The organism is Kangiella aquimarina DSM 16071, from assembly GCF_000374105.1.
In the GTDB taxonomy this organism is placed as follows: Bacteria; Pseudomonadota; Gammaproteobacteria; order Enterobacterales; family Kangiellaceae; genus Kangiella; species Kangiella aquimarina.
The window spans coordinates 1-115,343 of sequence record NZ_KB893651.1 but is presented as its reverse complement, the minus strand read 5'-3'; the positions used below and the strand labels follow the sequence as shown (position 1 = coordinate 115,343).

General features: G+C 44.1%; 122 protein-coding genes, 5 tRNA genes, 2 rRNA genes and 3 pseudogenes (1 of these 132 running past the window's edge). 26 read left to right on the top strand and 106 right to left on the bottom strand.

Annotation, left to right across the window (positions count from 1 at the left end; translation table 11 throughout):
- The 14 genes from argC to ccoN all read right to left on the bottom strand — a co-directional run.
- Positions 1–432: the 5' portion of an N-acetyl-gamma-glutamyl-phosphate reductase gene (gene argC, locus B158_RS0109910; RefSeq protein ID WP_018625214.1), read on the bottom strand. 519 nt of this gene lie to the left of the window's left edge; 432 of the gene's 951 nt are visible here — the first part of the coding sequence; the start codon lies at positions 430–432; its stop codon lies off the left edge, out of view.
- Entirely contained in the window at positions 429–1,751 is a 1,323-nt protein-coding gene (locus B158_RS0109905) for an acetylglutamate kinase (RefSeq protein ID WP_018625213.1), read from the bottom strand. The genes argC and B158_RS0109905 overlap by 4 nt, the downstream gene beginning before the upstream one ends.
- Positions 1,738–2,877, bottom strand: coding sequence for an acetylornithine deacetylase (locus tag B158_RS0109900; protein ID WP_018625212.1), 1,140 nt, complete (start codon positions 2,875–2,877; stop codon positions 1,738–1,740). Before B158_RS0109900 ends, B158_RS0109905 begins: the two co-directional genes overlap by 14 nt.
- A complete protein-coding gene (locus B158_RS0109895) occupies positions 2,870–4,081 on the bottom strand; it encodes an argininosuccinate synthase (RefSeq protein WP_018625211.1) in 1,212 nt (403 codons plus the stop codon). The genes B158_RS0109900 and B158_RS0109895 overlap by 8 nt, the downstream gene beginning before the upstream one ends.
- Positions 4,082–4,104: 23 nt before the next feature.
- Complete coding sequence (locus B158_RS0109890; protein WP_018625210.1) at positions 4,105–5,112, bottom strand: N-acetylornithine carbamoyltransferase; 1,008 nt, start codon at positions 5,110–5,112, stop codon at positions 4,105–4,107.
- A gap of 273 nt (positions 5,113–5,385) precedes the next feature.
- Complete coding sequence (locus B158_RS0109885; RefSeq protein ID WP_018625209.1) at positions 5,386–6,114, bottom strand: sulfite exporter TauE/SafE family protein; 729 nt, start codon at positions 6,112–6,114, stop codon at positions 5,386–5,388.
- A complete protein-coding gene (ccoS, locus tag B158_RS13585) occupies positions 6,111–6,422 on the bottom strand; it encodes a cbb3-type cytochrome oxidase assembly protein CcoS (protein ID WP_018625208.1) in 312 nt (103 codons plus the stop codon). The genes B158_RS0109885 and ccoS overlap by 4 nt, the downstream gene beginning before the upstream one ends.
- Before the next feature lie 2 nt (positions 6,423–6,424).
- Positions 6,425–8,869, bottom strand: coding sequence for a heavy metal translocating P-type ATPase (locus B158_RS0109875; protein ID WP_018625207.1), 2,445 nt, complete (start codon positions 8,867–8,869; stop codon positions 6,425–6,427).
- A 1-nt stretch (position 8,870) separates the two neighbouring features.
- Entirely contained in the window at positions 8,871–9,383 is a 513-nt protein-coding gene (locus tag B158_RS0109870) for a FixH family protein (protein ID WP_018625206.1), read from the bottom strand.
- Positions 9,384–9,398: 15 nt separating this feature from the next.
- Complete coding sequence (gene ccoG, locus B158_RS0109865; RefSeq protein WP_018625205.1) at positions 9,399–10,808, bottom strand: cytochrome c oxidase accessory protein CcoG; 1,410 nt, start codon at positions 10,806–10,808, stop codon at positions 9,399–9,401.
- Between the two features lie 42 nt (positions 10,809–10,850).
- On the bottom strand, positions 10,851–11,762 hold the full coding sequence (ccoP, locus tag B158_RS0109860) for a cytochrome-c oxidase, cbb3-type subunit III (protein WP_018625204.1): 912 nt from the start codon (positions 11,760–11,762) through the stop codon (positions 10,851–10,853).
- Positions 11,755–11,940: a cbb3-type cytochrome oxidase subunit 3 gene (locus tag B158_RS0109855; protein WP_018625203.1), complete on the bottom strand. Its 186-nt coding sequence runs from the start codon at positions 11,938–11,940 to the stop codon at positions 11,755–11,757. The genes ccoP and B158_RS0109855 overlap by 8 nt, the downstream gene beginning before the upstream one ends.
- Positions 11,940–12,563: a cytochrome-c oxidase, cbb3-type subunit II gene (gene ccoO / locus B158_RS0109850; protein WP_018625202.1), complete on the bottom strand. Its 624-nt coding sequence runs from the start codon at positions 12,561–12,563 to the stop codon at positions 11,940–11,942. Before ccoO ends, B158_RS0109855 begins: the two co-directional genes overlap by 1 nt.
- Positions 12,564–12,575: 12 nt before the next feature.
- Complete coding sequence (gene ccoN, locus B158_RS0109845; RefSeq protein ID WP_018625201.1) at positions 12,576–14,006, bottom strand: cytochrome-c oxidase, cbb3-type subunit I; 1,431 nt, start codon at positions 14,004–14,006, stop codon at positions 12,576–12,578.
- A gap of 448 nt (positions 14,007–14,454) precedes the next feature.
- On the opposite strand from ccoN, the gene B158_RS0109835 reads away from it, so the two are divergent.
- The 7 genes from B158_RS0109835 to B158_RS0109805 all read left to right on the top strand — a co-directional run bounded on the left by B158_RS0109835 (position 14,455) and on the right by B158_RS0109805 (position 20,338).
- Positions 14,455–15,945, top strand: coding sequence for a S10 family peptidase (locus B158_RS0109835; protein WP_018625199.1), 1,491 nt, complete (start codon positions 14,455–14,457; stop codon positions 15,943–15,945).
- 209 nt (positions 15,946–16,154) lie between these two features.
- Entirely contained in the window at positions 16,155–16,724 is a 570-nt protein-coding gene (gene efpL / locus B158_RS0109830; protein ID WP_018625198.1) for an elongation factor P-like protein EfpL, read from the top strand.
- Between the two features lie 71 nt (positions 16,725–16,795).
- Positions 16,796–17,911, top strand: a complete 1,116-nt coding sequence (locus tag B158_RS0109825) for a saccharopine dehydrogenase family protein (protein ID WP_018625197.1) — start codon at positions 16,796–16,798, stop codon at positions 17,909–17,911.
- The gene (locus tag B158_RS0109820; protein ID WP_026309350.1) at positions 17,904–18,377 is read left to right on the top strand and encodes a DUF2269 family protein; all 474 of its coding nucleotides are present in this window, start codon (positions 17,904–17,906) and stop codon (positions 18,375–18,377) included. The genes B158_RS0109825 and B158_RS0109820 overlap by 8 nt, the downstream gene beginning before the upstream one ends.
- A gap of 8 nt (positions 18,378–18,385) precedes the next feature.
- Positions 18,386–18,778, top strand: coding sequence for a DoxX-like family protein (locus tag B158_RS0109815; protein WP_228127094.1), 393 nt, complete (start codon positions 18,386–18,388; stop codon positions 18,776–18,778).
- Complete coding sequence (locus B158_RS0109810) at positions 18,775–19,443, top strand: alpha/beta fold hydrolase (protein ID WP_018625194.1); 669 nt, start codon at positions 18,775–18,777, stop codon at positions 19,441–19,443. The genes B158_RS0109815 and B158_RS0109810 overlap by 4 nt, the downstream gene beginning before the upstream one ends.
- Positions 19,444–19,534: 91 nt before the next feature.
- Positions 19,535–20,338, top strand: a complete 804-nt coding sequence (locus B158_RS0109805) for a DODA-type extradiol aromatic ring-opening family dioxygenase (protein ID WP_018625193.1) — start codon at positions 19,535–19,537, stop codon at positions 20,336–20,338.
- Between the two features lie 9 nt (positions 20,339–20,347).
- On the opposite strand, the gene B158_RS0109800 is transcribed toward B158_RS0109805, so the two are convergent.
- From B158_RS0109800 to orn, 13 genes and pseudogenes are all read right to left on the bottom strand, one after another.
- On the bottom strand, positions 20,348–20,560 hold the full coding sequence (locus B158_RS0109800; protein WP_018625192.1) for a DUF1653 domain-containing protein: 213 nt from the start codon (positions 20,558–20,560) through the stop codon (positions 20,348–20,350).
- 59 nt (positions 20,561–20,619) lie between these two features.
- Positions 20,620–21,921, bottom strand: a complete 1,302-nt coding sequence (locus tag B158_RS0109795) for an adenylosuccinate synthase (RefSeq protein WP_018625191.1) — start codon at positions 21,919–21,921, stop codon at positions 20,620–20,622.
- A gap of 210 nt (positions 21,922–22,131) precedes the next feature.
- On the bottom strand, positions 22,132–22,317 hold the full coding sequence (locus B158_RS0109790) for a DUF2065 domain-containing protein (protein ID WP_018625190.1): 186 nt from the start codon (positions 22,315–22,317) through the stop codon (positions 22,132–22,134).
- Between the two features lie 82 nt (positions 22,318–22,399).
- Entirely contained in the window at positions 22,400–23,284 is an 885-nt protein-coding gene (hflC, locus tag B158_RS0109785) for a protease modulator HflC (RefSeq protein ID WP_018625189.1), read from the bottom strand.
- A gap of 12 nt (positions 23,285–23,296) precedes the next feature.
- On the bottom strand, positions 23,297–24,358 hold the full coding sequence (gene hflK, locus B158_RS0109780) for an FtsH protease activity modulator HflK (RefSeq protein WP_018625188.1): 1,062 nt from the start codon (positions 24,356–24,358) through the stop codon (positions 23,297–23,299).
- Positions 24,359–24,451: 93 nt separating this feature from the next.
- Positions 24,452–25,750, bottom strand: coding sequence for a ribosome rescue GTPase HflX (gene hflX, locus B158_RS0109775; protein WP_018625187.1), 1,299 nt, complete (start codon positions 25,748–25,750; stop codon positions 24,452–24,454).
- Positions 25,751–25,915: 165 nt separating this feature from the next.
- Positions 25,916–26,257 (bottom strand): annotated as a pseudogene (gene hfq / locus B158_RS13695) (RNA chaperone Hfq); the annotation flags it as partial.
- 184 nt (positions 26,258–26,441) lie between these two features.
- Complete coding sequence (gene miaA / locus B158_RS0109765; RefSeq protein ID WP_018625185.1) at positions 26,442–27,395, bottom strand: tRNA (adenosine(37)-N6)-dimethylallyltransferase MiaA; 954 nt, start codon at positions 27,393–27,395, stop codon at positions 26,442–26,444.
- 47 nt (positions 27,396–27,442) lie between these two features.
- Positions 27,443–29,203 carry a DNA mismatch repair endonuclease MutL gene (gene mutL / locus B158_RS0109760; protein WP_018625184.1) on the bottom strand — a complete coding sequence of 587 codons (1,761 nt, stop codon included), beginning with the start codon at positions 29,201–29,203 and terminating at the stop codon, positions 27,443–27,445.
- Between the two features lie 42 nt (positions 29,204–29,245).
- On the bottom strand, positions 29,246–30,586 hold the full coding sequence (locus B158_RS0109755) for an N-acetylmuramoyl-L-alanine amidase (RefSeq protein ID WP_228127093.1): 1,341 nt from the start codon (positions 30,584–30,586) through the stop codon (positions 29,246–29,248).
- Positions 30,587–30,600: 14 nt separating this feature from the next.
- Positions 30,601–31,080 (bottom strand): tRNA (adenosine(37)-N6)-threonylcarbamoyltransferase complex ATPase subunit type 1 TsaE, encoded by a 480-nt coding sequence (gene tsaE / locus B158_RS0109750; RefSeq protein ID WP_018625182.1) that lies wholly within the window; start codon positions 31,078–31,080, stop codon positions 30,601–30,603.
- A 30-nt stretch (positions 31,081–31,110) separates the two neighbouring features.
- Positions 31,111–32,619 (bottom strand): bifunctional ADP-dependent NAD(P)H-hydrate dehydratase/NAD(P)H-hydrate epimerase, encoded by a 1,509-nt coding sequence (locus tag B158_RS0109745; protein WP_018625181.1) that lies wholly within the window; start codon positions 32,617–32,619, stop codon positions 31,111–31,113.
- 37 nt (positions 32,620–32,656) lie between these two features.
- The gene (gene orn, locus B158_RS0109740; RefSeq protein ID WP_018625180.1) at positions 32,657–33,205 is read right to left on the bottom strand and encodes an oligoribonuclease; all 549 of its coding nucleotides are present in this window, start codon (positions 33,203–33,205) and stop codon (positions 32,657–32,659) included.
- A 166-nt stretch (positions 33,206–33,371) separates the two neighbouring features.
- Between orn and B158_RS0109735 the strand changes: the two genes are divergently transcribed.
- The 6 genes from B158_RS0109735 to B158_RS0109710 all read left to right on the top strand — a co-directional run bounded on the left by B158_RS0109735 (position 33,372) and on the right by B158_RS0109710 (position 40,254).
- Positions 33,372–33,740, top strand: coding sequence for a 4a-hydroxytetrahydrobiopterin dehydratase (locus tag B158_RS0109735; RefSeq protein WP_018625179.1), 369 nt, complete (start codon positions 33,372–33,374; stop codon positions 33,738–33,740).
- Between the two features lie 34 nt (positions 33,741–33,774).
- Complete coding sequence (rsgA, locus tag B158_RS0109730; RefSeq protein WP_018625178.1) at positions 33,775–34,782, top strand: small ribosomal subunit biogenesis GTPase RsgA; 1,008 nt, start codon at positions 33,775–33,777, stop codon at positions 34,780–34,782.
- Between the two features lie 94 nt (positions 34,783–34,876).
- Positions 34,877–35,728 (top strand): archaetidylserine decarboxylase, encoded by an 852-nt coding sequence (gene asd, locus B158_RS0109725; protein ID WP_018625177.1) that lies wholly within the window; start codon positions 34,877–34,879, stop codon positions 35,726–35,728.
- Positions 35,729–35,884: 156 nt separating this feature from the next.
- Entirely contained in the window at positions 35,885–36,415 is a 531-nt protein-coding gene (locus B158_RS0109720; protein ID WP_018625176.1) for a cytochrome b, read from the top strand.
- Positions 36,416–36,736: 321 nt separating this feature from the next.
- Positions 36,737–38,083, top strand: a complete 1,347-nt coding sequence (locus tag B158_RS0109715; protein ID WP_018625175.1) for a sigma-54 interaction domain-containing protein — start codon at positions 36,737–36,739, stop codon at positions 38,081–38,083.
- Between the two features lie 164 nt (positions 38,084–38,247).
- On the top strand, positions 38,248–40,254 hold the full coding sequence (locus tag B158_RS0109710; protein WP_018625174.1) for an Ig-like domain-containing protein: 2,007 nt from the start codon (positions 38,248–38,250) through the stop codon (positions 40,252–40,254).
- Between the two features lie 72 nt (positions 40,255–40,326).
- On the opposite strand, the gene B158_RS0109705 is transcribed toward B158_RS0109710, so the two are convergent.
- Both B158_RS0109705 and B158_RS0109700 read right to left on the bottom strand, forming a co-directional pair.
- Positions 40,327–42,054, bottom strand: a complete 1,728-nt coding sequence (locus B158_RS0109705) for a hypothetical protein (RefSeq protein WP_018625173.1) — start codon at positions 42,052–42,054, stop codon at positions 40,327–40,329.
- 380 nt (positions 42,055–42,434) lie between these two features.
- Positions 42,435–42,980 carry a DUF937 domain-containing protein gene (locus B158_RS0109700; protein WP_018625172.1) on the bottom strand — a complete coding sequence of 182 codons (546 nt, stop codon included), beginning with the start codon at positions 42,978–42,980 and terminating at the stop codon, positions 42,435–42,437.
- A 127-nt stretch (positions 42,981–43,107) separates the two neighbouring features.
- Here B158_RS0109700 and B158_RS13040 point away from each other — a divergent pair, with 127 nt between their 5' ends.
- On the top strand, positions 43,108–43,515 hold the full coding sequence (locus B158_RS13040) for an MGMT family protein (RefSeq protein WP_018625171.1): 408 nt from the start codon (positions 43,108–43,110) through the stop codon (positions 43,513–43,515).
- Between the two features lie 24 nt (positions 43,516–43,539).
- On the opposite strand, the gene B158_RS0109690 is transcribed toward B158_RS13040, so the two are convergent.
- The 6 genes from B158_RS0109690 to B158_RS0109665 form a co-directional block, all read right to left on the bottom strand.
- The gene (locus B158_RS0109690) at positions 43,540–43,911 is read right to left on the bottom strand and encodes a TraR/DksA family transcriptional regulator (RefSeq protein WP_018625170.1); all 372 of its coding nucleotides are present in this window, start codon (positions 43,909–43,911) and stop codon (positions 43,540–43,542) included.
- A 13-nt stretch (positions 43,912–43,924) separates the two neighbouring features.
- On the bottom strand, positions 43,925–44,263 hold the full coding sequence (locus B158_RS0109685; protein ID WP_018625169.1) for a YqcC family protein: 339 nt from the start codon (positions 44,261–44,263) through the stop codon (positions 43,925–43,927).
- Positions 44,256–44,831, bottom strand: a complete 576-nt coding sequence (locus tag B158_RS0109680) for a DUF2889 domain-containing protein (RefSeq protein ID WP_018625168.1) — start codon at positions 44,829–44,831, stop codon at positions 44,256–44,258. Before B158_RS0109680 ends, B158_RS0109685 begins: the two co-directional genes overlap by 8 nt.
- A gap of 209 nt (positions 44,832–45,040) precedes the next feature.
- On the bottom strand, positions 45,041–47,224 hold the full coding sequence (locus tag B158_RS0109675; protein WP_018625167.1) for a TonB-dependent receptor family protein: 2,184 nt from the start codon (positions 47,222–47,224) through the stop codon (positions 45,041–45,043).
- Positions 47,225–47,342: 118 nt separating this feature from the next.
- Positions 47,343–47,918, bottom strand: coding sequence for a response regulator transcription factor (locus B158_RS0109670; protein WP_018625166.1), 576 nt, complete (start codon positions 47,916–47,918; stop codon positions 47,343–47,345).
- Between the two features lie 3 nt (positions 47,919–47,921).
- Positions 47,922–49,157 (bottom strand): ATP-binding protein, encoded by a 1,236-nt coding sequence (locus B158_RS0109665; protein ID WP_018625165.1) that lies wholly within the window; start codon positions 49,155–49,157, stop codon positions 47,922–47,924.
- A 143-nt stretch (positions 49,158–49,300) separates the two neighbouring features.
- On the opposite strand from B158_RS0109665, the gene B158_RS0109660 reads away from it, so the two are divergent.
- Both B158_RS0109660 and greB read left to right on the top strand, forming a co-directional pair.
- On the top strand, positions 49,301–49,513 hold the full coding sequence (locus B158_RS0109660) for a hypothetical protein (protein WP_018625164.1): 213 nt from the start codon (positions 49,301–49,303) through the stop codon (positions 49,511–49,513).
- 34 nt (positions 49,514–49,547) lie between these two features.
- Positions 49,548–50,036 (top strand): transcription elongation factor GreB, encoded by a 489-nt coding sequence (gene greB, locus B158_RS0109655; protein WP_018625163.1) that lies wholly within the window; start codon positions 49,548–49,550, stop codon positions 50,034–50,036.
- Between the two features lie 30 nt (positions 50,037–50,066).
- Here the strand turns inward: greB and B158_RS0109650 are convergent, their stop codons facing one another.
- From B158_RS0109650 to uup, 4 genes are read right to left on the bottom strand one after another with little or no spacing between them, the layout of a single operon-like run.
- Entirely contained in the window at positions 50,067–51,101 is a 1,035-nt protein-coding gene (locus tag B158_RS0109650) for a lipid A deacylase LpxR family protein (RefSeq protein ID WP_018625162.1), read from the bottom strand.
- Between the two features lie 29 nt (positions 51,102–51,130).
- Positions 51,131–51,562 carry a hypothetical protein gene (locus B158_RS0109645; protein ID WP_018625161.1) on the bottom strand — a complete coding sequence of 144 codons (432 nt, stop codon included), beginning with the start codon at positions 51,560–51,562 and terminating at the stop codon, positions 51,131–51,133.
- A gap of 33 nt (positions 51,563–51,595) precedes the next feature.
- The gene (gene smrA / locus B158_RS0109640; protein WP_018625160.1) at positions 51,596–52,189 is read right to left on the bottom strand and encodes a DNA endonuclease SmrA; all 594 of its coding nucleotides are present in this window, start codon (positions 52,187–52,189) and stop codon (positions 51,596–51,598) included.
- A gap of 18 nt (positions 52,190–52,207) precedes the next feature.
- Entirely contained in the window at positions 52,208–54,118 is a 1,911-nt protein-coding gene (gene uup, locus B158_RS0109635; RefSeq protein ID WP_018625159.1) for an ATP-binding cassette ATPase Uup, read from the bottom strand.
- A 49-nt stretch (positions 54,119–54,167) separates the two neighbouring features.
- On the opposite strand from uup, the gene B158_RS0109630 reads away from it, so the two are divergent.
- Positions 54,168–54,800, top strand: coding sequence for a class I SAM-dependent methyltransferase (locus B158_RS0109630; RefSeq protein WP_018625158.1), 633 nt, complete (start codon positions 54,168–54,170; stop codon positions 54,798–54,800).
- A gap of 93 nt (positions 54,801–54,893) precedes the next feature.
- On the opposite strand, the gene B158_RS0109625 is transcribed toward B158_RS0109630, so the two are convergent.
- The 3 genes from B158_RS0109625 to B158_RS0109615 form a co-directional block, all read right to left on the bottom strand.
- Positions 54,894–55,652, bottom strand: coding sequence for a DUF4097 family beta strand repeat-containing protein (locus tag B158_RS0109625; RefSeq protein ID WP_018625157.1), 759 nt, complete (start codon positions 55,650–55,652; stop codon positions 54,894–54,896).
- 117 nt (positions 55,653–55,769) lie between these two features.
- Positions 55,770–57,617: an AsmA family protein gene (locus B158_RS0109620; RefSeq protein WP_018625156.1), complete on the bottom strand. Its 1,848-nt coding sequence runs from the start codon at positions 57,615–57,617 to the stop codon at positions 55,770–55,772.
- Between the two features lie 300 nt (positions 57,618–57,917).
- A complete protein-coding gene (locus B158_RS0109615) occupies positions 57,918–59,630 on the bottom strand; it encodes a glutamine--tRNA ligase/YqeY domain fusion protein (protein WP_018625155.1) in 1,713 nt (570 codons plus the stop codon).
- A gap of 251 nt (positions 59,631–59,881) precedes the next feature.
- On the opposite strand from B158_RS0109615, the gene B158_RS0109610 reads away from it, so the two are divergent.
- From B158_RS0109610 to dxs, 3 genes are read left to right on the top strand one after another with little or no spacing between them, the layout of a single operon-like run.
- A complete protein-coding gene (locus tag B158_RS0109610; protein ID WP_018625154.1) occupies positions 59,882–60,127 on the top strand; it encodes an exodeoxyribonuclease VII small subunit in 246 nt (81 codons plus the stop codon).
- 12 nt (positions 60,128–60,139) lie between these two features.
- Complete coding sequence (gene ispA / locus B158_RS0109605; protein WP_018625153.1) at positions 60,140–61,030, top strand: (2E,6E)-farnesyl diphosphate synthase; 891 nt, start codon at positions 60,140–60,142, stop codon at positions 61,028–61,030.
- Between the two features lie 15 nt (positions 61,031–61,045).
- The gene (gene dxs / locus B158_RS0109600) at positions 61,046–62,884 is read left to right on the top strand and encodes a 1-deoxy-D-xylulose-5-phosphate synthase (protein ID WP_018625152.1); all 1,839 of its coding nucleotides are present in this window, start codon (positions 61,046–61,048) and stop codon (positions 62,882–62,884) included.
- A 56-nt stretch (positions 62,885–62,940) separates the two neighbouring features.
- On the opposite strand, the gene B158_RS0109595 is transcribed toward dxs, so the two are convergent.
- Genes B158_RS0109595 through ribH form a run of 4 tightly spaced genes read right to left on the bottom strand, consistent with a single transcriptional unit; the run spans position 62,941 to position 65,331 of the window.
- Complete coding sequence (locus B158_RS0109595) at positions 62,941–63,414, bottom strand: phosphatidylglycerophosphatase A family protein (protein ID WP_018625151.1); 474 nt, start codon at positions 63,412–63,414, stop codon at positions 62,941–62,943.
- Between the two features lie 20 nt (positions 63,415–63,434).
- Positions 63,435–64,400, bottom strand: coding sequence for a thiamine-phosphate kinase (gene thiL / locus B158_RS0109590; RefSeq protein WP_018625150.1), 966 nt, complete (start codon positions 64,398–64,400; stop codon positions 63,435–63,437).
- Between the two features lie 20 nt (positions 64,401–64,420).
- Positions 64,421–64,849 carry a transcription antitermination factor NusB gene (gene nusB, locus B158_RS0109585; RefSeq protein ID WP_018625149.1) on the bottom strand — a complete coding sequence of 143 codons (429 nt, stop codon included), beginning with the start codon at positions 64,847–64,849 and terminating at the stop codon, positions 64,421–64,423.
- Positions 64,846–65,331 carry a 6,7-dimethyl-8-ribityllumazine synthase gene (gene ribH / locus B158_RS0109580; RefSeq protein WP_018625148.1) on the bottom strand — a complete coding sequence of 162 codons (486 nt, stop codon included), beginning with the start codon at positions 65,329–65,331 and terminating at the stop codon, positions 64,846–64,848. The genes nusB and ribH overlap by 4 nt, the downstream gene beginning before the upstream one ends.
- Positions 65,332–65,495: 164 nt before the next feature.
- Here ribH and B158_RS0109575 point away from each other — a divergent pair, with 164 nt between their 5' ends.
- On the top strand, positions 65,496–66,860 hold the full coding sequence (locus B158_RS0109575; RefSeq protein ID WP_018625147.1) for an SPFH domain-containing protein: 1,365 nt from the start codon (positions 65,496–65,498) through the stop codon (positions 66,858–66,860).
- A gap of 70 nt (positions 66,861–66,930) precedes the next feature.
- Here B158_RS0109575 and ribBA read toward each other — a convergent pair whose 3' ends face one another.
- The 6 genes from ribBA to B158_RS0109545 form a co-directional block, all read right to left on the bottom strand.
- Positions 66,931–68,049, bottom strand: a complete 1,119-nt coding sequence (ribBA, locus tag B158_RS0109570) for a bifunctional 3,4-dihydroxy-2-butanone-4-phosphate synthase/GTP cyclohydrolase II (RefSeq protein WP_018625146.1) — start codon at positions 68,047–68,049, stop codon at positions 66,931–66,933.
- A 13-nt stretch (positions 68,050–68,062) separates the two neighbouring features.
- Positions 68,063–68,671: a riboflavin synthase gene (locus tag B158_RS0109565; protein WP_018625145.1), complete on the bottom strand. Its 609-nt coding sequence runs from the start codon at positions 68,669–68,671 to the stop codon at positions 68,063–68,065.
- 2 nt (positions 68,672–68,673) lie between these two features.
- Positions 68,674–69,792 carry a bifunctional diaminohydroxyphosphoribosylaminopyrimidine deaminase/5-amino-6-(5-phosphoribosylamino)uracil reductase RibD gene (gene ribD / locus B158_RS0109560; RefSeq protein WP_026309345.1) on the bottom strand — a complete coding sequence of 373 codons (1,119 nt, stop codon included), beginning with the start codon at positions 69,790–69,792 and terminating at the stop codon, positions 68,674–68,676.
- 43 nt (positions 69,793–69,835) lie between these two features.
- Complete coding sequence (nrdR, locus tag B158_RS0109555) at positions 69,836–70,294, bottom strand: transcriptional regulator NrdR (protein WP_018625143.1); 459 nt, start codon at positions 70,292–70,294, stop codon at positions 69,836–69,838.
- 36 nt (positions 70,295–70,330) lie between these two features.
- Positions 70,331–71,584, bottom strand: coding sequence for a serine hydroxymethyltransferase (gene glyA, locus B158_RS0109550; RefSeq protein ID WP_018625142.1), 1,254 nt, complete (start codon positions 71,582–71,584; stop codon positions 70,331–70,333).
- 138 nt (positions 71,585–71,722) lie between these two features.
- The gene (locus tag B158_RS0109545) at positions 71,723–72,283 is read right to left on the bottom strand and encodes a transglycosylase SLT domain-containing protein (protein ID WP_051082518.1); all 561 of its coding nucleotides are present in this window, start codon (positions 72,281–72,283) and stop codon (positions 71,723–71,725) included.
- Between the two features lie 166 nt (positions 72,284–72,449).
- Here B158_RS0109545 and B158_RS0109540 point away from each other — a divergent pair, with 166 nt between their 5' ends.
- Positions 72,450–73,007, top strand: a complete 558-nt coding sequence (locus tag B158_RS0109540) for a response regulator (RefSeq protein WP_018625140.1) — start codon at positions 72,450–72,452, stop codon at positions 73,005–73,007.
- 14 nt (positions 73,008–73,021) lie between these two features.
- Here the strand turns inward: B158_RS0109540 and B158_RS0109535 are convergent, their stop codons facing one another.
- On the bottom strand, positions 73,022–73,948 hold the full coding sequence (locus B158_RS0109535; protein WP_018625139.1) for a cation diffusion facilitator family transporter: 927 nt from the start codon (positions 73,946–73,948) through the stop codon (positions 73,022–73,024).
- A gap of 154 nt (positions 73,949–74,102) precedes the next feature.
- On the opposite strand from B158_RS0109535, the gene B158_RS0109530 reads away from it, so the two are divergent.
- Entirely contained in the window at positions 74,103–74,732 is a 630-nt protein-coding gene (locus B158_RS0109530; RefSeq protein ID WP_018625138.1) for a class I SAM-dependent methyltransferase, read from the top strand.
- A gap of 69 nt (positions 74,733–74,801) precedes the next feature.
- Entirely contained in the window at positions 74,802–75,191 is a 390-nt protein-coding gene (locus B158_RS0109525; RefSeq protein WP_018625137.1) for a DUF1761 domain-containing protein, read from the top strand.
- Positions 75,192–75,264: 73 nt separating this feature from the next.
- Here the strand turns inward: B158_RS0109525 and rplQ are convergent, their stop codons facing one another.
- The 50 genes and pseudogenes from rplQ to murB form a co-directional block, all read right to left on the bottom strand.
- Positions 75,265–75,669 carry a 50S ribosomal protein L17 gene (gene rplQ / locus B158_RS0109520; RefSeq protein ID WP_018625136.1) on the bottom strand — a complete coding sequence of 135 codons (405 nt, stop codon included), beginning with the start codon at positions 75,667–75,669 and terminating at the stop codon, positions 75,265–75,267.
- 246 nt (positions 75,670–75,915) lie between these two features.
- Positions 75,916–76,896 (bottom strand): DNA-directed RNA polymerase subunit alpha, encoded by a 981-nt coding sequence (locus tag B158_RS0109515; protein ID WP_018625135.1) that lies wholly within the window; start codon positions 76,894–76,896, stop codon positions 75,916–75,918.
- A 23-nt stretch (positions 76,897–76,919) separates the two neighbouring features.
- On the bottom strand, positions 76,920–77,540 hold the full coding sequence (gene rpsD, locus B158_RS0109510; protein ID WP_018625134.1) for a 30S ribosomal protein S4: 621 nt from the start codon (positions 77,538–77,540) through the stop codon (positions 76,920–76,922).
- 20 nt (positions 77,541–77,560) lie between these two features.
- The gene (gene rpsK, locus B158_RS0109505) at positions 77,561–77,950 is read right to left on the bottom strand and encodes a 30S ribosomal protein S11 (RefSeq protein WP_012800394.1); all 390 of its coding nucleotides are present in this window, start codon (positions 77,948–77,950) and stop codon (positions 77,561–77,563) included.
- A 21-nt stretch (positions 77,951–77,971) separates the two neighbouring features.
- A complete protein-coding gene (rpsM, locus tag B158_RS0109500; protein ID WP_018625133.1) occupies positions 77,972–78,328 on the bottom strand; it encodes a 30S ribosomal protein S13 in 357 nt (118 codons plus the stop codon).
- An 87-nt stretch (positions 78,329–78,415) separates the two neighbouring features.
- Complete coding sequence (gene rpmJ, locus B158_RS0109495) at positions 78,416–78,529, bottom strand: 50S ribosomal protein L36 (RefSeq protein ID WP_012800392.1); 114 nt, start codon at positions 78,527–78,529, stop codon at positions 78,416–78,418.
- Between the two features lie 18 nt (positions 78,530–78,547).
- Entirely contained in the window at positions 78,548–79,888 is a 1,341-nt protein-coding gene (gene secY, locus B158_RS0109490; RefSeq protein ID WP_018625132.1) for a preprotein translocase subunit SecY, read from the bottom strand.
- Positions 79,888–80,325 (bottom strand): 50S ribosomal protein L15, encoded by a 438-nt coding sequence (gene rplO, locus B158_RS0109485; protein WP_018625131.1) that lies wholly within the window; start codon positions 80,323–80,325, stop codon positions 79,888–79,890. The genes secY and rplO overlap by 1 nt, the downstream gene beginning before the upstream one ends.
- Before the next feature lie 4 nt (positions 80,326–80,329).
- Positions 80,330–80,512, bottom strand: coding sequence for a 50S ribosomal protein L30 (gene rpmD / locus B158_RS0109480; RefSeq protein ID WP_018625130.1), 183 nt, complete (start codon positions 80,510–80,512; stop codon positions 80,330–80,332).
- Positions 80,513–80,516: 4 nt separating this feature from the next.
- Positions 80,517–81,020 carry a 30S ribosomal protein S5 gene (rpsE, locus tag B158_RS0109475; RefSeq protein ID WP_018625129.1) on the bottom strand — a complete coding sequence of 168 codons (504 nt, stop codon included), beginning with the start codon at positions 81,018–81,020 and terminating at the stop codon, positions 80,517–80,519.
- 10 nt (positions 81,021–81,030) lie between these two features.
- Positions 81,031–81,384 (bottom strand): 50S ribosomal protein L18, encoded by a 354-nt coding sequence (gene rplR, locus B158_RS0109470; protein WP_018625128.1) that lies wholly within the window; start codon positions 81,382–81,384, stop codon positions 81,031–81,033.
- Positions 81,385–81,396: 12 nt separating this feature from the next.
- On the bottom strand, positions 81,397–81,927 hold the full coding sequence (gene rplF / locus B158_RS0109465) for a 50S ribosomal protein L6 (RefSeq protein ID WP_018625127.1): 531 nt from the start codon (positions 81,925–81,927) through the stop codon (positions 81,397–81,399).
- Positions 81,928–81,940: 13 nt separating this feature from the next.
- Positions 81,941–82,333 carry a 30S ribosomal protein S8 gene (gene rpsH / locus B158_RS0109460; protein ID WP_018625126.1) on the bottom strand — a complete coding sequence of 131 codons (393 nt, stop codon included), beginning with the start codon at positions 82,331–82,333 and terminating at the stop codon, positions 81,941–81,943.
- Positions 82,334–82,350: 17 nt separating this feature from the next.
- Positions 82,351–82,656: a 30S ribosomal protein S14 gene (gene rpsN / locus B158_RS0109455; RefSeq protein WP_018625125.1), complete on the bottom strand. Its 306-nt coding sequence runs from the start codon at positions 82,654–82,656 to the stop codon at positions 82,351–82,353.
- A 10-nt stretch (positions 82,657–82,666) separates the two neighbouring features.
- A complete protein-coding gene (gene rplE / locus B158_RS0109450) occupies positions 82,667–83,206 on the bottom strand; it encodes a 50S ribosomal protein L5 (RefSeq protein WP_026309343.1) in 540 nt (179 codons plus the stop codon).
- A 25-nt stretch (positions 83,207–83,231) separates the two neighbouring features.
- On the bottom strand, positions 83,232–83,549 hold the full coding sequence (rplX, locus tag B158_RS0109445) for a 50S ribosomal protein L24 (protein ID WP_018625123.1): 318 nt from the start codon (positions 83,547–83,549) through the stop codon (positions 83,232–83,234).
- A 13-nt stretch (positions 83,550–83,562) separates the two neighbouring features.
- Entirely contained in the window at positions 83,563–83,931 is a 369-nt protein-coding gene (gene rplN, locus B158_RS0109440) for a 50S ribosomal protein L14 (RefSeq protein ID WP_012800381.1), read from the bottom strand.
- 109 nt (positions 83,932–84,040) lie between these two features.
- Positions 84,041–84,298, bottom strand: coding sequence for a 30S ribosomal protein S17 (rpsQ, locus tag B158_RS0109435; protein ID WP_018625122.1), 258 nt, complete (start codon positions 84,296–84,298; stop codon positions 84,041–84,043).
- Positions 84,298–84,489 carry a 50S ribosomal protein L29 gene (rpmC, locus tag B158_RS0109430; RefSeq protein ID WP_018625121.1) on the bottom strand — a complete coding sequence of 64 codons (192 nt, stop codon included), beginning with the start codon at positions 84,487–84,489 and terminating at the stop codon, positions 84,298–84,300. The genes rpsQ and rpmC overlap by 1 nt, the downstream gene beginning before the upstream one ends.
- Entirely contained in the window at positions 84,489–84,896 is a 408-nt protein-coding gene (gene rplP / locus B158_RS0109425; RefSeq protein WP_018625120.1) for a 50S ribosomal protein L16, read from the bottom strand. Before rplP ends, rpmC begins: the two co-directional genes overlap by 1 nt.
- Positions 84,897–84,908: 12 nt before the next feature.
- Positions 84,909–85,610 (bottom strand): 30S ribosomal protein S3, encoded by a 702-nt coding sequence (gene rpsC, locus B158_RS0109420; RefSeq protein ID WP_018625119.1) that lies wholly within the window; start codon positions 85,608–85,610, stop codon positions 84,909–84,911.
- Positions 85,611–85,619: 9 nt separating this feature from the next.
- Positions 85,620–85,952 carry a 50S ribosomal protein L22 gene (gene rplV, locus B158_RS0109415; RefSeq protein WP_012800376.1) on the bottom strand — a complete coding sequence of 111 codons (333 nt, stop codon included), beginning with the start codon at positions 85,950–85,952 and terminating at the stop codon, positions 85,620–85,622.
- A 15-nt stretch (positions 85,953–85,967) separates the two neighbouring features.
- A complete protein-coding gene (gene rpsS / locus B158_RS0109410; protein ID WP_018625118.1) occupies positions 85,968–86,249 on the bottom strand; it encodes a 30S ribosomal protein S19 in 282 nt (93 codons plus the stop codon).
- 11 nt (positions 86,250–86,260) lie between these two features.
- Positions 86,261–87,088, bottom strand: a complete 828-nt coding sequence (rplB, locus tag B158_RS0109405; protein ID WP_018625117.1) for a 50S ribosomal protein L2 — start codon at positions 87,086–87,088, stop codon at positions 86,261–86,263.
- 15 nt (positions 87,089–87,103) lie between these two features.
- On the bottom strand, positions 87,104–87,400 hold the full coding sequence (gene rplW, locus B158_RS0109400; RefSeq protein WP_012800373.1) for a 50S ribosomal protein L23: 297 nt from the start codon (positions 87,398–87,400) through the stop codon (positions 87,104–87,106).
- On the bottom strand, positions 87,397–87,999 hold the full coding sequence (gene rplD, locus B158_RS0109395; RefSeq protein WP_018625116.1) for a 50S ribosomal protein L4: 603 nt from the start codon (positions 87,997–87,999) through the stop codon (positions 87,397–87,399). The genes rplW and rplD overlap by 4 nt, the downstream gene beginning before the upstream one ends.
- A gap of 17 nt (positions 88,000–88,016) precedes the next feature.
- Complete coding sequence (gene rplC, locus B158_RS0109390) at positions 88,017–88,649, bottom strand: 50S ribosomal protein L3 (protein WP_018625115.1); 633 nt, start codon at positions 88,647–88,649, stop codon at positions 88,017–88,019.
- A gap of 49 nt (positions 88,650–88,698) precedes the next feature.
- Entirely contained in the window at positions 88,699–89,010 is a 312-nt protein-coding gene (gene rpsJ / locus B158_RS0109385) for a 30S ribosomal protein S10 (RefSeq protein ID WP_018625114.1), read from the bottom strand.
- Between the two features lie 310 nt (positions 89,011–89,320).
- Positions 89,321–89,755 carry a GTP-binding protein gene (locus B158_RS0109380; RefSeq protein ID WP_018625113.1) on the bottom strand — a complete coding sequence of 145 codons (435 nt, stop codon included), beginning with the start codon at positions 89,753–89,755 and terminating at the stop codon, positions 89,321–89,323.
- Between the two features lie 46 nt (positions 89,756–89,801).
- The gene (gene fusA / locus B158_RS0109375) at positions 89,802–91,901 is read right to left on the bottom strand and encodes an elongation factor G (RefSeq protein WP_018625112.1); all 2,100 of its coding nucleotides are present in this window, start codon (positions 91,899–91,901) and stop codon (positions 89,802–89,804) included.
- 15 nt (positions 91,902–91,916) lie between these two features.
- Positions 91,917–92,390 carry a 30S ribosomal protein S7 gene (gene rpsG, locus B158_RS0109370; RefSeq protein WP_018625111.1) on the bottom strand — a complete coding sequence of 158 codons (474 nt, stop codon included), beginning with the start codon at positions 92,388–92,390 and terminating at the stop codon, positions 91,917–91,919.
- A 288-nt stretch (positions 92,391–92,678) separates the two neighbouring features.
- Positions 92,679–93,053, bottom strand: coding sequence for a 30S ribosomal protein S12 (gene rpsL, locus B158_RS0109365; RefSeq protein WP_018625110.1), 375 nt, complete (start codon positions 93,051–93,053; stop codon positions 92,679–92,681).
- 133 nt (positions 93,054–93,186) lie between these two features.
- Positions 93,187–97,407, bottom strand: a complete 4,221-nt coding sequence (gene rpoC / locus B158_RS0109360) for a DNA-directed RNA polymerase subunit beta' (RefSeq protein ID WP_018625109.1) — start codon at positions 97,405–97,407, stop codon at positions 93,187–93,189.
- 78 nt (positions 97,408–97,485) lie between these two features.
- Positions 97,486–101,553 (bottom strand): DNA-directed RNA polymerase subunit beta, encoded by a 4,068-nt coding sequence (gene rpoB / locus B158_RS0109355; protein WP_018625108.1) that lies wholly within the window; start codon positions 101,551–101,553, stop codon positions 97,486–97,488.
- A gap of 168 nt (positions 101,554–101,721) precedes the next feature.
- Positions 101,722–102,099 carry a 50S ribosomal protein L7/L12 gene (rplL, locus tag B158_RS0109350; RefSeq protein ID WP_018625107.1) on the bottom strand — a complete coding sequence of 126 codons (378 nt, stop codon included), beginning with the start codon at positions 102,097–102,099 and terminating at the stop codon, positions 101,722–101,724.
- 78 nt (positions 102,100–102,177) lie between these two features.
- Positions 102,178–102,705, bottom strand: coding sequence for a 50S ribosomal protein L10 (gene rplJ, locus B158_RS0109345; protein ID WP_018625106.1), 528 nt, complete (start codon positions 102,703–102,705; stop codon positions 102,178–102,180).
- A gap of 253 nt (positions 102,706–102,958) precedes the next feature.
- Positions 102,959–103,654: a 50S ribosomal protein L1 gene (gene rplA, locus B158_RS0109340; RefSeq protein WP_018625105.1), complete on the bottom strand. Its 696-nt coding sequence runs from the start codon at positions 103,652–103,654 to the stop codon at positions 102,959–102,961.
- 4 nt (positions 103,655–103,658) lie between these two features.
- The gene (gene rplK, locus B158_RS0109335; protein WP_018625104.1) at positions 103,659–104,087 is read right to left on the bottom strand and encodes a 50S ribosomal protein L11; all 429 of its coding nucleotides are present in this window, start codon (positions 104,085–104,087) and stop codon (positions 103,659–103,661) included.
- 135 nt (positions 104,088–104,222) lie between these two features.
- Positions 104,223–104,756, bottom strand: coding sequence for a transcription termination/antitermination protein NusG (gene nusG, locus B158_RS0109330; RefSeq protein ID WP_018625103.1), 534 nt, complete (start codon positions 104,754–104,756; stop codon positions 104,223–104,225).
- A gap of 10 nt (positions 104,757–104,766) precedes the next feature.
- The gene (secE, locus tag B158_RS0109325; protein WP_018625102.1) at positions 104,767–105,138 is read right to left on the bottom strand and encodes a preprotein translocase subunit SecE; all 372 of its coding nucleotides are present in this window, start codon (positions 105,136–105,138) and stop codon (positions 104,767–104,769) included.
- A gap of 49 nt (positions 105,139–105,187) precedes the next feature.
- Positions 105,188–105,263 (bottom strand) — tRNA-Trp (locus B158_RS0109320).
- Positions 105,264–105,325: 62 nt separating this feature from the next.
- A pseudogene (locus B158_RS13725) lies at positions 105,326–106,096 on the bottom strand (elongation factor Tu); the annotation flags it as partial.
- A gap of 12 nt (positions 106,097–106,108) precedes the next feature.
- Positions 106,109–106,633: pseudogene (locus B158_RS13720) on the bottom strand (GTP-binding protein); the annotation flags it as partial.
- Positions 106,634–106,760: 127 nt separating this feature from the next.
- Positions 106,761–106,836: transfer RNA gene (locus tag B158_RS0109310), tRNA-Thr, on the bottom strand.
- A 19-nt stretch (positions 106,837–106,855) separates the two neighbouring features.
- Positions 106,856–106,929: transfer RNA gene (locus tag B158_RS0109305), tRNA-Gly, on the bottom strand.
- 98 nt (positions 106,930–107,027) lie between these two features.
- Positions 107,028–107,111 (bottom strand) — tRNA-Tyr (locus tag B158_RS0109300).
- Between the two features lie 125 nt (positions 107,112–107,236).
- Positions 107,237–107,312, bottom strand: a tRNA-Thr gene (locus B158_RS0109295).
- A gap of 96 nt (positions 107,313–107,408) precedes the next feature.
- Positions 107,409–108,257 (bottom strand): type III pantothenate kinase, encoded by an 849-nt coding sequence (locus B158_RS0109290; RefSeq protein ID WP_018625100.1) that lies wholly within the window; start codon positions 108,255–108,257, stop codon positions 107,409–107,411.
- A 17-nt stretch (positions 108,258–108,274) separates the two neighbouring features.
- Entirely contained in the window at positions 108,275–109,252 is a 978-nt protein-coding gene (gene birA, locus B158_RS0109285) for a bifunctional biotin--[acetyl-CoA-carboxylase] ligase/biotin operon repressor BirA (RefSeq protein WP_018625099.1), read from the bottom strand.
- Positions 109,253–110,284: a UDP-N-acetylmuramate dehydrogenase gene (murB, locus tag B158_RS0109280; RefSeq protein WP_018625098.1), complete on the bottom strand. Its 1,032-nt coding sequence runs from the start codon at positions 110,282–110,284 to the stop codon at positions 109,253–109,255.
- Between the two features lie 188 nt (positions 110,285–110,472).
- Here murB and B158_RS0109275 point away from each other — a divergent pair, with 188 nt between their 5' ends.
- On the top strand, positions 110,473–111,771 hold the full coding sequence (locus tag B158_RS0109275; RefSeq protein ID WP_018625097.1) for a metal-dependent hydrolase family protein: 1,299 nt from the start codon (positions 110,473–110,475) through the stop codon (positions 111,769–111,771).
- A gap of 60 nt (positions 111,772–111,831) precedes the next feature.
- On the opposite strand, the gene B158_RS0109270 is transcribed toward B158_RS0109275, so the two are convergent.
- Complete coding sequence (locus tag B158_RS0109270) at positions 111,832–112,323, bottom strand: hypothetical protein (RefSeq protein ID WP_018625096.1); 492 nt, start codon at positions 112,321–112,323, stop codon at positions 111,832–111,834.
- Positions 112,324–112,587: 264 nt separating this feature from the next.
- Between B158_RS0109270 and B158_RS0109265 the strand changes: the two genes are divergently transcribed.
- Positions 112,588–114,381 (top strand): DEAD/DEAH box helicase, encoded by a 1,794-nt coding sequence (locus tag B158_RS0109265; RefSeq protein ID WP_018625095.1) that lies wholly within the window; start codon positions 112,588–112,590, stop codon positions 114,379–114,381.
- A gap of 630 nt (positions 114,382–115,011) precedes the next feature.
- Here B158_RS0109265 and rrf read toward each other — a convergent pair.
- Positions 115,012–115,127 (bottom strand): 5S ribosomal RNA (gene rrf, locus B158_RS0109260).
- A gap of 129 nt (positions 115,128–115,256) precedes the next feature.
- Positions 115,257–115,343 (bottom strand): 23S ribosomal RNA (locus tag B158_RS0109255); the annotation flags it as partial.

Genomic DNA, 115,343 nt, shown 5'->3' with positions numbered 1-115,343 from the left:
TGCTAGTGACAGCTGCATGGCGGTAGCGTAACAACCAGGGTTACTGATCCGAGTTTGTGCAGTTACTTGATTCAGCTCAGGTAAGCTATAATGCCAATTCTTGTCAAATCGGTAATCGGCACTTAAATCAACAATCACCGACAGGCTGGAAGTTTTATCAATTTCATTTACATAGGGTTGAGCCAGACCATTGGGTAGTGCCAGGAAAATCAGGTCATATTCGCCTTCGCCAACTTGCTCTGGTGTCGCGTCCTGATAATACAGCTCTTTTTTGCTGTAACCATCGATAAGCTGTCCTTGCTTACTACGTGACACTGCTAACTCTAATTCAAAAACAGGATGCTGATTCAATAGTTTGATCAACTCATCACCGACATAGCCTCTGGCGCCAACTATGGCAACGCTAATTGATGTTTTCTTTACGGTGCTCATGACAATTCACCTGAAATAACAGTGCGAGGTCTGCTCATAGCCTGTTGCACACAGGAATGAATCAATGAGTGTTCATTGATGCCACGCCAGAAAACATTCCACAGCTTGCCACGGATAAAACCATCAGCCATAGAGAAGTAAAATTTATTGATCGGATTATTAGCAGAAGCTCGCCAGAATAACTGTGGATTGTCGAGTAGCATCCTATTCCAGACTGCGGTACCTAATCCCTCCCCTTTTGCTGAGTCTTCCACCACAAATTTATCGAGATATGGGATGGCATAATCATTGGTGACTATGGTTGCTGCTCTATAGCATTCAGTAACATAAGCTTTGTGTAGCTGTGTTTTTTGAAAATAGTTTGGTTGCAAATGATAGCCAAAAGATGACTCAATTAAGTTGGTCAATTTAACCTTTGAAAGTTCTTGCCAGTTATCAAACTGATAAATCTTTTCACCTTTGTTGACCAAGGTTCCTGAACCACGGTCGGTAAACAACTCTTTTGCTACCAGGCTGGGCTTGGTGATTGAAACCGAGGTAGCACTAGATACATGGTTTAGGAGTTGATAAATTTGTTGCAGCTTTAATTTCATTCCTGAATACAACCAGCTCTGTTGCATAAGGTAGTGGTAGTCATTTTGTAAACTGATAGCTGGAATCAATTTTTCATCAGCATCCAAAATGCCGCCTGTCGAAGTTAAAAAAACGACCTTATAGGGTTCGATGGTTTTTGCTAAGGCAAGCGTCGCCGTATCTGCATTGATGTTTACTATTTGGCCTTGCTCTGTTTCTCCTAAAGGACTTACTACAGGAATTGCTCCATTTCTAACACTCTCAATCAAATCATGAGCATGTACTGATTGAATTGAGCCAACCAAACCTAGGCTTTCGCTTTCAAGAGCACACTCGAAAACACCTGAATAGAATGATGCGGCATCGACCCCGGTATTCTTTAAGGCGTTGACCAGATTATGATTCTCAGAAATGAATACCTTGCGCGCCACCTTAAGCACTTCTGAATTGGTTACGCGTTTACCTTCAATAAATTGAGCCTCTATTCTTTCCTGTTCCAGCTGTTCATTGAGCTGTGGTCCTGCACCATGCACCACAATTGGCGTTAATCCGACCTGCTGTAGAAACGATAAGGATGACACCAGGTTATCTATGTCATCTTTTAAAATGGCTCCACCAACTTTAATGATGGCAAATTTCATCCCTTCATTACTGGAGAACCGCTTCAGGTATTTACGGATTTCATTCTCGCTACCCATATTATTAAGTAATCGTATGATGGTTTCTTTGACTTTATGATTTGTCATTGCCAAGAATCCTCCAGTAATTGGTAACAACTGTTTCTAGATCATTGAGTGCCACCCACTCATTAGCAGTATGAGCTTTATCAATATTGCCAGGACCATAAACAATCGCCTGATATCCAGCTTCTGAGAAAAGCGCAGCTTCGGTCCAGAAGTTAACAGCAGGGCTGACTTCTAAGCCTAATGTTTTTGCTAGTTCCTCATTATCAGTTTTAGGATGTTCAGAGTGCTCCTTAGACTTTGTGGAAGGAAATGAAGGTGCTATAAACTTTGGGGTTACGGTAACCGGCTGACTAATTTCAATTGAGCTAACCATCTCTTGTAGTTTCTGCTCGGGCACATCACCAGGCAATGGCCTAATTCCCATCTGCAAAGTGACGTCAGATGCAATAATGTTAGGTTTAATTCCACCTTCGATCTTACCTAGATTCAGACAAACGCCTTGTAGATTTTCGAAGCTGCACTGCAACTCAGCTGTTGCCCACTCAAGTGCCTGTGTCATCCAGCTCGCAGCTTGGTGAATAGCATTATCTTTTAACGCTCTTGCCTCTGAACTGTGACCACTTGTTGCCTTAAAAGTTATTTCTGCTGTTGCTACTCCGCGGTGCGCCAAGACCGCTTTGCATTGAGTGGGTTCTGCAACGATGACGCCATCATAGTCATGTGTTTGCTGTAAGAAAGATTTAACACAGAGGCTGTTGCCATATTCTTCATCAGAAGAAAATAAAACCGCATAATCATCCAATCCCTGTTCAACACACGCCAAAAAGCAGGCAGCCGCGCCTTTGGTATCACAACATCCTAAGCCATAAGCTTTTCCCAGTTTAACGATTAGTGTAAAGGGATCGCTATCCCAACCCAGTGCAACTGGAACCGTATCAATATGAAAGTTAAATAGGTATTTAGGCTTGCCTTTCACTGCATAAACATTAATGGAGCCCTCTCCATAGTTCATAACTTCAACATTTGCATCTTTCAACTGCTGACACAAATATTCAACAATACCTGACTCGGCAATCTTCCTGGGTGGGTTGGTGGTATCAAATCCAACTAATGCCTTAAGATGCAGTAGAGTTTTTTCCAGCAATAAATCCGAGTTAACATTTTTTTTGTTTGTGAAATTATTCATTGCTGCCACCTTGAAGATTAACCTGTGCCCAGGTGGCAGTACTATGACTAAATAGTTTGATGAAGCCTTCCGCTTGCTCAATTCCCCAACTGGCAGTCTGAGCGTAACTGGCTTCTTTACTAACCAGCAGCGAGGGACTATTAATCGCTATGATCTGCAGCTGGCCTGAATAAACTAAAAGCTCCACCGTGCCATTAACATACTGCTGAGTTGAGGCCAGAAACTGATGAAGTCCCTGACATAAAGGATCAAAATAAAACCCTTTGTAAACCAGCTCTGTCCATTTGTCGGAAACCACTGGTTTGAACTGGTTTTGCTGCTGCGTCAGTACAACTTCTTCTAAGGCCTGGTGTGCTTTGAGTAACCCAAACAGCGCAGGAGCCTCAAACACAATACGTCCTTTTAGACCAATGACGGTGTCACCGGTATAGATGCCTCTCCCCACACCATACTCTCCAAGCTTTTGATTAAGAGATTGCATGATCTCAACGCCAGTTTTAAACTCACCATTAATCGCGACCGCTTCACCTTGCTTAAATTCAATGGTGAGCTTCAACGGTTCTTTTGGAAAGTCTTGATAATGATTGGTTAAAAAATAGGTATCATCTTGTGGTTCCTGCCATTGATCAATTTCTGAACCGGAAATGGTTACACCAAGCAGATTTTCATTAATGCTGTATTTTTTATGCTCCAAGCTGGTTTCAAAACCCTTCTGCATTAGATACTCGATTTCATATTGTCTTACGTCCTTTACCTGCTGCTGAATATCCCTAATTGGTGACAAAATCTTATAGTCACCTAATGCTTTAATAGAAATATCAAATCTAACTTGGTCATTACCCATGCCAGTGCATCCATGCGCAACCGCATTGGTACCCAACTGCTGACAAAGCTTGATCGACTCTCTCACAATAAGATACCGATCCGCACAGAGTAGAGGGTACTGACCCTGATATTTAGAATTCCCCCAAACCAACGGTGTTACAATTTCATTCCATAACATCTGTTGCGCATCAACTTGCCAGTGCTGCTTAGCACCTAATTGCAATGCACGTTCTTTAATGTGAAGACATTTATCATCACCGACACCACCTGTGTTTACGAACAAGGTATGAACTTCATATCCTTTATCCATCAAATATGGCACACAAAAACTGGTATCTAAACCACCTGAAAATGCTAGAACGACTTTCTTTTGACTCATGACTATTACCTATGGCTATTCATTCAAGAGGAATGTTGATTGGCTAAAAAATTCATTAATGATTTTTGAACATGAAGACGGTTCTCAGCTTCCTGAATGGCAACGCAATACTCTGAGTCCATAACAGCATCCGTGGCCTTAACATTACGTCTTAATGGTAAGCAGTGACTGAAGAGACCTTGATTGGTCATGGCCATCTTTTTTTCATCGACAATAAAGTGTTTGTACTGATCTCGGATGAGTTTTTCTTTTTCCCACTGCCCAAAATATGGCAGTGCCCCCCAGCTTTTGGCGTAAACAATTTCCGCACCGCTATAGGCCTCTTCTATATTGTGCGTTACCGTTAAGTTCTGATTATTCTGACTGCAGTTACTCCGGGCCGACTGCATATAGTGCTCATCAAGCACATACTCTTCGGTTGGGCAAAGTAGTGTGACATCCATGCCGAATTTGCTGGCGATCATCAGTGCGGAATTAGCCACTGCTGTATTCAAAGGTTTAGGATGATAGGTCCAGGTCAGAAGATATTTCTTTCCTTGCAGGTCGCCAAGTTTTTCCTGCAGGGTCATAATGTGTGCCAGTTCCTGACAGGGATGAGTGATTGTTTCCATGTTTATAACTGGCACGCTTGCATATTGTGCGAAGCTATTTAATAACGTATCCAGCTTGTCTTTTTGCCAATCCACAAACTTAGGAAAAGCTCTAATGGCAATAAGGTCACAATAACTGGAAAGCACCTGAGCAACTTCTTTAACATGTTCTTCTGCTTCGCCGTCCATTACTGAACCTAACTCAAACTCTATTGGCCAGGCATCTTTTCCCGGCTGCAATACAACTGCATGGCCTCCGAGCTGTTCAATTCCAATTTCAAAGCTGGTACGCGTTCTTAGTGAAGGATTAAAAAACAACAGTGCTATGCTTTTGTTTTTTAATAAGGGTTGGATCGGTGATTGTTTCAGATCTTTGGCAAAGTCCAGAATCTTTTGCAGATTCGGTTTCGACCAGGTCTCTGTTGTGAGAAAGTGCTGCATAATAAATACCTTCGCTCAGAGCCAGCGGCAGGTTTTTATGCAGGCATAAAAAAACCCAGCCGTTGGCTGGGTTTCAAAATCTAGTTACATACTTTTTTACGCGCTATAGACCCCAGCCTTCCGAATACGAAAGCTGCGACGTCGTAATTGTGCTGTTAAAACTAAAGTATGTTTCATGTATAAAATTGACTAAAAGTGCTGTTCAGTGCAGGCAAATCTACAACGATACTTGTGGGGTGTAAACCTTTTTTTAAAATTATTTAGTCATAAACTCTAGTGGGCATGACTCATTTCTGTTTGCATCTGATGATGCTGGTGTCCAGCCTGACCGCTCGAAAACTTAGTAACTGCTTGATAAATATAAAAGCTTCCCCAGAGTATGAACAGCAAACCGAATACAGCGCGAACCTTTGGGTTGCGAAAGAAATTTACCAGCTTGTTACTGAACACACCTACCGCGAACATGGCTGGTAAAGTCCCAAGTCCAAAGGCAACCATACTGGCAAATCCGCCGATTGCTGTTCCCGAAGTACTGGCCATTGCCAGCGCGCTATAGACTAAGCCACACGGTAATAAGCCCCATAACAACCCGACCACAGCTGCCTGGTGAAACTTTTTGATGGGTAAGAAACGGCTTTGCACTGGGGAGACTTTCTTCCACACCTTACGGCCGATACTTTCAAAATAAATCAGTAAGTTTTGCCAGCTTAAGAGATAGAATCCCATCATGATTAGCATGATGCCGCCAAGAACAATCAAGACCGGAAAGTTGGTCCACTTGCTAAAAAGATAGCCAAAGCCACCAACTAAAGCTCCAAGGATACCGTAACTGAGTACTCGGAATATCTGGTAAGTGAAAGACAGGCGCAATGACTTTTCCTTGGCAGTACCGGTATTGAGCGCAACTGTTAAGCCACCGCACATACCGATGCAATGCGTCGATCCCAGAAAGCCCATGGCAAAAGCTGATACCAGTGCGGTTAAAACCTGATCGCTAATCATTGCTTCGATCCTGATTGCTCTTTATTCTCTTTTGAAGACTGATCTGCTGTGTTGTTTTCAGAGAATTTCTCCTTGGAGCCTATCTCTTCAAACTCTTCGTCTTCGAAACCTTTCTCTTCAAACCCTTTCTCTTCAAACCCTTTCTCTTCGAAACATTTCTCTTCAAACCTTTTCTCTTCGAATAGAATGCGACTCGCCTCTTTATCCAGATCAGAATACTGATCGGAATTAACCGCCCAGAAGAAAATACCAACGGCGATTGCCAGGAAAATTAAAGTCAGAGGTATCAGTAAATAAATGGCATCCATGATTAGTTTACAACCTGCTTCTGTTCACGTTTGAGCTTCAATGAATTGACTACCACTACTATGGAGCTAAGCGACATGCCGATAGCGGCAAGGTATGGCGGTATATAGCCCATGGCAGCAAACGGTATCATCACTGCGTTATAGATCAAAGCCCAGGATATATTTTGTTTAATAACCGATTGAGTCTGACGACTTTTCTGCAAGATAAAAGGAATGTCCAGTAAGTTTTCAGATAACAAGTAAGAATCTGCAGTGGTGCGCGTCAAATCGGAGGCTTTTGCCATCGCCACTGAGGAATCAGCGGCAGACATCACTGGCGCGTCATTGAGGCCATCACCAACCATCATTACGCGCGCTCCTGTGGACTGCAACGATTTGACATAAGACAGCTTCTGCTCGGGAGTCATGCCGTTTGCCCAGCTTTGAATACCTAATTGCTTTGCCAAGTGTTCGGTTTGTTCGCTGGGATCACCGCTTAGAATATGCAATCTATAACCTTTCGATTTTAATTGCATGACCATAGATTTAGCCTGCTCTCGAACCTTATCAGTTAATTGCACATGAGCAAGAAGTCTCTGACCATCATAAAGCCACAAACCCGAATTTTCTGATTGAGACTCAACCTGTTCAAACTGAGCACCACAAGATTCAATAAATTGACGATTACCAAAATAGAAAGTATCGCCCTTGATGGAGCCTGATACGCCCGCAAACGAGTGATGCTTAATATCAGTCGCAGTTACTTCATTATTTTGATACTCGTAGAAAGCCTGAGCAATTGGATGCTCCGACTGTGACTCCAGCGCAGCGATAATAGCTAGAACGTCCTGCTTGCTTTGCTCTGAAAATAATTCCACCTTATCGACCACAAATGCGCCTTCAGTCAAAGTTCCAGTCTTATCAAAAATCACATCCGTAATGTGGCTGGTATTTTGCAGAAAATGCTGGCCTTTGATTAGTACGTTCCGTTGATTATGAGCCAGTGCACCACAGGTCATGGCGATCGGCGTTGCCAAACCCAGTGCACAAGGACAGCTCACCACCAGTACTGAAAGCGTAATCCACAGCGCTTCCTGTGGGTCATGGCGCAGCCAATACCATGCGACAGTCGCTGCCAGCAGCAAAATAAATAAAACAAAATAACGAGCAACGGTATCTGCCAGCAATCCGATGCGTGGCTTTTCCAGTAGTGCTGCTTCCTGCATGCTTAATAATTTAGCCCAGTAACTATTATCTAAAGTGCCACAAACTTTAAGCCGAATCGCCTGATGGGTATTAACGCTACCAGCCATCACCATCTGTCCCTGAAGTTTTTGTCTTGGCAGAAACTCTCCATTAAGCATGGCCTCATTGACTTCAGCCTGTTCGCTGATAAGTTCACCATCAATCGGTACTGTGGCACCAGGACGAATCAAAATCTCATCGCCTTGCTGCAATTTTTTCAATGACACCATTTTGCCCTGTGTTTCACTGATGTTCACCCGCTCGGCATAAACTGGCAAGCTATTTTGCCCTTTGTAGACTTTTTCACTCACTTGCTGACGTGCTCTGAACTCGAGGTAGCGCCCGATTAACAGGAAGAACACAAACATGGTGACCGAATCAAAATAGACTTCGCCGCTCTGAGTCAGCACAGCCCAGATACTGGCTCCATAGGCAAGGAAAAGTGCCAATGTTATGGGCACATCCATATTCAATCGCAGCTGTCTCAATGATTGAATGGCACTAAAATAAAATGGAAACCCTGCATAAAATAAAACGGGCGTAGCAATCAAAAAACTTACCAGTCGTAAGAAGTGTCCATGCTGTTGATTGATGTCGTCCCACGCGCCGAGATATAAGCCGACTGCATACATCATCACCTGCATCATGCCCAGTCCCGCCAGTCCTAAACGGCGCAGCCAGCTTTTCTGTTGCTTAACATTAATGGCTAAAGCCTGCTCAGGTTTATAAGGCAGCGCTGCATAACCCAGCTGATGTAAGCGTTTTAAGATTTTACTCAGCTCGATCGATTCAGGCTGCCATTGAAGGTTAATCGTTTGCGCGGCCACATTAACCTGTACTCCTGTCACGCCTGATATCTTTCTCAGGGTTCGCTCGATCAGCCAGGCGCAGGCACTACAACGGATGGATTCTGATAATAAAATAATTGAGGAAGGTTGATCAGTTGTTGCTGAGTCTGGTTGAGATACTCGGTATTCAGCCTGAATATCTTCTTCATCAAAAGCCACTAATTCGGGAGGCAACTCCTGATCGGGACGAATCGCCTGTTCGGTTCTAAACTGATAATAGTCAGTGAGTCCATTGCTAACGATGGTTTCTGCCACGGAATAACAGCCAACGCAACAAAACTCGCGTTCCTTGCCCAGTACTTCCAGTGTCTGATGATAATTTGCCGGTACTGGCAAACCACAATGAAAACACTCGCTACGGACTTTTGCGTCCATCTTAATAACCTAAGGTCAATTCACGCTTGGTAGGTAATGTCCATATTTGCTCAAGTTCCCATTCATCTCCATAAGGACGCAAGGTTACGTGCCACTTTCCCTGAGTATCTTTTGTCGAACCGTCGGCCATCAGTTCAGCAAAGTAAACGCCATTAGCATTCTTTTTTAAGGCCAGTGAAAAATCGCGATCAGCCAAAGTGGCATGACGAAAATCAAGGAACAAACTGTCATTAATAGGTTGCTTAGACTGAAGCATGATCTCTAGTCGAGTGCCACTTAAATCAACATCCGCTCGAATTCCCATCTCTTTGGCCAATTGCCGCTTTTCCAGGATCTGATTGATGGCCAGCCCTTCTTTGTAATAATCATCTTTAACCATACTGGCTGGATTGTTCACTGCAATCGTTACCAACAAAATTCCAGTCACCACTGAGCTGGCTGGAATGGCAATAACAAACCAGGGCCAAAATTGTTTGTACCAGGGTTTAGTATCTTGTTCTTGCATTTGATTCATGGATATTCCGCGCGATTAGCGTCTTTGAACTGGACCAATAAAATTGGTTCCTTGGTTGATAGCAATGGATTCATCATCCACGCTTTGCAAGCGAACGTTTAGCTTTTCGGTAGTTCCCGTTAAGTTAAAAGGATCTATCGACACTCGAACTGGAACCGTAATGACAGCGCCTGCCGCCACTGTTATCGTTTCCGGCCCCTGATAAACCAATTCAGAATGACCTGTGATATCAATCGCATAGGTATGTGCCTGCTGGTCCTTATTAACGATTCGCAAGTTATAAATATTTTCGATGAATCCTTCCGCAGTGGTCAAATATAAACGGTTTCGATCTTTGATGATATCCAATTCCAACGGTGTGCGAAGCCATACCGATAAGACAAAAATTAAGCTGATCAATATTAGAATGGAACCGTAACCTATGGTCTTACCGCGAATCAGTTTGACCTCTTTGCCATTATCACGATTTTCCGTGGTGTAGCGAATCAGTCCTGGTTCATAGCCCATCTTGTCCATCACTTCATCGCAGGCATCAATACAGGCAGCGCAGGCAATACACTCATACTGTAATCCGTCTCGAATATCGATACCGGTTGGGCAAACATGAACACACTGCATGCAGTCAATACAGTCTCCTAAGCCTTTTGCTTCATACTCTTCCTTGGGCATATCTTTTTTACGTGGACCACGCTGCTCACCACGCTGTTCATCATAGGCAATGATCAAGGTATCTTTGTCGAACATGGAACTTTGGAAGCGTGCATAAGGACACATATAAATACAGACCTGCTCACGCAGCATGCCCGCATTGCCCCAGGTGGCGAAACTATAGAATAGAACCCAGAAGGTTTCCCACGGACCTGTGCTTAAGGTCAGAATTTTATCGGTGAGTTCTGTAATCGGTGTGAAGTATCCGACGAAGGTGTAACCGGTAAACAGCGCAAAGACTATCCATAAACTATGCTTAAAGAGTCGCTTACGAATTTTCTCAAAGTTCCACGGCTGCTTATCAAGCTTAAGCTGCTTATTTCTATCCCCTTCCGCTAAACGCTCCATCCAGATAAAGACTTCAGTCCACACGGTTTGCGGACAGGCATAACCACACCAGAGACGTCCTGCAACGGTTGTGAAGAAGAACAGTGCCATTGCCGCGATAATTAACAGCAAGGTCAGGAAAATAAAATCCTGTGGGAAAAAAGTCAGACCAAATAAATGAAATTTTCGAGCTGGCAGATCAAATAGAACGGCCTGTTGACCGTTCCAGCTAATCCAGGGTAAACCATAATACAGGCCAAGCAACAACCAAACAGACAAGACTCGGAGATTGTTAAATCGTCCTGATACTTTCTTCGAAAAAACTTTTTTTCGCTTTACGTAGAGATCCTGTTCGTCGCCTACTACGTAAGTATCGTGTTGTTCACTCATTGCTCAAACCTGTATTAATGTTTGGACCAATATTACTAATAACTACTCTTTGCTTTGCTCATCATTTGAATGAGACAAGCTATACACATAAGCAGTAACCAGGTGTGCCTTTTCTTTACCTAAGATTTTATCGTGGGCTGGCATATTGGCCTGAATACCATTTTCAATCACATCTTTAATCATGCTGATTGAACCACCATGCAACCAGGTTGTGTCTTTCAGGTTTGGTGCACCCATTGCGGTGTTACCACTCAGGTCTTTACCATGACACGCAGCACACATGGCTTCATATTTCACTTTACCTTCGTCAACAAGGTTCGGCTTAAAGGTACGCTCCACTTCATTTTGACTTAAGATATAGTGCACAACTTGCGAAACACCCTCTTCACCTAAAGCAGATCCCCAGGCAGGCATCGCACCTTTACGACCTTCCATGATTGAATACATGATGTCATCAGGTGTACCGCCATATAACCAGTCATCGTCAGTCAGATTTGGGAAACCAATACCGCCACGACCATCAGCACCATGACAACCAAAACAGGTGTTGGCAAAAATCGATTGCCCCATCTGTAATGCTTCAGGTTCATTCTGTAAATCTTTCACAGACATGGCCGCATACTTTTCAAAAAGCGGCATATATTTAGCATCTGCTTCGGCAACTTCTTCTTCATACTGACTGATTTGTGTCCAGCCTAGTACGCCTTTGAACTTGCCCAGGCCTGGATACAAAATCAGGTACACAATCGCAAACACAATCGTGATGTAGAACATCCACAACCACCAGCGAGGCATTGGGTTGTCATACTCTTCAATACCGTCATAGACATGGCCAGTTGTTTTGCCCTGTTCACCACTTTGCTTTTTCTTGCGTGTGAAATAAAGAAGCGCCACACAACCAAGAATATTGATGGCAACGATCAGAATAATATAAAAACTTAATGCATTACTCATGACTCATCACCTCTTTACGATTGTTGGCTGTTGACTCCTTATCATCTTCATCAAGAGCCATACGCGCCGCCTGGTCATACATTGGCTTACGTTTTTTTGAATACACCCAAATACAGAGGCCGATAAAGAGCAGCATAATTATCAGGGTCATAACTCCGCGGAAAATATTGATATCCATTATTCACCTCCTGAATTCTGTACTGTGCCATGCTCATGGCCTAAAGACTGCAAATAGGCAATCAAGGCAGTAATTTCTTTTTTGCCTGCGACCTGCTCTTTGGCAGCTGCAATTTCTTCATCAGTATAAGGAACGCCTAACTTACGCATGGTTTCCATTTTGGATGCGGTTTTTTCACCATCCATAATGTTTTCATCTAGCCATGGGAAAGCTGGCATGTTCGACTCAGGGACCGGGTCACGAGGATTCATCAGGTGAACATAGTGCCATTCATCCGAATAGCGACCGCCGACGCGAGCCAGGTCAGGCCCAGTTCGCTTTGAACCCCATAGAAATGGGAATTCATAAACGTCCTCGCCTGCTACAGAATAGTGACCATAGCGCTCGGTTTCAGCTCGGAACGGACGTACCATCTGAGTGTGGCAAACGTGGCAACCTTCACGGATATAGATATCGCGCCCTTCAAGCTCAAGCGCGGTATAAGGACGCAAGGTTGAAATCGGTTGCGTTGTATCTTTTAGGAAAAACAAGGGCACGATTTCAGCGAGGCCACCAAAACTGATGGCGACCACAATCAGAATACCCATTAAACCAACATTCTTTTCGACTTTTTCATGATTCATCTGTGTGCCCTCCTAGTGCGCTGGTTGTGGGATACGAGTATCCGCATTTTTCGCGCCGGAAATCGTCTTCATTACGTTGTATGCCATAACAAACATACCGGCCAGGAAGATGATGCCGCCAAGCAAACGAATACCATAGTAAGGATAGGTCGCTTCTAGACTCTGCACGAAAGAGTAAGTCAAAGTACCGTCAGAGTTAGTAGCACGCCACATTAGACCTTGAGTGACACCCGCAATCCACATCGCTGCAATGTAAAGCACCACACCGATTGTCGATAACCAGAAGTGCATGTTAATCAAGCTGATGCTGTGCATCTTTTCTTTGCCGAAGATAGAAGGAATCATGGCGTAAAGCGCACCAATCGAAACCATCGCAACCCAGCCCAAAGCACCGGCGTGTACGTGACCCACTGTCCAGTCAGTGTTATGCGACAACGCATTCACAGTTTTGATGGACATCATTGGGCCTTCGAATGTCGACATGCCGTAGAAGGATAGAGACACGATTAGGAACTTGATGATTGGGTCGGTACGCAACTTATGCCATGCACCAGATAGAGTCATGATACCGTTGATCATGCCACCCCATGATGGCGCAAGCAGAATCAATGAGAAGACCATACCCAAAGACTGTGCCCAATCAGGTAATGAACTGTAGTGCAAGTGGTGAGGACCAGCCCACATATAAATCGCAATCAATGCCCAGAAGTGGACAATCGATAAACGGTAGGAATAAATCGGGCGACCGGCCTGCTTTGGAACATAGTAATACATGATGCCGAGGAAGCCAGCTGTCAGATAGAAGCCAACCGCGTTATGGCCGTACCACCATTGAACCATTGCATCAATCGCACCTGAGTAAGCTGAGTAAGACTTCCACGAAGTCCAGTCAATCGGAAGCGCGGCACTGTTAACAATGTGCAGCACTGCAATGGTGATAATGAATGCCCCAAAGAACCAGTTCGCTACATAAATGTGCGAAACCTTGCGCTTCATGATGGTGCCGAAGAACAACACCGCATAAGCAACCCAGACGATAGCGATTAGAATATCAATCGGCCATTCTAATTCCGCGTATTCTTTGGCTGAGGTGTAACCCATTGGCAAAGTAATTGCTGCCAATAGAATAACCAGCTGCCAACCCCAGAACACAAACGCTGCCAGCTTATCGCTGATCAAGCGTGCATAACTGGTACGTTGAACGCAGTGAAGTGAAGTTGCCATCAACACACAGCCGCCAAAAGCGAAAATAACCGCGTTAGTGTGCAATGGACGAAGACGGCCGAAAGACAGCCATGAGGTATCAAAATTCAATGCCGGGAACATCAACTGGGCAGCGATTAAAACCCCAACCGCCATACCAACAATTCCCCAAACTACAGACATAACGGCAAACTGCCTTATGACCTTATAGTTATAATTATCTTTTTTTAGCTCACTCATCATAACCTTCCTTATAAACCAAGGACTTACAAAAACTCAGGGTGTTTTAGCAGTGTGATCATAAGGAAGGACCGATATTGAATACTTGATCTGGATCAAGCGAATCCATAAAGGCCTGTTTTAATTCATATATGAAGTGATAGGTAATAACTATAGCACCGAAAAACGCGCCTCTACCGAATCCATACATGAACCTTAAGTCACTCTTTCATAAAGAAATATCCCTAAGCGTAGTCGAGTTATCACCATCGCATATCAGGATAACATAAGATTTTAATATAAGAAGTATTGTATTGGCATTTTTACAGGCCACTATTCGCACGAGAATTATTAACCCATATCACTCAAATCGATAACATTTCTTACAAATCCCCGCTTGCTCAATTACGCAATATTGCTAGGCTGTTGAGTTAAGTTTTTTTCATGTGTTGTTATTTGGGGAAATTTAATGAAAATTGCAGTCCTGTTATTGAGTATGAGCTTATCCTTTAGCGCATTTGCCGCTGAAGAAAAGTCAGAAGCAACGAATCCGTATCCTGAAGAGAAAACCGTTGTTACCGAACATTCGACCAAAGTTGGCGGTAAAACCATCAACTACAAGGCCGAAACCGGTAATTCCTTTGTGTATAACGAAAACAATGAAGTCATCGGTTCGATTTTCTTCACAGCCTATACCCAGAAAGGCGCTAACCCGAAAAAACGTCCAATCACTTTTGCTTATAACGGTGGCCCAGGTTCGGCATCGGTCTGGTTGCACATGGGTACTTTAGGACCTAAACGTGTGGTGATGGATAAAGAAGGCTTTCCATTAAAACCACCATTCGAGATGGTCGACAATGAATATTCACTACTGGATTTAACCGATATCGTGTTTATTGATCCGGTTGGCACTGGCTACAGCCGCGCGCATGACAAAGGTACTAACGAAGACTTCCACGGTGTCTGGGAGGATATCCGCACCGTTTCTGAATTTATTCGCCTGTACATGACTCGCAATGAGCGCTGGAGCTCGCCTAAGTTCCTGATCGGTGAGAGCTATGGCACCACTCGCTCAGCCGGTATCGCCTATCACATGGGTCAAAACCACGGAGTATATTTCAATGGCATCATGCTGGTATCCAGCGTGCTTAACTTCCAGCTGGACGACTTTAATGATCAGATGGATTTGCTGCCACCAATTACCATGTTGCCCAGCTATACTGCCGCCGCCTGGTATCACAAGAAACTCAAAGCGCCTTTAGATGCCAATCTGCAGAACGCTATTGAACAGGCAAAAGAGTTTGCCCTGAATGAATATGCCCTGGCATTACTGCAGGGTGATAACCTTGAGCCTCGCAAGAAGCGCGCGATCGCAGAGAGAGTTGCGGACTTTACCGGCCTTTCAGTTGATTTAGTCATGGAAAATGACTTAAGAATTTCATTAGACGATTTTGTGCATAATATTAAGCGCAAAGAAGGTGAAACCATTGGTCGTCTGGATAGTCGTTTTACCACTCCGGAACTGGATGCCTTGAACAAGCCTGGTTATCGCGATCCGAGCTATATGGCAATCCATGGCACCTATACCGAAAACCTGATGACCTATCTTTCTACAGAGCTTAATTATAAATCTGACCTGCCTTATTATATTTTGGGTGGCGGTGTTAAAAGCTGGAATTATGAAGATTTTTATCGTCAGAACCGCGATATCAGCGACAAGCTAACCTCAGCCATGTTGCGTAATCCAGACATGCAGGTTTATGTCGGTAATGGCTATTACGATTTCGCAACACCATTCTTCGCCACAGAATACACCTTCTCGCATATGGGCCTGCCAGAACAGCTCAAAGACAATGTACACATGTACTACTATGAGTCAGGCCATATGATGTATATCCGTGAGTTTGATCTGATTAAATTGAAAAAAGATTTAACCGAGTTCTTTAAGAAGTCGCTGTAAAAAGCTCCTGTTTATTAAGAGCAACCGGGCGGACACACAGGTCCGCCCCTACCTAACAAGCTGTCATCCTGAAATTTATTCAGGATCTTGGGCGACCATATTAGGTCGCCCTTACATTTCCCCATTTATTTCCATCCCCCTATTCCCAATATCCTGACATCCTCATACAATATGCCCAATTTTTAACCTCTATAAATTGAGAGTCAATCATGGCAAAAGCAAGTGATATCAAGCGCAACATGGCGGTTGAATACAACGGCAAGTTGTTGGTTGTGAAGAATATTGAAGTCAGCAGTCCGAGCGCACGTGGAGCTGCCACACTATACAAAATGCGCTTTACCGATGTTCAAACCGGTTTAAAAGTCGAAGAGCGTTTCAAGGGTGATGACCAGATCACTACCGTTGACTTAACCAAGCGTCCAGCGACTTTCTCCTATACCGAAGGCGATAGCGTTATTTTCATGGACAGCGAAGACTACAGCCAATACACCTTCAATAAAGAAGACATCGAAGACGAATTACTGTTTATTACAGAAGACATCGAAGATCTGCGCGTTGTGCTGGTTAACGACAAAGTGATTGGCCTGGAATTACCACAGTCTGTGGAAATGGTCATCGAGCAAACCGACCCTTCGATCAAAGGCGCTTCAGCCACTGCTCGAACCAAACCTGCCACATTCTCCACAGGCCTAACTATTCAGGTTCCAGAATACATCGCCAATGGCGAGAAAGTTAAAATCAACGTCGAAGAAAAGAAATTCATGAGCCGCGCGGATTAATTCCGCGCTTTTTTTATTCCGACATTAACTAGTGTAGGATGTCTCCTTTACATTGATACACATAATTTCTAATGAAGAAAATTGTTGTTCTGGGTGGCTATGGTAATTTTGGTAAGCGCATCGTTGAGGAGCTTTCTCAACTAACAGGCATAGCAATATACATCGCTGGACGGAATGTACAAAAAGCCAACCATCTTATAGAGAAGCTTTTAAACCAGTCCAAGGCAGAATTATTGCCTTTATCTATTGATATAACGGCTTCTAACTTCCAAGAGCAACTACAAGCAATAAAACCCTTCTTAGTCATTCATACCAGCGGGCCATTTCAGGGACAGGACTACCGCGTACCTGAAGCCTGTATTGATATAGGTGCGCATTACATTGACTTAGCGGATGATCGCCGCTTTGTTTGTGATATTACACAGCTCGATATCAAAGCAAATAATAACCATGTATTAGCTGTTAGCGGTGCCAGCTCGGTACCTGGTTTGTCATCGGTTATTCTTGACCATTATTATCCTGAGTTTTCACAAATCTACACTATTGATATTTCAATTGCACCGGGAAACAAAGCTGAAAGAGGTGAAGCAACCATTCGTGGTATCCTTTCCTATACTGGACACCCTTTCCCTGTGTTTAGAAGTAGACAATGGGTAAATGCTTATGGCTGGATGGACTCACGCAGGATTAACTTTAATGATGATGCAAGGCAACTAGCGAATGTGGACGTGCCTGATTTAGAGCTTTTCCCTAAACGATATTCAGTAAAAGATACAGTGAAGTTCCAGGCTGGTCTTGAGCTTACTCTGCTACACCAAACCATGGTGTTTATGGCCTGGCTTGCGAAAAAGAAAATTATTAAGAATTGGGCTCCTCTGACTAAGCCGATCATGAAAACCAGCAACCTACTGAAACCATTTGGTACCGACCGAGGTTATATGCGAGTCCTCATTGAAGGGAAAGATCTACGTTTAAAGCCAAAGGCAGTTGAATGGACTCTTACCGCTGATAAAGGTGTTGGCCCTTACATCCCAACTCTTTCAGCTATAATCATTGCAAAAAAGTTGATAAACAATCAGCTGGATACTCGAGGCGCCATGCCTTGCTTGGGGCTATATACTCTCGATGAATTTTCACCCTATGCAAAACAATTAGGTCTTCAAATTAGGGAGCAAGCAATTGGATAGCTACTTTTTACTAAGATTACTACACATATTGTCAGCAATTATTGTCATGGGAACTGGTGCAGGCATTGCTTTTTTTATGTTCATGGCTTATCGCTCAAAAAATATTAATGCGATAACTGTAACAGCCAGACATGTTATCTTAGGTGACTGGTTATTTACCTTCCCGGCGGTAATAACACAGTTTGTGACTGGTTTATTATTAATGGCAAAACTCAATTACTCTTTCTCCTCTATCTGGTTCTATTGGGTTATTGGCCTGTTTGCGTTTATCGGTGCTTGCTGGATTCCTGTTATTCGCATCCAGTACTTACTATTTACGCAAGCACAGATTTCATTGTCTCAAGGTCAACTTACCGACAAGTTTAATCAATATATGAGATGGTGGATCAGTCTTGGCATCCCAGCATTCCTTACTATTTTAGGGTTGCTTTATATTATGGTTTTTAAGCCATTCCCAGTCGTATGATTAAGCAGATGAACGACCATACATTACTCACTTTAGCGCGTTATTCGCTAGCCCTTCTCTGGATATTCACAGGGTTAACTTCTACCTTTTTTGATTATCAAACGGGATATGAGCTCCTGATTAATTTCGGCTTTAATGAACCTATTACTCGTGCTTTAATTTATAGTGGCGCTATTTTAGATATTGGCTTAGGACTCTGGATACTTAGCAACAAAAAGATGAAGCAATGTTATGTCATTCAAATCATGGTCATAGTAAGTTATACCATCCTGCTGACTATCATAGAACCCTCTTACTGGTTGCATCCTTTTGGTCCAGTGAGCAAAAATATTCCTATAATTATGCTAATCTTGATTCTTTACAACTTACCCAATGACTCATCTACTAGGAAGGCAATATGAAAATTATTCTGCTTCCCGGTGTTGATGGTTCAGGAATTTTGTTTGAGCCCTTCATTAAGGTATTCAAATCTGAAGTACCGGTTGAAGTGATGCCGCTAACACAAGAATCTGATCAAAGTATTTTGAATCAGGTTTCGATTATTGAGAATGCGGTGGGCGATGAAGAAGTTATTCTGATTGTTGAGTCTTATTCGGGTTTGCTGGCTTATGAGCTGGCGAAGCGTAACAAGATACAGATTAATCAAATCTTTTTCTTTGGCTGCTTCCTGCAGCCACCCAGTTTGATTGGTAAGATTGGTCGCTTTCTTCCGGTACGACTTCTGAACATAATTCCTAGTAAAGTGCTGGCTCATATTCTGTTTAATCGGTGGTCATCACCTGAGCTCAATCAATTACTAAGCCAAGCGATCCAGAGCATTAACTTTTCAAATATAAAAAAGCGTTTTAAAACTATCGCTACTGTTCAAAAGCCAAGTCAGGTTATTGATGTGCCCTGTGTTTATGTGCAAGCGACTATGGATAACCTTGTAAGCGCTTATAACCTCAAAACTTTTGAGGAACTGTGCAGCAATCTACAGGTTGAAATTGTCGAAGCGACGCATATGCTTTTGCAAACACAACCAGAAGCAATGTCTCAATTGATTCATAAATATCTTCAATTATAACAATAGCGCACAGTGACTATGTGCATTAGGTTATAGTCTATCCAACCTTCAGTCAGATACCATTGAGGGTAACTTGATTAATGGATTGAATATGGCTGAGCAAAAAGCAACGATTGCATTTATTTCTCATGGCGGTGGCCCCCTTCCTTTACTGGGCGATCCAGCTCATCAGGAGATGGTTGGTAGTCTTCAATCATTAGCCAAAGAGTTACGCAAACCTGAAGCCATAGTCGTTTTCAGTGCTCATTGGGAAGAGCCTGAAGTGAGCATTATTTCTAATGCTCGCCCTTCACTATATTATGATTATTATGGCTTTCCAGAAGAGTCTTATCATATTCAGTATCCAGTTTCGGGCAATCCTTCATTAGCAAATAAAATTCAATCGCTACTGTCGCAGAAACATATTCCTACTAAAATGGAGAATGCTCGAGGCCTTGATCATGGCGTCTTTGTTCCCTTGAAGCTTATGTATCCTGAGGCTGATATCCCGGTCATCCAAATATCTTTATTGAACGGCCTGGATCCGGAAAAACATATACAGCTTGGACGTGCACTCAGGAGTCTACTATCAGAAAACATATTAATTCTTGGCTCCGGTTTCTCTTTTCATAATCTGAAAGCGTTTTTTGGTGCCAGTGACCAGCAGTCTCGACAGCTCAATGAGTCTTTCGACGACTGGCTGACTGAAACGTGCATGAGTGCTTCACTGCATGAATTTGAACGAGCGGAACGTTTGATGGAGTGGCAGAATGCTCCCGGTGCACTCTATTGTCACCCTCGTGAAGAGCATCTGATACCGTTGCATATCTGTTATGGCTTTGCTCAGAAGGCAGCCGGTAAGCGACTTAGTTTTGATGTCATGGGGAAAAGAGCCAGCTGCTTCATTTGGAGCTAGTTAGATAGATTAGTTTTCTTCGACTAGCTCAAATCGTTTAACTAATTTCCCATCAACTTCAACTGTCTCAGTGAACATCTCCAGTGGTCTTATCCAGGTATCAAAATCGCCATAAAGCGTTTTATAGACCACGAAGTATTCCAGGGTTTCAGAATGACGGGCAACATCTAGCACCTCATAATACTTTCCTTTGTAGTGCTTATATTTTCCTCTGGGAATCATGCTATTTTCTCTTTTGACATAAAAAAAGCGACCCGCAGGTCGCTTCTAAACTTTCTTAATTAAGCTTCAAATGGATGGCGCTTAATAATAGTCTCAACACGGTCAGGGCCGGTTGAAATGATGTCGACTGGAACGCCAACTAATTCTTCAACTTTAGCGATGAAGTCGACCGCATTTTTCGGTAGTTCAGCAATTGACTTAGCTCCGAAAGTCGACTCTTTCCAACCTGGTAGCTCAATGTAAACTGGCTTTAAACGCTCATAGTCTTCTGCGCAGCTGGGCGTGTTGTGCATTTCACCATTTACTGGGCAGTCATACTGGACCGCAATTTTTACCGTCTCTAGACCATCTAGAACATCCAGTTTGGTCATGCAAAGACCCGATACGCTGTTAATATCAACTGCACGCTTTAGGGCAACCGCGTCCAACCAACCACAACGACGTGGACGACCAGTCGTTGCACCAAACTCGTTGCCTACTTTTGCCAGGTGTTTGCCAGTATCATCAAACAACTCAGTTGGGAACGGCCCACCACCAACACGTGTAGTGTAAGCTTTAGTGATACCCAAGACATAATCAATATGACGAGGGCCAACACCAGAGCCTGTAGCCACACCACCGGCAGTAGTATTTGAAGAGGTCACAAAAGGATAGGTACCGTGGTCAATATCAAGCAATGTTCCCTGAGCACCTTCAAACATCAGTTTTTTACCTTCACGACGCATATCAGCCAATATCGCAGGGACGTCTGAAACCATTGGCTTTAACCATTTGGCATATTCTTTACAAAGAGCCAAAGTTTCATCAAAGTCAATTGGTTCGGCTTTGTAGTATTCAGTTAACACAAAGTTATGCAGTTTCATCACGTCGCGTAGCTTTTCTTCTAGACGTTCCAGATCAAACAGATCTTCAACACGCAAGCCACGACGTGAAACCTTATCTTCATAGGCAGGACCGATACCACGACCGGTAGTGCCAATTTTTTTCTGCTCTGCACGTGATGCTTCACGGGCATTATCCAGAGCGACATGATAAGGAAGAATTAAAGGACAGGCAGGGCTGACTCGCAAACGCTCCGTAACTGGCACGTTTCGCTCAAGCAACATATCCATTTCCTTGCGTAAGGCATCAGGGGCAAGCACCACACCGTTACCGATGTAACACATAACACCGTCATTCAAAATTCCTGATGGAATCAAATGAAGAACAGTTTTCTCGCCTTTGATGACCAATGTATGACCTGCGTTATGACCGCCCTGGTAGCGCACCACAGCGCTCGCCTGCTCAGTCAACAAGTCAACAATTTTACCTTTACCTTCATCACCCCATTGGGTGCCTAGAACCACAACGCTTTGTGCCATTTTTAACTCTTACTCTACTTAGTAGATTGATGGGTTTATTGCCACGAAAAAGGACAGGAAACCGCGCATTTTACCGTCAAAAAACGCGAAAATCCCCCTTTTTTTGAAAAAATCGAACTCTATGATAGAAACTGGAGCCCTGTCTTTGAATATCAACAAGTTAGCGCAAAAAGCCCCACAGATTCTAACTTTCGGATATGAAGCATTATCCTACAATACCCACAGAACCCAGATCAGGCCTGCAAGCATTGTCAAAAAACCACCGATTCGAACGCTGGTATCAGGTCGTTTCATCACTTCCCACATCATGCGCTTCCACGCTTTTGGCATGACCGCTGGCATGAAGCCTTCAAATACCAGTAACAGACCTAACGCTATCATAAATTCCTGTGACATAAGCTTACCCGCTATATCCGCCGTCAATCTTCAAACCATTAAAAAAGGCCAGCTAAGCTGGCCCTTGCCTTGATGGAAAATATTATTTACCATCCATGTCTTTGAAATACTTAAAGAATTCACTATCAGGCTTGATGACAATCACGTCATCTTCGCTTTTAAAGGATTCTTTGTAAGCATCCAGACTGCGCAAAAATGCATAGAACTCTGGGTTCTTACCATAAGTTTTAGCGTATATTTCGGTTGCTTCCGCGTCAGCCTGGCCTCGAATTTCACGAGCCTTACGATCAGCTTCTGCCAAAATCCGCTGAATCTCAGCATCCGTCTCAGCAATGATAATCTGACGGTCTTTCTCACCTTCAGCACGATGACTGTTGGCAATCTTTACCCGCTCGTTACGCATACGGTTATAAATGGACTCACTCACTTCAGTTGGCAAGTTGATAGTTTTGACGCGAATATCGACTACCTCAATACCCAAATCTGGCGCGATCTTTTGTGTTTCCGTCAACATCAAGCCCATGACTTCTTCACGCTCACCAGAAACGACCTGAGTGCGGGTACGCTTACCAAACTCTTCACGCAACGCATTCTCAACCGTATTATCCAATAAACGCTCTGCGACACGATAGTTAGCACCAGTACGACGATAGAAATGATCAAAGTCCTTAATACGCCATTTGATGTAACTATCTACTATCAAGTCTTTCTGCTCAGAAGTTGCAATTCGATCTGATTCACCGTCAAAGGTCTGGATACGCTTGTCCATAGTGATGACCTTATCAGCGATAGGCCATTTGAAATGGAAACCACGTTGATAAACTTTTGCACCACCATCCTCATTTTTCTTGATATCACCAAACTGCAGAACAATGGCAGTTTCCCATTCTTTCACTTTGAAAGTACAGGTAATGATTACGATAGCAGCAATAATAAGCACTACAATTAATGAAATTAACTTATTCATGTCTTTCTCCTATTACTGCTTTTGCTGGTTGCTGTCAGAATTTGAAGTTTTGTTGCGCTTCAAAATACTATCAAGTGGTATATAGGTCATATTATTACCACCCTCCACGTCTAACATTACTTTGCTAGATTTACTCAATACACTTTCTATAGTTTCAATGTATAAACGTTGACGAGTTACCACTGGCGCAGCGATATATTCGGGTAGAAGCTTTTCAAAACGTGCAACTTCACCAGCCGCTTTCTCAATTACTCGAGCGCGATAAGCATTGGCTTGCTGGATAAGCTTCTGTGCTTCACCCTCTGCCAATGGAATCTGCTTACTGCGATAAGCCTGACCCTGTTCAAGATAAGCGCGTTGATCTTCTTCCGCTTTAATCGCATCATCAAATGCCGGCTTAACTGACGGAGGAACATCTACGTTGCCAATAAGGTTCAAACGGAAAATTTCAATACCCGCATTGTAAGGCTTAAGAATTGATTTCAACTCATTCTCGACATTCTTACGTACTTCTTCTTTTTTATCAGTACGAGCATCTTGTAAACGAGTATGTCCGATTACCTGACGGAGGGCCGCTTCAGTGGCATGCTTCAGCGTCTCGACAGGATCAACCACGTTGAATTTATAATCCAATGGATCATTCACACGGTACTGAACCTTAACTTTAACTGTTGCTACATTATCGTCTTTGGTCAACATCAAGCCTTCAACTTCAATATCCTTGATACTCTCAACATCGATTAGATAAACCTGCTGAATAGGAGGGAATGCAAAATGTAAGCCAGCTGTATCGGTTCGAGTATGCTTACCTAAAGTCAAAACAAGTGCGTTTTGCTTCTCATCCACGGTGTAGGCAGATTTGAATAGGTAGATAGCCACCAACACTAATAAGCCAATGATAAATGAGGCATTACCGCCAGAACTACCTTTACCATTGCCTTTACCGCCACCGAAGATTCCACCGAACTTTTCACTGGCTTGCTTCAGTAACTTATCAAGGTCATTGTTGTTATTCGGGCGCTTTTTGCCCCATGGGTCTTGATCATTATTATTACCCGGTTCATTCCAGGCCATAGTCATCTCCAGTTCACTATTAAAAAATCTATCCCGAATTGTAGGGAGCACTAGCCCCCCTTTCAAGGTAAATCGGGCATTCTGTTACAATTACTAACTCACAACAAATGGACTCAGGTCTTTTTCCAGCTGACGCCCAAGACGAATCCAATCTGATTTTGGCAGGCTGACTGTCAATAAAATGTCGCCATTGTCACTGGTATTTTCCGATTCTACCGCCTGCAATTCATAAAGCAGACCACGCAACCTTCCTTGATGGGGAGGGATCCGTAGCTCAGCATTAAATTGCTCTTCTTGCGCCAACTCTTCAATGGCTTCTCTTAGCAGCTCAATGCCCTGTTCCTTTAGAACCGAAATCCATATTCGAATTGGACGTCCTTTATCGTCACGATCCACATGGGGCTCAGCACCTTCAATCAGGTCAATCTTGTTATAAACTTCGAGCCTTGGAATATCGGTAGCGCCAATTTCACTCAGTACTTCCTCTACCTGCTCCATGTTTTCTTCACGACGTTCACTGGCGGCATCAATCACATGCAGCAAAACGTCCGCTTCGACTGATTCTTCAAGGGTCGCACGGAAAGCCGCTACCAGTTCGTGTGGCAAGTGGCGAATAAACCCTACCGTGTCTGCGATAATGACATCAGTACCCTGAGGCAAGCTAATACGTCGCAAAGTAGGATCCAGCGTCGCAAACAACTTATCTTCTGCAAGCACTCCAGCAGTAGTTAAGTAGTTGAATAATGTGGATTTTCCCGCATTGGTGTAACCAACAATGGAAATTGTTTTGATATTGGCACGCTTTCTTGAGCGACGCCCCTGCTCACGTTGTTTGGAAACTTTTTCCAGACGTTTATCGATATATTTTATTCTTTCACGCAGTAAGCGACGGTCCGTTTCCAGCTGGGTTTCACCTGGGCCACGTAAACCAATACCACCTTTTTGTCGCTCCAGGTGAGTCCAGCCTCGAATCAGGCGTGTCGATAAATGACGCAGCTGTGCCAGCTCAACCTGCAACTTACCTTCAAAGGTCGAGGCTCGCTGGGCAAAGATATCCAGAATCAGACCAATACGGTCAATCACCCGCGCCTCAACAGCGCGCTCAATGTTACGCTCCTGCGCTGGCGAAAGGTTATGATTGAAAATTATGACATTGGCATTGGTTGCCTGCTTGGCACTTTTGATTTCATCAATTTTGCCGCTACCAATAAAGAATTTGGGATCAGGGCTGGAACGTTTAGCAGTGATAATATCCATGACTTCCAGACCAGCGGAGCGAACCAGCTCCACAAACTCCTGTAAATCTTCCTGGTTTTTCTCCTGGCTTAGAGACTGCTGAAAATCAATATGTACCAAAATGGCGGATTCGCCACCACTGTGTCGGTCAAACAAGAAATCACCTCAACATGCGAACCTGTTCGCTGTGAATACAAAGTAAAGAAAGGAATTGATGAATAAATCATAAAGAATTTAACACAACAAAGCCACCGGCCGATATTAATCGGCAGATGGCTTTTATATAGAACAGCTAGCTTTGGTAGGAATTAAGAACTACATTCCGCCCATTGGTCCACTACCGTAGCCGCCACCACCAGTCATAGGACCGGGGCCCATACCGCCACCCTGAGGACCCATGTTGTGATCGTTACCTGGACCACCGTTGCCGTTATCGCCATTCTGGCCATAATGACCACGAACATTGCGAATCGGAACAACCGTTGAAACTGCGTGCTTGTAAACCATCTGGCTAACAGTATTTTTCAATAAAATGACAAATTGATCGAAAGATTCAATCTGGCCTTGAAGTTTAATGCCGTTAACGAGGTAAATTGAGACAGGCACTTTCTCACGACGTAATGCGTTCAAGAAAGGGTCTTGTAGTGATTGCCCTTTTGACATAGCTCTCTCCTGTGTGTTTTATGTATTTTCATTATTGGGGCCACTTCTAACTCAGGCCTTTATCAATAATTCATTTATATATCTACAAATCAAATCTTAGTCGAGCTCATTGAAGCTCAAGCTCGCTAAAAGTGTACACGAATTAAACACCCAGATCGAGGTATATCAATAGGATAGCATCACATTACATAGAATTTAACAATTGGACAGTTTCTTTATATAGGCTCTCTATAGGTTGCCTGGACTCTATCCAATTCAGGTTTTTCCAACTTCTGAGCCAGGTAAACTGACGCTTGGCCAACTGACGGGTCGCAATAATGCCGCGCTCAATAGCTTCTTCAAGGGGCAGCTCACCTTCCAGGTATTGCCACATCTGCCGATAGCCTACTGATTTAATAGAGGGTAAGTCAGGATGCAAATCGCCACGCTCATAAAGCGACTCAACTTCCTGCAAGAATCCCTGCTCCATCATCTGGTGAAAGCGCTTTTCAATTCTTTGGTGTAAATAGCTTCTATCGTCAGGGGCCAGCGCAATCTGCAGGGTTTGATATGGGAAATCATTCTGTTCCTGTTCAGCATGCAATTGACTCAAAGGCTTGCCGGTAATTTCATAAACTTCCAACGCTCGAAGAGTCCGTTGCGGATCATTTTCATGGATACGGCTGGCCGACTCAGGATCGATTTTGGCTAACTCCTGATGCAAACTGGCTAAACCTTCGCTTTCCAGTCGTTGCTGTAAGTTAGCACGCACTTCCGGATTTGAGTCCGGCAGGTTGTGCATCCCTTCCAATAGCGCCTTGTAATACAACATGGTTCCGCCAACTAACAACGGAGTCTTGCCCTGGCTTACAATATCCTCCATTTCACGCAAGGCATCATCACGAAAGCGCGCAGCAGAATAGGGATCGGCAGGATCGCAAATATCTATCAATCGGTGAGGAGCTCGGGCCAACTCTTCTGCTGACGGTTTAGCAGAGCCAATATCCATTCCTTTATAAACCATGGCCGAATCTACACTGATGATCTCAGCATTAAGACGCTCCACAAGTTCAATAGCCAAATCGGTTTTGCCTGAAGCAGTTGGCCCCATAATAAAAATGGCTAGTGGTTTTGTTTGAGTGTTATTGGATGAGTGCATTGATTGGCCTGGCATATTGAGAGGGTTGTAACTTCAAATAACAAAAATTACTGGGAACTCATCAATAGTTCCAGCAACTGTTCAGAAGTATAGCGCTTACAGAACTTTGATTCACTCCATGGCAAATGAGCCAACTCTTCTAGCCAATGAGTTTGACTTTGTGGCGCCCAATTGTCGGGCAGGGTTTCAATGAGTTCCCGCTGCAAGTCTTCCACGGTTAAACTTTTACTGACTGACTCATAAACAACTTGCTGTAGCCATTGCTGCAAGTCTAGGTGCGAAATGCAGCTTGGAACTTTTCTGACCACCAGTGTTTTGGGCCCTGTCAGAGTCAAATCAAAACCTGCGGCCTGCCAATCGGCAATAAAGTCTTCGTTTACACTATCAACTGGAATTCCCAGTCTTATTGGAAACAGCATCAGGCGCTGTTTTACCTCTCCAGCTTGCCATTCCTGTTGCAAACAGTCACTTATGTACTGGCAGAAAAAAGCTTTAAGGTCTAAGGCATTTATTCCTTGCTCTGTCTGTTGCAGTAACAAACGGTCATGCAATAGCCAGAAATCACCTTTGGCAAGTTTCAAATCAGATTTAGGTTTCTGAGGCCAGTGATTTTTCTGTTGTGGTACATATCCAGCCGGGCTTCTTTCATTGACTTCATCAATTGTCGGCTTTGCAAAAGCACCTGCCTGTTGGCGTGGTGTGAAATAAGGGTCATCCTTAGTTTGAGACTGAACTACTGACAGCGATGGCTTCATATAGACAAGCGTTTCGCGGTTGTTACCGCCGTCATGACTATTCTCAAGAATGTCGCTTTGCTCCAGTAAAGCCTCTTCAACCACCCGGCTCATAAAATCATGAACTTGACGACCATTGGAGAAACGTACTTCATGTTTAGTCGGATGAACATTAACGTCAACCTGAGTGGCCTCCAGCTCCAAGTAGAGTACATATGCAGGCATACGTCCTGCTGGTAGCCGATCATGATAGGCCTGGCGAATAGCGTGATTTAGCGTCCGGTCACGTACCGCACGGCCATTCACAAACACATATTGTCCCAGACTCGAACTTTGATGCCAGTCTACTGGAGATAACCAACCATATAGTCGCGTAGACTCAATTGAGCTGTCTAACTTAATGGCTTCTCTTAAAAAAGAAGCGCCAAGAATTGAACCAATTCGCTGCTGATGCTGTTCATGATTATGAGCCGCAGGCACACGTTTGATGACCTTGCTGTTGTGCCTCAATGTAATGGCCACGTGAGGAGAGCCAAGGGCAATTCGTTTAACCGTTTCTTCAATATGGACAAATTCGGTACGTTCTGCTCGCAGAAATTTTTGTCGCGCAGGAGTGTTAAAAAATAAATCTCGAACTTCGACGATGGTTCCTGCTGGAAGTGACTGAGGTTGCAGTTTAACCTGCATATCCAGGCCCTCAGCAATTGCCGACCACCCCATATCCTGCGCCTGTGGCCTTGAACTTAATTTGAGCTTTGCCACAGAACTGATACTGGCCAAAGCCTCGCCACGGAATCCTAGTGTATAGATGGCTTTCAGATCATCAGAGTGCTCAATTTTACTGGTTGCATGACGAGCCAAAGCAAGCTCCAATTCATCACGACTGATCCCCTCACCATTATCCGTCACTCGAATCAGTCGAGTCCCGCCACGCTCAATATCAATTTGAATTCTATCTGCCTTGGCATCAATGGCATTTTCCAGTAATTCTTTCACTACTGATGCTGGTCGCTCTACGACCTCGCCGGCAGCAATCTGGTTGGCAACTAAGGGAGAAAGCTTATGAATTGGCATTAAAGTAATTTACTTATAAAAAAGAGAAAAACCGAATAAATTTTATTCGGCAGTTGGAATAACCAGTTTTTGGCCAATTTTAACGACATTGGTAGAAAGCTGATTGGCACTCTTTAAATCTCTAACTGAAACATTAAATCGGCGAGCGACCTTGATCAGGCTGTCTCCTCGCTGCACATGATAGATATTCTGACGATAACGCGCGGCAAACAGAGTTCCATCAGGTGCGTGTTGTTTAAAATAGTCCACAATGCCATCACCAACGCCACGAGCTAACTTTTGTCGATAAGACGATGTCTTCATTAAAGCTTCTTCTTCTGGGTTGGTAATGAAGCCTAGCTCAACCAATATTGATGGAATGTCTGGATTTTTAAGTACCAGCAAAGAGTTTTCTTCGACATGCTTTTTGTGCATTTTAGGAACCACTTTACTCATGGCACCATGCACAATGTTAGCCACCTTAGTACTTTCAGTAATAGAATTCTCCATCTGCAAATCAAGCAGCACAGACTTAACGGAGTTATCGTAATTTGAGAGAACCACAGAGCTGTCAACACCACCCAGCAGTTCTGACTTTTCTTCCTGCATCTGCATCCAGCGCGCTACTTCAGACTTGGCACCGTGCAAATTAAGAACCCAAACCGATGCACCTTTTGCTCGAGGGCTCTTAAAGCCATCAGCGTGTACTGATACAAACAGATCGGCTCGCTGCAATCTTGCTAAATCTGTTCTTTTTCGGTGTGGTAAATAATAATCGCCAGTTCGGGTCAGAAAAGCTTTAATACCTTCTACTTTATTGAGTTCTTTAACCAACTCTTTAGAAAGTGCCAGCACAATATCTTTTTCCTTGGTGCCGCGACCGCCTATAGCACCAGGGTCTTCACCACCATGTCCAGCATCAACAGCAACCACGATATCGCGATCACTTCCTTGAGCTGCAACTGGAGGCTGAACTTCCTCGCGACTTTCATCAAACAGATCAATCACCAGTCGATCGCCGTATTCTTGATAAGGTTTAAGAGAGAAACTCTTCGGTTTGGCCGCTTTATTCAAATCAAGAACCAGGCGCAGAACACCATCACGAGGGGGGCTGCTTTTACGTACCCGCTTGACCAGATCGCTTTGAATTTCAAGACGGTTAAGATCAACATTAACGTTTGCGCCAGGAATGTCGACGACTATTCGGTGTGGGTTTTCAAGGATGCTGATTTCATGAGTGACGGGTGAGGATAAATCAAGGACAACACGAGTCGATTCCGGCGATTGCCAGAAACGCATGCTTTGGATCACCGATGCTTGTGCAATGGAGATACCAAGCGTGAGCATTAATATGCTCAATGTAATTGTCAGCCACTTTCTCATCATATCGTTATATTTAGTCACTTATTCCCAGTGCTTTAGCTTGATTTTGGCATAAAATCACAGCTTTTTTCCAGTTTTTGCATAATCTGGCTATTAGCGGAAGACAAGGTTACCACTCGCCCATCATTATTATAATCCAACTCTATCATTAAATCGGCCTGTGGAATCATTCCCAGCCCCTTTTCTGGCCACTCGATCAGCATAATGGAATCAGGTTGTTGATATTCCCGAATACCGATAAATTCCAGTTCTTCAGGATCAGCTAACCGATAAAGATCAAAGTGGTAAATGGACACACCTACTAGCTCATAAGGCTCTACCAAGGTGTAAGTAGGGCTTTTTGTAGCTCCCTGGTAGCCAAAGCCACGTAAAATACCGCGAATTAGTGTGGTTTTACCGGCTCCAAGGTCACCCTCAAAGTAAATCGTCATTGGTGCCTTGATACAGGCAGCCAGTTTTTGTCCCATACGCACGGTTTGCGACTCATCTACTAATTCAACTGTAATATTCTGCATCAACTTAAATCCGAAACAGAGGTTAACCAGTTACCGGTTAACCAAAAAATTTATCGTTTCAATCAACTCGGAAGCCAACATGCCTCGAGTTCTATCGCCCGCCGCTTCAACGCCAGCTGCAAAATGAATAGAGGTAGCCAGTCTTGCGGCATCCCAGCCTGACATACCCTGCACCACCAAAGAGCCAATCAGACCACTGAGTACATCACCAAGCCCGGCTGTTGCCATGGCAGGATGAGCACCACCGGCTATGACGACCTGTTGACCATCAGCCAAGATCGTTCCTGCACCTTTTAATAAACAAATACAGTGATATTTTACGGCGATGTTTTTAGCAGCAGCGATTCTATCATTACTGACTTTGCCTGTATCGCAGCTTAACAGTCGAGCTGCTTCACCGATATGGGGAGTCAAAATCAATGGCTGCGGCAAAGTCACACTATCATTTTCCTCAATGCTCTTCTGTAACCAGAAAAGTCCATCGCCATCTATGAGACAAGGTAGCTTCTGCTGTACTGCATAGCTGAAAGCTTGCTCAAAAACCTGTCGGGCCCACTCACTTCTACCCAGCCCAGGACCGAGCACTATCGCATCAAACTGTTTGGGGTTTATTTCAATTAAGCTGTTAAAACTCAACTCTTCAAAAGCTACACCATGCCACATTGCTTCTGGGCAAAAGCCTAAAGCCGCACTACGATTGTCTGGGTGCAGGAATGTCGTTACCAGTCCCGCGCCGCTTCGGAGCGCAGCTTCAGTCGCCAGCATAATGGCACCACCCATAGTGAAGTCACCGCCAATACACATCAAGTGTCCGCACGCCTGCTTGTAGGTTGTCGCGCTACGCTCTGGCATTTCATCAATAACATCCGCATAGGACTGCTTCCACGCAACGGGACGTTGCTGATAAAACTGCGACTGCCCGACTCCCAGCGTTGCCAGATGCAGTTCGCCCTGGGCAGCGAGTCCTTCATTCATTACCTGACAGACTTTATAAAAAATAAAACTGACCGTATGGTCAGCTCTGATATGAGGTTCAGCACATAAACCGGTATCGGCATATACGCCACTTGGCAAATCTAAAGCCAGAACTGGCATGCCCGATTGATTAATCTGCTCAATCACTTGTGCATACTCATCGCGCAAGTGATCCTTAAAGCCCGTTCCCAGCAAGGCATCAACGATGACATCAGCTTGCTCAAATATGGCCTGGCTCGGCTCTTTAATATTGATGTTCTTGTCTTTGATTTGTTGCCACGCCCTTGCCGCATCGCCAGAAAGCTCATCCAGCGGTTTTATCGGTACCAGTGTCACCTGCATGCCCACACGCTGGGCAAGACCAGCGACTATCAGGCCATCGCCAGCATTGTTACCAGAGCCAGTGACTATCACCACCCGATGTGCCAACGGCCATTCCCGCTCCATACAGTCAAATGCTGCTCGCCCAGCCCGCTCCATCAGTTCAAACAGGGCAAAACCCTGCGCTTTGGCAGCTTCCTGCTCAATGACTTTTATACTGTCTGCTGTAAATATCGGATGCATACACTTTCCTTAGGGCATGTTGGTTCTCTGCGGCTCGCTATGTCAGATCAATAAAATGCTCACGGTAATAACGACACTCCTCAATCGATTCTCGAATGTCATCCAGCGCCAAGTGTGTCGCTGCCTTGGTCAGCCCGCTTAATATTGATGGTTTCCAGCGTCGCGCCAGTTCTTTAAGAGTACTGACGTCAATATGACGATAGTGGAAATAGGACTCTAGCTTTGGCATGTGTTTGACCATAAAGCGGCGATCCTGACAGATACTATTGCCGCACATTGGCGACTTGCCTTCATCTACCCACTGCTTCAAAAATTCCAAGGTCAGTTCACTTGCTTCATTTTCATTAATGGTGCTTTGACGCACACGCTCAGTTAATCCTGACTTTCCATGCTGAACGACACACCATTCATTCATATTGTCGAGCACATCATCTGGCTGATGAATTGCGATGACAGGACCTTCCGCTAATATATTTAGATCCTTATCTGTGACAATAGTTGCAATCTCAATAACTACATCAGTTTCTGGGTCCAATCCCGTCATTTCCAGATCAACCCAGATCAAATTATCGTCATTTTTTGTCAAAACCAGCTCCTAATCGTTACAATGTGCGTCATTATACTCAGCTAAGCTCCATACTACTGAAGTTTTCAGCTATTATAGTCGCAGTTTTTGCGCCCGTATGGAAGCGCCTGAGCAGGTAACTGAAACCTGTTCACAAATAACAGCATTAAGATTAACAGGAGATACTATGCAACTGGCACAGCAACAATGTGTACATAATGATGACGCAAGAAGCCCACTTGATGAGTCCAAACGCGAACAGTTAATGAGTGATCAATTAAGTCACTGGCAATTTGATTCTGAAACTGGCGCTATTTTTCGCAAGTTTAAATTCAAGAATTATTACCACACCATGGCATTTGTTAATGCAGTGGCCTGGATTGCCAACAAGCAGGCACACCATCCTGATCTTGAAGTCAGTTATGGTCACTGTCTGGTTCGCTACACCACTCACGATGCAGGCAACAGTGTTTGTCTGAACGATCTAATTTGTGCGGCCCATATTGATGCATTGGAAAACAGTGGCAATTTTGGTCCTAACTTTCAGGAAGATTAATTTCTTCATTGAAACCTAAAACAGGTAACTTGCTTTGGCTAAACCCGAAAAAAAATCCTCTAAACGTTGGCGCAAAAAACCCAATAAGCAGGTTAACTATACAAAGCAGACGGTTGATAGAAATATTGACGAAGATAGCCTGCTCGATCCAGAGCAAGGGATCGTGATCAGTCGCTTTGGTCAGCAGGTTGATATTGCCGATGAATCTTTCAGCACTATCCGCTGTTTTTTGCGTAAATCAAATGAGGTGCCGGTTGTTGGCGATCGAGTCTGGTTTAAACGCCAGAAAGATCTGCCAACCGGCATTCTGGTTGAACTAGAGCCACGACGCTCCTTGCTCAAGCGCCCCACCCCGCACCATGGCGTCAAACCGGTAGCCGCTAACATTGATCTGATTGCATTACTATTGGCACCGGAACCAGCTTTCTCAGAAGTCTTATTAGATCGCTACCTAGTCGCCGCTCAATCCAGCGAGCTTCCTGTGTGGATTATCATGAATAAGTGGGACACCGTTGCACAAAGCGAAAAAGACGCTATCAAAGACCGATTAAAGCTGTATAAGGCTCTAGGCTATCCAATTTACTACATTAGCTCCAAAACTGGCGAAGGAGTTAAAGAGCTGGTTAAGAGCTTAGTAGGTAAACAGCTTTTGCTGGCAGGTCAGTCAGGGGTAGGAAAATCCACATTGATAAGTTACCTGTTTCCAGATATGCAAATTGCAACCGGCGAAGTTTCTGAAACCTCTGGGCTTGGCACCCACACCACTACCGCATCAAGACTTTACAGACTCGATGAAGACACTTACCTGGTCGACTCACCAGGAGTCAGAGAGTTTGGTCTGTGGCATCTGGAGGATGAGGATATCAAGCAGGGCTTTATCGAGATTTCACAAATTGGTGAGCAGTGTAAATTCCGCGATTGCAAGCACCTTAATGAGCCAGGTTGTGCTGTGTTGGCGGCCGCCAAAGCAGGCATTATTGCAGCCAGTCGTTTAAAGAACTACCAACACCTGATCCAGCACTTCGACCAACCTTTTGCCTGACAGAGCACCACCCCTTGCTATGCAGAGGCTAATAGTCTGAGCCTATTATTTAAGCTACAATATCGTCAACTATTTATTGGAATTCTGAATACCCATGTCCGACACATTAAAAGTATTATCACAATACCTGATTCCCCAACACGGCATTTCGCTGCTTATGGGAAAAATTGCTGACAGCGAAAACATCAAAATAAAGAACGCCTTCATCAAATGGTTTATCAAAAAATACGGCATTGATATGAGTATTGCTGAACGCGAAAATCCTGAAGACTACAAAACCTTCAATGATTTTTTTACTCGTTCATTAAAAGCTGATGTTAGACCCATTGATTCAGATGAAAACTCAATCGTTCACCCTGCCGATGGTGCGATAAGTCAGCTAGGTAAAATTGATAACGGCTATATTTTTCAGGCTAAAGGTCACACCTACTCAGCAAAAACGTTACTGGGTGGCGATGCAGAATTAGCAGCCCCTTTTCAGGACGGAGAATTCGCAACTGTCTATCTAGCACCAAAAGACTACCATCGACTGCACATGCCAATCGATGGCCAGTTGACCAAAATGCTACATGTGCCGGGCAAACTTTTTAGCGTTAATCCATTGACTGCTCGCAAAGTTCCAAACCTTTTTGCCCGTAATGAACGCGCGGTTGCCATGTTTGATACTGAACTAGGTCCAATGGCGATGGTATTAGTGGGCGCAACCATTGTAGGCAGTATTGAAACTGTCTGGCATGGCACGGTAACCCCTCCTACTCGTAAGGAAGTTCGTAGCTGGGATTATGAGCCAGGAGAAGTTAGCTTAAAAAAAGGCGAAGAAATGGGTCGCTTTAAACTAGGCTCTACAATCGTACTACTATTTCCAAAAGATACGCTAGATTGGCACAAAAACATGAAGGCCTATGCGCCAACGGTTATGGGCCAACCGATAGCTTATAAAAAATAGTTTCAATCTTCTGGCTGGGTTAGCGACGTCATTACCTGACCCAGCCTTACCTGACCCAGCCTTAGCTGACATATAGCAGCGCCCCTTCCTCTTTACTTGCCATCCTCCCATAAAGCATTTTATATTGATGCTTCATAACCAAATGGGGAAAACGTTATGCAAGAAAAATACTCATTGACTCTGCGGATACTGCATTGGCTGATAGCACTCATGCTGATCGTTATGATTGGCGTTGGCTGGTATATGGCTGGGTTACCGATGGAAAGCGAACTTAAATATGAAATTTATCCTGTCCATAAATCTTTTGGTATCACAGTGCTAGGGTTGGTAATTATAAGAATTATCGTGAGACTCTTTTCAAAGAATCCACCATTACCATCCGGCCTGGCAACTTGGGAAAGATGGCTAACAAAAATTACCCACTTCCTGTTCTATGTGTTAATGGTGGCAATTCCTGTTGTTGGCTACCTTTCATCAGACTATCAGGGTTTTGATGTTGAATGGTTTGGAGTGCCAATTCCAGGCCTGGTTGCTGATAATGAGGATACAGCTCACTTAATGCACGAGCTGCATGAAATACTGGCTTATTCGCTTTTATTACTGATTATTTTACACTTGGCAGGAACAATTAAACATCGCTGGTTTGATAAAGGATCTGACACTGATGTTTTAAGACGGATGCTATAATTAGTAAAAATCATAAGGCAGATATATTTTTTAAGGGCTTCTACTTAATCTAGAAGCCTTTTCATTATCCATAGCTAGCTCTAGCTCATTGCAGCGCCGAATTTCATGTAAAGATTTCCAACTAAAAAGTGAATTTAAGTAAAACAATTTGACACTTTACATAACCAAAAAAACCTTCTTAAAAATCAGTTTTGTGGATCTATTTCTAGGTCTCTTTAATCGAGGTTTGATATAATTGAAACTTAAAACTGTGAAATAATTTTTATCAATTGTTTTACATATTTTTTTGTTCTTTTTACTTTTTAGATTGGGAGGCAAGGAATGCTTGACCACTCTCCACATGAAAGTCGCTCGATCCTCATTTTCGGTAAAGGCGACTCCGCCCAGGAACTCAGTGAGCAGCTCAAAGATAATGGCTGGCAAATTTTTTTCACTCAGGAAAAAAGTCAGTTTAAGAAACTCTTTCAGCACCATCTTTTTGAAGTCGTTGTCATTTTTTTATCTGCAGAACCTGAGCCTATTATTACTGAATATGAAGAGTTAGCTTCACTAAATATGGCGACAAAATGGATAGCCATTATTCCTCATGAAAACTGGCTGGAAGACCATCCAAACTTTCTCTTTTCACACCTGTTTTATGATTACCATCGTGAGCCTCTGCGTTACGATTATTTTCTAGCAACCGTTGGCCATGCTTTTGGCATGGCTGAGTTACAAAACAAACAGCTTAATCAGCTTCAGGTGCCTCAGGACAGTGATGATATTATTGGTCGCTCCCCAGCAACGGCTCTAATCAAACGCAACATTAATAAAATTGCGATGGAAGATGCGACTGTACTTATCACTGGTGAAAGCGGTACTGGCAAAGAACTGGCTGCCAGAAAAATTCATCAGCGCTCTAAACGCAACCAAGGGCCATTTATTGCTATTAATTGCGCAGCCATACCCGAGACTTTGTTTTACTCAGAATTGTTTGGTAATGAGAAAGGCGCTTTTACCAACGCCGACAGCAAAAAAATTGGACGGATTGAAGCAGCTGATGGCGGTACTGTCTTTCTGGATGAAATTGGCGATCTCCCGCTTAACCTTCAAGTTAATTTATTACGCTTTCTTGAGTTAAACCAAATCGAACGGTTAGGCAGCGTCAAAAGTATTACCGTTGATTGCCGCATTATCGTTGCAACCAACGTTAACCTTGAGAAAGCAGTTGAAGATGGATTGTTTCGCGAAGATTTATATCATCGTATTAATGTACTGACATTGCACATGCCAGCTCTTCGTCATCGTCGTCAGGATATTCCTGAACTTGCTAATCATTTCTTAAGCCAGTTCTGCGAAGGGCATATGCATAAAACTTTCACACAGCGTTGTTTGAATGCTATGAATCAATACCGCTGGCCTGGCAATGTGCGGGAATTAATGAACCGAATTCGACGGGCTGTCATTTTATCAGAAGGCAATTTAATTACCGAAAAGCACATGGATCTGTCTTTCAGCAACCACCAGAATATTGTCAGTCTAAAAGAGGCTAAAGACAAAGCAGAGAAAGAAACTCTGATTCTTTCTATTGAGAAATCCGGCTACAATCACACTTTAGCCGCTAAAAATCTGGGTATCTCAAGAACCAGCCTCTATCGGCTGTTAAATAAACATAACATCCCTATGTAACAATTTTGGGAAAAGTGTATTAACCATCACATGGCTCTTTCAGGCCACCTCTCATTTTGTATAAAATTTAATCAATTGTTCGATTCTGTCATTTATTTTTACAACTGACTTTCCTATGATTGGCTCCGTGAATCATCCTATCCAACTACCTTAAGAGGTCAATCATGAATTATCTTTTAAAAGGCGCGTTAGCGTCTGCGGGCATCTTTGTGTCTTTATTTAGTGCAGGGAGCTTTGCAAAGGATAATGTCGTGGAAGGAACCATTACAATCAACATTGAAGATGACTTCGCGAATAAGCGAAGTGAACTGTCTTATCGACTGGTTAACAGTCAGGGAAAAGCTACCGAGGTGGTATTTGATAAAGTTCCACATTGGTTAGCCTCCAATCAGAAAGTCAGAATTCACGGTCAGTTTGACAAGGGTAAGCTAAAAGCTTCTCCTGACTCAGTGAGTTTATTACTTGATGAGTCTTCAAGCTCAACAACACAGGCTACGACTCAGGCGAGTACAGTTTCAGGTACTCATCAATTACTGGTGGCCGAAATCAACTTTGCCATCAACCCCATTGTGCGTTTTACTTCGGCTCAACTTTACGACACGTTATTTAATACTGCACACCAGTATTTTATGGAAAGTTCCTATCAGCAGTTTGGTTTAACCGGACAGGCTTTGGAACCAATTACTGTTGATGTTGATGTCAGTACCTGTGATACCTATGCGATCAGTAATGCAGCTGATGCAGTCATTCGTCAAAGGGGCTATGAGCCAACAAATTATGATCATGTGATGTATGTGATCCCAACGCACCCAAACTGCACCTGGTCAGGCAAGGCCAATGTGCAAGGTCCGCTTTCATGGATCAAAAGATTTGAGTCGGATGTTGTCCACCATGAGCTGGGGCATAACCTTGGTCTTTATCATGCACACAGCAAAGACTGTGGTACTCAAGTTACGGCAGACTCTGGTTGTGCAGTAGGTGATTACGGTGACTACATCAGTGGCATGGGTAACGCTCGTGAAACGAATCATTTTAATGCTTTCCAGAAAGAACAGTTAGGCTGGATGAATAACAAAGTTACAACTATCACGCAAAGCACAGAAGTAGTTTTATCACCACTTGAAACCAATGATAGCAATACCAAGGTTGCGAAAATTTTTAAGCAGACTAAAAGCACCGGCCAGAACGAGTGGTACTACGTTGAATATCGTCAGGCGATTGGTTTTGATGCACACCTTGCAGACAATTACCCACAGTTTCTAACGGGTGTTCGTTTGCGCGAAGGAACCGACAATGCTCCTAACGATAGTTATCTTTTGGATACCACGCCAGAAACCTTGAGCTGGACGGATATCACTTTGCAGCCTGGGCAGACTTATCATGACTCAGTTAATGACGTCAGCATAACTCTGGCTGCCAGCGATGCGGGCAGTGCTGTAGTTCAGGTAAATTACGGACAGGCTCCTGCGATTTGTCAGAATCAGGCTCCATCTATTGAACCAGTCAGTAGTACATCTGTAGCAACCACAGCTGGCAGTAACTTAGAAATTGTTTACACAGTCACCAATCGTGATAGTGCTGAGTGTAGCTCTTCAACCTTTAATCTATCTTCAAGCACAGATAGCTATATCAACGGTAGTTTTAATTATTCGAATATCAGTCTGGCACCGGGCGCAAGTCAGGAAATCAGCTTATCACTTGCAGTTGATGCTAGTGCTCCATCAGGCGACTATGCTGTTACCAGTAAAGTGTCTCATGGTCAGACATCGCAGTTCGATCAGCATAATGCTTCAGTAATTGTTGAAGCGCAGACAGCTGTCAGTAACAGTGCTCCGGTTGCTGTAAACGATACGGTGATATTACCCAGCAAAAACAGTATCACCTTTGCCCCATTAACCAATGACTACGATCCAGATGGCGATAACCTGACCATTGTCGGTGTTGAACAAGGTTCTAAAGGCGATGTTATTTTAAATTCTGACAACAGTTTAACTTACATTCCCGGTAAACCTTTTAAGGACACTGATAGTTTCAGCTATACCATCAGTGATGGAAAGCTAACCACTAGTGCAACTGTTCAAGTCAGTCTTGATAGCGGAACTGGTGACAATTCGGACTCCACAACTGGAGGGGGTAAAGGCGGAAACAAAGGTGGCGGTAGAAATAAATAAAGCTAACCTTTTTAACAAGGAATGTAGCAAGGAAACGGGGGCCGAAGCCCCCGTTGTGCTGCGCCTGGAATCTTACTCCTCTGGTTGAGGTAGAGGGCACAAGTCACAGGTTGCTGAATCAGAATCCTGAATCGGATTCGATGCAGAGCCGATATCACCAGGGGCCGCAACAGGTGATGTTGCAGAAACCGAAGCCTGGTTAGTAAGGTTACCATCAGTACCAACAGGTAGTTCTGATGGTAGGTAGGTTCCTGTTCGAGTTTCACAGACATTTCCACCGAAGTTACCTTCTAGGAATCCGTCTCCATCTTCACAGAAGCCACCAGCATTACAGGTATAACCTGCACCACAATCAACATCAATCAGACAGGTTTTAGGGAAATCGAGCGAGAAGCTTTCATTCAAGGCTAAATCCTTATTATCAGTTAAGATCACATCAAGTGGTGTATCACCGGTGTTGCAGACATCAACTGAATAGTCTTTTTGCACTGCTACCAGGTTACCGGTTTGAGTTAACGACAGATCACACTGTTTGACGATTGAGATCGCAGGAGAGAGTGATAGCGAATCACAACCTGTTGTGTATTGATCTGCTGTAATACTCGAACTACCGAAGGTTACCGAAGCGTCAACGGTATTCATGCCACCGTTAACATCAGAGACATATTGCCCTGAAACTTGCAGTACTTCATTGGGTGCCCAACCATCAGCACCACCGGTTAAGCTGCTAACTGCAGGAGTTAATTGGAATGCCGCACCGTCACTTGGCTGGTCATCAATGGTGATGATTTCACCTGCACCAATGCTACCAACACCTGAATTGGTCAGGCTAATGGTGTAATCAATGGTGAACTTGTTATCGGCGGTTAAGGCAGAAGCGCTACAGGTTTTCGCTACCTCAATACTACACAAAGGGAACTGACCTCCAAGGAAGTCTTTCAACTGTGCAGTCTCAGAGCGTGAAGAACGAGTTTCGATCAGGAAACTACTGAAGCAAGGAACTTCACTTATCCCTGCATTCAGCAGTGCCTGAGTCACATTTAACCGTCCTTCAAACAGTGATTCATGAGGATAGGCATCAGGGATTCCCGATTTGTTCTCATAAGGCCACAAACCGTTCGCCACTCCTGCCAACTCTTGGTTGTCATTGGTAATCGCACAGGCTACACCTGAGTCAGTAGCCGTATTACATTTGGAACCTGCGTCGCCTGAAGAATATAACAGTTGTAAATTATCATCGACGTCGCCGCCACCATTGACCCAGCGCATCACTTGTACGAATGGCTGAGCATTAGTGCCCTGAGGGTATTCCATCACAATAAATAAATCATTCTCTTTGTGCTCTCCGGTGAAGCGGTTGTTTCCATCAGGACCTACCACGTCCTGGAAGAACCAGAAGCCCATAATCGCATCACCATTATTTGCGTAACGTTCCGCACCGAAGTAAAAGACCAGGTCATTACCGCCACCCATTTTTGGAAGAAAATAAGCAGCTGCATAACCATTTCTTAAATCATCTTTATCAGGGACGGCACCATCTTTGTACCACCACTGAGTGACATCTTCCGTATCCTTCGAGCCACCTTTCCAAAATATAGTTGCAGGTGGTAAATCGCTAACCACACCAGTGGCAACCGCGGCAGAACTCACACCTAAATTGATATTTTGCCAATCATCCAGAGCTGTGTCTTTTATCGCGTTACCGTCCAATTCCACGCTATCAGCCGGGTCCAATGCAAAGGCACTGGTTGCAGTAAATAACGCCATCGAACAGGCAAGCGTCCATCGTTTAATGTTCATAGTAAATCCTCCTTTTTGATTCTATGAATACCGACCTTCCAGTAGTCGACACTGTCGATTCCAGGTCAGACACTAGTAATACAAGCAAGGAGCGTGCCAAGTCAGATAACTGCTTATTAACTAAAGAAAAGAGTGGTTTTATCGGGAGATTGAAGATGACTTATTGAGGGTATCTGTTTCAAACATGGAACAGCATTCTGTACAAATTATGAAACCTATTATTTATCAGTGAGTTGAAAGAATTTGAGCTGTTCCGATTGTGATACAGTTTTTACTGACAATAAACAAATAGTGTTACTTTTATAGAAAAAAACCAATACAGACAAGAGGTTAGTATTTCCCAAATTTGGGAATTTCAAAGTAAGAATTATACTACTTAGCTAGTGCCCGGCTTCGTACAATTCTTTTTGCTTTTGCAGAATCATTTCTCGCAAGCTGGTGCCTTCCTCAATTTGCAATATGTCGAGCAAGGTATCGTGCTGCTGGCTACTTTCGACATCATCAATATACAAACCTAAACGTCCCATAAGTAAGGTTGCCGTTATCGGTAAAACAATTTCCAGAGTGTCCTGCTCAATACCGGTTCTTCTGGAAACACTGGTAGCCAGATCCCGGCTAACATCTTTTTCTTTAAGAATATGTCCCAGAATATAGTTGCCGTTATCGATAGCTTTTGATTCTATGATTTGATGTGGGTACTTCAGGAATTCTTCGCTCTTATTGCGAGCCAGAGCATCCATTAAAGCATCGAGACCACCATAGCGAACATTTTCCTGTAAACCTTGCAGCATGGCATCCAAATATAACTCCATCACGCGGTGCAATTGATCCTGGTGCAGACTATATTGCACACCGATTTCCTGCAATGGCCTTTGATCCATAGGCTTTTCATCATTACCAAAAATTAAATCCATCAATGTAACCATTGCCGCCTCCTTCATTTACTTTGAGACATCTGTACCCAATAATTTCCACTATATTCCGGTAAATCGATATAATCAAACCACTTTTAGCGGATTACACTCATCTCCTGACCAGGATCAAGGTATTGAAATGTCTGACAATTCCAATCGGAACAGTGATCAGAGCAAAGCTTCGGCTTCTCTCGACAGAATGCAACACTTTAGACAACAGGTGTACTACTGGGTAAAACAGATACCTTATGGCAAAGTCAGCAGTTACGGTCGAATTGCCAAACTTGCTGGCTTTCCTCGCCATGCACGCCATGTGAGCAAAGCTTTGGGCCTCGCTCATAGCGATCTAAAGCTTCCCTGGTATAGAGTGATTGGTTCTGATGGTCGCATCGCGTTTAATGCTGATAGCCCTTATTATGCAGAACAACAGCAGCGATTAAAAAAAGAAGGGGTACGATTTATTAAGGGTAAAGTGGATGCAAAGTGTATCTGGTCTCCCCCTTCTTCTGCTGCTGGAGACATATCTGCTGAAGAGTTTTTTCGCTAGTGGAATATCAATGACTTAATGGTGTTATGATTCAGAGTGACGCAGTTGCTCTTCTTTGAATGACTGACAATCAAGGCAAAGCTCTGTTTCAGGAGCCACTTCAAGTCGTTTTTCGCTAATAGGTTCATCACACTCAAGACAGAATCCATATTGCTGGTCTTTGATTCTCTTAAGTGCTTTTCTTACCGCAACCAGTCGTTGCTTATCACGCTCCACACCAGCTTCAGACATCGCCTGATCCATCAAGGCTGTACCTCGCGATACTCGGCCAAAGCGCGCCTGATCGAGTTCAACTTTTTCATTGACCTCTTCAGCTAAGCCAAGAACATCCATCAGTTCCTGTTCGATCTGTAACAACTCACTTTTAAAGTGTGCAATTTTTTTGTCGCTGATCATGATATACCTTCTGTTAATGCAGATGGCTCAAGTGGGAAATTTCGTCAAACTTTCTGAGTAATTCAATCAGTGACTTCAGCTCAGGTTGATTTTTATAAACTTCCTCAGCCATGGGAGTGATTTGTGCTGGCCCCGGCGGCAGCCGATCTTCCTCTACATACTCACGCATTTTTGGTAGAAACACAAACTGTATCCACTCTTCCAATTGCAAAGTATCAACGCAGAATGGCATGCTGCTTTGCAATTTATGGTGGCCTGGATGTGATTCTGACCATAACTCCAGTTCGACCATATGTTCTTCAATTCGATCAAAGATTTCGATGTACTTTGCTAGCCAGTTAATACTACTCATCTGTTACCTCTTTTACTTCAACTGCTTGCCCACGATATTTTTCTGGCCAGAACTGCTGAATTATTTCATTCGTGTCTGAAAAACTATGACAGGAATTCAATACGTTATTGCTGATTGGAAAACGACCATCATCCGAAAAGTTAAGATATGGATAAATCGTCTGAATTGCAGTGGTCGCCATGGGTCTTAGTAATTCTATCAGGTGAGAGCACCCTTCAACACCTCCCACCAAATCCTTAGCTTTCTGCATCCAGCCGCGTCCAATCTGCAAACCTATTAGACGCTTATAGTTATCTTCAATCTGTGAGCAAATACTGAATGGTGTAATCGGCATAGACGCCTCAACATCCTGAATCACTAAATGATTATCAAGCGTCAATCGCAGCCATAATTCGTGCACCAGTTCGCCGGGCTGAAGAACGCCTCTTTGCAGAGTTGGAAATGGATAACCTTTATCATCGGTCAGATGGGCCTCAATATCCCATAAACCATCTTCTCTAAGATAGCCGTTGCATTGAATATTCCGGTAATGAATCGGTTTACGCTTGTTTGGTTTCGATAGAGCCATAATAGATGCCATTTAATGTTTTCATCTACAAACTATCATAACCCAGTTTATTCTTTTCATAAAAAGCCGGGGCATAAAAAAAGCCCGCCGAAGCGGGCTTGTATCATTTGGCTCAATTTAACCACTCTCAAGTTAAGTGTGAGCCCAGGGAGAGACTAACATCATTGTTATTATTAACTTCAACTTCCTATAGCTAAAGCAGTGAGCGCCTAGAAGTTAAATTTCACACCAACTCGTGCCGTTCTTGGTTTATCCGGACGGGCACCATATGGCTCGCGAGCAACGATTGAATCGTCATCAAACAGATTATCAATCGTTGCATAAATGCTGGTACTTTCGTTGATATCAAACTCAGATGCTAAATCCACAATTAAGCGATCTTCCGTTTGCTGGAAAGCGCCACATGCTGGCTTGGTACATGTTCCATCCACATAGTTCAGGTTTGTGAAAATATTCCACACTGAATTGTCATATCCCACAGACAATTGCATCTGATTTTCAGGGATGTATGGAATAGGCTGACCAGTTTCTACGGGACCCCAGACATTACTGTCAAAGTTTGAAGCAAATTCTGTGTCAGTATAAGTATAGCTGAAGCTACCCAGCCAGTTTTCTGTAAACTCGCCGACAACACGCAGTTCAATACCTTTAACTTCGGCAGCACCACCATTGAATCGATCACCAATTTCATCAATGCTACAACCACTATTTGATAAGGTACATTCGCCCAACAGGTTGTCATAATCACTATAGAAAGCAATTAATTCACTGTTATAGCTTTCACCAGCAAAACGCACACCCATTTCATAATTCCAGCTTTCTTCTGGCTTGTCAGTTGAGCTGTTTCCAGGAGGTGCGAAACCTTTATTCACACCAAACAATAAACTGGTGTTATCGCTTAATAACCACAAGGCACCAAAGCCAGGTAGAACTTCTGAAGCACTGTTTGTGCGAACACTTGGTGCAGCACTGCGATCGGTTGCATTTGCCCAGTCTTCACGCTTTAAATCAACATCTTCATAACGCACACCCGGTGTAAAGATCCAGTCACCATAAGTAATGGTGTCTACCAGGTAGTAAGAGTTGGCTTCCGCTGAAGATACACGGTTTCCAGCAGTTCCCCAGGCATCAGCCTGATCAAAAACCAAAGTGCCACCCTGCTGAATGAAGTAACTGTTACGCTGGAAACGATCTTCTTCATCTTCATGAACACGCAAGCCTAACTGTAGATCATGCTGAGCTTCGCCGACCGTGAAATCCCACTCGAAGCTTGCCTGAATACCTTCACTCAGGTAATTACGATTGTTGTCAGTGATTTCAATTCGATCATTAGGCGCATCTACACCATCAAGAATCGACTGGAAGTAAGCTGCATTAGTACCGCCAGAATTTATGGTATTGATAATGCTTGACCAGCTATAACGAGTTGTCGTGCCAGGATTTAATGGGTCTTCCATAATGAAAGCACCAGTCTTGTACCAGTTACGAGCTGTTTCATTACGATAAGCAGTCACACGCAAGTCAAAGCTATCGGTTAAATCAGCATAATAACTTAGAACATACTGATCATGCTCACCTGCGAAGGTATCCAGCGCTGAAACGCCATACATGCGGTATGGATCAGCCGCAAAGTCAGCATCAGTCAGGCCAAGGTATGATTGATCTGAATCTTCCGTTGAATGTTGGATTTTAATATCAAGTTGTTGGTAAACATCGGCTGAATAATCTGAGTTGAAGCGAAATTTAGCGACGTAATCATCTTTATCGAAGCCAGTTTCATCGCCATGACGGTCAATCATTTTAAAGCCGTCTGTGACATGCTTGTTGGCTTCTATCAGGTAACCAAAGTTATCGCTACTATCACCATAATATGCGTAAGCACGACGCTCATTATTTTCACCAAGCTCCAGTTTTAACTGCCCCTGGGCATCAACTGGAATCTGACGTGAAATCAGGTTAACGGCACCACCCACAGTGAATGGGCCGTATTTAATGGCGGCTGGGCCTTTAAGTACTTCAATGCCTGTGATGCGGTCAAAGGTTGGGAAATAATATGCTGAAGAAGCTGAATATGGGGCTGGTGCAATCAAAACACCATCTTCCATTAGAGTAATGCGGCCTGAGCGACCTGTACCCGTTCCACGAATGCCGATGTTTGGACGTAAGCCTAAGCCGTCTTCCAGTTGAATGTAAACACCTGGGATCTGCTGTAGTGCACGATTAACGTCAGTGTATTTGAACTCTTCCAGTTCAGTCTCAGAAACAACATGTGCAGAGCCCGGTACCTTCTGAGCTGCATTGTTATCACCAATAATTTTGATTGTTTGAACTTCGTCGCCTTTCTTAACGTCATCAGCCAAGGCGGATTGTGGAGCTGAAAGTGCTGCAGTCATGGCGACTGCTAGCGCGCAAATTGTGAAACGAGGTCGCATTGTCATACCCTGTATTGTGTTTGTAAGTGAACAACCCGGGCATTATAAATCTAAATGAGAATGGTTATCAACAGCATTCCTATTTATTTTTGGGTTTTTTTGATAATTTCCTCTGTAGTGTCCTTCTGTGCATACCTAATGCTCTGGCAGTTGCTGAAATATTACCCTGATGGTGAGCGAGAACTGACTGAATATGTTCCCACTGTAACCGTTCTACGGACAACACATCCTGTTCAGTTTCTGTCTCGTTAGAATCTTTTGATAATGGTTCATTAGAGTTAAGGGAGGATTCGGCAATGGCATGGTCTTGATGCAGAGCACTGAGGATCTGGGTGGCATTGGCAGGCTTTGGCAGGTAATTATCTGCACCCAGTTTCATCGCCTGTACTGTAGTTGCTATGCTCGCGTAGCCGGTTAGCACCAGAATACTGGCTTTAGGATAGCGCTGCCTAAGTTGTGGCAAAATGCTTAGGCCTGACTCGCCGTCGAGGTACAAATCGAGCACTATGGCATCAAAATCACCAGGAAGTTCTGCTGCTGATGCCTGCTCAAGGGTACTGACATGCGTGCAGTTTATGCCTCGCTTTTGCAGAGAGTTTTGCAACACTTGGGCAAACACAGCATCGTCCTCAATCAATAGCAGATGACTAGTCATAATCTATTGCCCGTTTCCCGCTGATGCCTGCAGCTGAATAGGTAAGCTTACTGTTACCACAGCGCCTTTGGCATGATTAGCTATCTCAATGGTGCCATTCATCAATTCAATACTGGCACTGGAGATCAGGCTGCCTGTACCCATCCCCTGCTGTGAATTAAAGTTGGGCACATAACCATAGCTCTCTAACTGCTGCTCAGCGAGGCCATCACCAAAGTCAAAAACTCGTAAAATAAGCGATGGCTGGCCAGTATGTTCCTTATCAATCTCGCAGCTCAACCTGATACGTGACTGTTGATTAAGCTGCGATGCCTTAGCCGCATTATCCATAATATTGAGCAAGGCACTGATAAAGCCGAGGTGGCTGTTTAACTGATACTGGCTACTACTGTCAGCTTGAGTATCCAGTTCCAGGCTGACCTCAGGATGGAGTAGCCGGAAACTGGAAGTAACTTGACAGAACAGGTCGCCTACCGAAAGCGTTTGATACTGGCGCTGCTTTAACTGTTCGAACTGCTGCTGAATATTACGGGTAATGTCCTGGCAACGGCTAATCTGCTGCTCAATCATCTTTTTATCACTGCTGTCAGGCATATCATCGAGCAGAACCGCCATACTTGATAAAGGGGTATTCAGCTGATGTGCGGCATCTGCTGCAGATACCCCCAGAGCTAATAAGTAATCGTCTCTGAGCTGCCGCTGTTTCTGATGCTCCAACTCCTGCTGCTGGGCACGAGTAGCAGCTACCAGACGCACAACCAGGTAATAAAGCAACACAGCGCTGGCGATAAACACCAACCACATACCAACAAGGTGTGAGTTAAAGCTTTGGTGAGCCTGATGCTCGGAAACCAGGCTCATAAGTAAGCTATAGCCCGCAATTGCAATCAATAGTAGGCTCAGCGCATAGCGAGGTCTAAGCATTAAGGAAGCTGTCGCCACCGGTAACAACAATAGTGAAATCAGTGGATTAGCGATGCCTCCGGTAAGATAGACATAAGCAATCAACAACAGTGCATCGAATATTAGAGCAATAAAGATAGCCTGCTCACTCACACTGGTACGGCTGACTACCAGAGTATGCAAAAGGATTGCTGCCTGAGCGGACAGAATGACCCAGATAACAGGTGATGGCAGCTGTTGTAGCCAAAATAGATAGAGTACCTGCAGAAATAGGGCAACCCCTCTTGCCCAACTAAGCGGTATCAGGATCGGTTGGTTAAAACTTGAAGTGGCCATAGACTTCTCTTAAAGCATATATTAGTGAATTATAATAGAAGCGCTCAGAAAACCCTAATTAAGAATAATTCCATACAGCTACAAGACTTATATTCGCTAACTAAGTTATTATTAAGCTCGTCTGATGATTAAGGAGATCTGTTATGCAAAAGTGGTTACTGTTAATTATTATCACGCTATCATTTACCGCCTGCTCAAATGAGGATAAAGAGTCCGACAAAATGCTATCGGAATATAAACAAAAGCAACTCGATAAAGCCAAACAGGTCGAGCAGGAAATGCAGAAGCGTGTTGATAACCTTGATCAACAATTACAAGAAGCTACTGAAAATAAAGAAGACGACCAACCATTTTAAGGTTCACTAATGATTAGGCTTACTCTAACAAATTATGCAACGCTCTAATTTAATAACTGCTGCTGGCGCGGTACGCCTTCGTAATGAACTTGCTTACTTATGGAAAACACTTCGTCCCGAAGTAACTCGCGCTATCAATGCAGCGGCAGCTGAAGGCGACAGAAGCGAAAATGCTGAATATATCTATCGAAAGAAACAGTTACGCGAGATTGATCGTAGAGTTCGATATTTACAAAAACGCACTGCTGAAATTCGAGTAATTGAACATACTCCACATGAAAAAGACAAAGTGTTTTTTGGTGCTCAAGTTATCCTTGAAGATGAGCAAGGCAACGAGCTAACTTATCGCCTGGTGGGTTCTGATGAATTTGATCATAAACCTCATTACATCAGCATTGATTCACCCATGGCTCGCGCCCTGTTAAAAAAACAAATAGATGATGAAGTTAGTTTAAGGCTGCCGGATGGTGACAAGCTGTTCTGGATAGTAAACATTGACTACCCATCACCGCATGAAGATTAAAAAGGACTCTGAAGAGTCCTTTTGGATCGCTTAAAGTCGATAACTAATACTCAGTGAACCAAATCTGGCATTACCCTTTCGTTCTTCGAAAGTGGTTGTAGTTTCTGCTAATGAAAATAACAACCCCCAATCTTTCCAGTTCCAGACAAAGCCTGTCGAATAAATGAGCTGCTCATTTTTCAAGGTTACCGATGGGCTATCTCTGAACGTATTGCCATTAACCATAATGTCATTAAACACATAACGAGGTTGAACGCCAAAAAAAACGTAATACTCTTCAGAATTTGTACCTGCAAGAGGATTGACGCCACGCCCTGGCAACACACTAATGGCCGCATGACTGCGCTCAAGGTTTAATCCCCAGCGAATCATATAGGTCCCTGCCATATAAGAGGTATAGTTGCCGCCACTGGCTTCCAGGATTCCGATGAAGTCAACGCCATGCCCATCACCATTTTCGATTTCATAACGCCAGCTACGACGAGCCTGTAGCGCAAATACTGGCTCATTGTGCAACTGATAGTCCCAGCCCATAGGCTCATCCGAGCCGGTGATTTTATGCACTACTTTTTGTGATTGTTCCGCTAACGAAGCAGGGCCAACGATACCTAAGACAAGATTAAACTGATCGGCTCGTGTTTTAGTCCATGAGTGGATGGTTCCTCTCCAGCCCAGTATCCCAGCATAGGGTAGGTCATCAGGTACAAAGTCAGGGTTGGTAATATCGGAAGGTGTCTGAATACCCTGAAAAATACTGTAGGTTGCTGCATTAAAATGCTGAGGGTCATCGTGTACACCAAAAGCATGCGCCATAGACTGTAACCACTCTGGACTATCAGTCTCGGACATTGTCTGATAAGGGCCACGCCCCCAACTATAGCCAATACCATTGGTGTAGCCACCATCTCGACCAGCAAACAAATCATTTTCTACGGTAATGGTGACAAAAGTATCCGGATCTTCCAGTTCCTGTTCTGCGAAAGGGAGATCACTTGCTGCAACTGACAGGTGACTAAAGCAAAGCACGAGACAGCCTATAACTGCTTCTCGCTTTTTAACAAACATACCTTGTCCTTCTGTTGGGATTACGAATTTTAGTGGTTATCGCGGTTTTTGAACCTATCTTTAACCTTGTTAACCACCTGCTCAGAATATTCCCCATTTTTCACTTCCTTGCGTATTGTTTCTTCGACGATGTTTACAGCATCATCAATAGTCATATAACCCTTTTTGTACGATCGTCTATGTTTAAATAGATTAATATGATGGTCGCTACGTCTCCCCCAAAGCATTAGACGCTCCCAATAAGATGGCTTTGACTTATCACGCTCACCAAAGTCCAAAATATAACAGAAGAGTGCTACCGGCATTAATATGAAATCACGAATAGCGTCTATGCCTAATTTGACTTGCAATAAAATTAACTCTCTGGTTCTGTCCCAGGTGTCCTTTTGTTCGCTTGATTGCTCGGCCTGATCCTCATCATCAAGCTCTATCAATTCCTGTTTATCATTTTGATTTTCCATCTTCTACTCCTAACCATACTGTAATATTAATGATCACAGCTTCTTGCCAAGCCCTTTATTAAACAACTCTCGATTAATCTGTTTTTCTTCATCGTTTTTCTTCAGCAAAACATATACCGAGCCAAGACCTCCATGGTGCTTCTGAGCCGAATGAAATGCCAAAACAGCTTCATGTTGTATCAACCAATGATTAACATGACTTTTTAACACAGCCTGCGGGTGGCTTCGTTCGCCCTTTCCATGAGTAATCAGAACCGTCCGCTTGCCTCGCTTTAAACTTCCATTAATAAAATAAAACACATCATCTCTGGCTTCTTTAACGCTCCTGCGGTGTAAATCAATGTGAGCATCAATTGGATACTTACCAAGACGGAGCTTTTTATAAACACCTTCCTGAACACCATCTTTTTTATACTCAAGCCAATCATTGGGCAAAACTGGCTCAACAAAATCAGTACTTAAATAATTGGGATCAACATTAGGTTTACGACCTAAAGCGGCTTCACGTCTTGCCTGTTGAGCTATGCTTGGTCCTTCCTTTGATTGGTGCAAATTGACGCGATCATTTTTAAGGCGCTGAACATCAGATAGCTCTTTTTTAAAAAGCTCAAAATCATCTTGTGACATAAAACACCTCAATTACCGTTAAATACTATTTTTCATCTCTTCCAATGCTTCCCAGCGCTCGAACTTATGCTCCAGCTCTGCTTCAAGTTGCTCTAGTTGCTGTTTAGTTTGAGCAATCTTTTCACCATCCTGCTGATAAAATTCAGGCTCACTCATTTGAGCATGAATGGCCTCAATTTTTTGTTCAAGTTCAGCAAGCCGTTCAGGCAGCTTATCCAATTCCAATTGGTCTTTATAACTTAATTTCTTCGTTTTTTTCTGATTTTTGGAGCTCACTTTAGTTACAGAGTCAGAATCTTTCTGTTTTTCCTGAGCAAGCTTATTAGTGTTAGTCTGCTTTTCTGACTCAGGTTTTTGTCGTAGCCAGTCGTCATAACCACCAACATACTCCTTGACTATACCATTGCCTTCGAATGCAATTGTGCTGGTCACCACATTATTTAGAAAGTCTCGATCATGCGAAACCAGCATTAACGTTCCTGGGTAGTTATCCAGCATCTCCTCGAGCAACTCCAGAGTTTCGATATCCAAATCATTGGTAGGTTCATCCAGGATGAGCAGGTTTGATGGCTTTGCCAGAATTTTTGCCAACAACAACCTATTGCGTTCGCCACCCGACAAAGCGGTAATGGGTGCTCTTGCCCGCTCCGGGGTAAACAAAAAATCCTGCATATAGCTGATCACATGTCGCGGCTGTCCATTGATAGTCATCATATCCTTACCGCCAGACACATTGTCCATTGCTGACTGCTTCTCATCGAGCTGAGCACGGTGCTGATCGAAATAGGCAATTTCTAATTTGGTACCAAGTTTGACCTCACCACTATCGGGTTTTAATTCACCCAGTAAGATATTGATCAAAGTGGTCTTACCCACACCGTTAGGACCGATAATACCGATCCTGTCGCCTCGCATAATCAAAGTTGAAAAGTCATCGACTAACGTTCGACCTTCAAAACCGTGATGAATATTCTTAGCCTCAATGACCTTCTTGCCTGATAGCTCGACATCTTGCGCCTGCATTTTGACATTACCGATAAGGTTACGTCTTTCTGCCCGCTCTTTACGAGCTGCTTCTAACCGTCTCACTCTCCCCTCGTTACGGGTACGTCGCGCTTTAATGCCCTGGCGGATCCAAACTTCTTCCTGGGCCAGTTTTTTATCAAAATCCTGATTCTGCTTTTCTTCAGCTGCAAGCTGCTCAGCTTTTCTGCGCAGATAATTATCATAATCACCCGGCCAGGACGTCAGTCGTCCTCGATCAACTTCAACAATCCGAGTCGCCAGATTTCTCAGGAAGCGACGATCATGCGTAATAAATAACAGACTGCCTTCATAGGCTTTAAGAAAGTTTTCCAGCCATTCAATAGACTCAACGTCTAAATGGTTGGTTGGCTCATCCAACAGCAGAATATCAGGTTGCTCAACCAGTGCCTTAGCCAACAGGACTCGTCTTTTCATACCACCAGACAGTTCATCAAATGCTTTATCAGCATCCAGGCTCAAACGGTTAATGACGGTTTCGACTTTCTGGTCCATCGCCCAGCCATCTATTTCCTCGATTTTTTCCTGTACTCTGGCCAGCTTCTGCATTGATGCTTCGTCAGCAGACTGGGTTAAATGATGGAATTCACGGATTAATGCACCAGCCTCGCCAAGCCCTTCGGCGACTACATCAAAGACACTGCCACTGGTGCCTGATGGCACTTCCTGGGTTAGCTTCGCGATCTTTATCCCTTGGTTAAATCGAATATCGCCATCATCCGGTACAATTTCACGGTTGATAACTTTCAAGAGAGTGGACTTGCCGACACCATTACGGCCAATAAGACAGACTCTTTCGCCTGGTTCGATAGTAAAATCGACTTTGTTGAGCAGGGCTGGACCGCCATAACTGACTTCAACTTGTTGTAGTGCTACTAATGCCATTAAAATGATACTTTTCGTGTTTTCGCTATTTTAACGTAAAAGATTGCCAATGACCTGTCCTCTTTGTCTCAACCATCAAACTTTGCATTTTCACACGGATAAGCAAAGGGATTACTTACAATGTCAGGTCTGTGATCTGGTTTTTGTTCCCAAACAGCAGTTATTAACTGCCGAAGAGGAAAAGTCGCAATATGACCTGCACCAAAACTCACCAGCGGACACAGGTTACCGTCAATTTCTAAGCCGCCTGGTGGAACCTCTTAAAGAAAGGCTTTCAGCCACAGCGCAGGGACTCGATTTTGGCTGCGGGCCAGGCCCGACAATATCCATAATGATGTCAGAAGCAGGCATTTCAATGGTCAACTATGATCCTTTTTACGCGAACCACCCTGAGTTACTGAAGCGTAATTATGACTTTATTACCAGCACCGAAGTCTTTGAACATCTTCACCAACCATCTGAAGTTCTTCCTTTATTAATTAATATACTCAAACCTGGTGGTACTCTTGGTATCATGACCAAACGCTGGATTGATAAAGACGCATTCAGTCGGTGGCATTATAAAAATGATCCTACCCATGTCTGCTTCTATTCGGATCGAACCTTTGAATGGATTGCAGCAGAATGGCAGCTAGCCGTAGAAATAATTTCTGCCGATACATTATTTCTTATCAAGCGTTAACCTTATATAAAAAAGGCGGACTCACTGATTGAATCCGCCAGGCTAGTCTTCAAGTGATGACTAAGGGGTGTTCTATTCTTTGAAACCTATCGATTACTTCTTACGAAGTTCAATATCACCATTGACGGTGTCGAATGACAAGTTAGCGCCACCACCGTTATATGTACCGTTCATATCGGCTCCAACATACTCACTTTCATCCACTTCGATACCAAATTCGTTGCTTAAATCGCCATTTAAGGTTTCAGAAGATAGTTTGAAAGAAGCATCAGCTGGTGCATATAACGTGATATCCCCATTGACACTATCGGCCTTAACTCTTTGTGAAGAGCCTAAGCGGTCCATTCTAATGACAATTTTTCCGTTAACTGTATCAGCAGAGACATCACCAGAAGAGCCTTCAATGGTAATCTGGCCATTAACTGCATCAGCCTGAACGTCACTACGCATATCTTTAATGGTAATAGCACCATTAACTGAATCAATTGAATTCAACTTTGCCTTGTTCGGTACTTTTAAGACAAAATCAACCTCACCAGAGCCACTACCCCAGCTAAACATGCCTCTGCTTTTAAAGTCGACTTCGACATCAAAGTCTTTATCGCTATGCTCAATGATAACCTCAATACGCTCAAGGTCTTTCTCATTATCAGCAGTAATCACATACTCAAGAGCAATCTCATCCTTATCCCAGCCAGCAACATCGATGCTGCCATTAATATTTTCGACAGAGATTGAACCGGTCGCACTAAAGTCATAGGTTTGTGAAAAGCTCTTGGTTTCGTCCGCATGAGAGACTGTCCCCATTACCGAAAAAGCCACTAAAGCACCTGTATAAATTAATGTCTTCATTGTTAACCCTCTTTATTTGTTAATACACCTATTGGATGTCGATTTCTGGCAAAGGGTTTAGTTACTCATTGAATATTTGAAAAAAAGCCCTCAATTGAGGGCTTTTTGTAGTAGGAGTTAGTTATCCTTCTTTTTCTTTTTTAGAAAATCTCCAAGCTTATCCTCAAGCTCGTCTTTGACCTTATCTTCCAGCTCCTCTTTCTTCTCATCTATTTTGCCCTGATACTCTGCCTTGATTATTGCTTCATAATCAATATTGGCTTTCGGCTCTGCCCAAGTTCCTTTCAGTTCAAAAGGTAGCTTCTTATCCTTTAATTTAGGATATTTAGCTTCGACCTGCTCTTTCAGAGCGCCTTTCAAGACCAGCTGGAAACTACCACCGATACTTTCTTTATTGGCATCGGTTGTCGCTTTACCGACCAGATCAAATACCGGAGAATTGATAGCAAAGTTCGATAAGTCAATAACACCATTATTAGCTTTTAGATCGCCCTTCATTCCAGCAAAAACTGTCTTCCCACTGTATGCTTCCTGATTTAGGCTCTGTAAGCTCAAACCCGAGGCAATCAGCTTTTCAATATCAATCCCCATTAAGGCACCATCAGATAAATTGATATGTCCGGTACCATTAAGGTTTTGCAGCATCTGTTTGGCATCCGAACCTTTGGTTTTCATATCAAGATCAAGTGCTCCCAATCCAGAAAGGCGCTCGAAATCAAAGAACGCCGCAAGCAGATCACCAATTTGAATATTGTTCAGATCAGGTTGTACAGCTAAAGCCAACGGTTTGCTGGCAAAATCGACACTGGCCGTGGTTGCCAGCTCTCCCTGGAAAGCTTTTGCCTTGAAGGGATCGAGGTGTAAGGTTGCACCTTTATTGAACAGTTTGGCAGTAACATCAGTAAACTTGCTGTTTTTCAGGTTCAGGCTACCGATAGTCAGGTCACCTTGAATGCGGGATTGCTTTAGGAAATCAGCAATGGGTGACAGATCAGCGGTAGGTTTAGCCTCTACCTCTTTCTTACTGCTGGTAGCCATAAACTGATCAAGAGTCAGACTGTCTGCAGACAAACTGACTTTAATATCGTTGACCTTACCTAATCCGGCGGAAGCATTCAGTTGTATTTTCTGACCATCCAGAGCCGCAGTCCCTTTATGTTCAATCAAAGTTGAATCACCTTGGGCGACAGATAAAACACCGGTTAGTGCAATTGATTGTATGGTGGCAGAAACATTATCGACGCTGGCATCCATCTTTTGTAAATCAATCTGCTTGAAATCCTTGCTGACTTTTAGATCACCAGCCAGAGCCCATTTCATATCGGGTTTATTAGCCTCTCCTGCGATCCTGCCGCTAGCCAAAACAGGTCTAAATTCACCTGGGTTAAAATCTTCAACCATCAGTTGCTCCAGAGTAAAACTCTGGCTCAAGGTATTTTTTGCATCAAACTGGTTAACCGTGAAGTTAGTCAATTCCAACTTCTGCAAGCTCAGCTCTAAAGCTTCTTTAGTCGTTGAGGTACCCTGAGCAGTATCTGCTTCACTTTTTTTCTGCAACGCTTCAGTAAAAGCCTGCAGGTTTGATTTACCCTGTGGTCCCTTAGTCATATTTAAAGTGGCATCTGTAAGTGACACGGCACCTACCTCTATGTCACCGCTGATGAGTGGCAACAATTTGATGCTAGCCGAAACGGCACCAATTTCCAGAGCAGGTTTATCCTGAGTAAAGCCAGGAGGTTGGCTTAAAGTGATACCACCGGTTTCTATCGCCAACCACGGGAAAAACGACAGGCTTAAATCTTGTTCGATAACCAGCTCAGCACCGGTTTTTTCTTTAACTTGGTTGGTGAGGGTTGTTTTTAACTGGTCGCTATTAAAGAAAATGATCAGAGCAACAGCCGCAACGATGAAAAGTGCGACGATCGCAATGATTAGTCTAAGACTCCATTTAAATAAGGTTTTCATCACTAAATCCTGTAGAAATCAAACGGTTATCATTAGATTAACAGTTATTTATGATAGTTCCATGGATCTTTTGGCAAAAACTTTGAACTTTTTTGAAATATGAGTGACAAAACTTACAGATAAGTTGTCATTGTTAGTTCATGGAAATGTTACTTTTTTAGACAAGCTTTTAGACCTAGCTCTCAGACTTCAGAACCCTCAGAACTAGTCCCCCTAAAAGAGTTAAGGCCAATCGAAAGATTGGCCTTTTTATTTTGTGGACTGTAGGTGTCTATTTGCAAGGAATTAAGTTGCAAATATTTAAGAGTTAGCTTCTTTGTCAGACCAGGAGTCACGCAAAGTGACAGTCCGGTTAAAGACCAGATTATCTGCTGAGAACTCATAACGGTCTGCAGTGAAATAACCCTCACGCTCAAACTGGAAGCGGTCTTCCGGATTAGCCTCTGCCAGACTAGGCTCAACCATGGCAGTGATCACTTCAAGCGACTCTGGATTCAATGCCTCAAGGAAATTGTCCATAGCACCTGGGTTTGGCACATTGAACAAGCGGTCATACAGGCGAATCGTTGCTTTTTTCGCATGCTTGGCTGAAACCCAGTGAATCACGCCGCGAACTTTACGCCCTTCCGGGTTTTTACCCAAAGTATCAGGGTCGTAAGTACAATGAAGCTCCTTAATCTCGCCATTCTCATCAAGAATAGCTTCATTGGCTTTTATGACATAAGCATTACGCAGGCGGACTTCTCCGTCTTTAACCAAACGCTTGTACTTTTTGTTGGCAGACTCGCGATAGTCAGAACGGTCAATATAAACTTCCCGACTGAACGGTAACTCACGAGTACCCATGTCCTCGAATTTTGGATGGTTGTTACCCGTAAGAATTTCTTCTTTGTCTTCTGGGTAGTTGGTGATGATAACCTTGATTGGATCGAGCACTGCCATGCGGCGCTTAGTGCTCTTATCCAAATCATCACGCACATTGTCTTCCAGCAAAGTCATGTCAGTGACACTGTTAACCTTACTGATCCCAATCGCATCGCAGAAATTACGGATCGATGCAGGCGTGTAGCCGCGACGACGCATACCAGAAATCGTCGGCATACGCGGATCATCCCAGCCATCGACACGCTTTTCAGTGACTAATTGAGTCAATTTACGCTTCGAAGTAATGGTGTAAGCCAGATTTAGGCGCGAAAACTCAATTTGCTGTGGATGGCAATCAATGGTGATGTTATCCAGCACCCAATCATACAATGGACGGTTAACTTCAAATTCAAGCGTACACAGGGAATGAGTAATGCCTTCCAACGCATCAGAAATACAATGGGTAAAATCATACATCGGATAAATGCACCACTTATCGCCGGTGCGAATGTGATGGAATCGCTTAATGCGATACAACACAGGATCGCGCATCAACATGTTCGGATGTGACATATCGATCTTGGCGCGCAACACCATTTCTCCATCGGCAAACTCACCCGCCTTCATGCGATGGAACTTGTCCAAGCTCTCTTCAACCGGGCGGTCGCGATAAGGACTTTCTTTACCAGGAGTCTGGAAGTTGCCACGATTTTCAGCGATCTTGTCAGCCGGCTGCTCATCAACATAAGCTTTGCCATTACGAATCAACTCTTCTGCAAATGCATACAGCTGGTCGAAATAATCCGAAGCATGACGAACCTCCCCTTCCCACTCGAAGCCCAGCCAGTGCACATCTTCCTGAATCGCTTTGGCAAACTCTTCGCTTTCTTTCTCAGGGTTGGTATCGTCAAAACGCAAATTACAGGGCGCGTCATAATCACGCGCAATGCCAAAATTCAGACAAATGGACTTCGCATGCCCGACATGCAGATAGCCATTAGGCTCAGGAGGAAAACGGGTATGCACACGCCCGTCATTTTTATTGTTGGCGATATCTTCGTTTATCTTGTTACGAATGAAGTTCGTCGGTGTCACCTTTTCTCCGCCGCTCGTAACATTATCGGTAGTTTTATCAGTTGCTGAACTCATGAATCTGCCATTAGGCGCAAGAATGCGCAAATTAAGTAAATGTCTAGGATAGGTGGGGATTTTAGCGATATTTACAAGCTAATGCGACACTTGAACCTGGGATGCTTCAACTTTTTCGCGGAATATCGCTTTCTAGGACAACTTTGCCAAAACAACAAGCTCTCACGCTTTCCTTTTCAGCATCCTTTTCTTTTCAAGACCAATATAGGACAATAAGCCCAATTAACACATCCAAACTTCGATCACTCGCTATGCCAGAAAAGAAAGCTCCCACCAAAAAAGCCGCCAACGTCAATTTTGAGAGCCAGCTGCAAGAGCTGGAAACTATTGTTGAGCAGCTTGAAAGTGGCGAACTGCCGCTGGATGAAGCCCTGAAAGTGTTTGAAAAAGGGGTTAAATTGTCCCGTCAGTGCCAACAGCTGCTCGCCGATGCCGAGCATAAAGTTACTGTACTGATGGATAATCAGGAACAGGCCTTCGAAGTCGACGAACCATAAGCTCTACCCTTCATGACGATTCAGCAGCAACTAGAACACTGGCAGGACCGGATCAGCAAGCTATTAACTGAGAGCCTGCCCAGTGACGGCACCAGCCCACAAAGCTTACATCAGGCCATGCGCTACGGTGCGCTTAATGGTGGCAAACGTATTCGGCCGACATTGGTGTATATAACCGGTCAGGCGCTAGGGGCAGAACTTTCCGATTTGGACAGCCCAGCATTAGCCGTAGAGCTGATCCACTGCTACTCACTGGTTCATGACGACCTGCCGGCGATGGATGATGATGATTTACGTCGCGGCAAACCGACCTGCCACATTAAATTTGATGAGGCAACAGCGATTCTAGCCGGGGATGCGCTGCATACTCAGGCTTTTGAAGAGCTGGCAAGCCATCCGTTTTCAGCAAAAGCCCAGCCCCAACAACTTCAAATGATTCAGCTACTTGCTCAGGCCAGTGGCTCTCTTGGTATGGGTGGCGGTCAGGCCATTGACCTGGAATCGACATCGAAAATGATAGACTTAGCAACACTTGAACAAATGCACCGAATGAAAACCGGTGCCTTGATCAAAGCCAGTGTGTTATTGGGTGCTTTGTGTGCCGGAAAGCTCGATCAGCAAGAGCAAAACGCTTTGGAGCTATATGCGGACGCCATTGGACTTGCTTTCCAGGTCAAAGACGACATTCTGGATATCGAGTCAGACACCACCACACTTGGTAAGCCGCAGGGCTCTGATTTGGCCAAGGATAAGAATACTTACCCCGCCCTGCTGGGGCTTGACGGTTCTAAGCAGAAATTAGAGGATTTATTGGATTTATCCCTACAAGCACTGGCTAAGTTGCCGTACAATACCGAGTCCCTCGCCGAGTTGGCGAACTATATAGTCAATCGTAACGCTTAATTGCCGCAAAACCCTATGAGCTCTGAAAAATACCCATTATTAATGCACATTGACTCGCCTGTTTACCTCAGGCAGTTGGAAAAGTCGCAACTGAGCGAAGTTGCCGACGAACTACGTCAGTACCTCATAGATACCATCAGCCAATGTGGCGGCCACTTTGCAGCAGGTTTAGGTACGGTTGAGCTCACCGTTGCCCTGCACTACATGTTTAACACCCCGGATGATCGCATTGTCTGGGATGTAGGCCATCAGGCCTATCCTCATAAAGTGCTAACTGGGCGTCGCGATCAGTTACAAACCATTCGACAAACAGACGGTCTACACCCGTTCCCGGTTCGCACTGAGTCCGAATACGATACCTTTGCGGTGGGGCACTCCAGTACCTCAATCAGTGCAGCCCTGGGTATGGCACTGGCAGCCAAACAACAAGGCCTGGATCGCCATTGTGTTGCAGTTATTGGTGATGGTGCTCTAACGGGCGGCATGGCTTTTGAAGCCATGAATCATGCTGCTGATACTGATGCAAATATTCTGGTCATTCTGAATGACAATGAAATGTCGATCTCAGAAAACGTCGGTGGTCTAAACAAATATTTAGCCAAATTATTGGCTGGCCGCTTTTATCAGCGTGTCCGTGAAACAGGCAAAAAAGCGCTACATAATATCAAACCACTATCAGATTTCGTTAGTCGTGCTGAAGAGCACATGAAGGGTATGGTTCTTCCGGGCACTTTGTTCGAAGAGTTAGGCTTCAATTATAATGGACCCATTGATGGTCATGACTTACCGACATTATTAAATACTCTCAATAATATTAAAGAGCTGAAAGGTCCTCAGTTCCTGCACATTGTTACGCGCAAGGGCAAAGGCTATGAGCCGGCGGAAAATGATCCGATTGCCTACCACGGCGTACCGATTTTTGATCCTAAAGATACCAGCCTGCCCAAAGGTAAAAAGCCTAAAACCTATTCCAATATTTTTGGTGATTTCCTGTGTGATATCGCTACAAAAGATGAACGCGTAGTTGGCATCACACCTGCTATGCGTGAGGGCTCCGATCTGATTCGCTTCTCGCGCGAATTTCCCGAGCGTTATTATGATGTAGGTATTGCGGAACAACACGCAGTGACAGTCTCTGCTGGTTTGGCTTGCGAAGGTTTAAAGCCAGTTTGCGCAATTTATTCGACCTTCCTGCAACGCGGTTATGATCAGCTGATTCATGATGTCGCTTTGCAAAACCTCGATGTGCTATTTGCCATTGACCGCGGCGGATTAGTCGGTGGCGACGGTGCCACCCATAATGGTGCTTTTGATCTGAGCTACCTGCGCTGCATTCCGAACATGGTTATCATGACGCCAAGTGATGAAAACGAATGTCGCCAGTGCTTATATACAGGTTATTTGTATGAAGGCCCTGTAGCAGTTCGCTACCCGCGCGGTATGGGTAGCGGCATAGAGCCAGAGCAAACGTTTACCCCATTCCCAATTGGCAAGGGCAGCATCAAACGTCGTGGTGAGAAAGTCGCCATCCTGGCCTTTGGTTCAATGGTTCAAACTGCCATGGAAGCGGCAGAACAAATCCACGCAACGGTTGCCGATATGCGCTTCGTAAAACCATTGGATGAAGAGTTAATCAGACAGTTAGCGGAAACCCACGAGCAATTCATTACCATCGAGGAAAACGCCATCATGGGCGGTGCCGGCTCCGCCATCAATGAATTCCTTTTGAATAACGACATTCAAATTAAAGTCAAAAACTTAGGGATTCCCGATAGATTCGTAGAGCATGGCGACACTAAAGAGTTGTTTAAAAGAATTGGATTGACTGCAGAAGATATTATTAAGAGCCTGTAGTTTGCTCGCTCTTTCGTAGGGTGCGTCGAGGAGCACCCTACAGCTCCCTCTACATATCACATTACAATTAAAACTAACACCTGCAATATCAGCCAAGCAAAAACACCAGCCAGTAAATCATCAATCATAATGCCAAAGCCGCCGTGGACTTTTTTATCGAGCCATTTGATCGGCCAGGGTTTCATGATGTCGAAAATGCGAAACAGAATGAAGCCAATAATGGGCCAAATCCAACCTGCCGGTGCTGCGATCATGGTGACAAAATAGCCACAGAATTCATCCCAGACGATGCCGGGGTGATCATGAACACCAAGCTTTTTTGCGCTGTAATGACAAATGCCGATGCCGAGGATACTCAAAAGTATGGTTGCTGCGATATACCAGTGAACACTTAATGAGGACAAGCCATACCAAAGTGGAATAGCAACTAGTGTACCCCAAGTGCCGGGAGCTTTAGGCAATAATCCGGAGCCAAAACCAAAGGCAAGGAAGTGAATAGGATTCTTAAATACGGTTTGGCTTAATGACATGTTTGGTTCGCTTTAATAATTTATTCGGAAAAATGCTGCCAGCCCTGTCGCTTCGGCTGAAAGGGCTTTCCATCCAGTAACAATTGAATATCAGTTTCTTCTCCAGCTGTTATTGAACCGATTCTATGGACATTGACCTTAAAGTCTTCGGCAAGATTGAGGATCTTGTTGCGCATGCTGGATTTGGCGGTAAAGCATAATTCATAGTCATCCCCGCCATTCAGTGCAAACTCACGCGCACCTTCCAATCCTACAAATTCAGTTAACTGCTCAGATAAAGGCAATGAGGCGACTTTGATTTTTGCCGAACAATTGCTCTTTTCAAGGATATGCCCTAAATCAGCCATCAAGCCATCAGAAACATCGATAGCGGCATGGGCTATCTTGGATAGCTTTCTTGCAAAAGCTAAAGGTGGTTCGGGGCGTAATAATCGCTGCCATAGATAAGTTTCAGCGTCATTGAGTTGGTTCAATTTAGAGTGCAAACCCAATGCGGCGGCGGCATCGCCGAGATATCCCGTAACCCAGATATCATCATCCAGCTGTGCTGACTTTCTTAGCAGAGCTTTGCCTGTTTTAACCGTTCCAAATACGGTAACCGAAATCGTCAGTGGCCCCTGTGTGGTATCACCACCAATCAGTGGAATATTAAAAGTTTCGCTGGCTTGCTTTAAACCATAACTGAAAGCTTCGAGCCATTGTGTATCAACTTTTGGTAAGGCAATGGCCAAGGTAAAGCCTAGAGGTTTGGCGCCCATTGCCGCTAAATCACTGACATTCACGGCTAACGATTTATAGGCAATATCGGCAGGATCAATATCTGAAAAAAAATGAACGCCATCCACCAGTGTATCAACGGAAGTGACCAGTTGGCGCTTATCAGGGACGGAGAGAACAGCACAGTCATCACCCACCCCTTCTATCACTGTGTCAGAATGCGATTGGCTAAAACTGAAATACTCCTTGATCAGTTCAAACTCTTTCATGATATGACTTGGTCAGTTAATTATTCGTGGGGGCGTAAGTCTTTACTGATCTTATCAAGCACACCATTAACGAATTTATGTCCATCGGTAGCACCAAAAGTTTTGGCCAGTTCAATACCTTCGTTAATCACAACCTTCTTAGGCACATCAATGCGCTTTTTCAATTCAAATGCTGATAACCGAATAATCGCGCGCTCAATCGGATCGATATCATCGATATCTCTTTCCAATGCAGGAGCAAGAGCCGCATCAATTTCGTCAAGGTTGGTCAACACGCCAGAAAAAAGCTCCTGAAAATAAACCGTATCTACTTTTTTAGCATTCATGGTGGTCAGGTATTGCGCCTCAATCTCATTCAAAGGATTGGCTGACATTTGCCACTGATAAATTGCCTGGATTGCATATTCTCTTGCACGACGACGCGCAGCGGGTTTGAAGGTTGTACTCATGAGCGTTTCTCTTTTAGTGCGCGAGTTAAATTAATCATTTCAACAGCAGTCGCTGCAGCTTCCCCACCTTTGTTCATTTTTGCTGGGTTAGCGCGTTCTTCGGCCTGCTCCTCGGTATTTACAGTTAAAATGCCGAAGATGACAGGAATATCATTGTCCAAGGAGGCGCGCATCAATCCAGAGCTCGACTCAGCACAGACATAATCAAAATGTGGAGTATCGCCACGAATAACCACACCGATGGCAATGACAGCGTCAAACTGCCCCGTTTTGGCAACCTGCTGAACTGCATAGGGTAATTCATAAGCCCCTGCCACATCAAACAGCTCAATATTCTCATTCGGAACTTTAAGTTCATCCAGGCGCTGTTTGGCACCAGCAATCATTTTATTAATGATTGGGAGATTAAAGCGGGCGTGGACGATGGCGATTCGACCGCCGGTGTATTCTGTTGCAGAAAAGTCTAACTTGAAGTCGCTCATAACACTGTGAATTACGAAAAATTATCGCGTATTGTAATATGAATAGGTCCTTTTGAGTATGATTATCTTGAAGAATCCTATATATTACGGTTCGTTCTAGGCTTTTTATAGCAACAAGGACACAATAAAAAATATAGCATTTAGTAATAAAAGGAATACTAATAATGAAACTTCCAAAACCAAACTTTTCCTTCGCCAGTCTTTATAAAAACAGCAAATTGCTGATTGGTGCGGGTGTCGTTTTTGTTCTTTATATTATCTTGCGCAATTCTGTGTTTTACGCAGAACCGGGGTACGTCTATCACGTCCGAACCATTCTCGGTAATGAGCATGCTGTCAGTGACGTCGGGTATCAGTTCTTTTTTTTCGGTCGCTGGAATTCATGGAAGCGCGCGACGACTGTGCAGGCGGTACTTGGTGGTCATGCTAATAATGTCAGTGCAGAAAATGAGTCAAAACAGGGCGGTAGTGCCAGCCTTCCACCGCTGAATATTATGTTCCTAGATCAGGTTGATGCTGATGCACAGGCGACCGTGCGATTTTCGATACCTACTGATCAAGAAGGCTTCTTGAACCTTGCACATGAATACCGTACTCCTGACAATTTCCTGCGGACAGCACTAATACCTGCATTCAAAGAAACCCTGCAGGCAACGGCCTCATTGATGAGCGCCGAAGACTATTATTCTGGTGGTCGTACTGAGTTTAATACCGAATTCGAAAACCAGATGGCCAATGGTATCTATATCGTTCGTCGCGAAGAGCGCCGTGAAAGCGTACAAAGAGAACGCCTGTCTTCTGCTAATGCCACATTAGGCAAAGAGCAAAAAGAATACGATGATGAAATCAAAATCTCGTTTGAAGTAAAAAAACGTCTTGATGAGAATGGTGTCCCATTACGTAAAAAGCAAAAGTTCACTGGCTTTGGAGTGCAGGTGGTTGATGCTCGTGTCACTGATATGCGCCCTAACTCTCGGTTTATAGACCGTATGCAGTTAAAGCAAAAAGCCTCTGCTGATCGTGCTATTGCACGCGAACAGCGTATTCAGGAAGAAGAGCAGCGGCTGCTTGCGATTGCCCGTGGTGAGCGCGAAGTCGCTGAACGTCAGGCAGAAGCAAAAGTGAATCAGATTCAGAAAACCACAGATGCAGAAACGGAAAAGCAATTAGCTTTAACAGAAGCTCAGAAATTCAAGGAACAGGCTGAAATCCAAAAGGTCACTGCTGAAATCCAACTGGAAAAAGCGCGCATTGAAGCAGAAACCAAAAGAACTCTGGCTGATGCCGAAGCCTATCAGAAAAAAGTGATTCTTGAAGCCGATAATGCCCTGGCACAGAAGCTTGAGGCTGAGATCGAAATTCAAAAACTATGGGCAGATGCGTTTGCTAAGCGTCAGGTTCCAACCAATGTCTTTGGCAGTAATGGCAACACTCCAACCGGTTCTGACTCAGAAACTAAGGCTTTCATGCAAATGTTAACCTTGGATGCAGCCAAAAGACTAAGCTATGACAGAGATATAAAGAAATAAGCTTCGTTAGATAAGTTTAAAACAAAAATCCCGCCAACTGGCGGGATTTTTATAAGTTCTAACTCTGGAATTACTGCTCTGGAGTTATGTTTTCAACAATTTCCAGTCCATAACCAGCCAGGCCGGTGTACTGACTTCCTGAACTCAATAATCGCATCTTATGAACGCCTAAATCAGCCAGAATTTGCGAGCCAATACCGACAGTTCGTTTCTTTTGACGCTTTTGCTCCTGAGTTAAAGGTTCCCCTTTATCTTCCTGTTCAAAGCGACGAATCCGATTAAGCACTTCCTCACTGGATTCTTTATTGGCAAGCACAACCACTACACCCTCACCTTCTTTGGCGATACGCTCGATGGCTTTACTTAAACCCCAGCCAGGCTTTCTACCACGTTGAGCTTCCAGCAAATCACCGAGGCTATCCGTTAAGTGAACACGTACTAACGTTGAGGTATCGTTTTTAGGATTGCCCTTCACCAAGGCGAAATGTACTTGACCATCAATGGTATCGCGGTAGGTGTGAAGGCGAAATTCTCCATGCTCAGTGGGCCAATGGCACTCACTGACCTTTTCTACCGTTTTCTCTTTGGTCGAGCGGTATTCAATCAGATCCGCAATGGTTCCAATTTTCAGGTTGTGTTCCTGAGCAAAGGTTTCCAAGTCAGGGCGACGAGCCATGGTGCCATCTTCATTCAAGATCTCAACGATTACGGCAGCTGGCTCAAAGCCTGCTAAACGCGCTAAATCACAGCTTGCCTCAGTGTGACCCGCACGATTCAGAACACCACCAGGTTTAGCCATAATTGGAAAAATATGACCCGGCTGAACAATATCGGTAGGCTTGGCATTCGGAGCCACCGCCATCTGCACGGTTCGAGCACGATCAGCGGCAGAAATACCGGTAGAAACACCTTCGGCCGCTTCAATGGATACCGTAAAGTTGGTACTGAAACGGGCACCATTCTGCTGTGACATCAAGGGCAAATTGAGTTGCTCACAACGCTCACGGGTCATGGGTAAACAAATCAATCCTCGGCCATAACGCGCCATAAAATTAATATCTTCTGGACGCACCTGAGTGGCCGCCATCACCAAATCGCCTTCGTTCTCACGATCTTCGTCATCCATCAGAATGACCATTCTGCCCTGACGGATATCTTCAATAATTTCTTCGATGCTATTTAATTGCATATCACTCACACATTTATTGAGGTTTAGCAGCTCCAGTCTGCATCAAGCGCTCTAGATAACGAGCAATGAGATCAATTTCCAAATTGACCTTGGTTCCCACCTGATAGCTATCAGCAATGGTTTCTTGCAATGTATGTGGGACCAGATTGAGGAAAAAACAATCCTCATCAAGCTGATTAACGGTCAAACTGGTACCGTCAACCGTAATTGAGCCTTTGATGGCGATATAGTGTAACACGTCTTTCGGAGCACGAATGGTGTACTGGATAGAGCGTCCGGCATCTTCAATCGCAAGTACTTCACCAATACCATCCACATGGCCGCTGACCATATGACCGCCAAAGCGTGTCGTTGGCAGCATGGCTTTTTCAAAATTAACGGGCTGATGCGCCTGGTAGTGTTTAAAGCAGGTCACCTTAATGGTTTCGACCGAGACATCTGCTGAAAAGCCGTCTTCAAACTTTTCAATTACAGTCAGGCAGACACCGTTACAAGCAATGCTATCGCCAAGTTCCACATCAGACAAATCCAGCTTGCCCGTTTGAAAACGGTAGCGAGCATCTTCGCCTTTTGGCTCAATTGCAGCAATGTAGCCTGTTGCTTCTATAATTCCGGTAAACATAACTAAGCCTTTTTAAAATAGTAATTCAATCGCAGATCATTACCTATCTGCCGAATATTGCCGAGGGTTAACTCTATATTCTGTTGCATAGTTTCCAGCGGTAACTGAACCATAGGCCTGGCCGCGCTACCCATCAGCTTCGGGGCCATATAAACAACCAACTCATCAACCATTTCCTGCTCGATAAAAGCACCCACTAGACCACTGCCAGCCTCAATCAAAACATCATTGACTCCGGTCTCTGCCAGCAACATGAGTAATGCTTTCAAGTCGATTTTGTGGTGAGAAATCTTATCTTTACCGGGCAACAGTGCGACTGTTTTCTGTTCAACATTTGCTGGGTAATCTTTTTCTGATAAGTGACCGCTAACCAACCAGCAATGTCCTTCATTGCTGAATATTTTGGCATTTGGTTCGACAATATTTTGTGAATCAATGATAACTCTGATGGGTTGAGCGAAATGAGGGTTTGCAATATAGGCCGATTCACGCACGTTCATGGATGGGTCGTCAATCACCACAGTACCAGAGCCCGTGATAACGGCACCTGACTCTGCACGTAAACGCTGAACATCACGGCGGGCATCAGTTCCAGTGATCCACTGACTTTCGCCACTGGCCATTGCGGTTCTGCCGTCCAGACTCATGCCAATCTTGACAACTACTCTGGGTAGGCCGGTTGTCATACGCTTAATAAAACCAAGATTGAGCTGTTCGGCTTGCTCCCGCATTAGTCCGTGTTCTACTTCGATGCCGGCGTTTTGTAAGATCTGCATTCCTTTTCCCGACACCAATGGATTGGGATCGAGCATTGCGGAAACCACTTTTACAACGCCGGCTTCAACCAAGGCCTCGGCACAGGGTCCCGTTTTTCCATGATGAGCACAAGGCTCAAGAGTTACATAGGCGGTTGCCCCGCGTGCATTGTCACCAGCACGATTCAAGGCATTGATTTCAGCGTGGGCAAAGCCTGGCTTTTCATGCCATCCCTCGCCAATAATTTGCTCGTCTTTTACCAGAACACACCCCACCCTGGGATTGGTTCTTGTGGTGAACCAGCCTTTGCGTGCTAACTGAATAGCTCGCGCCATGTAGCTGGAGTCTTGTGTTGTAAAAGACATATCAGGTATGAGTTACCTTTGGGATGTGTAAAAGCGACAGCGGTTACTTACTGTCGCTCTGTAATTTATCGATTTCTTCGCGAAAAGCATTTACATCTTTAAAGCGACGATAAACCGAGGCAAATCTCACATATGCCACTTCATCAAGGCCTCGAAGAGCCTCAATCACCAGCTCACCGACAACGGTAGATGGCACTTCGCGCTCACCAAGAGCGCGAATTTGTGACAAGATTTTATTGATAGCGGCTTCCAGATCTTCAACACTGACTGGACGTTTTTCAACGGCCTTTGCTAAACCCATTCTTAACTTAGCCTCATTAAAGGGCTCACGCGTTCCGTCAGTTTTAATGATCTTAGGCATTACCAGCTCAGCACTTTCGAAAGTCGTATAACGCTCGCCACAGGCAAGGCATTCTCTGCGGCGTCGTACCTGACTGCCGTCAGCCACTAAACGTGAATCAATAACCTTCGTATCCGGGTGAGCGCAAAACGGGCAATGCATAACAGCTCCTTATGTTGCCAATAGCGTGCTTATCAATTAACTGCGATAGACTGGAAAGCGGACTGTTAATTCCAGAGCCTTTGCTTTCACATCCGCAATCGTTTGTTCGTTTGTAATATCGTCAAGAATATCACAGATCCAGCCAGCAAGCTGAGTGGCTTCAGCTTCTTTAAAACCACGAGTTGTGATGGCAGGAGTACCCATACGTAAGCCACTGGTTACAAAAGGTGAGCGTGGTTCATTGGGTACGGTATTCTTGTTTACTGTGATATTAGCCTGGCCAAGTGCTGCTTCAGCATCTTTGCCAGTAATATCTTTATCGATTAAATCGATCAGGAAAAGATGATTATCTGTGCCGCCAGAAACGATTTTATAGCCACGCTCCATCAATACTTTGGTCATGGCTTGGGCATTAATTTTAACCTGCTTCTGCATGGCTTTGAACTCGTCACTTAGGGCTTCTTTGAAAGCTACCGCTTTAGCAGCGATTACGTGCATTAATGGACCGCCCTGACCGCCTGGGAAAACCGCAGAGTTGAGCTTTTTCTCAAGATCAGGGTTAGAACGGGCAATGATGATACCGCCGCGAGGGCCGGCTAATGTCTTATGAGTGGTTGATGTAACCACATCCGCATATGGAACTGGGTTAGGATATTCGCCTGCAGCAATCAAGCCTGCAACGTGTGCCATATCCACAAATAGGTAAGCACCAACTTTGTCGGCAATTTCTCTGAATTTGGCCCAGTCAACTACACGAGAATAAGCCGAGAAACCGGCAACGATCATTTTTGGCTTATGCTCAAGTGCTAAGGCTTCAACTTGCGCATAATCAATGTAACCGTTTTCATCAACGCCATATTCAATCGAATGATAGATTTTGCCTGAAAAGTTAACCTTCGAACCATGAGTCAGGTGACCACCGTCAGACAGACTCATACCTAAAATGGTATCGCCTGGCTTAACTAGCGCCATGTATACTGCAGCGTTTGCTTGTGAGCCAGAGTGAGGCTGGACATTGGCATAATCAGCGCCGAAGAGCTCTTTAATGCGCTCAATGGCCAGTTTTTCAGCGATGTCCACATATTCACAACCACCGTAGTAACGCTTATCGGGATAACCTTCCGCATACTTATTGGTTAACACAGAACCTTGAGCTTCCATTACGCGCTGACTGGTATAGTTTTCTGAAGCAATCAGCTCAATATGCTCTTCTTGGCGCTTCTTTTCAGCTTCAATCGATGCGAAAAGTTCAGGATCAAACTCTTTTAATGGCGTGGTGTTGCCCAACATGTGCTAAACCTCAATTACGTTAATCAAATAGAATGCTTTTTTAGCATTAAGAAGTGGCGCTATTTTAACCTATCCATGGCTGAAATGTCCTACAAAATAGATAATTAATGGTTATAACCCTGAACTCAAATAACAGCTTTAGAACCAGCCACGATTCGACTCCAATTCCGCCTGACATTGTTTATACTGAGCTGCGTACTTCAGCGATTGCGCCTTAACCTTGTCTGCCACCTTAATCAGCCAGCCCTTGGAGTTATAGGTTTTTCTCTTATAGCCGCCCCAGCCTTCATGATAGGCAAGATACTGTGCACGAGCATCCCACTTTGAGATACCCAGTTGTTTGTGGCTATTGAATGTATACCAGCCAATGAAGTCGATAGCATCATCAAAGTTATCACGTCTTGCACCATGGTTATTGGTTGACGTCCGGTAAGTATCCCAGGTTCCCTCAAGTGCCTGAGCATAGCCATAGGCGTTAGATGGTCTAAATCCCGGAATAAAACCCAAGTACCACTTTCTGGCGGGACGAATATCATGCTGAAATTTGGACTCCTGATGCATGATAGCCAACTGCACATGAATTGGCGTGCCCCAGCGCTCCTGAGAATCCAAAGCGGCCTCGTACCAATCCTCATCTTCCAGAACACTGCAAGCATCGTTGACATTACTTGGCTTAAATGTTGAGCAGCCCTGTGCCATTAACAGAAAAAAACCACTTGTCAGTAAAATTAACAATTTTGAACGCAAACCTGTTTCCTCTCACAAATTGTTCTTTTTTTAGTAAATTTTAATATACCTTACAAAAATCAATGATAAAATAAATCAACTAGTTATATTAACTTCCGCTAACTTGCATCAATTAATTATGAGCGCCATTCTACTCGTCGATGACAGCCATGAAATTTTAGCGAACACTGCGCAACAGTTAACGGCTGCCGGTCACGATTATCATTATGCCGCTGATTACAAAGAAGCGTTAAATTACATTCGCCTTAACCGACCTCAAATCAGAATCGTTGTTGTCGCGCTCAATAATGCGCTTGGTTATCCTTCATTGCGTAAAATCAAAAGCGGAATGTCGGAGCGCGCCACCATTATTGTCTATTCGGACAACAAAGACCAGACTATAGCCAGCTGGGTTAAAAAACTTGGAATTGAGCACTATTTTGAACACAACCGCCAGGAAATTGACCTTTTTAACCGTATTAAGCGTAGCCTGTTCCAAAAAGGGATGTTCTTTACCAGTCAGCAGTTAAAGGAATTAACCAGCACCTTATCAAAGTATACTCCTGAGGCAGACAAGCTGGTTAAAGAAACAGCCCCACAGTCTAAAAGTCTGCAAGAGTTACAGCATAAATTGGCAAGACGACTTGAAGGTATCGAAAATCAACGAGGCTTCTTGCTGGAAGCCCAGAAGCAATGAGCTAACCACACAATTTAGCCAACCTCACAAGCATCTTCAACTACCTGACAATTCTCTACCTCTACCTGAATAGTGGCATGACCAATGCCATGCTCTTTCTTCAATAACAACAGCATCTCTTCCAATAAATTGTCACTATTTTTATTGGGATCAACCAGAGCATGAAATGTCATCATCGGCTCCGCTTCACTCAGACTCCAGGCATGCATATGGTGGACGTCTTTAACCCCCTCGATAGACATTAAGTCTAAGCGAATATTACTCATGCTGATGCCGATAGGTGTACCCTCTAGCAATATATGGGATGCGTCTTTAATAACGTGGTATGCGCTTCTCAGGATCAGAACTGCAACGAAAATAGATAATAGTGGGTCGACCCATAGTAGCCCCCATATCCATATTACAATTGCTGCGATAATTGCGCCAACTGATCCGAGTAAATCACCCAGGACATGCAATAACGCGCTTCGTATATTGATATTGGAGTCACCGGCACTATGCAGGATCTTGAAGACGAGTAAATTTACAATCAGTCCTATGACCGCCACGGTAAACATACTGACACTTTGAATGGGGTTAGGCTCAATAAAGCGATGAATCGCTTCCCAGAGAATCCAACCAGTAAGTAATATCAGAAAAACACCATTGGTATAGGCGGCCAAAACTTGTAACCGACCGTAGCCGAAAGTCCGTTTACTATCTGCGGGCTTAGCAGCAAAATAAAGAGCGGAATATGCCAGTAAAAGCGCTGCAGTATCTGTCAGCATGTGTCCAGCATCTGCAAGAAGGGCAAGGGATCCAGAAACAAGACCGCCAATAACCTCAACGACCATGAAAGTTCCGGTTAATGACAATGCCCAAAGCAGATTTTTCTTACTAGCTACATGTGTGCCATGTGACTCATCATCATTTAAATGATTATGGTTGTGGTGTGTGCCCATAATAACCTTCTTTCAGAATGTTGCCTTGAGTGTAACAAAGATTTTAAGGCATTCGAAACAGAATTATTATTCATGACAATGAAGACAGGTCGCCCTTAACAATTGGCGTTAAAGTCCTTACACTTAGCAGTTATCTTCAATACTTGGTATCGTTATGCCTGAACTACAAGAATTACCAGAAGACAATATTTTTCAAGCATACGGCATATTATTGCTCGAAAATAAACACAGGTTTGTCAAAAAGCTCAAAAAGCATTACACCCCCTCTATTCATGGTCATAAGACCTGGAACAGCAGCTTCCTGCTAATGGACTACTTTTTACACAAGCAACTATTAAACAACAAGCAGAGAGTATTAGAGCTTGGTTGCGGCTGGGGACCTACTAGCATTTTCTGTGCTCACCATGCAGGCTGTAAGGTTACCGGGACTGACAGAGACGATGAAGTTTTTCCTTTTCTGGAACTTCAGGCAGCACTTAATCAGGTCGAAATTACAACCGAATCAATCAGCTTTGAAAAACTCACAAAAAAGCATCTCACTGACTATGACATTGTCTTTGGAACCGATATTTGCTTCTGGGATGATCTGGCAAAGATTCACTACAATCTGATAAATCGGGCTAAAAAGGCAGGTGTAAAGCATGTTTTACTGGCAGATCCTGGCCGTCAACCGTTCTTTGATCTAGCCGAGCGAGTTCTTACTAAGCATGATGCTGAACTACTCGATTGGTATTGCACAGAGCCCGAGTACTTCGAGGGTTATATTCTGCATGTGAAGCTGTAAATCGAGTTACCACAATCGGCTTTATGCTAAGCTAGCCTTAGTTCAATCACACAACATTGGGGAAAGGGAATGAGTGATATAAATTATTATGCGGTATTGGTTGCAGCAATCTTATCGTTTGCTGTCGGAGGCTTATGGTACTCACCTATGTTATTCGGCAGAATTTGGCTAAAGGAAATGAAGATAGAAGCAGAAGATATTAAACAAAAACCTAGTGTCTTTATTCTGAGCTTTATATTTGCCCTGGTCGCTGTCTTTGTCATTGCAGACTTGCTTGGGCCCAATCCCGATCTCATACATGCTGTAACAGTTTGTGCAATGGTCGGTGCTATTGTATTTCTTGGCCTGGGTATAACGTATCAATTTAGCAATAAGTCATTAAGACACTTACTAATTGATGGCGGTTATCATCTTGTAATATTTACTCTGTTTGGATTAATACTCGGAAGCTGGCATTAATGCTATCAGCGGACACTTACTCAAGTTAATAAAAAACCCGCATAAAGCGGGTTTTTTAAAGTCACTATAGAAATTACTCTTCAGTAACTACTTCGTCTAAATCGACATCGTCTTCAACCACTGGACGGTCTACTAATTCAACGTATGCCATAGGTGCGTTATCGCCTGGACGATTACCACACTTAAGGATACGCAAGTAACCACCTGGGCGCTCCTGATAACGAGGACCAAGCTCAGCAAATAGCTTAGCAACTGCTGCATTATTACGAAGACGTGCAAAAGCAAGACGACGATTAGCAACGGAGTCTGTTTTCGATAGAGTAATTAAAGGCTCAGCAACACGACGTAATTCTTTTGCTTTTGGCAAAGTAGTACGAATTAACTCATGCTCGATTAATGACGCAGTCATATTACGGAACATAGCTTTACGATGTGAGCTGTTACGGTTTAATTTACGACCTGATTTTTGATGACGCATATTGAGTTCCTCACTCTATTTAATTGTAGCCTGCGGTAGTACTACAAAAACTTCTGTAAATATTTAAACTTTACGATTTCTTTGTTAGAAAAGTTTATTTCATTTACACAAACAAGATTAGAAAGTTCTAATCGATTAATCAGGTAACTGTCTGAATAAATTCAAAAAATTACCAAAGGGTTTCATAGCAAGCTATGAATAAAAAGGCGCAAGACAATGCTTGCGCCTAATTCTTACTACTAAGAACTAGTCACCGATAATGCTTGATGGTGGCCAATTCTCTAAACGCATACCTAAGGACAAACCACGTGAAGCAAGAACGTCTTTAATTTCAGTTAATGACTTCTTACCTAGGTTTGGAGTTTTAAGTAACTCAACTTCGGTGCGTTGTACCAAGTCACCAATGTAATGGATATTCTCGGTTTTAAGACAGTTGGCAGAACGTACTGTCAATTCAAGATCATCAACCGGACGCAAAAGAATTGGGTCGATTTCTGGCTCTTCTTTCTCTGGTTCAGCTTGTTTCTCGTCTTTCAAATCAACGAATGCCGCCAATTGTTCCTGAAGAATAGTCGCACTGCGGCGAATAGCTTCTTCTGGGTCAATGGTGCCATTGGTTTCAAGATCAAGTACTAGCTTATCCAAATCAGTACGCTGCTCTACACGAGCAGACTCGACCGTGTAAGAAACTTTCTTCATTGGGCTGAAAGAAGCATCAACTTGCAATACACCAATTGGTTTATCTTCGCCTTCAGGTTGTTTACGAGTATTAGAAGCCTCGTAACCACGACCTAAACGAACTTTGATGCGCATGTTTAAAGCGCCACCTTTATTCAAAGTAGCGATGTAGTGATCTTTATTGACCACTTCAGCACCTGATACTTCTTCAATGTCAGCAGCAGTCACGACGCCTTCACCTTTCTTTTGAAGAGTTAAAGTAGCTACTTCTTTATCTTCAAGGCGAACAGCCAACCCTTTTAAGTTCAAAAGGATATCGATAACGTCTTCTTGAACGCCCTCAATAGCTGAGTACTCATGAAGAACACCGTCGATTTCTACTTCTGTCACTGCGGCACCTGGCATAGAAGATAGCAAGATGCGACGCAATGAGTTACCCAAAGTGTGTCCAAATCCACGTTCAAAAGGTTCAAGTACCACTCGGGCTTTGGTGCCTTCGCTTGATTCAACCTTAATTTGGCGCGGAGTCAGAAATTCAGTCGCTGACATATTATCCCTCTCAAGGATTAAAATTACTTAGAGTACAACTCTACGATTAGGTTTTCATTGATGCTGGCGTCAAGTTCAGAGCGCTCTGGAACACGCTTAAACTGACCTTCCATTTTCTTACCATCAACTTCAATCCACTCTGGCTTGTCACGCTGTGCAGCCAATTCCAGTGCAGCAACGATACGTGCTTGCTTCTGTGATTTTTCACGTACAGAAACAACGTCTTCGGCTTTTACTGTGTAAGAAGGAATATTGACTGTTTCGCCGTTTACCAAGATAGCCTTGTGGCTAACTAATTGACGCGCTTCGCCACGAGTAGCAGCATAACCCATACGATAAACAACATTATCCAAGCGAGATTCTAAAAGTTGTAACAAGTTAACACCTGTTGCACCTTTTAGACGATCAGCTTCTTTGTAGTAGTTGCGGAATTGACGCTCAAGTACGCCATAAATACGACGAACTTTTTGCTTTTCACGTAACTGTAGACCATAGTCAGACAAACGGCTACGACGCGCGCCATGTTGACCTGGGGCTACTTCAATTTTACATTTAGTCTCAATTGCACGAACGCCAGACTTGTGTCCTAAATCGACACCTTCACGACGCGACAATTTGAGTTTTGGACCTAGATATCTAGCCATTTCAAACTCCCGTTAATCTCTTATACACGACGCTTTTTAGGCGGACGACAACCATTATGAGGAATAGGCGTCACGTCAGTAATGTTAGTGATCTTGAAGCCAGCTGCATTCAAAGCACGAACTGCTGATTCACGACCTGGTCCAGGACCTTTAACAAATACTTCAACGTTCTTCATACCCATTTCTTTAACTACTTGAGCAGCGCGATCAGCAGCTACCTGTGCAGCAAATGGAGTCGATTTACGTGAACCACGGAAGCCAGAACCACCAGAAGTTGCCCATGCAAGAGCATTACCCTGACGATCTGTGATCGTTACGATGGTATTGTTAAACGACGCATGAATATGCGCCATACCATCGACAACGTGCTTTTTAACTTTCTTTTTGGTAGTACGAGGTGATTTAGCCATGTGTTAATTCCACCATAACCATTATTTCTTGATTGGTTTACGAGGACCTTTACGGGTACGGGCATTAGTCTTCGTACGTTGACCGCGCAATGGCAGGTTACGACGATGACGGATACCACGGAAACAACCCAAGTCCATCAAACGTTTAATATTCATGTTGATTTCGCGACGCAAATCACCTTCAACGGTAAATTTGCTCACCTCGTTACGTAGATTCTCAATTTGGTCTTCGTTCAAATCTTTGATCTTTGCAGTAGTTTCAATTCCTGCAGCAGCACAAATTTTTTGTGCACGAGGACGACCGATACCATAGATAGCGGTCAAGGCGACATCAGCATGCTTATGTACCGGAATGTTAATACCAGCTATACGAGCCATTTAACAATTTCTCCTAAATTTAATAAGCAGGCGTGAAAGGCCGCGTATTCTAGCCACATCACGCCTAAAAATCAACCAATTAAATGACTAACCTTGACGCTGTTTATGGCGTGGGTCAGTACAGATAACGCGAACACTGCCGTGACGACGAATCACTTTGCAGTTACGGCACATTTTTTTTACAGAAGCACGAACTTTCATTTGCTACTCCAACATGCTTTAGCGACGAACACGACCCGATGGGCCCTGTTTCTTAAGATTCGCTTTCTTAAGTACTGAATCATATTGCTGCGACATAAGGTGAGCTTGCACCTGAGCCATAAAATCAATGGCAACAACAACGATGATCAGCAGTGAAGTTCCACCGAAGTAGAACGGGTAATTAAAGATCAGGATCAGAAATTCTGGCATTAAACATACAGCGGTCATGTAAAGAGCACCCCAGAAAGTCAAACGTGTTGTGACTTTATCAAGATACTGTGCTGTTTGCTGTCCAGGACGAATACCTGGAATAAATGCCCCTGACTTCTTTAAGTTATCGGCAGTATCTCTTGGGTTTTGCGTTAATGCAGTATAGAAAAACGCAAAGAAGATAATACCGACGGCATACAACATAATGTATACAGGTTTACCTGGCTGTAGGTTTTGCGCCATGGTGGTTAACCAGGTAACTTCACCTGAACCGCTACCGAACCAAGACAACAAAGTGCCTGGGAACAAAACGATACTAGAAGCAAAAATCGCTGGAATAACACCGGCCATATTAAGCTTCATAGGTAAGAAACTACTTTGGGCTGCAAAAACCTTATTGCCTTGCTGGCGTTTCGCATAGTTAATGGTAATTCTACGTTGAGCTCTTTCGAACCAAACGATGAAGTACACAACCGCTAATGCGAAGATACCAAAAACAAGTACGCCAAGAATGTTACGGTCCCCGTCATAAGCCTGTCCAAAAATCTGACTAATGGCTTGAGGGAAACCAGCAACAATACCTACCAGGATAATGATAGAAATACCATTACCTATACCACGTTCAGTAATTTGCTCACCCAACCACATTAAGAACATGGTACCGGTAACCAAAGTTACTACCGCGATAAAGTAGAATGAAAAATCAGGGTTTGCCACTAGACCAGGAATAATACCAGGTAACTGAGTAGACATACCAACCGCTTGTACAGTTGCCAAGGCAACCGTTAGGTAACGAGTATACTGATTGATTTTACGGCGACCGCTTTCGCCTTCCTTCTTGATCTCTTTCAGACGCGGATCAACAAAACTCAAGATTTGCATGATAATCGAAGCCGAAATGTACGGCATGATACCTAGAGCAAAAACAGAAGCACGCTCAAGCGCCCCTCCTGAGAATACGTTGAACATCGTAAAGATAGTTCCACCCTGATTTTCCAAGAAAGCTTGCAAAACAGAGCCGTCAACGCCCGGAACTGGAATAAAAGAGCCAATCCGGAAAACAATAATAGCCATGAGCACAAACAGCAAACGCTGTTTGAGCTCACTTAAACCACCGCCTTTAGCAATTTGCTGTGGTGATAATGCCATTATTCTTCAACCTTTCCACCAGCCGCTTCAATAGCAGCTTTTGCGCCTTTGGAAACACGAACTCCGCCGGTAACTGTTACTGCGCGCTCGATGTTGCCCGATAGCATGATTTTAACGTTTTCGATGTTGTTTGTGATTAATCCAGCTTTTTTCAAGCTCAACATATCAACAACTTCACCTTCAACTTTAGCTAACTCACTAAGACGAACTTCTGAAGTTACTAAAGCTTTACGCGATTTAAAACCAAACTTTGGCAAACGCTGTTTCAATGGCATCTGACCGCCTTCGAAACCGATCTTGTTGAAACCACCTGAACGTGACTTCTGACCTTTATGACCACGGCCTGCAGTTTTACCATCAGTAGAACCGATACCACGACCAACACGTTTGCGATCTTTTTTACTACCAGGAGCTGGCATCAATGTATTTAAACGCATGATATTACTCCTCTACGCTAACCATGTAGTAAACTTTATTTACCATACCGCGAGTTGAAGCAGTATCTTCAACTTCTACAGTATGACCGATACGACGCAAACCCAGGCCACGCAAGCAAGCCTTATGGCTGTCCAAGCGACCGATGCTTGAACGCGTCTGCGTTACTTTCATCATTTTCTTTGCCATGGTCTTAGTCCAAAATCTCTTCTACAGTTTTACCACGCTTGGCAGCCATGTCTTCTGGCGAAGTCATTTGCTTCAAACCGTTAATAGTTGCGCGAACAATATTAATTGGGTTTGTAGAGCCAATGCTTTTTGCCAAGATATTTTGGATACCTAGCACTTCAAATACCGCACGCATCGCACCACCTGCGATAATACCAGTACCTTCGGAAGCTGGTTGCATATAAACTTTAGATGCACCGTGCGCTGCCTTGATTGGATGTTGCAAAGTATGGCCGTCTTTCAATTCAACTTGAATCATATTACGACGAGCCTGTTCCATCGCTTTTTGAATCGCAACAGGAACTTCCTTTGCTTTACCACGACCAAAGCCAACTTTACCTTTACCATCACCAACAACAGTCAAAGCTGTGAAGCCGAAAATACGACCACCTTTAACCACCTTGGCAACGCGGTTTACGTTGACCAATTTCTCAACTAAACCTTCTTGGTTATTCATATCTTTTGCCATGCTTCACACCTTAGAATTGTAAGCCTTTCTCACGAGCCGCATCAGCTAAAGCCTGAACGCGACCATGATATTTAAAACCACTACGGTCGAAAGCAACCTGCTTTACACCCGCTTCTAAGGCACGCTCAGCAACTAAAGTACCGACATGCTTTGCAGCATCTACGTTACCCGTTGACTTAACGTCACCGCGAACTGTCTTCTCAACAGTCGAAGCGCTAGCGATCACATTACCGTTCTCACCGCTGATTACTTGTGCGTAAATGTGGCGAGGGGTTCTGTTAATAACTAGACGATTAACGCCTAGTTCATGCATTTTTGCACGGCTTTTAGCCGCACGACGCAAACGTTGAATTTTCTTCTTCATAACCCTGCCCTACTATTTCTTCTTGGCTTCTTTACGAACAATACGCTCGTCAGCATAGCGAACACCTTTACCTTTGTAAGGCTCTGGTGGACGATAGGCACGAATGTTTGCCGCAACCTGACCCACGACTTGTTTGTCAGCACCTTTAACAAGTAATTCTGTCTGAGAAGGCGCTTCAATAGTGATACCTTCTGGTGCTTCAAACTCTACTGGGTGAGAGAAACCTAGGCTTAAGTTCAATTTTTTACCTTGAACCTGTGCACGATAACCAACACCTACAAGCTGTAGTTTCTTTTCGAAACCGTTGGTAACGCCTGTAATCATATTGTTAACTAGTGCACGATATGTACCAGCCATTGCCCAGCTTTCTGCGCCAGCTGAAGGAGCGAAAGTTATTTCACCGTCTTCAACTTTTAATTCAACGTCAGAATGCAAAGCCTGTTCTAGCTGACCTTTTGAACCTTTTACACTGATCACGCCATCTTTGATGTTTACTTCAACACCTGAAGGGATAGATACAGCGCTTTTTGCTACACGTGACATCTTAAATCTCCCCTTACGCTACAGTGCAAAGAACTTCACCGCCGTGGCCATTCTTACGAGCCGCGCGGTCAGTCATAACACCTTTAGAAGTAGAAATGATCGCAACGCCCAAACCACCAATAACTTTTGGCAATTCGTCTACTTTCTTATAAATACGTAGACCTGGACGACTTACACGTTTCAATTCCTCGATAACCGGACGACCTTGGTAGTATTTCAACTCAACAGTCATTGTCGGCTTTGAACCTTCTTCTACGCTGAAGCCAGCGATGAAACCTTCATCTACTAGTACTTGAGCAATAGCTTTCTTTAATTTAGATGCAGGAATAGTGACAGTTTTCTTCGCAGCGGTCTGGCCGTTACGAATACGAGTCAACATATCTGCAATTGGATCTTGCATACTCATTGTGATTCTCCCAAGCCTTACCAGCTAGCCTTAACCAAACCAGGAACGTCACCTTTCATAGCATGCTCACGAAGCTTATTACGGCATAGGCCGAATTTGCGTAGGTAAGCATGTGGACGTCCAGTTACACGACAACGGTTACGTTGACGCACAGGATTTGCATTACGTGGTAGCTTCTGAAGCTTCACCTGAGCTTCCCAAACTTCTTCTTCAGAAGAGTTAGGATTCTTGATGATTGCTTTAAGCTCAGCGCGTTTTGCAGCGTACTTTTCTACAGTCTTTGCACGCTTTAATTCACGCTCAATCATTGATGTTTTAGCCATAGCGTGCCCCTTATGATTTCAATGGGAAGTTAAACGCATCTAGTAATGCGCGACCTTCGTCATTGGTAGTTGCCGTGGTGGTAATGGTAATATCCATACCGCGGATTTTGTCTACTTTATCGTAGTCGATTTCAGGGAAAATAATTTGTTCCTTGATACCAACTGAGTAGTTACCGCGACCGTCGAAAGACTTAGGATTCAAACCACGGAAGTCACGAATACGTGGAACCGCGATAGAAATTAATCTCTCTAGGAATTCCCACATACGCTCGCCACGCAGAGTCACTTTACAGCCAATTGGATAACCGTCACGAATCTTAAAGCCTGCGATTGATTTGCGAGCTTTAGTGATGACCGGCTTTTGGCCTGAGATAGCTGTCATGTCGTTGACTGCGTGCTCAAGAATTTTCTTGTCCGCAATAGCTTCACCCAGACCCATGTTTAATGTGATCTTGGTAATGCGTGGGACTTGCATAACTGATTTGTACTCAAACTTCTCTAGAAGCTGAGGTACAACAGTCTCTTTGTAAAAGTTGTGCAGTTTCGCCATCATTAATTACCTGAATATTAACAAATTAAATTGCTTCGCCAGTTTTCTTAAAGAAGCGTGATTTTTTGCCTTCTTCTACTTTAAAGCCAACACGGTCAGCTTTACCGGTAGAAGGGTTATAAATCGCCACGTTAGAAATATCCAACGATGCTTCTTTATCGATAATTCCACCTTCATTGATAGAACCATCCGGATTTTGACTTGGCTTGGTGTGTTTCTTCACCAAATTGATGCCATCTACGATCACACGGCCATTTGATAAAACACGCTTAACATTACCGCGTTTACCTTTATCTTTGCCTGCGATTACGATGACTTCGTCGCCACTTTTAATCTTTTGCATGATTCTCGTCTCTCTACAGTACTTCCGGTGCCAAAGACACGATCTTCATAAACTTGTCACCACGTAGTTCACGTGTAACAGGTCCAAAGATACGAGTACCAATCGGCTGTAAGTTATTGTTCAAAATAACAGCAGCATTGCCATCGAAACGGATCAAAGAACCGTCTGGACGACGTACACCCTTACGGGTACGTACAACTACTGCGTTTAGAACGTCACCTTTTTTCACCTTACCGCGTGGGATCGCTTCTTTTACGCTCACTTTGATTACGTCACCAATGTTGGCGTAACGGCGATGCGAACCACCCAGTACTTTAATACACATTACTCGACGAGCGCCTGAGTTATCAGCTACGTCTAGCATTGATTGCATCTGGATCATGGTTTTCTCCGCTTAAACCCGCGCTAAAATGGCGCGAGAGTATACCATTAAATTACTTAAATTCCTAACCCCGAGGAAAACTAATTGCTCGGGGCCGGCTTATCCTAACTTAGTTGGCGCGCTCAACTATCTCAACTAACTTAAATGACTTAGTTTTAGAGATAGGACGACACTCAACGATTCGGACTACATCACCTGCTTTACACTCGTTAGATTCATCGTGAGCGTGGATTTTAGTCGAACGCTTGATGAACTTACCGTATAGCGGGTGTTTTACCTGGCGCTCAATCAACACAGTGATAGATTTATCCATCTTGTCGCTGATGACTTTGCCCTGTAATGTGCGTTGAATAGTATCAGTGCTCATTATGAACCCGCCTTTTGGTTGATGATGGTTTTAACACGAGCAATGTCACGACGTAAGGCACGTAATTTGTGCGTTTCAGTCATTTGGCCCGTAGCCTTTTCCATACGTAACTTGAATTGATCTTGTAACAATTCGTGCAACGTTACGTTGAGCTCTTCAACGCTCTTGTCTTTCAATTCTGTCGCTTTCATTACATCACCGTCCGTTTAACAAAGGTTGTTTTGAAAGGAAGTTTAGCAGCCGCTAAAGCAAATGCTTCGCGTGCCAAATCCTCAGAAACACCCTCAACTTCATACAACATACGGCCTGGCTGAATTTGTGCAACCCAGTACTCAACGCTACCTTTACCTTTACCCATACGCACTTCAAGTGGCTTTTTGGTAATTGGCTTATCAGGGAATACACGAATGTATACCTTACCGGCACGTTTCATATGACGGGTCATTGCACGACGAGCAGCCTCAATTTGGCGTGCTGTCATACGACCGCGACCTGTCGCTTTCAAACCGAACTCACCGAAGCTCACATCATGAGCTACTGTGCCACGGTTACGCAGCTTGTGCTGCTTGCGATATTTAGTTCTTTTTGGCAATAACATACTTGCTCACCCCTACTTCTTAGCTTTAGGAGCAGGTTTTCTGCGGCGAGGTTTTTTATCTTCTTTTGGCTCAACTTTTTCTTGGCCAGGAAGAACTTCACCTTTGAAAATCCATACTTTAATGCCGATGATTCCGTAAGTCGTCAAAGCTTCTGAAGTTGCGTAGTCGATGTCCGCACGCAATGTATGCAACGGTACACGACCTTCACGATACCACTCAGTACGAGCGATTTCGGCGCCACCTAGACGACCACTTACTTCGATTTTGATACCTTCAGCACCAAGACGCATTGCATTCTGAACTGCGCGCTTCATTGCACGACGGAACATTACACGACGCTCAAGCTGTTGTGCTACGTTATCACCAACTAGCTGTGCATCTAGCTCAGGTTTACGTACTTGCTCAACAGATACTTGGGCTGAAACGCCTGCCATATCAGCAATTTTGGCACGCAACTTCTCAATATCTTCACCTTTCTTACCAATGACGATACCTGGACGCGCAGTGTGAATAGTCACACGAATTGCTTTTGCAGGGCGTTCGATATCAACACGTGATACAGAGGCGCTCTTCAATTCTTTGAACAACCACTTACGGATGTTGATATCACTTTCAAGGTTATCCGCAAAATCGCCGCGCTCAGCATACCAGGTTGCAGTATGCTTCTTTACGATACCTAAGCGGATACCAGTAGGATGTACTTTTTGACCCATTACCTTCTCCTAGTTATCCGATACTTTAACGGTTACGTGGCTAGAACGCTTTAAAATACGGTCGCCACGACCTTTAGCGCGCGGACGCATACGCTTGGCAGTTGGGCCTTCATCAACGAATACAGTTGAAACTTTCAACTCGTCGATATCTGCGCCTTCATTGTGCTCAGCGTTAGCAATCGCAGACTCAAGAACTTTCTTAATTAAACGAGCTGCCTTTTTTGGGCTAAACTCAAGAACGTTCAACGCTTTCTCTACTGGCAAGCCACGAATCTGATCGGCGACGAGACGCATTTTCTGTGCCGAGATGCTAGCATTGCGCAATTTAGCTGCTACTTCCATCTTTCACTCCTCGCCTTACTTCTTTTTCTTGGCTTTTTTGTCAACATCGTGGCCATAGTAAGTACGAGTTAATACAAACTCACCTAACTTATGACCTACCATGTCTTCATTTACGAAAACAGGTACGTGTTGACGACCATTGTGAACGGCAATCGTCAAACCAACCATTTCAGGGAAAACAGTTGAACGACGAGACCACGTTTTAATCGGTTTCTTGTTACCAGAGGCCGCAGCTTCTTCAACCTTCTTCAATAAATGAAGGTCAATGAATGGGCCTTTCTTTAACGAACGTGCCACAGTGCTATCCTCTATCGTTTGTTGCGGCGACGGACAATCAACTTGTCAGTGCGCTTATTACTACGGGTTTTCTTACCTTTGGTTGGAACACCCCATGGAGTTACAGGATGACGACCACCAGAGGTACGACCTTCACCACCACCATGCGGGTGGTCTACCGGGTTCATCGCGACGCCTCGAACTGTTGGGCGAACACCACGCCAGCGCTTAGCACCAGCTTTACCCAAGCTACGTAACATATGCTCAGAATTGCCAACTTCACCTACGGTGGCGCGACATTCTGCAAGCACTTTACGCATTTCGCCCGAACGCAAACGTAGAGTTACGTATGCACTGCCACGTGCAACGATTTGTGCATAAGCACCTGCGCTACGAACCATTTGCGCACCTTTACCAGGTTTAAGTTCGATGTTGTGAACAACAGAACCTACTGGAATGTTACGCATTGGCAATGTATTACCTGTTTTGATAGGTGCAGCATCGCCAGAAATGATTTGATCACCAGCTTGTAAGCCTTTTGGAGCGATAATGTAACGACGCTCACCATCTGAGTAACAAACCAATGCGATATGCGCACTACGGTTTGGATCATACTCAAGACGCTCAACTTTCGCTGGGATACCATCTTTATTACGTTTAAAGTCGATAACACGGTAGTGTTGCTTATGACCACCACCAACGTGACGCACAGTAATGCGACCGTTATTGTTACGACCACCATTTTTGGTTTTCTTCTCCAACAAACTTGCTTCAGGTTTACCCTTGTGCAAATCTGGGTTGACCACTTTTACGACAAAGCGGCGTCCAGGAGAAGTTGGTTTAGCTTTTACAATTGCCATTTACTTGTCTCCTTCTTACTCGCCGCCTGCAAAGTCAAGGTCTTGACCAGGCTTCAATGATACGTAGGCTTTTTTCCAGTTTGGACGACGACCTTCAACTAGACCAAAACGCTTACGCTTACCTTTCATGTTCAAAGTGCGAACAGATTCCACTTCAACCTCAAATAAGGTCTCAACGGCTTTCTTGATTTCACGCTTGTTAGCATCTTTGGCCACTTTAAATACAAACTGACCATCGCGCTCAGCCAAAATCGTCGCTTTCTCTGAAACGTGAGGGGCCAGAAGAACTTTTAAGATACGCTCTTGGTTCATCCTAACATCTCCTCTACTTTCTTAACCGCAGGGACAGTCATGATCACTTTGTCAAAACCAATTAGGCTAACTGGATCAAGAGCATTCACATCGCGAACGTCAACTTTATGCAAGTTGCGAGAAGCTAAGAACAAATTCTCATCAACAGAATCTGTAATGATAAGTGCTTCTTTAGTATCCAGTTCTTTCAACTTAGCAGCCAATTCTTTAGTTTTTGGTGCTGATACTGAGAAGTCTTCAACAACGATCAAACGCTCTTGACGAACTAACTCAGAAAGAATGCTCTGGATAGCACCGCGATACATTTTGCGGTTTACTTTTTGTGTATAGTCTTGTGGTTGTGCAGCGAAAGTTACACCACCTTTGCGCCATAGTGGGCTACGGATTGTACCAGCACGGGCACGACCTGTACCTTTTTGACGCCATGGCTTTTTACCACCACCGCTAACAGCGCTACGGTTCTTTTGTGCACGAGTACCGGCACGCGCAGCCGCTAGATAAGCAACGACCACTTGGTGAACTAATGATTCGTTAAACTCACGACCAAAAGCCACTTCAGAAACCTTGATTGCGCCGCCAGATGTTAAACTAAGTTCCATAGTCAACTCCTCTTGGCCTAGGCTTTCTCAGCAGGACGTACGATAACGTCACCACCGGTAGCGCCTGGGACGGCACCTTTGATTAACAACAAATTGCGCTCAGCATCAACACGTACAACTTCAAGAGTTTGTACTGTTACACGCTCAGCACCCATGTGACCTGACATCTTTTTGCCTTTGAATACGCGACCAGGAGTTTGGTTTTGACCAATAGAGCCTGGAGCACGGTGTGACAAAGAGTTACCGTGGGTACTATCTTGACCGCGGAAGTTCCAACGCTTGATAGCGCCAGCATAACCTTTACCTTTAGAGGTACCGGTTACATCAACTTTTTGGCCCGCTTCAAAAATATCAACTTTAACTTCGCCACCAACTTCAAAGCCGTCAAGAGAATTCACACGGAACTCCCACAAACCACGACCTGCTTCAACGCCAGCTTTCTTATAATGACCAGCTTCCGCCTTAGTGATGCGGTTTGCTTTACGGCTTCCTGTAGTAATCTGTACCGCTTCATAACCGTCAACGTCAGTTGTTTTCAACTGCGCGATGCGGTTTGGATCGGCTTCTACTACGGTAACCGGGATAGACACGCCGTCTTCAGTGAAGACACGAGTCATACCTCGTTTTATACCTACTATTCCGATAGCCATGTTTTAAACCTCAACCGAAATGGTTATCTACCTTGCTTCTAGTGTTGCCTTAAGAAAGGCTAATTTGAACATCAACACCAGCAGCCAAATCCAACTTCATCAAAGCATCAACTGTTTTTTCTGTTGGCTCGATGATGTCCACCAAACGCTTATGCGTACGAATTTCATACTGATCACGCGCATCTTTATTAACGTGCGGAGAAATCAGGATGGTGAAACGCTCTTTACGAGTTGGTAAAGGGATAGGACCTTTTACCTGAGCACCTGTACGTTTAGCGGTATTTACGATCTCTGAAGTCGATTGGTCAATCAACTTGTGATCAAACGCTTTCAATCTGATTCGAATACGTTGCTTTGCCATTGCAAAGAACTCCACTTTTAAAATTAAAGAACATAAAAAACCGCTCCACCCTGCTACATCGAGGGGTGCGGTTACCAAACTTTAATCAGACTCCAATCGAGCCTGTTGTTAGCAAAATCAATAACTTACTTTTAAAAAAGTCTGAAATTGCTTCGCAAGAACAACCCTAATAGTGGCCGTTACGCCTACAAAGGGACGCGAATTATAGGGTAAAAGCCAATGGAAAACAAGCCTTTTCCTAAATAACTCACTTTTTCTTAAGAATAAAAAAGCGAGCCCGAAGACTCGCTTTTTGAGTGCCGATTATCGATTACTCGATGATTTTAGCAACAACACCCGCGCCTACTGTACGACCGCCTTCACGGATCGCAAAGCGCAAACCTTCGTCCATCGCAATCGGTGCGATCAACTCTACGTTCATTTTGATGTTATCGCCTGGCATTACCATCTCTACGCCTTCTGGTAGCTCTACAGCACCAGTAACGTCAGTTGTACGNGGGCAGTCTACGTGCGCGTAGTGACGGTTTGGAGTTTCATACTCAACGTGTGACGTAGAAATCGTGATACCACGCTCTTTTTCTTCTGGAGCGTTGTCGATGTCTGCGAATGCACGTGCTGAACCACCATAGACTTTCGCCAATACGGTACAGATTGCTGCAGTTAGAGTCGTTTTACCGTGGTCAACGTGGCCAATAGTACCTACGTTTACGTGCGGTTTCGTACGTTCAAATTTTTCTTTAGCCATTTTCAATTCCTCTAATTAAAGTTTGGAACTAATATTTCAAATTAAATTAAGAATTCTTGCTCATGATTGCTTCAGCAATGTTCATTGGAGCTTCTGCATAGTGCGAGAACTCCATGGTGAAGCTAGCACGACCTTGCGACAAGCTGCGTACGTCAGTAGCGTAACCAAACATTTCTGAAAGCGGTACTTCCGCATCAATCACTTTACCTGATGAGTTCTCACCCATACCTTTCACAAGTCCACGACGACGGTTAAGGTCACCCATAACGTCACCCATGTACTCTTCAGGAGTAACAACTTCGACTTTCATCATAGGTTCAAGTAGTGCAGGGTTTGCAGATTTTGCTGCATTTTTAACAGCCATGCTACCAGCAATCTTAAACGCCATTTCAGATGAGTCGACATCGTGGTAAGAACCGTCATAAAGAGTCGCTTTAACATCAAGTACTGGGTAGCCAGCCAAGATACCATTTTCAAGCTGCTCTTCGATACCTTTAGCAACTGCACCAATGTATTCTTTAGGAACAACACCACCGACGATGGCATTTTCGAACACGAAACCAGTACCAGCTTCCTGAGGCTCAAGTTTAACCCAAACATGACCGTACTGACCGCGACCACCTGATTGACGTACGAATTTACCTTCGACTTCAACGGTATTACGGATAGACTCACGATAAGCAACCTGAGGCGCACCAATGTTCGCTTCAACTTTAAACTCACGCTTCATACGATCAACAAGGATGTCCAAGTGAAGCTCACCCATACCAGAAATAATGGTTTGGCCTGACTCTTCATCGGTACGAACACGGAAAGATGGATCTTCCTGCGCTAACTTACCTAAAGCAATACCCATTTTTTCTTGGTCAGCTTTAGTTTTAGGCTCAACTGCAACAGAAATAACTGGTTCAGGGAACTCCATACGCTCTAAAACAATTTTATGTTCTAGGTCACATAAGGTGTCACCAGTAGTTACATCTTTGAAGCCAACACCGGCAGCGATGTCACCAGCGCGAACTTCTTTGATTTCTTCACGGCTGTTTGCATGCATCTGAACAATACGACCGATACGCTCTTTCTTCTGTTTTACAGAGTTGTAAACGCTGTCACCAGAGTTAATAACACCTGAGTAAACACGGAAGAACGTCAAAGTACCAACGAATGGGTCAGTTGCAATCTTGAACGCCAATGCTGCAAATGGAGCATCATCATCAGCTTCACGAATTTCAAACTGCTCGCCTTCTTCGTCGATAGTACCTTGAATCGCTTTAACTTCTTTTGGTGAAGGCATATATTCAATAACAGCGTCAAGTACAGCCTGAACACCTTTGTTCTTGAATGCAGAACCACCAAACACAGGAATGATTTCGTTAGCCAATGTACGCTTACGAATTCCCATTTTGATTTCTTCTTCAGTAAGCTCGCCGCCTTCCAAATACTTTTCCATCAACTCTTCGGTAGCTTCTGCTGCAGCTTCAATCATTTCCATGCGCATTGCTTCGCACTTGTCTTGAAGATCTGCCGGGATGTCCTGATATTCAAAGGTCATACCCATGTCTTCTTCATTCCAGATGATCGCTTTCATCTTGACAAGATCGACAACACCCTTGAATTCATCTTCGCTACCAATGGTCATTTGCATCGGAACAGCAATTGCGTTCAAGCGTGATTTCAGCTGACTTACAACCATGTCAAAGTTTGCACCAGTACGGTCCATTTTGTTAACGAATACCATACGTGGAACTTCGTATTTATTTGCCTGACGCCATACAGTTTCAGTTTGAGGCTGAACACCTGACGAACCACACAATACAACTACAGCACCATCTAGTACACGTAATGAACGCTCTACCTCAATGGTAAAGTCAACGTGTCCAGGGGTGTCGATAATATTGATACGGTGCTCATCGAACTGAGCTTGCATACCACGCCAGAATGTCGTAGTAGCCGCGGAGGTAATTGTAATACCACGCTCCTGCTCCTGCTCCATCCAGTCCATGGTAGCGGCGCCATCATGCACCTCACCGATCTTATGTGAAAGACCAGTGTAGAAAAGAATACGCTCGGTAGTAGTGGTTTTACCAGCATCTACGTGCGCACAGATACCAACGTTACGGTATCTGTTAATAGGGGTTTTACGTGCCACAATAAACTCCTTGGATTACCAACGGAAATGTGAGAAAGCTTTGTTAGCTTCAGCCATACGGTGAACATCTTCACGCTTCTTAACAGCTGAGCCACGGCCTTCCAATGCATCAAGTACCTCGCCAGCCAAACGCTCACGCATTGACTTTTCGCTACGCTTACGAGCAGCATCAGTCAACCAGCGCATAGCTAGTGCTGTTTGACGCGCAGGGCGTACTTCTACAGGTACCTGATAGGTAGAACCACCAACACGGCGAGACTTAACTTCCACCATTGGGCGGATGTTATCCAGGCCTTTCTCAAATAGTTCTAATGGTTCTTCGCCTGATTTTTTCTCAGTGATAATGTCCAAAGCACCATAAACGATTTTCTCTGCAGTAGATTTTTTACCATCTTGCATCAAAACGTTGATGAACTTCGCTAACAATTCACTTCCGAACTTAGGATCAGGAAGGATTTCGCGTTTCGCGACAACACGTCTTCTTGGCATGTTAAATTTTCCTCATGCATGTGTAACTTCAGGGAAATCCAGAATAAGCTGTTACGATTCTTATCTGGCCTTACTCACATAGTGAAATAGCCGACCGGACGGTCAGCTACTAGACTATTCTCTAATTGTATGGCTTCAATATGTCAAAGATATTAAAACCAGAGCAAGTTAAACAATAACTTGCTATTAATTTTCTAGTGCAAGGCAATTGATTTTTTATAAGGCGAAGTTGGCGTTTAGACCAACGAGTTGCTGAAATAAAAAATCAATTAACGCAGCAATAGGAAATTAACCTTTTGGTCGCTTCGCACCGTATTTAGAACGGCCTTGCTTACGATCCTTAACACCTGCAAGGTCAAGGGTACCGCGAACACAGTGGTAACGTACACCTGGCAAGTCTTTTACACGACCGCCACGGATTAGTACAACGCTGTGCTCTTGTAGGTTGTGACCTTCACCACCGATGTATGAAGATACTTCATAACCGTTGGTTAGACGTACACGAGCTACTTTACGCAAAGCCGAGTTTGGCTTTTTAGGCGTAGTGGTATAAACACGAGTACAAACGCCACGACGTTGCGGACAAGCTTCCAATGCAGGAACGTTTGTCTTTTTTACCTGCTTCTTGCGAGGTTTTCTTACTAGCTGATTAATTGTAGCCATTTAATAAAATCTCTATATCTAGTTCACGCCAAACATGCGCGCCGATAACTCTAGGGCGCGCTATTCTAAAGAGGTCATGATTTAAAGTCAAGCTTGGCTAAACTTTGATCATTTTGCCAAGCTGACGGTCTAATCAGTCCTCACCCTCATTAATTGAGCTGAGCTCGTCAGATAATGCCTGCTCAACTTCGTCTGCTGACAGCCCTAAGTCCTCAACCATAGACTCTGCGCGTTTACGGCGACGTTCCGCATGATAGGTCAGACCTGTACCTGCTGGAATCAGACGTCCTACGATAACGTTTTCTTTCAAACCACGTAGATCATCTGTTTTGCCGTTAACTGCTGCTTCAGTAAGAACACGCGTGGTTTCCTGGAAAGAAGCCGCAGAAATAAAGGACTCAGTTGCCAATGAAGCTTTGGTAATACCCATAAGTACACGTTCAAAGTGCACCGGATCTTTACCGGCTTCAACTAGCTTGTCATTTTCCTCAAGCACTCTTACTACTTCCATCTGATCACCTTTCAGGAAGAGTGAGTCACCCGGATCAGTGACAATACACTTACGCAACATCTGGCGAATAATCACTTCGATGTGCTTATCGTTAATGCCTACGCCTTGCAGACGATAGACTTCTTGGACTTCGTTAACAATGTAACGAGCAAGCTCAGTAATTCCTTTCAGGCGTAAAATATCGTGTGGATTATCTGCACCGTCAGATACCACCTCACCCTTCTCAACTTTTTCACCTTCGAAAACGTTAAGCTGGCGCCATTTAGGAATTAGCTCTTCATAGGTATCGCCACCGTCTTGGGGAGTGATGACTAAGCGACGTTTACCTTTAGTTTCTTTACCAAAGCTCACTGTACCTGAAATTTCAGCAAGAATTGCTGGCTCTTTCGGTTTACGAGCTTCAAACAGGTCTGCCACACGAGGAAGACCACCGGTAATATCTTTTGTTTTTGAGCTTTCTTGCGGAATACGTGCAATAGCGTCACCGATATTAACTTCGGCACCGTCTTCCAAGCTCACGATAGCGTTAGTAGGCAAGAAGTATACCGCTGGCATTTCAGTTCCAGGGATGTATAGATCTTTACCTTTTTTATCAATCAACTTGATTGCTGGCTTAACATCTGAGCTCTTACTACCACTACGCTGCTTGTTCTCAGTAATTACGATTGAGCTCAAGCCAGTAAGTTCGTCAGTTTGACGCTCGATGTTTACACCTTCAATCATGTCTACGAACTGAATCTTACCATCCAGCTCAGCAATGATTGGGTGGGTGTGCGGATCCCAGTTAGCAACAATGTCGCCGCCTTTAGCCTGCTCACCTTCTTTTGCGCTTAATACTGCACCGTAAGGTACTTTATAACGCTCACGCTCACGGCCATACTCGTCAATGACATTCAACTCTGATGAACGAGAAACAATAACCAGTTTACCGTCCTGACGCTCAACAGTTTTTGCATTTTTAAGACGAATTTCACCGTCATTTTTAATCTGTACATTATTATCTGCAGATGCACGAGATGCAGCACCACCAATGTGGAAAGTACGCATCGTCAACTGTGTACCCGGCTCACCAATCGACTGAGCAGCAATAACACCAACTGCTTCACCCTGGTTGATGATATGACCACGGGCCAAGTCACGACCATAACAGGCAGCACAAACACCATTTCGGGTTTGACAGGTAATTACCGATCGAACTTTAACTTGATCGACTGAGTTCTGCTCAAGCGTCTCAACCCACTTTTCATCAAGTAAGGTACCGGCTTCTGCCAAAATGTCATCGGTGCCTGGAACATAAACATGCTCAGCAACCACACGACCAAGTACACGCTCACTCAATGGTTCTACAACATCACCACCTTCAATCAGTGGAGACATGTAAACACCTTCTTCAGTGCCACAGTCATGCTCTGTGATCACCATATCCTGAGCAACGTCAACTAGACGACGAGTCAGGTAACCTGAGTTTGCTGTTTTCAATGCCGTATCGGCCAAACCTTTACGAGCACCGTGGGTCGAAATAAAGTACTGAGATACATCCAGACCTTCGCGGAAGTTTGCCGTAATAGGCATCTCAATAATCGAGCCATCCGGCTTAGCCATCAGACCACGCATACCGGCCAACTGACGAATCTGAGCAGCACTACCACGAGCACCAGAATCGGCCATCATAAAGATTGAGTTGAATGAAGGCTGACGAACTGTATTACCTTCTTTATCAACCACTTCTTCGGTGCCAATAAAGTCCATCATCGCTTTAGCAACTTTCTCGTTGGTATGCGACCAGATATCTACAACTTTATTATAGCGCTCGCCCTGAGTCACAAGACCAGAGTTAAACTGTTCCTGAATTTCTGCGACTTCTTTTTCAGCTGCTTCAATGATTTCTGCCTTAGCCTCTGGAATCGACATATCCTCGATACCAACCGAAGCACCAGAACGTGTTGCATAACCAAAACCGGTATACATCAACTGGTCAGCAAAAATTACCGTAGCTTTTAGACCACATTCGCGATAACAGGTATTAACCAATTTAGAAATCGCTTTCTTTGTCATTGGCTTGTTCACAAGGTCAAAACTGATCCCATCTGGGACGATACCCCATAGTAACGAACGACCTACAGTAGTTTCTGCAAGCTCGATGCGGGCAGTTTTGTTACCTTCTTCATCAATATCAACCATTGGCAGACGGACTTTCACTTTTGCATGCAAGTCAACAATGCCGTTAGCATAGGCGCGCTGAACTTCGTCCGCATCAGAGAAGATCATACCTTCGCCTTTTGCATTAACGCGATCACGTGTCAAATAATAAAGGCCAAGTACTACGTCCTGGGTTGGAACAATAATTGGCTCACCGTTTGCAGGCGATAGAATGTTGTTGGTTGACATCATCAAGGCACGAGCTTCTAACTGTGCTTCAATGGTCAAAGGAACGTGTACCGCCATCTGGTCACCGTCAAAGTCAGCGTTGTACGCAACACAGACCAGAGGGTGTAACTGAATCGCTTTACCCTCGATAAGGACAGGTTCGAATGCCTGAATACCTAGACGGTGAAGTGTAGGAGCACGGTTCAGTAATACTGGATGCTCACGAATAACTTCTTCCAGAATATCCCATACTACTGGCTCTTCACGCTCAACCATTTTCTTAGCAGCTTTAATGGTTGTAGCTAGTCCACGCAATTCAAGCTTGCTGTAAATAAATGGTTTAAATAACTCTAGTGCCATCTTCTTAGGAAGACCACACTGGTGTAGCTTAAGTGTTGGACCAACCACGATAACCGAACGGCCAGAGTAATCAACACGCTTACCAAGCAGGTTCTGACGGAAACGACCCTGCTTACCTTTAATCATGTCTGCAAGCGATTTTAAAGGACGTTTGTTGGAGCCCGTAATCGCACGGCCACGACGACCGTTATCAAGTAACGCATCAACAGATTCCTGCAACATACGCTTTTCGTTACGGACAATAATGTCTGGTGCATTAAGATCCAATAAACGACGCAAACGATTGTTACGGTTGATGACTCGGCGATACAAGTCATTCAAATCAGAAGTTGCGAAACGACCACCATCAAGAGGAACAAGTGGACGTAAATCAGGTGGAAGCACTGGTAAAACAGTCATGATCATCCACTGAGGATCATTACCTGAATCAAGGAATGCTTCCAAAAGCTTTAAGCGCTTGCTTAGCTTCTTTAATTTTGTTTCTGAATTTGTGGATGGAATTTCTTCCTCACGAATCCGTTGCGCTTCTTCTTTGAGATCAATCAGATCGAGAAGTGCACTGATTGCTTCGGCACCCATTTTGGCTTCGAAGTCATCACCGAACTCTTCCAATGCATCCAGGTAGCCTTCTTCACTGAGAAGCTGACCAGCTTCCAAGGTCGTCATGCCAGGTTCAGTTACTACGAAAGCTTCAAAATATAGGATGCGCTCGATATCACGTAAGGTCATATCCAACAACATACCGATACGGCTTGGTAGTGATTTTAGGAACCAAATGTGTGCGACTGGGCAGGCCAAATCAATATGGCCCATACGCTCACGACGTACCTTAGTTAAGGTAACCTCTACACCACATTTTTCACAGATAATACCGCGGTGTTTTAATCGTTTGTATTTACCACACAAACACTCGTAGTCTTTCACTGGGCCAAAGATTTTGGCACAGAATAAACCGTCACGTTCCGGTTTAAAGGTACGATAGTTAATTGTCTCTGGCTTTTTTACTTCACCAAAAGACCAAGAGCGGATCTGGTCCGGGGATGCTAAGCCAATACGGATCGCATCAAACTCTTCGGACTGGTTCTGCTGCTTAATAAAATTTAATAAGTCTTTCACAATCGCTCTCCTAATGGAGTTAAAACCTTTACCCTAATGGCTCCACTTTTGTAGTGGAGCCGATGGAGTCGCCAGTGCTTAATCTTCGTGCTCAAGCTCAATGTTAATCGCCAATGAGCGGATTTCCTTCGTCAATACGTTGAATGACTCAGGCATACCCGGCTCCATGCGATGGTCACCATCCACAATGTTTTTATACATGCGGGTACGGCCATTCACATCATCCGACTTAACAGTGAGCATTTCTTGCAAGGTATAAGCAGCACCGTAAGCTTCCAGTGCCCACACCTCCATCTCACCGAAACGCTGACCACCAAACTGAGCTTTACCACCCAATGGTTGCTGGGTAACCAAGCTGTATGAACCTGTTGAACGAGCGTGCATCTTGTCGTCAATCAAGTGGTTCAGTTTTAGCATATACATGTAGCCAACGGTTACCGGGCGTTCAAAACGGTCACCAGTACGGCCATCATATAACCAGCTTTGGCCAGTTTTAGGTAATTCAGCCAATTCATACATGGCATGAATATCTTCTTCTGTCGCACCATCGAATACTGGTGTTGCCATTGGCACACCGGCACGCAAGTTTTCAGCCATCGCCATAACTTCGTCGTCTGTCATCTCTGACAAATCAACAGGTTTTTCATCGCGATGGTTATAAACCTTATTCAGGAAGGTACGAACAGTTTTTGGTGCCTTACCAGTATCCAGCAACTCACCAATTTTAATACCAACGCCTTTCGCGGCCCAACCCAGATGCGTTTCTAGAATCTGACCGATGTTCATACGCGAAGGTACGCCAAGAGGATTCAGAACGATATCAACTGGCTCGCCATTTTCGTCATATGGCATATCTTCAATAGGTACAATGGTTGAAATAACACCTTTGTTACCGTGACGACCGGCCATTTTGTCACCAGGCTGAATACGACGTTTAACTGCAAGGTAAACCTTAACAATTTTCTGTACACCTGGAGCCAAATCATCACCTTGTGTGATTTTCAGCTTCTGTACTTCAAACTTCTTGTCGTACTCTTTACGCTGTTCGGCCAGGTAATTAGCCAAGCTCTCCAACGCCTGTTGCTTTTCTTCAACACGTAATTGAATTTCCAAATACTGAGCTGGCTCAAGACTATCTAAGTAATCAGCAGTGATTTTGCTGCCTTTCTTAAATTTGTTTGGACCTTTTTCACCAACACAACCCATAACCAGGTTACGTGCACGTTGGTAAATACTTTCTGCCAAAATACGGAACTCATCATTCAAGTCCTTCTTAGCTCTGGCTACCTCAGCATTTTCAATTTCTTTAGCACGAGCATCTTTTTCAACACCGTCACGGGTAAAGACTTGAACGTCAATAACCGTACCGTGAGTCGAGGTGCCCACACGTAAGGATGTATCTTTCACATCGGAAGCTTTCTCACCAAAGATAGCACGCAACAGCTTCTCTTCTGGAGTAAGCTGAGTTTCGCCTTTAGGAGTAACCTTACCAACTAGAATGTCACCTGGTTTTACTTCTGCACCGATATAAACAATACCTGATTCATCAAGTTTGCTAAGTGCACTTTCACCAACATTCGGAATATCAGCAGTAATCTCTTCAGGACCAAGTTTAGTATCACGAGAAATACAGGTTAGTTCCTGAATATGGATACTGGTGAAACGATCTTCCTGTACCACTTTTTCGGAGATAAGGATCGAATCCTCAAAGTTGTAACCGTTCCAAGGCATGAACGCCACACGCATGTTTTGACCAAGCGCCAACTCACCGAGGTCAGTTGATGGGCCATCTGCCAACACGTCACCACGAGCAACAATGTCGCCCTGTTTAACGATTGGACGCTGGTTAATACAGGTGTTCTGATTGGAGCGCGTGTATTTGGTGAAGTTATAAATATCAACACCAGAGTCGTTGTCGCCAACTTCGTCTTCATTAACACGAATTACTACACGGCTGGCATCTACTTGATCAACAACACCGCCACGCTTTGCTGCAACTACAACACCCGAGTCAACAGCAACTGTTCTTTCCATACCAGTACCAACTAATGGTTTCTCAGCACGTAAAGTTGGAACGGCCTGACGTTGCATGTTTGAGCCCATCAATGCACGGTTAGCATCGTCGTGCTCCAGGAATGGAATCATACTCGCCGCAACCGATACGATCTGCTGAGGCGATACGTCCATATACTGAACCTGCTCCGGAGTAGCCAACATAAACTCACCTTGGAATCGCGATGGTACTAAGTCATCAGAGAATGCACCATTCTTATCCAAGTTGGCGTTAGCCTGTGCAATCACGAACTTGCCTTCGTCGATTGCAGACAAGTAATCAACTTCTGCCGTTGGTTTACCATCAGCAACACGACGGTATGGAGTTTCAAGGAAACCATACTGGTTTGTTCTGGCATAACATGCCAATGAGTTAATCAAACCAATGTTTGGACCTTCCGGTGTTTCAATCGGGCAGACACGACCATAGTGAGTTGGGTGGACGTCTCGAACCTCAAAGCCTGCACGTTCACGCGTCAAACCGCCAGGGCCTAATGCAGAAACACGACGCTTGTGTGTAATCTCAGACAATGGATTGTTCTGATCCATAAACTGAGATAGCTGGCTAGAACCAAAGAATTCTTTAACAGCAGCAGAAACTGGCTTAGCGTTAATCAGATCCTGTGGCATAAGGTTTTCGCTTTCGGCCTGAGATAGACGCTCTTTAACAGCGCGCTCTACACGAACCAAACCAACACGGAATTGGTTCTCAGCCATTTCACCAACACAACGAATACGGCGGTTACCTAAGTGGTCGATGTCATCGACTGTACCGTTGCCGTTACGGATATCAATCAATGTCTTAATAACATCAATGATATCATCGTTAGATAATGTTCCTTCACCTTCAATCTCATCACGACCCACACGACGATTGAACTTCATACGTCCAACACGTGATAAGTCATAACGCTCAAGATTAAAGAATAAGTTTTCAAACAATGCTTCTGCAGCGTCCTGTGTTGGCGGTTCGCCTGGACGCATCATGCGATAGATTTCAACCTTCGCCTCAAGCGGAGTTCGAGTTGAATCGATACGCAAGGTATCTGACATGTAAGGGCCATGATCAAGGTCGTTGGTGTAAAGCGTTGGAACTTCAGTTACACCAGCTTCGATCATTTTTTCAAGAATCTCTTCGGTGATCTCAGCATTAGCTTCAGCAATGATCTCGCCAGACTCTTTGTCGATAATGTCAGTTGCAAGTGCACGGCCATAGATATACTCAGTTGGTACATCCAGCTTTTTAACACCCGCTTTTTCCAGCTGAGCAATATGTCGAGGAGTGATACGACGACCTTCTTCAACAACTACCTTGCCTTTGGCTTTGATTTCAAAGGTAGCTGTTTCACCACGCAAACGCGATGGGATCAGTTCTAACTGAACTTCGCCTTTCTTTGTGATATAGAAGTTGTTGCGTTCAAAGAACATGTCAAGCATGTCTTGGGTGTTGTAACCCAACGAACGCAAAATGATCGAGGCAGGCAATTTACGGCGACGGTCGATTCGCACGTAAAGCATATCTTTTGGATCAAACTCAAAGTCTAACCATGAACCACGGTAAGGAATTACACGTGCTTGATATAATAGTTTTCCTGAGCTGTGTGTTTTACCTCGATCAGAGTCGAAGAACACACCAGGGCTACGGTGTAACTGAGAAACGATTACACGCTCAGTGCCGTTAATAACGAAAGTACCGTTTTCTGTCATCAACGGTAATTCGCCCATAAATACTTCCTGCTCGCGGATATCCTTTACTTTTTTGGTCTTAGAGTCTTTATCATAAATGACCAGACGGATCTTAACGCGAAGCGGCGCAGCATAAGTTATGCCACGAATTTGACATTCTTTAACATTAAAGACAGGTTCGCCTAATGAATATCCAACGTATTCTAATGCAGCGTTACCTGAATAACTTTCAATTGGGAAAATAGACCTGAACGCTGAGTCCAAACCTGAATCCTCATCGCCTCTTGGCTCAAGAAATTCACGGTATGAATCTTTTTGGATTGCCAAAAGATAAGGCACATCGAGAATATTGGAACGTCGACCAAAATCCTTGCGGATTCGCTTTTTCTCAGTGTATGAATATGCCATGCGGGTTCCTCGGCTAGCTAGCTTTTAACCAGTGATATATTGCGTAGAAATTTCTACTTAGTGCGGCTCTTAACCACTTGCCGCTAAAACGGCAAAAGGCCGGTGACTAAGTCACCAGCCATTTTGGACTGTTTGCTGTCGAATGTAGACACCAAGTAATAAAGGTTATTACTTGATTTCAACTTCTGCGCCAGCTTCTTCCAATTGCTTCTTGATGTCTTCAGCTTCTGCTTTCTCAACACCTTCTTTAACAGCAACAGGAGCGCCTTCAACCATGTCTTTAGCTTCTTTCAAGCCAAGACCAGTGATGCCGCGGATAGCTTTAATTACAGCTACTTTGTTACCGCCGAAGCTTTTCATTACTACGTCAAATTCAGTTTGTTCTGCAGCTGCAGCAGCGTCACCGCCAGCAGCTGGGCCAGCTACTGCAACAGCAGCGGCAGCAGAAACACCAAACTTTTCTTCCATTGCTTCAACAAGTTCAACAACTTCCATTACGCTCATTTCAGCAATAGCGTTCAAGATATCATCTTTAGATAGAGCCATTTCTAGTCTCCTGGGTATTTAAATTTAAAATTAACAAAATGTTAAAACTACGGTTAAACAGATCTCGAACTAAGAGTCTTAAGCCGCTTGTTTTTGATCGCGAACAGCAGCAACCACACGAGTAACTTTGGCTGGTACTTCTTTGAAAGTACGAGCAAGTTTGGTGATAGGTGCGTTCATAACCATCATCAATGTAGCAAGTGCTTCTTCTCTTGTTGGCAAGGCAGCCACAGCGTCAAGACGCTCAGGGCCATGTAACTCACCACCAATAGCAATACCAGTCACTTCAAGCTGTTTGTTCTCTTTTGCGAAGTCTTTAAAAAGACGTGCAGCTGCACCAGGTGCATCGATAGAGAACGCATAAACCAAAGGACCAGTTAATGCATCTTGCATACAAGCGAACTCAGTGTCTTCAACAGCGCGACGAGCTAGCGTGTTACGAATAACGCGCACATAAACATTGCTTTCACGTGCTTTCACGCGAAGCGCAGTCATTTGCTCAACTGTTAAACCGCGGTACTCAGCTACTACGGCTGAAAGGGCGTCTTTTGCTACTGTATTTACTTCAGCAACAATCGCCTTTTTGCCTTCAAGTCCAAGTGCCACTAGTTCACCTCCAGTTTTTCGAACCTTCGCTTACGCTCAGGTCGAGTTTTACGTTTGATAAGGCAAGCCTTATCCTTTGAGTTACGGTGAACGATTCCACTTAAAAAAGTTTCATCAAGGTCTCACCGTCTGCGTAGGCAATGATTAAACCAGTTTGTCGTAATCACGAGTGATAAGCGATTCACCAGTACCTACGGTCTTTGACGGTTCCCTGAATTGCTTTCACACCCCAGGAAACCCAAAGCCCTTATAATCAGTCTTTAAGCGATAAGCTTGACTGATCGATTGCTAAACCAGGACCCATAGTTGAAGAAAGAGAAATCTTCTTCATATAAGTACCTTTTGATGAAGCTGGCTTAGCTTTTTTCAATGCGATTAGAAGACTCGTTAAGTTTTCTAGTAAAGCATTGCTATCAAATGTTACTTTACCGATTGCAGCGTGAACGATACCGTTCTTATCTGCACGGTATTGAACCTGACCAGCCTTTGCATTTTTAACAGCAGTCGCTACATCAGGAGTTACCGTACCCACTTTAGGGTTTGGCATTAAGCCACGAGGACCTAAGATTTGACCTAATTGACCAACCACACGCATTGCGTCTGGGCTAGCAATTACTACGTCAAAGTCCAAGTTGCCTTTCTTAACTTCTTCAGCCAAATCGTCCATACCGGCAATATCTGCGCCTGCAGCTTTAGCTTCATCAACATTGTTGGTGAATACTGCAACACGAACATCTTTACCAGTACCGTTTGGAAGAACGGTAGCACCACGTACAACCTGATCAGATTTACGAGGATCGATACCTAGATTTACTGCAACTTCAACACTTTCGTCGAACTTCACAGCAGATACTTCTTTTAACAACTGAATCGCTTCTTCAGCTGAAAATATTGTGCGACCAGCAACTTTCTCATTGATGGCGCGAATACGTTTTGAAATTTTAGCCATTATCTTAACCCTCTACGTCAACGCCCATTGAGCGTGCTGTGCCAGCGATTGTCTTAACGGCCGCATCCATATCCGCAGCTGTTAAATCAGGCTCTTTAGTTTTTGCAATCTCTTCCAATTGAGCGCGGGTAATTTTGCCCACTTTCTTGGTATTAGGAGTTGCACTACCAGACTTAAGGCCTAATGCTTTCAGGATAAGAACCGCTGCTGGAGGGGTTTTGGTAATGAAGGTAAAGCTACGATCATTATAAACAGTGATAACTACTGGAATAGGAAGACCTTTTTCCACTTTCTCTGTTTGAGCGTTAAAAGCTTTACAGAATTCCATGATGTTTACACCATGCTGACCCAATGCAGGACCAACTGGTGGACTAGGATTAGCCATACCGGCTGCTACTTGTAGCTTAATATAAGCTTCGACTTTCTTGGCCATGTTTCACCTCTATGTGGGTTCAAGCGCTAGTGACTCTAGCTCCCCGGTTTAACAAAATGTCTTTTTTACAAAGACAATAAAGCGCTCCCCGTGTTGGTTCCCCAAACAGAGATGCGCTGAATTAGTTTAAAATGCCTAGCCTTTCTCGACTTGGCTGAACTCCAATTCTACAGGAGTTGAGCGTCCAAAGATAGAGACAGACACTTGTAATCGGCTTTTCTCGTAGTTTACAGACTCTACGACACCGTTGAAGTCCGCGAACGGACCATCAGTAACCCGAACCATTTCGCCGGGTTCAAACAATACCTTAGGCTTCGGCTTATCACCACTGTCTTCTATGCGATTCAGGATCGCATTGGCTTCTTTCTCACTGATTGGAGCCGGACGGTCTGATGTCCCGCCGATAAAGCCCATGACGCGTGGAGTATTACGTACAACCTGCCAGGACTCCTCATCCATTTCCATTTGAACAAGTACATAACCTGGGAAAAATTTACGCTCACTACGTCTTTTCTGGCCAGCTCTCATCTCCACCACTTCTTCAGTAGGAACAAGAATCTCACCAAACTTGTCTTCTAAACCAGATAACTGGATACGTTCTTCCAGCATGGTTTTGACTTTGTTCTCATAGCCTGAAAAGGCCTGTACAACGTACCAACGTAGTGCCATGCAAGAACTCCTAGCCGATGATCGGACTAATTAAAAAGCTATTTATTAGCCAATCGATTAGAGCTAAGAATAATCCAAGCAAGATCACCATGATGATAACCATAATGGTCGTTCTAACCGTCTCATTTGAGGTTGGCCAAATAACTTTACGCAACTCAGTGCGTGCTTCACGAGCAAATTTCCAGAATGCTTGCCCTTTTGCGGTAGCCATAGCAATGGCAATCGCCACAATTACGGACACTAACACAACAGCTGTGCGAATTAAAATTGACTCTTCAGACAGGTAGTTGAAGCCATAGATTCCGCCCGCGATCAATGCGAATGCTAGAAACCACTTCAATCCGTCTAATTTAGAACCTGTATTTGTCGCCTGTGCGCTCATGAAATAAACCTTTAATATCAGCCACTTAAACTTGCTAAACTAAGAATAGTGGCAGGCCAGGAGGGACTCGAACCCCCAACTTTCGGTTTTGGAGACCGACGCTCTACCAATTGAACTACTGGCCTAAAACTGGTTGTCAAAAATTAAGGCAGGGAATTATACCCTGCCTTAATTGAATTGCAATTGATTATTCAATAATTTTAGCAACAACACCTGCGCCCACTGTACGACCGCCTTCACGGATCGCAAAGCGCAAACCTTCGTCCATCGCAATCGGGGCGATCAACTCTACGTTCATTTTGATGTTATCGCCTGGCATTACCATCTCTACGCCTTCTGGTAACTCTACAGCACCAGTAACGTCAGTTGTACGGAAGTAGAACTGTGGACGATAGCCTTTGAAGAATGGAGTATGACGACCACCTTCATCTTTCGATAAAACGTATACTTCTGCTTCAAAACGGGTGTGTGGAGTAATTGAGCCTACATGTGCNAATACCTGACCACGCTCAACTTCATCACGCTTAGTACCACGTAGTAGTACACCCACGTTATCACCAGCTTCACCCTGGTCTAGAAGTTTACGGAACATCTCAACACCGGTAACCGTTGTTTTNGTCGTATCTTTGATACCAACGATTTCGATTTCTTCACCTACTTTCACCACACCGCTCTCAACACGGCCNGTTACTACCGTACCACGACCTGAGATTGAGAATACGTCTTCGATTGGTAACAAGAATGGCTTGTCAATCGCACGCTCTGGCTCTGGGATATAAGTATCTAGAGCTTCGCCTAATGCTACGATAGCTTCCTGACCTAATGGGCCTTCATCACCTTCCAACGCTTTCAACGCTGAACCACGGATGATTGGAGTGTCGTCGCCCGGGAATTCGTATTGGTCTAGCAATTCACGAACTTCCATCTCTACTAGCTCTAACAACTCTTCGTCGTCTAACCACGCTTTAAGCGCAGAACCACGGATGATTGGAGTGTCGTCGCCTGGGAATTCGTATTGGTCTAGCAATTCACGAACTTCCATCTCTACTAGCTCTAACAACTCTTCGTCGTCTACCATGTCGCATTTGTTCAAGAATACGATGATTTTTGGTACACCTACCTGACGTGACAACAAGATGTGCTCACGAGTCTGTGGCATTGGGCCATCTGCTGCTGAACATACCAAAATCGCGCCATCCATCTGAGCAGCACCCGTGATCATGTTTTTAACATAGTCAGCGTGTCCTGGGCAGTCTACGTGCGCGTAGTGACGGTTTGGAGTTTCATACTCAACGTGTGACGTAGAAATCGTGATACCACGCTCTTTTTCTTCTGGAGCGTTATCGATGTCTGCGAATGCGCGTGCTGAACCACCATAGACTTTCGCCAATACGGTACAGATTGCTGCAGTTAGAGTCGTTTTACCGTGGTCAACGTGGCCAATAGTGCCTACGTTTACGTGCGGTTTCGTACGTTCAAATTTTTCTTTAGCCATTATATAGCCTCCCGGAATATCCGCGTTTTAAGTTCCAATGTTAAAACGGGTGTCTACCGGGGCATACGATCTCGTAGCTGCACCCTGCACCCTATTGTTTACCCCGATATACCTACCCGGGCAAAGCTGGTGCCGATAAGCAGATTTGAACTGCTGACCTCTCCCTTACCAAGGGAGTGCTCTACCTACTGAGCTATATCGGCAAATTGTTTGAAACAGTATTGGAGCGGGTAGCGGGAATCGAACCCGCATCATCAGCTTGGAAGGCTGAGGTTCTACCATTGAACTATACCCGCGCTAAATCCACACTGTGGTAAAGCACACGAACAGTCGTTCGCTACCCGTCAGCTCTGACTCAGTTGTCACTGATAAGATTTGCTGACTGGGTGAAAAATGGTGGAGGGGGCTGGATTCGAACCAGCGAAGCTTTCGCGTCAGATTTACAGTCTGATCCCTTTGGCCGCTCGGGAACCCCTCCAGGACTTGAGCAACATGTCTGCTCAAAAGAGCGCGCATGATGCCAATTTGTTGCAGAAATTGCAAGCAGTAATCTTTACCTTACTACTTTAAACTAAAGGGTTGCGTTGCAACCCTTTGGAATAATGGTGCCGGCTGCCGGAATCGAACTGGCGACCTACTGATTACAAGTCAGTTGCTCTACCTACTGAGCTAAGCCGGCTTAATCATCATGCCTGGGGCATGTCATTAAGTGGCGGGAATTTTAGCGACCTCATTTTGGTTTGGCAATGCTTTTTTATGATTTTTTTTAATTTGACTACGAATTGGCTTTATCTGCCGTTTTTTTAGGCAAATTAGTCAGATACCAATAAAAAAGTCCCTGTAAAACCAGATCTTTTTGGTATTTTACGTATTTTTTAATTGGCTGATTGAGCAGGCCGCATAATTGCTCGGCATCGCCCCCTGTCATAATAATGGAATTTAAACTCATATGCTGGAGTAACTTATCGGTCACCGACTCCAGATACCCCACACTGGCGTGCAATGCTCCTAATGCAACAGCCTGTTGTGTATTAGTTGCTAACCAGTCATTGTCACTTTCGCTGTCTAGATTATGCTGGGCACTCCATGCTATTCGTCCAGTGTCCTTCAATAGACTGGACTGCATCAACCTCTGTCCAGGAATAATATGTCCTCCAAGATGCTTTCCATTAGCACCAACCACATCCAGTGTGATCGCTGTTCCTGCATCAATGACTGCAAATGGCGGCATCGTCAACTCAGTTGCCGCAGCCATCGCTAACCAACGGTCTACACCTAACGCTTCAGCAACCTTGTAACTATTGATCAGTTTTGTTCCCTGCTGACTTTGATACTCGGCGGAAGCCTGCGGCAACTGAGGAGAAACACCTAATGCTTCTTTTATATGGTTGTTTAGTAAGTGTCGGATGTCTTCTCCTGCAACACAACTAATTAAAACTGTATCAATCGAGTCTTGATGCTCTCGCTCCACGGTCTGTTTGAGTTCACCTAGCTGCGCGATCCATTGCATCTGATTAAAACTTTGATTGTCCCAATAACCTGATAGCAACCAGCTAGTCCCATGAGCATTATCAGTGAGTGCCCACTTACTCCTCGTATTTCCAACATCAATTAGCAATATCATTCTGCTTAGTCCCTTGCTTAATGCCTGAAGCGCAAACTGACTTCACCAGCGTATATCGGCATTATACCCTTCCCTGTTTGCAGCAGCAGCGCTCCGGTTGCATCAACTCCGGCACCAATGCCTTTTAACTCCTGATTCTGCTGCAGAATAGTCACCTTTTGACCATAACATTCATCCACTTCCTGCCAGGCATCACGAAATGCTTCAAATCCTTGTAGCTCAAATAACTCCAATGCACGGCTTAACTCAATAGTCGCTTCTGTTAACAGCTGCTGTCGACTGATCTCAGGCCCAATTTCATTTAGGTTCATCCACTGCTGTTCTATCTGCTTAGCTGCGGTTGCACCCATCTGCATATTCAAACCGACACCAATTATAACTTGTAGGGCACCCGCCACATCGCCTGATAGCTCGATCAAAATACCACCCAACTTTTTACCCTGGTAACGAATGTCATTTGGCCATTTGAGCTGCACGCCTTTGATTCCCAGATTACCAAGCGCGTTGATGATGGCAAGACCCACAACCAGGCTGAGCCCACCCAGTTGCTGGACAGGCATTTGAGTCTGCCAACCAGTCGACCAGTACAAATTACTCGCCAATGGTGAAACCCATTGACGGCCTCGACGTCCACGACCAGCAGACTGGTATTCTGCCGCGAGCAGTTTCTTATGTCGGAACCCCTCTCCCTTTAACTGCTCATTGGTCGAGTCAGTCAATAACAAAACCTCGCATTGCCAGTCTGACAATCCTCGCTGGGCCATACTTTTGCTCAAGTTCTCTGCATCTATAAGCTGGAGTGGCTTGATCAGTCGATACCCTTTACGGGTTACTGATTCAAACTCCAGTCCTAACTCTTCCAATTGCTGCATCAGCTTCCAGATATAGGCACGACTAACAGACAGCTCTTCAGCAAGTTTCTGCCCAGAGTGGAAGTCAGCATCTTTTAATAAGGATATGAGTTGTCTCAACTGCTGATCGCGATGCTCTGTCATTCAAAATATCTTCTGTTTACCAATAATCCAGACTTCCGGCTCCAGCTCAACACCGAACAGTTCAAGTACTTTGTCTCGAACGTGTTTGGCAATGTTAAGTATGTCCTGACCAGTTGCCCGTCCATAATTAACTAACACCAGAGCCTGTTTTTCATGAACACCGGCATCGCCCTGTCGATAGCCCTTTAAACCAGCCTGCTCAATCAGCCAACCAGCGGCTAACTTATAATGCTCATTATCGATTTGGTAAGCCACTAGCTCTGCGAAAGCATCCTTGAGCGTTTCGTATTGTTCAACGGTTACCACCGGATTTTTAAAAAAGGAACCAGCATTGCCTAGCTTAACAGGGTCTGGCAGCTTGCTTTGCCGAATTGCAATGACTGCCTGACTGATGGTTTTAGCCGTGATTTCAGTCTTGTCTGCAAGTAGCTGTTTCAAAGGTGCATAGTCTATATGTGGTTGCAAAGCCTTACTCAATCGCAAAGTCACCTGCGTAATAACATAACGGCCTTTCAAAGAATTCTTAAAAATACTATCGCGGTAACCAAACTGGCAATCCGCAGCCGAGAATTCCCTCACATCACCGCTGGTTAGTTCAACCGCTCGTAAGCTAACAAAACAATCTTTAAACTCAACACCATAGGCTCCAATGTTCTGAATGGGCGCTGCACCTACATTACCGGGTATCAATGACAGGTTCTCTAGTCCGCTATAGCCTTTGGTTAAAGTATCCAATACCAGCTCATGCCAATTCATCCCGGCACCGGCAGTTACCAGCACTTCATCACTGCCCTCTTTTTCCTGATAAGCGATCCCCTGTATGTTCGGCTGAATAAAGGTTAGATCAATATGATCGAGTAAGAGTAAGTTACTACCGCCACCAAGAATAAATAAGGAATCAGTATCTGGCTGGCTTTGTACTAACCAATCTCGAATCGCCTGCTCATCATTGAAGCTAAGCAGCTCGTTACAGGTAGCCTCAATACCGAAGGTATTGAAAGGTTTTAATGAAGCAGGAACTGATTGAGCCAAGACTATTGCCTGTTAAATTAGAGATATAAGTTGCCTGCATTGTATCAAAAGCCACTTGAAATACTATCGTCATACATTCGCTGAATTAACAGTTAGTTACAGTTTTGATAAAAAGCCTTAGTCAACTCGATTGCACTGCACTCTGAATTAAGGTATTTCTGTAACCACGAATTAAATGGGGGAACACTATGAAGATATCTAAGACAGCTCTCGCCCTTGCTACGCTGATAGCAGGACTGCCATTAACCTCAAGCTTTGCCGCCGATGACGTTGCAAAGGTGCAATGGCTCCATTGTGGTAATTTGATAGATACTCAAGAAGGTGAGGTCCTTGGTCAGCACTATATAAAAGTTAGTGACAATAAGATTACTGAAGTAACCACTGACAAACCTGCAAGTACATCCTTGATAGACCTAAGCGATAAAACCTGTCTGCCAGGACTAATGGACATGCACGTTCATCTGGATGGTGAAATGAGTCCAACAGCTTATGTTGAGGGATTTACCTTAAACCCCGCAGATCTTGCTTACCGCGCCCATGAATATGGCATGCGTACTTTACTCGCGGGTTTTACGACTGTTCGTAATCCTGGCGATAGCTACAATGTGACCATCTCACTTCGCAATGCCATTAATCAGGGCTGGGTAGATGGGCCTCGTATTTATTCCGCAGGTAAGTCGCTTGCTTCGACAGGTGGTCATGCAGACCCAACCAACGGTGTCAATGCAGACCTAATGGGTAACCCAGGTCCGAAACAAGGAGTGGTAAACAGTGTAGATGATGCCAAGAAAGCAGTTCGTCAGCGTTATAAGGAAGGTGCTGACTTTATAAAAGTTACTGCAACTGGCGGTGTCCTGAGCCTTGCTAAAAGTGGGCAGAATCCGCAGTTTACCATTGCAGAGCTTAAGGCAATTATTGATACCGCAAACGACTATGGTATGCACGTAGCCGCGCACGCCCACGGAAAAGAAGGCATGCTACGCGCGATTGAAGCCGGAATCACCAGTATTGAGCATGGTACCTATATGGATAAAGAAGTCATGCGAGCCATGAAAAAACACGGCACCTACTATGTACCAACGGTTATCGCTGGTAAGTTTGTTGCAGAAAAAGCCGAAATTGATGGCTTTTTCCCGGAAATCGTTCGCCCCAAAGCGCGTGCAGTAGGCCCGCAAATTCAGAATACGTTTGCAGAAGCCTACGATTACGGTGTCAAAATTGCTTTTGGTACTGACAGCGGTGTTTCAGCTCATGGCGATAATGCGAAAGAATTTGTATATATGGTTGAGGCTGGCATGCCCGCAATGGCGGCCATTCAGAGCGCAACTGTGACCTCAGCTGAACTGCTTGGAAATGATCAGATTGGAGTGATTGCAGAAGGTAAGTTAGCCGACATTATTGCAGTGGATGGAAATCCCGTTGAAGACATTACACTTTTACAAAATATTGAGTTTGTCATGAAAGACGGAAAGATCTATAAGAAGTAAATCTCGATGTTCAAAAAAGCCGGTCGATTACCCATGGTAAGCAGACCGGCTTTTTTATAATCACAGTGAAATTGTATAACGACTTTCCTCGTTGACAGTACCAACTTCTTGCACCAGGCTTTTATTGCTGTCAAATACTGTAGCGGTATTGGCAATTGAGTAATCAAAATAAAGCTTACGATAAACTCGCTCCTCATCGATACTCGGCGTTAAGAACCTGATTTTTATCTCTTTCTGATTTCGTGAAATAATTTCATAAAATGGAGTGCTTAAAGCAACTTTGTGTAGATTGCCGGTCAGAACATATTGTAAGTCAAAAGAACCATTAGAGTACGTTTTGCTAGTTTTCTGAATTATCCAACCCGCCTTTCGCATCTCTTCTTCATAGCTTGCGGCTTTAGAACTCACTTCTTCCTTAGTAGTAAACTCCCAGTCTGGCATAACAATGATTGCCATTGTCGTGTCGCCATTCTTCTGGATACGTAACATTTCATCCTGTGACCAGCAACCAGCGAGTAACGCGATACTTAATATCATCCCCAAAAATTTCATTCTGATGTCCTAGCCTTAGTTTTTTCCAAAGAATGTCAGATTGTCTGGTAGAAAGCAATTGCATTTAATATTGGCCTCTTTAGCGATAGAACTAACACCCAGCTTGAATAATGTGTATAATCGCCCCCGTTAAGCAAGTGGTCAGTTCAGTACATCCTTTCTACGATTATTCCGCGATTGTTGTATCTTTTGAAATTGGGTTTTCATGTGGCCTACGCTTATTCGAGCAAATTCGCTCTTCATGTTTTTTTATAGGTAACACTGATGACACAAAATCAAACGATCACCAGTTTTGACGAACTGGGGCTTTCTCCTGCCGTATTGAAATCCATAAAACAGGTAGGTTATGAACAACCATCCCCTATTCAAAGTGCCAGTATCCCAGTTCTTATGTCCGGTAAAGATATTATTGGCCAGGCTCAAACCGGAACTGGTAAAACTGCTGCTTTTGCTTTACCCATGCTTTCAAAGCTAGATGCAAAAGATAGCAATACACAATTATTAGTTCTGGCCCCTACACGAGAACTCGCCATTCAGGTTGCGGAAGCTTGTCAAAGCTACGCTAAAAATATGCCTGGAATGAATGTGTTACCAATATATGGCGGCCAACGTTACGACACCCAGCTAAGACAATTGAAACGCGGTGCACAAATTGTTGTGGGCACCCCTGGTCGTGTGATGGATCATATCCGTCGCGGCACTCTCAATCTAGACAACTTGAAAGCACTAGTACTTGATGAAGCTGACGAAATGCTACGAATGGGTTTTATTGAAGACGTAGAGTGGGTTCTTGGGCATACGCCTGATACCCGGCAGATCGCCCTTTTCTCAGCAACCATGCCTAAAGAAATCAAAAAGGTTGCCGAAAAATATCTCAATGAACCAGAGCATATCAAGATTCAATCTAAAACCAGTACTGCAACAACTATTGACCAGCGCTATTGGTTAGTCAGCGGACTGCATAAACTGGATGCACTTACCCGCGTACTGGAAACCGAAGAATTCGACGGCATGATCATCTTTGTTCGTACCAAAATTGCGACTATTGAACTTGCCGACAAACTGACCGCCAGGGGCTTTAGAGCTGAAGCACTAAACGGAGATATAGCCCAGAATGCTCGTGAACGAATTGTTGAAAAATTAAAAAAAGGCCAGTCAGATATTCTAATTGCTACAGATGTGGCGGCTCGTGGCCTTGATGTCGAGCGTATCAGCCACGTTGTAAACTATGATATTCCTTACGACACCGAATCTTATGTACACCGTATTGGTCGTACTGGTCGTGCCGGACGTAGTGGCCATGCCATTTTATTCGTTGCTCACCGCGAACGTCGTATGCTCAAAGCCATTGAACGTGCAACCAATCAGCCAATTACTGAAATGCAAATGCCAAGCATTGAAAACATCAATGAACAGCGCATGAGCAGGTTCGAACGAAAAGTGTTAAGTACAATAGAAACTGATGACCTCAATTTCTTTAAACAATTTGTGCAGAAACTAGAAGCTAAGACCGACTGTGAACCAGAAACAATTGCTGCAGCATTAGCAAAGTTAGCTGGCGGCGATGAGCTCATATTGAAAGAAATGCCAAAAGTTAAAAAAGAACGCTCTGACAGACCGGAAAGAGGCGAGCGTCGCGACCGCAAAAGTCGTGATGAAGGCTCTAAGCGTGGCAGTGACAGAAGTTTTTCTCCATATGCACAACCTTTAAAGGCACATCCCGACATTGAGATGGAACGTTTTAAAATCGATGCCGGTCATAGCCATAATGTTAAAGTTAGCAACATCGTTGGTGCAATTGCTAATGAAGCCGAACTAGACAGCGAATATATTGGTCGTATTGATATCTTCGATGAGTTTACTACAGTTGATTTACCATCTGGTATGCCAAAAGAAGTTCTACAAATTTTAAGCAAAGCTCATGTTGCTGGAAGACCGATGAACCTAACTGTTATTGGTGATCAGAAAAGCAATAAGTCTAGTGGAAAAGGCGACAAAAAGTTTAAAGGTAAAGACAAAGGAAAGCCTAAAGGTAAAGTTGGAAAATCCAAAAAGTAAATACTAATAAAGGCCTCAATCGAGGCCTTTTTTTTTACTATTTAAATCTCATAGAAAGCACTTTCCATGGCTTAACTTCAAACCTACCAAATAACTAGCTACTGACAATCACATCGCTATTTATAAATACAAATTAATATTGACCATACATACAAATTATAACTTCCCAAGACCCAATATCACACAAAACAATATCTTTCGTCACCTTTTTGGGTAATTTATATAGTACCGAACCTATACAAACCCTGTTAACAAGTTTGCTGGTCACGCACGATCAACAAGGATGGTGGTGGAAGTGCCAGAAACTAATGGAGCAATATCTGGTCTACCTACCTTTTCTGTTTAACTTAATCTCAGGCAATAAAAAAACCGCGACCTTGCGGACGGGGTTTTGGTACAAGCGCTCGCGTGCCCTCAGGGTATGGCGATGATACCTAAAGGTATTCCCTCCAGCCTTGTAAAGCAAGGCTGTAGGTCGCCTACAAGGAGAAAGCTTAATAATGAGAGGTTATATTCAATGCTGTGGTTCTCATCAGCTACCCTGTCCTAAACAAATAAAATCGGTCCGCAAAACCATTGATGCAAAGAAAAAGGGCCCACCTTGCGGTGAGCCCTTTTCTTTGTATAAGCGCTTGGCGATGACCTACTCTCACATGGGGAAGCCCCACACTACCATCGGCGATGAGTCGTTTCACTTCTGAGTTCGGGATGGGATCAGGTGGTTCCAACTCTCTATTGTCGCCAAGCATAAAAAAATTGAGTATCTATGCTTGTNCAAGTCTTTCAATTCGGCAGAAGAAGTTAAAATCTGTTTGCAGTATTCACCAGTGTTATATCGTTTCAGTTATTTGCTATACAAACCACTTGGGTGTTATATAGTCAAGCCTCTCGAGCAATTAGTATCAGTTAGCTTAACGTCTCACAACGCTTCCACACCTGACCTATCAACGTCGTAGTCTACA

Bases quoted from the DNA above. Each gene is read 5' to 3' on its own strand.
- B158_RS0109705 (WP_018625173.1), bottom strand. From the start codon at position 42,054: ATGAACATTAAACGATGGACGCTTGCCTGTTCGATGGCGTTATTTACT.
- B158_RS0109815 (WP_228127094.1), top strand. From the start codon at position 18,386: ATGAACGACCATACATTACTCACTTTAGCGCGTTATTCGCTAGCCCTT.
- nrdR (WP_018625143.1), bottom strand. From the start codon at position 70,294: ATGCATTGCCCGTTTTGCGCTCACCCGGATACGAAGGTTATTGATTCA.
- nusG (WP_018625103.1), bottom strand. From the start codon at position 104,756: ATGGCACTACGTTGGTACGTTGTACAGGCCTTTTCAGGCTATGAGAAC.
- smrA (WP_018625160.1), bottom strand. From the start codon at position 52,189: ATGTCACAAGATGATTTTGAGCTTTTTAAAAAAGAGCTATCTGATGTT.
- B158_RS0109620 (WP_018625156.1), bottom strand. From the start codon at position 57,617: ATGAAAACCTTATTTAAATGGAGTCTTAGACTAATCATTGCGATCGTC.
- B158_RS0109275 (WP_018625097.1), top strand. From the start codon at position 110,473: ATGAAGATATCTAAGACAGCTCTCGCCCTTGCTACGCTGATAGCAGGA.
- B158_RS0109870 (WP_018625206.1), bottom strand. From the start codon at position 9,383: ATGAATCAAATGCAAGAACAAGATACTAAACCCTGGTACAAACAATTT.
- B158_RS0109625 (WP_018625157.1), bottom strand. From the start codon at position 55,652: ATGAAGACATTAATTTATACAGGTGCTTTAGTGGCTTTTTCGGTAATG.
- tsaE (WP_018625182.1), bottom strand. From the start codon at position 31,080: ATGCAGAATATTACAGTTGAATTAGTAGATGAGTCGCAAACCGTGCGT.
- rplO (WP_018625131.1), bottom strand. From the start codon at position 80,325: ATGCGTTTAAATACATTGATGCCAGCTCCTGGTAGTAAAAAAGATCGC.
- efpL (WP_018625198.1), top strand. From the start codon at position 16,155: ATGGCAAAAGCAAGTGATATCAAGCGCAACATGGCGGTTGAATACAAC.
- rplC (WP_018625115.1), bottom strand. From the start codon at position 88,649: ATGGCTATCGGAATAGTAGGTATAAAACGAGGTATGACTCGTGTCTTC.
- rplQ (WP_018625136.1), bottom strand. From the start codon at position 75,669: ATGCGTCATCAAAAATCAGGTCGTAAATTAAACCGTAACAGCTCACAT.
- B158_RS0109660 (WP_018625164.1), top strand. From the start codon at position 49,301: ATGCAAAAGTGGTTACTGTTAATTATTATCACGCTATCATTTACCGCC.
- rpsK (WP_012800394.1), bottom strand. From the start codon at position 77,950: ATGGCTAAATCACCTCGTACTACCAAAAAGAAAGTTAAAAAGCACGTT.
- ispA (WP_018625153.1), top strand. From the start codon at position 60,140: ATGACGATTCAGCAGCAACTAGAACACTGGCAGGACCGGATCAGCAAG.
- mutL (WP_018625184.1), bottom strand. From the start codon at position 29,203: ATGCCAATTCATAAGCTTTCTCCCTTAGTTGCCAACCAGATTGCTGCC.
- rpsD (WP_018625134.1), bottom strand. From the start codon at position 77,540: ATGGCTAGATATCTAGGTCCAAAACTCAAATTGTCGCGTCGTGAAGGT.
- B158_RS0109675 (WP_018625167.1), bottom strand. From the start codon at position 47,224: ATGACTGCAGCACTTTCAGCTCCACAATCCGCCTTGGCTGATGACGTT.
- B158_RS0109645 (WP_018625161.1), bottom strand. From the start codon at position 51,562: ATGGAAAATCAAAATGATAAACAGGAATTGATAGAGCTTGATGATGAG.
- uup (WP_018625159.1), bottom strand. From the start codon at position 54,118: ATGGCATTAGTAGCACTACAACAAGTTGAAGTCAGTTATGGCGGTCCA.
- rplX (WP_018625123.1), bottom strand. From the start codon at position 83,549: ATGCAAAAGATTAAAAGTGGCGACGAAGTCATCGTAATCGCAGGCAAA.
- greB (WP_018625163.1), top strand. From the start codon at position 49,548: ATGCAACGCTCTAATTTAATAACTGCTGCTGGCGCGGTACGCCTTCGT.
- rpmD (WP_018625130.1), bottom strand. From the start codon at position 80,512: ATGGCAAAGAAAATGATGAAAGTAACGCAGACGCGTTCAAGCATCGGT.
- nusB (WP_018625149.1), bottom strand. From the start codon at position 64,849: ATGAGTACAACCTTCAAACCCGCTGCGCGTCGTCGTGCAAGAGAATAT.
- B158_RS0109650 (WP_018625162.1), bottom strand. From the start codon at position 51,101: ATGTTTGTTAAAAAGCGAGAAGCAGTTATAGGCTGTCTCGTGCTTTGC.
- rpmJ (WP_012800392.1), bottom strand. From the start codon at position 78,529: ATGAAAGTTCGTGCTTCTGTAAAAAAAATGTGCCGTAACTGCAAAGTG.
- rpsH (WP_018625126.1), bottom strand. From the start codon at position 82,333: ATGAGTATGCAAGATCCAATTGCAGATATGTTGACTCGTATTCGTAAC.
- B158_RS0109790 (WP_018625190.1), bottom strand. From the start codon at position 22,317: ATGTCACAGGAATTTATGATAGCGTTAGGTCTGTTACTGGTATTTGAA.
- ribD (WP_026309345.1), bottom strand. From the start codon at position 69,792: ATGTCTTTTACAACACAAGACTCCAGCTACATGGCGCGAGCTATTCAG.
- rplD (WP_018625116.1), bottom strand. From the start codon at position 87,999: ATGGAACTTAGTTTAACATCTGGCGGCGCAATCAAGGTTTCTGAAGTG.
- B158_RS0109825 (WP_018625197.1), top strand. From the start codon at position 16,796: ATGAAGAAAATTGTTGTTCTGGGTGGCTATGGTAATTTTGGTAAGCGC.
- rpsE (WP_018625129.1), bottom strand. From the start codon at position 81,020: ATGGCAAAAGATATGAATAACCAAGAAGGTTTAGTTGAGAAATTGGTC.
- B158_RS0109545 (WP_051082518.1), bottom strand. From the start codon at position 72,283: ATGGCACAGGGCTGCTCAACATTTAAGCCAAGTAATGTCAACGATGCT.
- B158_RS0109890 (WP_018625210.1), bottom strand. From the start codon at position 5,112: ATGCAGCACTTTCTCACAACAGAGACCTGGTCGAAACCGAATCTGCAA.
- B158_RS0109610 (WP_018625154.1), top strand. From the start codon at position 59,882: ATGCCAGAAAAGAAAGCTCCCACCAAAAAAGCCGCCAACGTCAATTTT.
- B158_RS0109885 (WP_018625209.1), bottom strand. From the start codon at position 6,114: ATGATTAGCGATCAGGTTTTAACCGCACTGGTATCAGCTTTTGCCATG.
- ccoN (WP_018625201.1), bottom strand. From the start codon at position 14,006: ATGAGTGAGCTAAAAAAAGATAATTATAACTATAAGGTCATAAGGCAG.
- rplF (WP_018625127.1), bottom strand. From the start codon at position 81,927: ATGTCACGTGTAGCAAAAAGCGCTGTATCTATCCCTTCAGGTGTTGAA.
- glyA (WP_018625142.1), bottom strand. From the start codon at position 71,584: ATGTTGGGCAACACCACGCCATTAAAAGAGTTTGATCCTGAACTTTTC.
- B158_RS0109565 (WP_018625145.1), bottom strand. From the start codon at position 68,671: ATGTTTACCGGAATTATAGAAGCAACAGGCTACATTGCTGCAATTGAG.
- rpoB (WP_018625108.1), bottom strand. From the start codon at position 101,553: ATGGCATATTCATACACTGAGAAAAAGCGAATCCGCAAGGATTTTGGT.
- B158_RS0109290 (WP_018625100.1), bottom strand. From the start codon at position 108,257: ATGATATTGCTAATTGATGTTGGAAATACGAGGAGTAAGTGGGCACTC.
- rplA (WP_018625105.1), bottom strand. From the start codon at position 103,654: ATGGCTAAAATTTCAAAACGTATTCGCGCCATCAATGAGAAAGTTGCT.
- rpsQ (WP_018625122.1), bottom strand. From the start codon at position 84,298: ATGAGCACTGATACTATTCAACGCACATTACAGGGCAAAGTCATCAGC.
- B158_RS0109905 (WP_018625213.1), bottom strand. From the start codon at position 1,751: ATGACAAATCATAAAGTCAAAGAAACCATCATACGATTACTTAATAAT.
- B158_RS0109855 (WP_018625203.1), bottom strand. From the start codon at position 11,940: ATGGATATCAATATTTTCCGCGGAGTTATGACCCTGATAATTATGCTG.
- B158_RS0109530 (WP_018625138.1), top strand. From the start codon at position 74,103: ATGCCTGAACTACAAGAATTACCAGAAGACAATATTTTTCAAGCATAC.
- B158_RS0109810 (WP_018625194.1), top strand. From the start codon at position 18,775: ATGAAAATTATTCTGCTTCCCGGTGTTGATGGTTCAGGAATTTTGTTT.
- rpmC (WP_018625121.1), bottom strand. From the start codon at position 84,489: ATGAAAGCGACAGAATTGAAAGACAAGAGCGTTGAAGAGCTCAACGTA.
- B158_RS0109670 (WP_018625166.1), bottom strand. From the start codon at position 47,918: ATGACTAGTCATCTGCTATTGATTGAGGACGATGCTGTGTTTGCCCAA.
- B158_RS0109630 (WP_018625158.1), top strand. From the start codon at position 54,168: ATGACCTGTCCTCTTTGTCTCAACCATCAAACTTTGCATTTTCACACG.
- asd (WP_018625177.1), top strand. From the start codon at position 34,877: ATGTCCGACACATTAAAAGTATTATCACAATACCTGATTCCCCAACAC.
- ccoG (WP_018625205.1), bottom strand. From the start codon at position 10,808: ATGAGTGAACAACACGATACTTACGTAGTAGGCGACGAACAGGATCTC.
- hflK (WP_018625188.1), bottom strand. From the start codon at position 24,358: ATGGCCTGGAATGAACCGGGTAATAATAATGATCAAGACCCATGGGGC.
- rpsG (WP_018625111.1), bottom strand. From the start codon at position 92,390: ATGCCAAGAAGACGTGTTGTCGCGAAACGCGAAATCCTTCCTGATCCT.
- rplN (WP_012800381.1), bottom strand. From the start codon at position 83,931: ATGATCCAGATGCAATCAATGCTAGACGTAGCTGATAACTCAGGCGCT.
- B158_RS0109895 (WP_018625211.1), bottom strand. From the start codon at position 4,081: ATGAGTCAAAAGAAAGTCGTTCTAGCATTTTCAGGTGGTTTAGATACC.
- rpsL (WP_018625110.1), bottom strand. From the start codon at position 93,053: ATGGCTACAATTAATCAGCTAGTAAGAAAACCTCGCAAGAAGCAGGTA.
- rplK (WP_018625104.1), bottom strand. From the start codon at position 104,087: ATGGCCAAGAAAGTCGAAGCTTATATTAAGCTACAAGTAGCAGCCGGT.
- thiL (WP_018625150.1), bottom strand. From the start codon at position 64,400: ATGAAAGAGTTTGAACTGATCAAGGAGTATTTCAGTTTTAGCCAATCG.
- B158_RS0109575 (WP_018625147.1), top strand. From the start codon at position 65,496: ATGAAACTTCCAAAACCAAACTTTTCCTTCGCCAGTCTTTATAAAAAC.
- B158_RS0109710 (WP_018625174.1), top strand. From the start codon at position 38,248: ATGAATTATCTTTTAAAAGGCGCGTTAGCGTCTGCGGGCATCTTTGTG.
- B158_RS0109805 (WP_018625193.1), top strand. From the start codon at position 19,535: ATGGCTGAGCAAAAAGCAACGATTGCATTTATTTCTCATGGCGGTGGC.
- B158_RS0109525 (WP_018625137.1), top strand. From the start codon at position 74,802: ATGAGTGATATAAATTATTATGCGGTATTGGTTGCAGCAATCTTATCG.
- B158_RS0109265 (WP_018625095.1), top strand. From the start codon at position 112,588: ATGACACAAAATCAAACGATCACCAGTTTTGACGAACTGGGGCTTTCT.
- dxs (WP_018625152.1), top strand. From the start codon at position 61,046: ATGAGCTCTGAAAAATACCCATTATTAATGCACATTGACTCGCCTGTT.
- B158_RS0109540 (WP_018625140.1), top strand. From the start codon at position 72,450: ATGAGCGCCATTCTACTCGTCGATGACAGCCATGAAATTTTAGCGAAC.
- B158_RS0109535 (WP_018625139.1), bottom strand. From the start codon at position 73,948: ATGGGCACACACCACAACCATAATCATTTAAATGATGATGAGTCACAT.
- B158_RS0109800 (WP_018625192.1), bottom strand. From the start codon at position 20,560: ATGATTCCCAGAGGAAAATATAAGCACTACAAAGGAAAGTATTATGAG.
- B158_RS0109595 (WP_018625151.1), bottom strand. From the start codon at position 63,414: ATGTCATTAAGCCAAACCGTATTTAAGAATCCTATTCACTTCCTTGCC.
- B158_RS0109685 (WP_018625169.1), bottom strand. From the start codon at position 44,263: ATGAGTAGTATTAACTGGCTAGCAAAGTACATCGAAATCTTTGATCGA.
- birA (WP_018625099.1), bottom strand. From the start codon at position 109,252: ATGACAGAGCATCGCGATCAGCAGTTGAGACAACTCATATCCTTATTA.
- rplW (WP_012800373.1), bottom strand. From the start codon at position 87,400: ATGAACCAAGAGCGTATCTTAAAAGTTCTTCTGGCCCCTCACGTTTCA.
- B158_RS0109735 (WP_018625179.1), top strand. From the start codon at position 33,372: ATGCAACTGGCACAGCAACAATGTGTACATAATGATGACGCAAGAAGC.
- ribBA (WP_018625146.1), bottom strand. From the start codon at position 68,049: ATGCAATTAAATAGCATCGAAGAAATTATTGAAGATATCCGTCAGGGC.
- rpsN (WP_018625125.1), bottom strand. From the start codon at position 82,656: ATGGCTAAAACATCAATGATTGAGCGTGAATTAAAGCGTGCAAAGACT.
- secY (WP_018625132.1), bottom strand. From the start codon at position 79,888: ATGGCATTATCACCACAGCAAATTGCTAAAGGCGGTGGTTTAAGTGAG.
- rpsC (WP_018625119.1), bottom strand. From the start codon at position 85,610: ATGGGTCAAAAAGTACATCCTACTGGTATCCGCTTAGGTATCGTAAAG.
- B158_RS0109270 (WP_018625096.1), bottom strand. From the start codon at position 112,323: ATGAAATTTTTGGGGATGATATTAAGTATCGCGTTACTCGCTGGTTGC.
- B158_RS0109720 (WP_018625176.1), top strand. From the start codon at position 35,885: ATGCAAGAAAAATACTCATTGACTCTGCGGATACTGCATTGGCTGATA.
- rplV (WP_012800376.1), bottom strand. From the start codon at position 85,952: ATGGAAGTAGCAGCTAAATTGCGCAATGCTAGCATCTCGGCACAGAAA.
- ribH (WP_018625148.1), bottom strand. From the start codon at position 65,331: ATGAGCGACTTCAAGTTAGACTTTTCTGCAACAGAATACACCGGCGGT.
- B158_RS0109745 (WP_018625181.1), bottom strand. From the start codon at position 32,619: ATGCATCCGATATTTACAGCAGACAGTATAAAAGTCATTGAGCAGGAA.
- rplP (WP_018625120.1), bottom strand. From the start codon at position 84,896: ATGTTATTGCCAAAAAGAACTAAATATCGCAAGCAGCACAAGCTGCGT.
- rpsJ (WP_018625114.1), bottom strand. From the start codon at position 89,010: ATGGCAAAGCAACGTATTCGAATCAGATTGAAAGCGTTTGATCACAAG.
- B158_RS13040 (WP_018625171.1), top strand. From the start codon at position 43,108: ATGTCTGACAATTCCAATCGGAACAGTGATCAGAGCAAAGCTTCGGCT.
- rplB (WP_018625117.1), bottom strand. From the start codon at position 87,088: ATGGCAATTGTAAAAGCTAAACCAACTTCTCCTGGACGCCGCTTTGTC.
- B158_RS0109680 (WP_018625168.1), bottom strand. From the start codon at position 44,831: ATGGCTCTATCGAAACCAAACAAGCGTAAACCGATTCATTACCGGAAT.
- B158_RS0109690 (WP_018625170.1), bottom strand. From the start codon at position 43,911: ATGATCAGCGACAAAAAAATTGCACACTTTAAAAGTGAGTTGTTACAG.
- ccoP (WP_018625204.1), bottom strand. From the start codon at position 11,762: ATGAGTAATGCATTAAGTTTTTATATTATTCTGATCGTTGCCATCAAT.
- rpsM (WP_018625133.1), bottom strand. From the start codon at position 78,328: ATGGCTCGTATAGCTGGTATTAACATTCCGGTACATAAGCATGCTGAT.
- B158_RS0109515 (WP_018625135.1), bottom strand. From the start codon at position 76,896: ATGTCAGCGACTGAATTTCTGACTCCGCGCCAAATTAAGGTTGAATCA.
- B158_RS0109900 (WP_018625212.1), bottom strand. From the start codon at position 2,877: ATGAATAATTTCACAAACAAAAAAAATGTTAACTCGGATTTATTGCTG.
- miaA (WP_018625185.1), bottom strand. From the start codon at position 27,395: ATGCACTCATCCAATAACACTCAAACAAAACCACTAGCCATTTTTATT.
- B158_RS0109835 (WP_018625199.1), top strand. From the start codon at position 14,455: ATGAAAATTGCAGTCCTGTTATTGAGTATGAGCTTATCCTTTAGCGCA.
- secE (WP_018625102.1), bottom strand. From the start codon at position 105,138: ATGAGCGCACAGGCGACAAATACAGGTTCTAAATTAGACGGATTGAAG.
- B158_RS0109665 (WP_018625165.1), bottom strand. From the start codon at position 49,157: ATGGCCACTTCAAGTTTTAACCAACCGATCCTGATACCGCTTAGTTGG.
- B158_RS0109795 (WP_018625191.1), bottom strand. From the start codon at position 21,921: ATGGCACAAAGCGTTGTGGTTCTAGGCACCCAATGGGGTGATGAAGGT.
- ccoS (WP_018625208.1), bottom strand. From the start codon at position 6,422: ATGGATGCCATTTATTTACTGATACCTCTGACTTTAATTTTCCTGGCA.
- B158_RS0109700 (WP_018625172.1), bottom strand. From the start codon at position 42,980: ATGGTTACATTGATGGATTTAATTTTTGGTAATGATGAAAAGCCTATG.
- rplL (WP_018625107.1), bottom strand. From the start codon at position 102,099: ATGGCTCTATCTAAAGATGATATCTTGAACGCTATTGCTGAAATGAGC.
- rplE (WP_026309343.1), bottom strand. From the start codon at position 83,206: ATGGCGAAACTGCACAACTTTTACAAAGAGACTGTTGTACCTCAGCTT.
- rplR (WP_018625128.1), bottom strand. From the start codon at position 81,384: ATGAAGAAGAAAATTCAACGTTTGCGTCGTGCGGCTAAAAGCCGTGCA.
- hflC (WP_018625189.1), bottom strand. From the start codon at position 23,284: ATGAATAAGTTAATTTCATTAATTGTAGTGCTTATTATTGCTGCTATC.
- B158_RS0109875 (WP_018625207.1), bottom strand. From the start codon at position 8,869: ATGGACGCAAAAGTCCGTAGCGAGTGTTTTCATTGTGGTTTGCCAGTA.
- B158_RS0109615 (WP_018625155.1), bottom strand. From the start codon at position 59,630: ATGAGTTCAGCAACTGATAAAACTACCGATAATGTTACGAGCGGCGGA.
- B158_RS0109715 (WP_018625175.1), top strand. From the start codon at position 36,737: ATGCTTGACCACTCTCCACATGAAAGTCGCTCGATCCTCATTTTCGGT.
- ccoO (WP_018625202.1), bottom strand. From the start codon at position 12,563: ATGAATCATGAAAAAGTCGAAAAGAATGTTGGTTTAATGGGTATTCTG.